Source organism: Mesorhizobium neociceri (assembly GCF_013520985.1).
GTDB lineage: Bacteria > Pseudomonadota > Alphaproteobacteria > Rhizobiales > Rhizobiaceae > Mesorhizobium > Mesorhizobium neociceri.
The window spans coordinates 1-112451 of sequence record NZ_JACDTY010000018.1 but is presented as its reverse complement, the minus strand read 5'-3'; the positions used below and the strand labels follow the sequence as shown (position 1 = coordinate 112451).

The 112451-nt window shown below is 63.5% G+C and carries 113 protein-coding genes and 3 pseudogenes (1 of these 116 running past the window's edge); 43 read left to right on the top strand and 73 right to left on the bottom strand.

Going from position 1 to position 112451, the window contains the following annotated elements; genetic code table 11:
* The 8 genes from H0241_RS27820 to H0241_RS27785 all read right to left on the bottom strand — a co-directional run.
* Positions 1-1686, bottom strand: partial view of an ABC transporter ATP-binding protein gene (locus H0241_RS27820; RefSeq protein ID WP_181060977.1) — the 5' portion only. 81 nt of this gene lie to the left of the window's left edge; the window shows 1686 of its 1767 coding nt (coding positions 1-1686); the start codon lies at positions 1684-1686; its stop codon lies beyond the left edge, outside the window.
* A gap of 208 nt (positions 1687-1894) precedes the next feature.
* Positions 1895-2839, bottom strand: a complete 945-nt coding sequence (locus H0241_RS27815) for an acetamidase/formamidase family protein (RefSeq protein WP_181060976.1) — start codon at positions 2837-2839, stop codon at positions 1895-1897.
* Positions 2829-4472 (bottom strand): ABC transporter substrate-binding protein, encoded by a 1644-nt coding sequence (locus tag H0241_RS27810; RefSeq protein ID WP_181060975.1) that lies wholly within the window; start codon positions 4470-4472, stop codon positions 2829-2831. Before H0241_RS27810 ends, H0241_RS27815 begins: the two co-directional genes overlap by 11 nt.
* A 38-nt stretch (positions 4473-4510) precedes the next feature.
* Positions 4511-5431 (bottom strand): ABC transporter permease, encoded by a 921-nt coding sequence (locus tag H0241_RS27805; RefSeq protein ID WP_181060974.1) that lies wholly within the window; start codon positions 5429-5431, stop codon positions 4511-4513.
* On the bottom strand, positions 5428-6330 hold the full coding sequence (locus tag H0241_RS27800) for an ABC transporter permease (RefSeq protein WP_210285100.1): 903 nt from the start codon (positions 6328-6330) through the stop codon (positions 5428-5430). Before H0241_RS27800 ends, H0241_RS27805 begins: the two co-directional genes overlap by 4 nt.
* A complete protein-coding gene (locus H0241_RS27795) occupies positions 6308-6925 on the bottom strand; it encodes an ANTAR domain-containing response regulator (RefSeq protein ID WP_181060973.1) in 618 nt (205 codons plus the stop codon). The genes H0241_RS27800 and H0241_RS27795 overlap by 23 nt, the downstream gene beginning before the upstream one ends.
* Positions 6922-8016, bottom strand: coding sequence for a transporter substrate-binding protein (locus tag H0241_RS27790; protein WP_181060972.1), 1095 nt, complete (start codon positions 8014-8016; stop codon positions 6922-6924). Before H0241_RS27790 ends, H0241_RS27795 begins: the two co-directional genes overlap by 4 nt.
* 181 nt (positions 8017-8197) lie before the next feature.
* A complete protein-coding gene (locus H0241_RS27785; RefSeq protein ID WP_181060971.1) occupies positions 8198-8686 on the bottom strand; it encodes a hypothetical protein in 489 nt (162 codons plus the stop codon).
* 131 nt (positions 8687-8817) lie between these two features.
* On the opposite strand from H0241_RS27785, the pseudogene H0241_RS27780 reads away from it, so the two are divergent.
* Positions 8818-9198 (top strand): annotated as a pseudogene (locus H0241_RS27780) (RtcB family protein); the annotation flags it as partial.
* A gap of 137 nt (positions 9199-9335) precedes the next feature.
* Here H0241_RS27780 and H0241_RS27775 read toward each other — a convergent pair.
* Genes H0241_RS27775 through exbB form a run of 3 tightly spaced genes read right to left on the bottom strand, consistent with a single transcriptional unit; the run spans position 9336 to position 11671 of the window.
* Positions 9336-10283 carry an energy transducer TonB gene (locus H0241_RS27775; protein ID WP_181060970.1) on the bottom strand — a complete coding sequence of 316 codons (948 nt, stop codon included), beginning with the start codon at positions 10281-10283 and terminating at the stop codon, positions 9336-9338.
* Positions 10280-10741, bottom strand: a complete 462-nt coding sequence (gene exbD / locus H0241_RS27770) for a TonB system transport protein ExbD (protein WP_181060969.1) — start codon at positions 10739-10741, stop codon at positions 10280-10282. Before exbD ends, H0241_RS27775 begins: the two co-directional genes overlap by 4 nt.
* 6 nt (positions 10742-10747) lie before the next feature.
* On the bottom strand, positions 10748-11671 hold the full coding sequence (gene exbB, locus H0241_RS27765; protein WP_181060968.1) for a tonB-system energizer ExbB: 924 nt from the start codon (positions 11669-11671) through the stop codon (positions 10748-10750).
* Positions 11672-11988: 317 nt separating this feature from the next.
* Between exbB and H0241_RS27760 the strand changes: the two genes are divergently transcribed.
* Positions 11989-12663, top strand: a complete 675-nt coding sequence (locus tag H0241_RS27760) for a cysteine hydrolase family protein (protein ID WP_181060967.1) — start codon at positions 11989-11991, stop codon at positions 12661-12663.
* Positions 12664-12924: 261 nt separating this feature from the next.
* Here the strand turns inward: H0241_RS27760 and H0241_RS27755 are convergent, their stop codons facing one another.
* Both H0241_RS27755 and H0241_RS27750 read right to left on the bottom strand, forming a co-directional pair.
* Positions 12925-13884: an LLM class flavin-dependent oxidoreductase gene (locus tag H0241_RS27755; RefSeq protein WP_181060987.1), complete on the bottom strand. Its 960-nt coding sequence runs from the start codon at positions 13882-13884 to the stop codon at positions 12925-12927.
* A 114-nt stretch (positions 13885-13998) separates the two neighbouring features.
* Positions 13999-14154 carry a hypothetical protein gene (locus H0241_RS27750; RefSeq protein WP_181060966.1) on the bottom strand — a complete coding sequence of 52 codons (156 nt, stop codon included), beginning with the start codon at positions 14152-14154 and terminating at the stop codon, positions 13999-14001.
* A gap of 234 nt (positions 14155-14388) precedes the next feature.
* On the opposite strand from H0241_RS27750, the gene H0241_RS27745 reads away from it, so the two are divergent.
* On the top strand, positions 14389-15156 hold the full coding sequence (locus H0241_RS27745) for an SDR family NAD(P)-dependent oxidoreductase (RefSeq protein WP_181060965.1): 768 nt from the start codon (positions 14389-14391) through the stop codon (positions 15154-15156).
* Between the two features lie 252 nt (positions 15157-15408).
* Here H0241_RS27745 and H0241_RS27740 read toward each other — a convergent pair whose 3' ends face one another.
* The 8 genes from H0241_RS27740 to H0241_RS27705 all read right to left on the bottom strand — a co-directional run bounded on the left by H0241_RS27740 (position 15409) and on the right by H0241_RS27705 (position 24736).
* The gene (locus H0241_RS27740; RefSeq protein WP_181060964.1) at positions 15409-16353 is read right to left on the bottom strand and encodes an ABC transporter permease; all 945 of its coding nucleotides are present in this window, start codon (positions 16351-16353) and stop codon (positions 15409-15411) included.
* Positions 16350-17405 carry an ABC transporter permease gene (locus tag H0241_RS27735; RefSeq protein ID WP_181060963.1) on the bottom strand — a complete coding sequence of 352 codons (1056 nt, stop codon included), beginning with the start codon at positions 17403-17405 and terminating at the stop codon, positions 16350-16352. The genes H0241_RS27740 and H0241_RS27735 overlap by 4 nt, the downstream gene beginning before the upstream one ends.
* Entirely contained in the window at positions 17405-18916 is a 1512-nt protein-coding gene (locus H0241_RS27730; RefSeq protein ID WP_181060962.1) for an ABC transporter ATP-binding protein, read from the bottom strand. The genes H0241_RS27735 and H0241_RS27730 overlap by 1 nt, the downstream gene beginning before the upstream one ends.
* 216 nt (positions 18917-19132) lie before the next feature.
* On the bottom strand, positions 19133-20158 hold the full coding sequence (locus tag H0241_RS27725) for a BMP family protein (protein WP_181060961.1): 1026 nt from the start codon (positions 20156-20158) through the stop codon (positions 19133-19135).
* A 117-nt stretch (positions 20159-20275) separates the two neighbouring features.
* Complete coding sequence (locus tag H0241_RS27720; RefSeq protein WP_181060960.1) at positions 20276-21223, bottom strand: ABC transporter permease; 948 nt, start codon at positions 21221-21223, stop codon at positions 20276-20278.
* A 2-nt stretch (positions 21224-21225) separates the two neighbouring features.
* Complete coding sequence (locus tag H0241_RS27715; protein WP_181060959.1) at positions 21226-22203, bottom strand: ABC transporter permease; 978 nt, start codon at positions 22201-22203, stop codon at positions 21226-21228.
* 1 nt (position 22204) lies between these two features.
* Positions 22205-23674: a sugar ABC transporter ATP-binding protein gene (locus H0241_RS27710; RefSeq protein WP_181060958.1), complete on the bottom strand. Its 1470-nt coding sequence runs from the start codon at positions 23672-23674 to the stop codon at positions 22205-22207.
* A gap of 48 nt (positions 23675-23722) precedes the next feature.
* Positions 23723-24736, bottom strand: a complete 1014-nt coding sequence (locus H0241_RS27705) for an ABC transporter substrate-binding protein (RefSeq protein WP_181060957.1) — start codon at positions 24734-24736, stop codon at positions 23723-23725.
* Positions 24737-24939: 203 nt separating this feature from the next.
* Here H0241_RS27705 and H0241_RS27700 point away from each other — a divergent pair, with 203 nt between their 5' ends.
* From H0241_RS27700 to H0241_RS27655, 10 genes and pseudogenes are all read left to right on the top strand, one after another.
* Positions 24940-27351: a glucan 1,4-alpha-glucosidase gene (locus H0241_RS27700; protein ID WP_181060956.1), complete on the top strand. Its 2412-nt coding sequence runs from the start codon at positions 24940-24942 to the stop codon at positions 27349-27351.
* 32 nt (positions 27352-27383) lie between these two features.
* A complete protein-coding gene (gene gnd / locus H0241_RS27695) occupies positions 27384-28397 on the top strand; it encodes a phosphogluconate dehydrogenase (NAD(+)-dependent, decarboxylating) (protein ID WP_181060955.1) in 1014 nt (337 codons plus the stop codon).
* A 23-nt stretch (positions 28398-28420) separates the two neighbouring features.
* A complete protein-coding gene (gene zwf / locus H0241_RS27690; protein ID WP_181060954.1) occupies positions 28421-29797 on the top strand; it encodes a glucose-6-phosphate dehydrogenase in 1377 nt (458 codons plus the stop codon).
* Between the two features lie 14 nt (positions 29798-29811).
* Positions 29812-30519, top strand: a complete 708-nt coding sequence (locus tag H0241_RS27685; RefSeq protein ID WP_181060953.1) for an ROK family protein — start codon at positions 29812-29814, stop codon at positions 30517-30519.
* A 211-nt stretch (positions 30520-30730) separates the two neighbouring features.
* Entirely contained in the window at positions 30731-31195 is a 465-nt protein-coding gene (locus tag H0241_RS27680) for a MucR family transcriptional regulator (protein WP_181060952.1), read from the top strand.
* A gap of 125 nt (positions 31196-31320) precedes the next feature.
* Positions 31321-32421, top strand: coding sequence for an aminotransferase class I/II-fold pyridoxal phosphate-dependent enzyme (locus H0241_RS27675; protein WP_181060951.1), 1101 nt, complete (start codon positions 31321-31323; stop codon positions 32419-32421).
* A gap of 258 nt (positions 32422-32679) precedes the next feature.
* Entirely contained in the window at positions 32680-33921 is a 1242-nt protein-coding gene (locus H0241_RS27670) for an MFS transporter (protein WP_181060950.1), read from the top strand.
* A gap of 351 nt (positions 33922-34272) precedes the next feature.
* On the top strand, positions 34273-35379 hold the full coding sequence (locus tag H0241_RS27665; protein WP_235984520.1) for an efflux RND transporter periplasmic adaptor subunit: 1107 nt from the start codon (positions 34273-34275) through the stop codon (positions 35377-35379).
* Positions 35376-38579 carry an efflux RND transporter permease subunit gene (locus H0241_RS27660; RefSeq protein ID WP_181060948.1) on the top strand — a complete coding sequence of 1068 codons (3204 nt, stop codon included), beginning with the start codon at positions 35376-35378 and terminating at the stop codon, positions 38577-38579. Before H0241_RS27665 ends, H0241_RS27660 begins: the two co-directional genes overlap by 4 nt.
* A 53-nt stretch (positions 38580-38632) precedes the next feature.
* Positions 38633-39124, top strand: a pseudogene (locus tag H0241_RS27655) (MFS transporter); the annotation flags it as partial.
* Positions 39125-39333: 209 nt separating this feature from the next.
* On the opposite strand, the gene H0241_RS27650 reads toward H0241_RS27655, so the two are convergent.
* The 8 genes from H0241_RS27650 to hemC all read right to left on the bottom strand — a co-directional run bounded on the left by H0241_RS27650 (position 39334) and on the right by hemC (position 48378).
* Positions 39334-41220 (bottom strand): adenylate/guanylate cyclase domain-containing protein, encoded by a 1887-nt coding sequence (locus H0241_RS27650; protein WP_181060947.1) that lies wholly within the window; start codon positions 41218-41220, stop codon positions 39334-39336.
* Positions 41221-41417: 197 nt separating this feature from the next.
* The gene (locus H0241_RS36485; RefSeq protein ID WP_181060946.1) at positions 41418-41702 is read right to left on the bottom strand and encodes an AMP-binding enzyme; all 285 of its coding nucleotides are present in this window, start codon (positions 41700-41702) and stop codon (positions 41418-41420) included.
* Positions 41703-42291: 589 nt separating this feature from the next.
* Positions 42292-43008, bottom strand: a complete 717-nt coding sequence (locus H0241_RS27640) for a glutamine amidotransferase (RefSeq protein WP_181060945.1) — start codon at positions 43006-43008, stop codon at positions 42292-42294.
* A gap of 14 nt (positions 43009-43022) precedes the next feature.
* Complete coding sequence (locus tag H0241_RS27635; RefSeq protein WP_181060944.1) at positions 43023-43502, bottom strand: tellurite resistance TerB family protein; 480 nt, start codon at positions 43500-43502, stop codon at positions 43023-43025.
* A 34-nt stretch (positions 43503-43536) separates the two neighbouring features.
* Positions 43537-45150 (bottom strand): heme biosynthesis protein HemY, encoded by a 1614-nt coding sequence (locus H0241_RS27630; protein ID WP_181060943.1) that lies wholly within the window; start codon positions 45148-45150, stop codon positions 43537-43539.
* A gap of 10 nt (positions 45151-45160) precedes the next feature.
* Complete coding sequence (locus tag H0241_RS27625) at positions 45161-46627, bottom strand: COG4223 family protein (protein WP_181060942.1); 1467 nt, start codon at positions 46625-46627, stop codon at positions 45161-45163.
* Between the two features lie 112 nt (positions 46628-46739).
* Positions 46740-47453, bottom strand: coding sequence for a uroporphyrinogen-III synthase (locus tag H0241_RS27620; RefSeq protein WP_181060941.1), 714 nt, complete (start codon positions 47451-47453; stop codon positions 46740-46742).
* Position 47454: 1 nt separating this feature from the next.
* Positions 47455-48378, bottom strand: a complete 924-nt coding sequence (hemC, locus tag H0241_RS27615) for a hydroxymethylbilane synthase (protein WP_181060940.1) — start codon at positions 48376-48378, stop codon at positions 47455-47457.
* A 120-nt stretch (positions 48379-48498) separates the two neighbouring features.
* On the opposite strand from hemC, the gene tsaD reads away from it, so the two are divergent.
* Together tsaD and H0241_RS27605 are read left to right on the top strand one after the other, a co-directional pair.
* The gene (gene tsaD / locus H0241_RS27610) at positions 48499-49584 is read left to right on the top strand and encodes a tRNA (adenosine(37)-N6)-threonylcarbamoyltransferase complex transferase subunit TsaD (RefSeq protein ID WP_181060986.1); all 1086 of its coding nucleotides are present in this window, start codon (positions 48499-48501) and stop codon (positions 49582-49584) included.
* On the top strand, positions 49581-50597 hold the full coding sequence (locus H0241_RS27605) for an NAD(P)H-dependent glycerol-3-phosphate dehydrogenase (protein ID WP_181060939.1): 1017 nt from the start codon (positions 49581-49583) through the stop codon (positions 50595-50597). The genes tsaD and H0241_RS27605 overlap by 4 nt, the downstream gene beginning before the upstream one ends.
* 97 nt (positions 50598-50694) lie before the next feature.
* Here H0241_RS27605 and H0241_RS27600 read toward each other — a convergent pair whose 3' ends face one another.
* From H0241_RS27600 to H0241_RS27575, 6 genes are read right to left on the bottom strand one after another with little or no spacing between them, the layout of a single operon-like run.
* Complete coding sequence (locus H0241_RS27600) at positions 50695-52404, bottom strand: DUF7056 domain-containing protein (protein ID WP_181060938.1); 1710 nt, start codon at positions 52402-52404, stop codon at positions 50695-50697.
* Positions 52397-53563: a glycosyltransferase family 4 protein gene (locus H0241_RS27595; RefSeq protein ID WP_181060937.1), complete on the bottom strand. Its 1167-nt coding sequence runs from the start codon at positions 53561-53563 to the stop codon at positions 52397-52399. Before H0241_RS27595 ends, H0241_RS27600 begins: the two co-directional genes overlap by 8 nt.
* Positions 53560-54228 carry a methyltransferase domain-containing protein gene (locus H0241_RS27590; protein WP_181060936.1) on the bottom strand — a complete coding sequence of 223 codons (669 nt, stop codon included), beginning with the start codon at positions 54226-54228 and terminating at the stop codon, positions 53560-53562. The genes H0241_RS27595 and H0241_RS27590 overlap by 4 nt, the downstream gene beginning before the upstream one ends.
* Entirely contained in the window at positions 54225-54617 is a 393-nt protein-coding gene (locus H0241_RS27585; protein WP_181060935.1) for a GtrA family protein, read from the bottom strand. The genes H0241_RS27590 and H0241_RS27585 overlap by 4 nt, the downstream gene beginning before the upstream one ends.
* Positions 54614-55303 (bottom strand): methyltransferase domain-containing protein, encoded by a 690-nt coding sequence (locus H0241_RS27580; protein ID WP_328824845.1) that lies wholly within the window; start codon positions 55301-55303, stop codon positions 54614-54616. The genes H0241_RS27585 and H0241_RS27580 overlap by 4 nt, the downstream gene beginning before the upstream one ends.
* 9 nt (positions 55304-55312) lie before the next feature.
* Positions 55313-56605, bottom strand: a complete 1293-nt coding sequence (locus tag H0241_RS27575; RefSeq protein WP_235984517.1) for a glycosyltransferase family 2 protein — start codon at positions 56603-56605, stop codon at positions 55313-55315.
* 351 nt (positions 56606-56956) lie between these two features.
* Here H0241_RS27575 and H0241_RS27570 point away from each other — a divergent pair, with 351 nt between their 5' ends.
* From H0241_RS27570 to H0241_RS27555, 4 genes are all read left to right on the top strand, one after another.
* Positions 56957-57253 carry a YciI-like protein gene (locus H0241_RS27570; protein ID WP_181060933.1) on the top strand — a complete coding sequence of 99 codons (297 nt, stop codon included), beginning with the start codon at positions 56957-56959 and terminating at the stop codon, positions 57251-57253.
* 29 nt (positions 57254-57282) lie between these two features.
* On the top strand, positions 57283-57708 hold the full coding sequence (locus tag H0241_RS27565; RefSeq protein WP_112621800.1) for an EVE domain-containing protein: 426 nt from the start codon (positions 57283-57285) through the stop codon (positions 57706-57708).
* Positions 57663-58361 (top strand): class I SAM-dependent methyltransferase, encoded by a 699-nt coding sequence (locus H0241_RS27560; protein ID WP_181060932.1) that lies wholly within the window; start codon positions 57663-57665, stop codon positions 58359-58361. The genes H0241_RS27565 and H0241_RS27560 overlap by 46 nt, the downstream gene beginning before the upstream one ends.
* A gap of 105 nt (positions 58362-58466) precedes the next feature.
* Entirely contained in the window at positions 58467-58889 is a 423-nt protein-coding gene (locus tag H0241_RS27555; protein ID WP_181060931.1) for a DUF1761 domain-containing protein, read from the top strand.
* A 1-nt stretch (position 58890) separates the two neighbouring features.
* On the opposite strand, the gene gcvA is transcribed toward H0241_RS27555, so the two are convergent.
* Positions 58891-59841: a transcriptional regulator GcvA gene (gene gcvA / locus H0241_RS27550; protein ID WP_181060930.1), complete on the bottom strand. Its 951-nt coding sequence runs from the start codon at positions 59839-59841 to the stop codon at positions 58891-58893.
* A gap of 130 nt (positions 59842-59971) precedes the next feature.
* Between gcvA and H0241_RS27545 the strand changes: the two genes are divergently transcribed.
* On the top strand, positions 59972-60226 hold the full coding sequence (locus tag H0241_RS27545) for a hypothetical protein (protein WP_181060929.1): 255 nt from the start codon (positions 59972-59974) through the stop codon (positions 60224-60226).
* Between the two features lie 83 nt (positions 60227-60309).
* Here H0241_RS27545 and H0241_RS27540 read toward each other — a convergent pair whose 3' ends face one another.
* A complete protein-coding gene (locus tag H0241_RS27540) occupies positions 60310-60846 on the bottom strand; it encodes a L,D-transpeptidase family protein (RefSeq protein WP_328824849.1) in 537 nt (178 codons plus the stop codon).
* A gap of 145 nt (positions 60847-60991) precedes the next feature.
* Between H0241_RS27540 and H0241_RS27535 the strand changes: the two genes are divergently transcribed.
* Both H0241_RS27535 and H0241_RS27530 read left to right on the top strand, forming a co-directional pair.
* Complete coding sequence (locus tag H0241_RS27535) at positions 60992-61675, top strand: response regulator transcription factor (RefSeq protein WP_112561232.1); 684 nt, start codon at positions 60992-60994, stop codon at positions 61673-61675.
* Positions 61676-61897: 222 nt separating this feature from the next.
* Positions 61898-62353: a cyclic nucleotide-binding domain-containing protein gene (locus H0241_RS27530; RefSeq protein WP_181060927.1), complete on the top strand. Its 456-nt coding sequence runs from the start codon at positions 61898-61900 to the stop codon at positions 62351-62353.
* A 2-nt stretch (positions 62354-62355) separates the two neighbouring features.
* Here the strand turns inward: H0241_RS27530 and H0241_RS27525 are convergent, their stop codons facing one another.
* The 8 genes from H0241_RS27525 to tesB form a co-directional block, all read right to left on the bottom strand.
* Complete coding sequence (locus tag H0241_RS27525) at positions 62356-62973, bottom strand: GNAT family N-acetyltransferase (RefSeq protein WP_181060926.1); 618 nt, start codon at positions 62971-62973, stop codon at positions 62356-62358.
* 23 nt (positions 62974-62996) lie between these two features.
* The gene (locus H0241_RS27520) at positions 62997-63803 is read right to left on the bottom strand and encodes an exodeoxyribonuclease III (RefSeq protein WP_181060925.1); all 807 of its coding nucleotides are present in this window, start codon (positions 63801-63803) and stop codon (positions 62997-62999) included.
* A 211-nt stretch (positions 63804-64014) separates the two neighbouring features.
* The gene (locus H0241_RS27515) at positions 64015-64686 is read right to left on the bottom strand and encodes an outer membrane lipoprotein carrier protein LolA (protein ID WP_181060924.1); all 672 of its coding nucleotides are present in this window, start codon (positions 64684-64686) and stop codon (positions 64015-64017) included.
* A gap of 137 nt (positions 64687-64823) precedes the next feature.
* Positions 64824-67490 (bottom strand): DNA translocase FtsK, encoded by a 2667-nt coding sequence (locus H0241_RS27510; protein ID WP_181060923.1) that lies wholly within the window; start codon positions 67488-67490, stop codon positions 64824-64826.
* A 391-nt stretch (positions 67491-67881) separates the two neighbouring features.
* A complete protein-coding gene (locus H0241_RS27505; RefSeq protein ID WP_181060922.1) occupies positions 67882-68157 on the bottom strand; it encodes a hypothetical protein in 276 nt (91 codons plus the stop codon).
* A 276-nt stretch (positions 68158-68433) separates the two neighbouring features.
* A complete protein-coding gene (locus tag H0241_RS27500) occupies positions 68434-69792 on the bottom strand; it encodes an ammonium transporter (protein WP_181060921.1) in 1359 nt (452 codons plus the stop codon).
* Positions 69793-69823: 31 nt separating this feature from the next.
* Positions 69824-70162 carry a P-II family nitrogen regulator gene (locus H0241_RS27495; RefSeq protein WP_023670499.1) on the bottom strand — a complete coding sequence of 113 codons (339 nt, stop codon included), beginning with the start codon at positions 70160-70162 and terminating at the stop codon, positions 69824-69826.
* A 218-nt stretch (positions 70163-70380) separates the two neighbouring features.
* A complete protein-coding gene (tesB, locus tag H0241_RS27490) occupies positions 70381-71256 on the bottom strand; it encodes an acyl-CoA thioesterase II (protein WP_181060920.1) in 876 nt (291 codons plus the stop codon).
* 112 nt (positions 71257-71368) lie between these two features.
* On the opposite strand from tesB, the gene H0241_RS27485 reads away from it, so the two are divergent.
* Positions 71369-72625: a ubiquinone biosynthesis hydroxylase gene (locus H0241_RS27485; RefSeq protein WP_181060919.1), complete on the top strand. Its 1257-nt coding sequence runs from the start codon at positions 71369-71371 to the stop codon at positions 72623-72625.
* Here the strand turns inward: H0241_RS27485 and H0241_RS27480 are convergent.
* On the bottom strand, positions 72602-72769 hold the full coding sequence (locus H0241_RS27480; protein WP_181060918.1) for a hypothetical protein: 168 nt from the start codon (positions 72767-72769) through the stop codon (positions 72602-72604). The two genes, H0241_RS27485 and H0241_RS27480, sit on opposite strands and share 24 nt — an antisense overlap.
* Positions 72770-72847: 78 nt before the next feature.
* Positions 72848-73378, bottom strand: a complete 531-nt coding sequence (locus H0241_RS27475; RefSeq protein WP_181060917.1) for a hypothetical protein — start codon at positions 73376-73378, stop codon at positions 72848-72850.
* A 213-nt stretch (positions 73379-73591) separates the two neighbouring features.
* Between H0241_RS27475 and H0241_RS27470 the strand changes: the two genes are divergently transcribed.
* Complete coding sequence (locus H0241_RS27470; protein WP_181060916.1) at positions 73592-75199, top strand: GMC family oxidoreductase; 1608 nt, start codon at positions 73592-73594, stop codon at positions 75197-75199.
* A 17-nt stretch (positions 75200-75216) separates the two neighbouring features.
* On the opposite strand, the gene H0241_RS27465 is transcribed toward H0241_RS27470, so the two are convergent.
* Together H0241_RS27465 and H0241_RS27460 are read right to left on the bottom strand one after the other, a co-directional pair.
* Entirely contained in the window at positions 75217-75573 is a 357-nt protein-coding gene (locus H0241_RS27465) for a YciI family protein (protein ID WP_181060915.1), read from the bottom strand.
* On the bottom strand, positions 75570-75791 hold the full coding sequence (locus tag H0241_RS27460; protein ID WP_181060914.1) for a hypothetical protein: 222 nt from the start codon (positions 75789-75791) through the stop codon (positions 75570-75572). The genes H0241_RS27465 and H0241_RS27460 overlap by 4 nt, the downstream gene beginning before the upstream one ends.
* 212 nt (positions 75792-76003) lie before the next feature.
* On the opposite strand from H0241_RS27460, the gene H0241_RS27455 reads away from it, so the two are divergent.
* Complete coding sequence (locus tag H0241_RS27455) at positions 76004-76429, top strand: OsmC family protein (protein ID WP_181060913.1); 426 nt, start codon at positions 76004-76006, stop codon at positions 76427-76429.
* Between the two features lie 65 nt (positions 76430-76494).
* On the opposite strand, the gene H0241_RS27450 is transcribed toward H0241_RS27455, so the two are convergent.
* Complete coding sequence (locus tag H0241_RS27450; protein WP_235984516.1) at positions 76495-77415, bottom strand: helix-turn-helix transcriptional regulator; 921 nt, start codon at positions 77413-77415, stop codon at positions 76495-76497.
* Between the two features lie 261 nt (positions 77416-77676).
* Between H0241_RS27450 and H0241_RS27445 the strand changes: the two genes are divergently transcribed.
* From H0241_RS27445 to H0241_RS27435, 3 genes are read left to right on the top strand one after another with little or no spacing between them, the layout of a single operon-like run.
* On the top strand, positions 77677-77829 hold the full coding sequence (locus tag H0241_RS27445; protein WP_181060912.1) for a hypothetical protein: 153 nt from the start codon (positions 77677-77679) through the stop codon (positions 77827-77829).
* The gene (locus H0241_RS27440) at positions 77826-78179 is read left to right on the top strand and encodes a hypothetical protein (protein ID WP_181060911.1); all 354 of its coding nucleotides are present in this window, start codon (positions 77826-77828) and stop codon (positions 78177-78179) included. Before H0241_RS27445 ends, H0241_RS27440 begins: the two co-directional genes overlap by 4 nt.
* The gene (locus tag H0241_RS27435; RefSeq protein ID WP_181060910.1) at positions 78173-78712 is read left to right on the top strand and encodes a hypothetical protein; all 540 of its coding nucleotides are present in this window, start codon (positions 78173-78175) and stop codon (positions 78710-78712) included. Before H0241_RS27440 ends, H0241_RS27435 begins: the two co-directional genes overlap by 7 nt.
* Positions 78713-78763: 51 nt before the next feature.
* Here H0241_RS27435 and H0241_RS27430 read toward each other — a convergent pair whose 3' ends face one another.
* The 8 genes from H0241_RS27430 to H0241_RS27395 all read right to left on the bottom strand — a co-directional run bounded on the left by H0241_RS27430 (position 78764) and on the right by H0241_RS27395 (position 85660).
* Positions 78764-79396, bottom strand: coding sequence for a YceH family protein (locus tag H0241_RS27430; protein WP_181060909.1), 633 nt, complete (start codon positions 79394-79396; stop codon positions 78764-78766).
* A gap of 294 nt (positions 79397-79690) precedes the next feature.
* Positions 79691-80470, bottom strand: coding sequence for a succinate dehydrogenase iron-sulfur subunit (locus H0241_RS27425; protein WP_181060908.1), 780 nt, complete (start codon positions 80468-80470; stop codon positions 79691-79693).
* Entirely contained in the window at positions 80470-80907 is a 438-nt protein-coding gene (locus H0241_RS27420) for a DUF3052 family protein (RefSeq protein ID WP_181060907.1), read from the bottom strand. Before H0241_RS27420 ends, H0241_RS27425 begins: the two co-directional genes overlap by 1 nt.
* Before the next feature lie 2 nt (positions 80908-80909).
* On the bottom strand, positions 80910-82742 hold the full coding sequence (gene sdhA / locus H0241_RS27415; RefSeq protein WP_181060906.1) for a succinate dehydrogenase flavoprotein subunit: 1833 nt from the start codon (positions 82740-82742) through the stop codon (positions 80910-80912).
* A gap of 2 nt (positions 82743-82744) precedes the next feature.
* Positions 82745-83143 carry a succinate dehydrogenase, hydrophobic membrane anchor protein gene (gene sdhD, locus H0241_RS27410; protein WP_181060905.1) on the bottom strand — a complete coding sequence of 133 codons (399 nt, stop codon included), beginning with the start codon at positions 83141-83143 and terminating at the stop codon, positions 82745-82747.
* The gene (gene sdhC, locus H0241_RS27405) at positions 83143-83562 is read right to left on the bottom strand and encodes a succinate dehydrogenase, cytochrome b556 subunit (RefSeq protein WP_181060904.1); all 420 of its coding nucleotides are present in this window, start codon (positions 83560-83562) and stop codon (positions 83143-83145) included. The genes sdhD and sdhC overlap by 1 nt, the downstream gene beginning before the upstream one ends.
* A gap of 385 nt (positions 83563-83947) precedes the next feature.
* Positions 83948-84499, bottom strand: coding sequence for a DUF1236 domain-containing protein (locus H0241_RS27400; protein ID WP_181060903.1), 552 nt, complete (start codon positions 84497-84499; stop codon positions 83948-83950).
* Between the two features lie 63 nt (positions 84500-84562).
* Entirely contained in the window at positions 84563-85660 is a 1098-nt protein-coding gene (locus H0241_RS27395; protein ID WP_181060902.1) for a zinc-binding metallopeptidase family protein, read from the bottom strand.
* Between the two features lie 296 nt (positions 85661-85956).
* On the opposite strand from H0241_RS27395, the gene H0241_RS27390 reads away from it, so the two are divergent.
* Complete coding sequence (locus H0241_RS27390; RefSeq protein ID WP_181060901.1) at positions 85957-86754, top strand: lytic murein transglycosylase; 798 nt, start codon at positions 85957-85959, stop codon at positions 86752-86754.
* Between the two features lie 141 nt (positions 86755-86895).
* On the opposite strand, the gene H0241_RS27385 is transcribed toward H0241_RS27390, so the two are convergent.
* The 3 genes from H0241_RS27385 to H0241_RS27375 form a co-directional block, all read right to left on the bottom strand.
* Positions 86896-87480: a hypothetical protein gene (locus tag H0241_RS27385; protein ID WP_328824847.1), complete on the bottom strand. Its 585-nt coding sequence runs from the start codon at positions 87478-87480 to the stop codon at positions 86896-86898.
* Between the two features lie 36 nt (positions 87481-87516).
* Positions 87517-88092 (bottom strand): hypothetical protein, encoded by a 576-nt coding sequence (locus H0241_RS35840; protein ID WP_328824843.1) that lies wholly within the window; start codon positions 88090-88092, stop codon positions 87517-87519.
* A 152-nt stretch (positions 88093-88244) separates the two neighbouring features.
* Positions 88245-89468 carry an argininosuccinate synthase gene (locus H0241_RS27375; RefSeq protein WP_181060900.1) on the bottom strand — a complete coding sequence of 408 codons (1224 nt, stop codon included), beginning with the start codon at positions 89466-89468 and terminating at the stop codon, positions 88245-88247.
* Positions 89469-89695: 227 nt separating this feature from the next.
* Between H0241_RS27375 and H0241_RS27370 the strand changes: the two genes are divergently transcribed.
* Positions 89696-90337: a LysE family translocator gene (locus tag H0241_RS27370; protein ID WP_181060899.1), complete on the top strand. Its 642-nt coding sequence runs from the start codon at positions 89696-89698 to the stop codon at positions 90335-90337.
* Here H0241_RS27370 and H0241_RS27365 read toward each other — a convergent pair.
* On the bottom strand, positions 90309-90776 hold the full coding sequence (locus H0241_RS27365; RefSeq protein ID WP_181060898.1) for a hypothetical protein: 468 nt from the start codon (positions 90774-90776) through the stop codon (positions 90309-90311). The genes H0241_RS27370 and H0241_RS27365 overlap by 29 nt on opposite strands.
* Positions 90773-92008 carry a 23S rRNA (adenine(2503)-C(2))-methyltransferase RlmN gene (rlmN, locus tag H0241_RS27360; RefSeq protein ID WP_181060897.1) on the bottom strand — a complete coding sequence of 412 codons (1236 nt, stop codon included), beginning with the start codon at positions 92006-92008 and terminating at the stop codon, positions 90773-90775. Before rlmN ends, H0241_RS27365 begins: the two co-directional genes overlap by 4 nt.
* 268 nt (positions 92009-92276) lie before the next feature.
* Here rlmN and H0241_RS27355 point away from each other — a divergent pair, with 268 nt between their 5' ends.
* Positions 92277-92576: a hypothetical protein gene (locus H0241_RS27355; protein WP_181060896.1), complete on the top strand. Its 300-nt coding sequence runs from the start codon at positions 92277-92279 to the stop codon at positions 92574-92576.
* A 138-nt stretch (positions 92577-92714) separates the two neighbouring features.
* On the top strand, positions 92715-94058 hold the full coding sequence (locus tag H0241_RS27350) for a chloride channel protein (protein ID WP_181060895.1): 1344 nt from the start codon (positions 92715-92717) through the stop codon (positions 94056-94058).
* Positions 94059-94132: 74 nt separating this feature from the next.
* Here H0241_RS27350 and H0241_RS27345 read toward each other — a convergent pair whose 3' ends face one another.
* The 3 genes from H0241_RS27345 to H0241_RS27335 form a co-directional block, all read right to left on the bottom strand.
* Positions 94133-94636 carry an invasion associated locus B family protein gene (locus tag H0241_RS27345; RefSeq protein ID WP_181060894.1) on the bottom strand — a complete coding sequence of 168 codons (504 nt, stop codon included), beginning with the start codon at positions 94634-94636 and terminating at the stop codon, positions 94133-94135.
* A 315-nt stretch (positions 94637-94951) separates the two neighbouring features.
* Positions 94952-95314 (bottom strand): YkvA family protein, encoded by a 363-nt coding sequence (locus H0241_RS27340; protein ID WP_181060893.1) that lies wholly within the window; start codon positions 95312-95314, stop codon positions 94952-94954.
* Between the two features lie 132 nt (positions 95315-95446).
* Positions 95447-95743 carry a 4a-hydroxytetrahydrobiopterin dehydratase gene (locus H0241_RS27335; protein ID WP_181060892.1) on the bottom strand — a complete coding sequence of 99 codons (297 nt, stop codon included), beginning with the start codon at positions 95741-95743 and terminating at the stop codon, positions 95447-95449.
* A gap of 104 nt (positions 95744-95847) precedes the next feature.
* Between H0241_RS27335 and H0241_RS27330 the strand changes: the two genes are divergently transcribed.
* Complete coding sequence (locus tag H0241_RS27330) at positions 95848-96360, top strand: low molecular weight protein-tyrosine-phosphatase (protein WP_181060891.1); 513 nt, start codon at positions 95848-95850, stop codon at positions 96358-96360.
* Here the strand turns inward: H0241_RS27330 and thpR are convergent.
* Both thpR and H0241_RS27320 read right to left on the bottom strand, forming a co-directional pair.
* Positions 96264-96860 carry an RNA 2',3'-cyclic phosphodiesterase gene (gene thpR / locus H0241_RS27325; RefSeq protein ID WP_181060890.1) on the bottom strand — a complete coding sequence of 199 codons (597 nt, stop codon included), beginning with the start codon at positions 96858-96860 and terminating at the stop codon, positions 96264-96266. The genes H0241_RS27330 and thpR overlap by 97 nt on opposite strands.
* A gap of 137 nt (positions 96861-96997) precedes the next feature.
* Entirely contained in the window at positions 96998-97642 is a 645-nt protein-coding gene (locus H0241_RS27320) for an arylesterase (RefSeq protein WP_181060889.1), read from the bottom strand.
* Between the two features lie 85 nt (positions 97643-97727).
* Between H0241_RS27320 and H0241_RS27315 the strand changes: the two genes are divergently transcribed.
* The 4 genes from H0241_RS27315 (at position 97728) to H0241_RS27300 (ending at position 102781) form a co-directional block, all read left to right on the top strand.
* The gene (locus H0241_RS27315; RefSeq protein ID WP_181060888.1) at positions 97728-98423 is read left to right on the top strand and encodes an ABC transporter ATP-binding protein; all 696 of its coding nucleotides are present in this window, start codon (positions 97728-97730) and stop codon (positions 98421-98423) included.
* 185 nt (positions 98424-98608) lie between these two features.
* Complete coding sequence (locus tag H0241_RS27310; protein ID WP_210285102.1) at positions 98609-101107, top strand: ABC transporter permease; 2499 nt, start codon at positions 98609-98611, stop codon at positions 101105-101107.
* A gap of 239 nt (positions 101108-101346) precedes the next feature.
* Positions 101347-102087 (top strand): Bax inhibitor-1/YccA family protein, encoded by a 741-nt coding sequence (locus tag H0241_RS27305; protein ID WP_112560076.1) that lies wholly within the window; start codon positions 101347-101349, stop codon positions 102085-102087.
* 118 nt (positions 102088-102205) lie between these two features.
* Positions 102206-102781 (top strand): GNAT family N-acetyltransferase, encoded by a 576-nt coding sequence (locus H0241_RS27300; RefSeq protein WP_181060886.1) that lies wholly within the window; start codon positions 102206-102208, stop codon positions 102779-102781.
* A gap of 136 nt (positions 102782-102917) precedes the next feature.
* Here the strand turns inward: H0241_RS27300 and H0241_RS27295 are convergent, their stop codons facing one another.
* The 3 genes from H0241_RS27295 to acnA form a co-directional block, all read right to left on the bottom strand.
* The gene (locus H0241_RS27295; protein WP_181060885.1) at positions 102918-103304 is read right to left on the bottom strand and encodes a DUF2794 domain-containing protein; all 387 of its coding nucleotides are present in this window, start codon (positions 103302-103304) and stop codon (positions 102918-102920) included.
* Positions 103305-103892: 588 nt separating this feature from the next.
* Positions 103893-104672, bottom strand: a complete 780-nt coding sequence (locus tag H0241_RS27290) for a DUF1223 domain-containing protein (protein ID WP_181060884.1) — start codon at positions 104670-104672, stop codon at positions 103893-103895.
* 351 nt (positions 104673-105023) lie between these two features.
* A complete protein-coding gene (gene acnA, locus H0241_RS27285) occupies positions 105024-107714 on the bottom strand; it encodes an aconitate hydratase AcnA (RefSeq protein WP_181060883.1) in 2691 nt (896 codons plus the stop codon).
* 285 nt (positions 107715-107999) lie between these two features.
* Between acnA and ccmA the strand changes: the two genes are divergently transcribed.
* The 4 genes from ccmA to H0241_RS27265 all read left to right on the top strand — a co-directional run bounded on the left by ccmA (position 108000) and on the right by H0241_RS27265 (position 110312).
* The gene (ccmA, locus tag H0241_RS27280) at positions 108000-108605 is read left to right on the top strand and encodes a heme ABC exporter ATP-binding protein CcmA (RefSeq protein WP_181060882.1); all 606 of its coding nucleotides are present in this window, start codon (positions 108000-108002) and stop codon (positions 108603-108605) included.
* 193 nt (positions 108606-108798) lie between these two features.
* Positions 108799-109464 carry a heme exporter protein CcmB gene (gene ccmB / locus H0241_RS27275; protein WP_181060881.1) on the top strand — a complete coding sequence of 222 codons (666 nt, stop codon included), beginning with the start codon at positions 108799-108801 and terminating at the stop codon, positions 109462-109464.
* 105 nt (positions 109465-109569) lie between these two features.
* Complete coding sequence (gene ccmD, locus H0241_RS27270) at positions 109570-109737, top strand: heme exporter protein CcmD (protein ID WP_181060880.1); 168 nt, start codon at positions 109570-109572, stop codon at positions 109735-109737.
* Complete coding sequence (locus tag H0241_RS27265; RefSeq protein WP_181060879.1) at positions 109734-110312, top strand: DsbE family thiol:disulfide interchange protein; 579 nt, start codon at positions 109734-109736, stop codon at positions 110310-110312. Before ccmD ends, H0241_RS27265 begins: the two co-directional genes overlap by 4 nt.
* Before the next feature lie 190 nt (positions 110313-110502).
* Here the strand turns inward: H0241_RS27265 and H0241_RS27260 are convergent, their stop codons facing one another.
* The gene (locus tag H0241_RS27260; protein WP_181060878.1) at positions 110503-110670 is read right to left on the bottom strand and encodes a hypothetical protein; all 168 of its coding nucleotides are present in this window, start codon (positions 110668-110670) and stop codon (positions 110503-110505) included.
* Positions 110671-110957: 287 nt separating this feature from the next.
* Here H0241_RS27260 and H0241_RS27255 point away from each other — a divergent pair, with 287 nt between their 5' ends.
* Together H0241_RS27255 and H0241_RS27250 are read left to right on the top strand one after the other, a co-directional pair.
* Positions 110958-111878: an SMP-30/gluconolactonase/LRE family protein gene (locus tag H0241_RS27255; protein WP_181060877.1), complete on the top strand. Its 921-nt coding sequence runs from the start codon at positions 110958-110960 to the stop codon at positions 111876-111878.
* Positions 111879-112043: 165 nt separating this feature from the next.
* Positions 112044-112250 (top strand): tautomerase family protein, encoded by a 207-nt coding sequence (locus H0241_RS27250; protein WP_027055155.1) that lies wholly within the window; start codon positions 112044-112046, stop codon positions 112248-112250.
* Positions 112251-112292: 42 nt separating this feature from the next.
* Here H0241_RS27250 and H0241_RS27245 read toward each other — a convergent pair.
* A pseudogene (locus H0241_RS27245) lies at positions 112293-112451 on the bottom strand (IS630 family transposase); the annotation flags it as partial.

Below are 112451 nucleotides of genomic sequence, written 5' to 3'. Positions count from 1 at the left end.
CGCGCTGGGGATTTCCTGGTCGAGGCGGGCGAAACGCGTTCTGCGTTGCGCCGGATCGGGCACCGGCACGGCTTCGATCAGCCGCCTGGTGTAGGGGTGGCGCGGGTTGGAAAACACCTGGTCGCGTGTGCCCATTTCGACAATCTGGCCGAGATACATGACGGCGACACGGTCGGAAATGTTTTCCACCACAGCCATGTCGTGCGAGATGAACAGATAGGCGACACCGAATTCGCGCTGCAATTCCTTCAGCAAATCGAGCACGCGGGCCTGCACCGAAACGTCGAGCGCCGAGACACTTTCATCGGCGATGATCAGCTTCGGTCGCAAGGCGAGCGCGCGGGCAATGCAGACGCGTTGGCGCTGACCGCCGGAGAATTCATGCGGATAGAGTTCCATCTGGTCGGCCGACAGGCCGACGCGCTCGAACAGCGCGGCGACGTGGTCGCGGCGCTCGTCCTTCGAGGCGATGCCATGGATCACCAGTGGCTCGGCGACGAGGTCGCCGACGCGCATGCGCGGGTCGAGCGAGGCGAACGGATCCTGGAAAATCATCTGCACGTCGCGGCGAACGGCCTTGCGCTCGTCGCGACCAAGTCCCGAGAGGTTGCGCCCGCCGATGACGATGTCGCCGCTATACGGCACCAGCCCGGCCAGTGCCTTGGCCGTGGTCGACTTGCCGCAACCGGATTCGCCGACCAGCGCCAGCGTCTCGTTGGGCGCGATCGAAAAGCTGACGCCCTCGACGGCGTGGACGCGGCGGGTAACCTGGCCAAAGATACCCCCACGCAGATCGAAGCGGACATGCAGGTCGCTGACATCGGCGACGTTGGCCGGCTTCGAAACTTCCACCACGTCCCTGGATTTCTGGCGGCCGACACCACTGCCGATGCGCGGCACGGCGGCCAGCAGTTCGCGCGTATAATCGGCCTGCGGTCGGGCAAAAATGTCCGATGTGTTGCCTTCCTCGACCATCCGGCCATGCCGCATGATGATGACGCGATCGGCCATTTCGGCGACCACGCCCATATCGTGGGTGATCAGGATGACGCTGGTGCCGTGCTGACGCTGCAGGTCGCGCAAGAGTTCCAAGACCTCGCCTTGCACCGTGACGTCGAGCGCCGTGGTCGGCTCGTCGGCGATCAGCACGTCGGGCTCCAGCGCCAGCGCCATGGCGATCATCACCCGCTGGCGCATGCCGCCGGAGAGCTCATGTGGAAACTGCTTTAGCCGGCTTTCGGCTTCCGAAATGCGCACCGCCTTCAGCGCCTCGATCGCGCGCTGACGGGCTTCCGCCTGCGACAGGCTGGTATGCGCCTCGATGGATTCGGTCAGCTGCCGGCCAATCGACAGCACCGGGTTGAGCGACGTCATCGGCTCCTGGAAGATCATGGCGATTCGGTCGCCGCGTATGCGCCGCATCTGGCGCCCGTCGAGGGTTGCCAGGTCGGTGTCCCCAAGGTGGATCTGGCCGGATGATATGCGCGCGGCCGGCTGTGGCAGCAGCTGCATGATCGCCAGCGCCGTCATCGATTTGCCGGAGCCGGATTCGCCGGCAATGCAGAGTGTCTCGCCACGCGCCAGCGTCAGAGAGAGGTTGGAGACGACCTCGCGCTCGCCATCCTCGCCGCGCACGCTGACGGAGAGGTTGGCGATGTCGAGGATGGGGTTCGTTTCGTTGGTCATCGCAAGCGCGACCCTGCGACGGATTTATTCCGCCGCACCCCCCTCTGGCCTGCCGGCCATCTCCCCCTCAAGGGGGGAGATTGGATTTCACCCCGGTTTTCGCCAATCACCAACCTCTGAAGAAAGGCGAGACGCCGCAGCTGCCGATCTCCCCCCTTGAGGGGGAGATACCCGGCAGGGCAGAGGGGGGTGCAGCGCCGACCCGGCGTCATTCAAACACGCAGCGCGGGAAGTAGAACGACACCACCCAGTTCGGCATATCGACAATCTCGCTGATGCGCAGATCGCCGCACACCGAAGCAAGCATGTAAGCGTCGACCGGATCGATCTTGTAGCGCCCCGCGAGCAGATCGACCATCTGCGCAACCGCCTCCTTTGCCCCAGCCATCAGGTCCGGCCCAATGCCGGTCGTCACCTCATAGCCCTTGGCGTCGAGATGGCGCGTCACCGGGCCAGAGGTGGTGAAGCGCGGTGTCTTCAGCCTGGCGTCCTTGACCAGGTCGAGCTTGAGCACGACATCCATCGGGCTTTCGATCGCCGTGCCGCAGACCTCGCCATCGCCTTGCGCGGCATGGGTGTCGCCGACCGAGAACAGCGCGCCAGTCACTTCCACCGGCAGATAGAGCGTGGTGCCGGCGGCGAGGTCGCGGATGTCGAGATTGCCGCCAGCGCGCCGCGGCGGCACCACCGAGTGAAGCCCCATCTCAGCCGGCGCGTTGCCGATGGTGCCGGCAAACGGTTTCAGCGGCACCCGCGCGTTCTTGCCGAACAGCGCCGGCTCGAGCGAGGCCGCATCGTATTTCCAGATGTTCAGCGCCGGCTCCGTGAAGTCGTCGGCGAGCAGGCCGAACCCCGGAATGTTCGCCGTCCAGCCGAAGCCGGACGGTTTGAACATCTCGATCGTCACCTTCAGCGCGTCACCCGGCTCCGCGCCTTCGACGAAGATCGGCCCGGTCACCGGGTTGACCTTGGCGAAGTCGAGCTTGACGACGTCGGCGACCGTGCTGTCGGCATTCAGCTGGCCGCCGGCGGCATCGAGGCACTGGAACTCGATGGTCGAGCCGGGCGCCACCCGCTCGGCCGGGGCAAAGGAATTGTCCCACCCGAAATGGTGATGGCGCCCGTGAATGGTGTAGTCGCAGTTATTGCACATCTTTTACGTACACATTGTCGTAGTTGATCGGGATATGGACCGGGTCGACATAGAGGTTGTCGGCGCCGCCCATGCGGGCGGATTTCATGGTGAAGCGCTGTTCGTTGAACACCGGCGCCCAGGGCGCGTCTTCCATCACCTTGTCGTAGATGGCGCTCCACATCTTGTCGCGCTCGCCAGCCTTGGCGGGATCGACCACCGAGTCGGCCTCGGCCGCCTTGGCGTCGAGATCCTTGTTGCAATACCACGACCAGTTCCAGCCGCCGGGCACCGCGCCAGCACAGCCGAGGATCGGGCCGTAGAAGTTGGACGGATCCGGGAAGTCCGCGATCCAAGCCATGCCGCCTGACCAGATCATCGGCGCGCCGGCCTTGTCGCCGCCAGCAGCGATGACATTGGCCTGCGCCAGCGACTGGATGCTGGCCTTGATGCCGATCGCCGCCAGATCCTGCTGGATCGCCTGGGCGATGCGCGGATTGGGATCAGTGTTCATGGCAAACAATTGCGTGTCGAAGCCATCGGGATGGCCGGCCTCGGCCAGCAGCGCCTTGGCCTTGGCGACGTCATAGGCGTAGCCCTTGTACTCCTTGTCGTAGCCCGGCATCGACGGCGGCAGCGGCTGGTTGGCCGGCACGGCGCGGCCGTTGATGATCTGGATGATGCGCGCCTTGTTGAGGGCCATGTTGACGGCCTGGCGCACCTTCACATTGTCGAACGGCGCCATGGTGGTGTTCATGGTGACGTAGCCGGTATGCAGCTGGCCGCCTTCGACGACGCGCGCCTTCTGCTCGGGATCGGCCATCACCTCCTGGAATTTTGCCGGCGGAATGCCGTCGCCGGGCACATCGATCTCGCCCTTCTGCAGGCGCAGCAGCGCCACGATCGGCTCCTGACCGATCTCGAAGGTGATCTTGTCGAGGTGCGGCAGGCCCTTGTGCCAATAGTCCGCATTGCGCTCGAAGACGATGCGCTGGCCAAGCGTCCATTCGGCAAGCTTGAAAGCGCCGGTGCCAACCGGATGCTTGCCGAAATCGGCGCCGTATTTTTCGACCTCCTCCTTCGGCACGACATGGGCGAAGTTGATGGCCATGACATGCAGGAAGGTGGCGTCGGGGCGGGTCAGTTCGAACTTGACCGTGTAGGGATCGACGACGGTGACGCCCGACAGGCCTTCGGCCTTGCCGGCGGCGACATCGTCATAGCCCTTGATCGAGCCGAAGAAGCCGGCGCCGGGGCTCTGCGTCTTCGGATTGGTGACGCGGTCGAGCGAGTATTTCACGTCGTCGGCGGTCATCTCGCGGCCATTGTGGAATTTCACGCCGTGGCGCAGCTTGAAGGTGAAGGTCTGGCCGTCGGGTGCGATCTCGTAGCTTTCGGCGAGGTCGGGCTTGAGGTTGGTGGTGCCCGGTTCATAGTCCATCAGCCCGTCGAACAGGCTCTTGATCATCGACCAGTTCTGCCAGTCATAGCCGATCGCCGGATCGAGCGTGGCGACATCGTCCTTGTAGGTGATGGTGATGGCGCCGCCCTGCTTGGCGTTGGGGTCGACAGCGTCCTCGGCGCGGACGCTAGCCATGCCGAGCATCAGCGCCAAGGCCGATGCCGCGACGGTGGATGCGAGAAACTTTTTCATTGTTATGTTCCCTTTCTCTGTTTGTTTTGGTCCTGATTTCATCTGAGCTTGATGCGTGGATCGATGAACGGCGCGATGATGTCGGCGAGCAGGTTGCCGAGCACGATGGCGAAGGCTGACACCAGCGTGACGCCCATGATGATCGGAATGTCGACGCGCTGGATCGCCTGCCAGGCCAGCTGGCCGATGCCGGGCCAGCCGAACACGCTTTCGACGACGACGATGCCGCCCATGAAGATGCCGATGTCGATGCCGATCATGGCGATGACCGGCAGGATGGCGTTGGGCAGTGCGTGGCGGAAGATGATGGCGCTGCGCGCCAGCCCCTTGGCGCGCGCGGTGCGGACATAATCCTGGCGCAGCACGTCGATCATCGACGAGCGCATCATGCGCGCATACCAGCCGGCGCCGAGTATGCCCATGGTCAGCGACGGCAGTACGAGATGACGCCAGGTGCCGTAGCCGCCGATCGGAAACCAGCTGAGACGCACGGCAAAGACATAGAGCAGCAGCAGGCCGACAACGAATTGCGGCGCCGAGACGCCGACGAAGGAAGCGACCATCAAGGTCTGGTCGGTGGCGGTGCCGCGCTTGACGGCGGCAATCAGGCCCATGGAGAGCCCGATCAGCAATTCGCACAGGATAGCGCCGACCATCAGCAACAGGCTCGCCGGCAGCCGCGAGACGATGAGCTCGGTGACCTCCGAGCGCTGGATGTAGGAGCGGCCGAGATCGCCGCTGACGAGCTTCGTCAGGTAATGCCAGTACTGGACGGCGAAAGGCTGGTCGAGGCCGAGCTGCTGGCGGATGTTCTCGACCGTCTGCGGCGTAGCGCTGCGGCCGGCGATCTGGCGCACCGGATCGGCCGGCAGGAGATAGAGCAGCGCAAAGGTGATCAGCGACACACCGAGCAGGATGAGCAGCGACTGGATCAGGCGGCGGCCGAGATAGGCGATCATGCCCGGCCCCTTTGCGTTGGATCGAGGATGTCGCGCAGCGCGTCACCGATCAGGTTGAAGGCCAGCGCCAACGCCAGGATCGCCGCACCGGGGAAGAACACCAGCCAGGGTGCGGCCTGGAAATAGGTCTGGTTCTCGAAGATGATGTTGCCCCACGACGCCGTCGGCGGCTGCACGCCGATGCCGAGGAAGGACAGCGTCGCTTCCAGCAACACCGTGGTCGAAATGCCGAGCGTGCCCCAGACGATGATGGTCGGCAGAAGATGCGGCAGGATGTGGCGAAACAGGATGCGCGGTGCACTTGCGCCAATGGTGCGCTCGGCATCGATGAACTCGCGCTCGGCGAGCGAGGAGGTCTCGGTGTAGATGACGCGCGCGGTCTGCACCCAATTGACCAGCGCGATGACCATGGCGACGATCCACAGGCTCGGCTGGAACACCGCCGCCAGGCAGATGGCAAGCAGCAGCGCCGGAAACGCCATCATCAGATCGGTGAAGCGCATCAGCGCGCTGCCGATCCAGCCGCGGAAGTAACCGGCTGTGACGCCGACCAGCGTGCCGATCAAGAGCGCCACGCCATTGGCGACGATGCCGATGATCAGCGAGGTGCGGGCACCATAGAGGATGCGGGTCAACAGGTCGCGGCCGAGCAGGTCGGTGCCGAGCCAGTACTGGGCGCTCGGCGGCAGCGGCGAACCCTCGATGGTCAGGCCGTCGAACATCTGCTCGTTGGGATCGTAGCCGGTCAGCCATGGCGCCAGCACGGCGCCGGCGACGACGATGGCGACGATCACCAGGCCGAGCAGCGCCAGGCGGCGCTTGACTAGCCGGCGCCAGACGCCGGCGCGCGGCTTGACCGGCATGCGCGCAGGCAAATCAGGCGCGATGGGACTGGTCATCGCCGCCTTCCTCGCCCGATACGTCCTCTTCCGTCATCGCCACGATCCGCCGCGCGGCATCCTCGACACTGATCTGCCAGCTCATCGCCAGCGAGCGCAGCTGCGCATAAGCGCGCTCGTCATCGCTGCCTTTCGACAGTGCCGTCACCGCGCGCACGATGGTCTGGCGCTCGGCGACGCGCTGGCGCAGCGATGCAATTTCGCCGGCTAAGTGTTTTCGCGCCTCGAAGCTCTGCCTTGCGATCAAAAGCGCGCTGTAGACACCGGCATTGCCGACCGGCTTCAAAAGCTGCGCATCGGCCTTGTGCGACAGCGCCCATTCGATGCGGCCCGGCGCTTCCGAACCGATCAGCGCCACCAGCGGCATCGGCGCCTCGCCGGCTTTCCACGGAAATTGCTCGTCAAAGCCGAGATCGGCGTCGAAGAAGACGAAATCGGCGGCGAGCGCTTCGGGCGGCAGCTCCGGCCAGCAGTCGACCGTCGTAAGGCCGATGGCCGACAATTGTCGGGTGATCGCCTGCACCGTCGGGTGCGGGCGATGCAGGATGAAGGCCCGCGCGCCACCAAGATTGGGGATGCGTGGGGTTCTCGTCACGACACCACCCTCAGGCGCGGACGGCCGAACGTCTTGGCAGGGTCGTAGCGCGACAAATACGGATCCGGCGCGACCTCATCCTCGCGGCTGACCACCTCGAAGAAGCCGTCGGCGATCCGGCCGATGATCACCGGCAGCGTCGCATGCTGGGAGTGGGCATCGATGGCGATCGGCCCGAGCCGGGTTGAGAAGCGCCGCTCGGCGAAGGCTTTGGAGAATTCCGCCGGGCCGGCATCGGCATCGCGCGACAGCACGTCGGCCATCACTTGCACCGAGGCATAGGCGGAAGCCTCGAAGGACGAGGCGAAGGCAGCCGGCCGCGGCGCGAAATACGGCCCGACCGACAAATGTCCCTTGCCCGTTTCGCCGATCGCCGGCAGTTCGCCCTCGGTGAGGTTACAGGAAATGACGGGGCAGTTTTGCGGGCTGAAAGCAGCATCCTCGTCGCCCAGCTCGCGATAGGCCGCTAGGAAGGCGTAGGACGAGGTGCCGATCAGATTGTTGAGGATGAAGTTCGGCCGCATCGCCCGGATTTCGGCGATCAGGCGTGACACGTCGGTCTCGCCGATGCGCAGATAGCGCTCGCCCAGCACTTTGCCGCCGGCATCGGCGATCAGGTCGCGCGCCACGCGGTTCATCTCCCAGCCCCAGATGTAGTTCGAGCCGAGCAGGAAACCGTTGGCGCCGAAGCGCGGCACGACATGCGCCATCAGCGGCACCAGATGCTGGTTGGGGCAAGCGTGCATGTAAACGACGTGCTCGTTGGCCTCGAAGCCCTCATAGGGGCAGGCATACCAGAGCATGCCGCCGGCCTTCTCCAGCACGGGGATCGTCTCCTTGCGGCTCCACGAGGTGACGCAGCCGACGACATGGCGGGCGCTGCTGGTCCTGAAAATGTCCTCGCATAGCGTCGCATAGCGATCGGCGTTGCTTTGCGGATCGCGCTCGACCGGCACCAGTTCGATGCCTGAGCCTCGGTCGGCGTTGATGTCGGCAATGGCGCGCATGGCGCCCATCCGGCACGCATCGGAGATCAGCTGATAGCTGCCCGAGCGGGAATAGAGGATGCCGATCTCGATATGCCGTTTCAAACACAACCCCAGAAATGACAATGCCCCGCAGCCGGCGCGCAGGGGCGAGGCATACGAGGCATATTTGCCGCCCGGCGATCAGGGCCGGTATTTTGCGCTAGCGTATTCGGTCCGGCGGGTCAGTCAAGCCCTTACCGACGTCGACATGCAACGCCACCGCTCGCCAATCAGCCGTGACCGGCTATCTGGCCGTCGCTCTTTGACTGTGTTGGCGGGCATAGGCCACACAGGCGTCCACCGTACTGACACAAAGCGCGTCCCGTTTGTTCGGCAAATTGTTGTCGCCCGCGTAGGCGACTTCGGCGACGCGGCCGTCGACCATGCGAATTTGCGTGTCGCAATAGCCGCCGGGAGCGACATTGACGGAGCCGCCGACCGTCGGGATCGCGCCGACCGCCAGGGTTGGGACGACAATGCTGAGATTGCCGCGCTGAACGACGCGCTTGTAGGTCCAGATCTGGCCAGACCCGCCAACGTCTGCGGTGGCGGTCGGAAAGCCCGCGCACATTCGAACGTCGGCTTCGCTGAGGCCGACCATCTCCTTGCGGGCCGCCGCCGCCGTGGGCTCAACCTTGGCGATGCGTGATGTATCGTCGGGAATGACGCAGGAAGACTGGACGCCGACGACAAGAACAGGAAGGACAAGCTTTCTAATACAGGAAAATGTCATACCGATTGTCGGATTTGCCCTGTTGTCGGATTTGCGTGGCGCCCGGCCGCGCCCTTTACCTAGGCAAACAGGCGAGCGGTTCAACCCGTGCAGCTTCACGAAAAGGTGGCCGAGCGAGGCGAGGTATCGGAGTCGCCATCCTTCCGCTTGCCATGGTTCTGATCGTGCGCGGCAAGAACGCCGAGAACGGGCTTGGCTTCTCGCCGCACGGTGCTGGACGCAATTTTTCGCGCACCCAGCACCGGCGCATGCAGGCGGGACGCAGCGACGCCGATATCTTTGCGCAGGAGACGAAGGGAATCGATGCCCGCTTCTTCTCCGGCGTGACGGATATTTCGGAGCTGCCGAGCGCCTGCAAGAACGCGGCCTCGATGCGCCGCCAGATCGAGCATTTCGGCCTGGCGGAGATCGTCGACGAGGTGCTGCCCTATGGCTGCATCATGGCCGGCGACTGGGAGGCCAACGCCCCCTGGCGCAAGAAGCGGGAAGCGCGCCTGCAGCAGGGGCGCTAGTCAAAAAGGTATGCGGGCCGCAAGGGTCCGCATCCAGCATCGGCTCCACCGTCAGGCCCACGCGGATGGTTGTTGAGAGTCGTTGGCAACATGCAAGCGTCAGGCAACAAGGTCGGTACCGTTCGCTGGACACCACTTTACCGCAGCGTGAACATCAAAGGCGCCACGACAGCCGTACCGGCCTTCTCAGGCGGTGGCACGGGCACCGTCGCACCCTGCAGAATGCTGAGCGCCGCTCGATCGAGATCCGCGTCCCCCGAAGAACGTGTCAGCCGGACGGAGGTCACCTTGCCCGAAGCGCTAACGACGAAGGTCACATTTGCGGTACCCACGGCGCGCCGCGACCTTGCCGCGCTCGGGTAGCGCTTGTGCCGATTGATCCATCCGATCAGCTGTGAGTTCCATTTGCTTGCACTGACTGATGATCCACTCAATTGCGAAGCCTTGGGTGCAGAAGCCTTCGCCGCCGCCTTCGCATCAACGCTGGCGGTCACGACGGCTTTCGCCGGCGCAGCCTTTTCCTTCTTCTCTTTCTTCGGCTTCGGCTTGGGCTTTTCGACCGCCTTCTTCGCCTTCTCGACCGGCTTGTCCTCGACTGGTTTCGCTTGCGGCAGCGGAATGACCACGTCCGGCGCCACGGTCGGGACGATGTCGGGCACCACCTCATCCAGCGGTGGCGGTTGATCGAGTTGTTCGGCCGCTGCTGTCTCGATCGGCGCAGTCTCGTCGGGTTGAACCGCTTCCGTTTCTTCGGTGACCGGCTCCGGCTTGTCGACTTCGGGTTCCACGACGGGCTTTGCGTCGGCGACCGCCTCCTCGACCTGGTTCGTCGGCTCCAGCGTCACCACATCGGCCATGGTATCGTCCGGCACGGCCGGCGCGACCATCATCGGCGACAGCTCGATCGCCACCGCCGGCGGTGGGCCACCATCCATCTCGTTGGCCAGGCTGAAGTTTTGCACGGCATAGGCGATCGCCACATGCGCCCCGACAATGAGCACGGCGGCGACCGTCCACAAGCCGATCTCGCGCGCGCCAGTGCGCGGCGGATCGGCCATGGGAACGGCGGCGGCCAGATGCGTCATGGGGCGGCGCCTGGTTGCGACGGCGCGAACGCATCCGCCGGCACCGTCTCCAGCCCGACCAGCGCGATCTTCAGATAGCCGGCGCCGCGCAGGAGATTCATCACCTCCATCAACTCGCCATAGCCGACCGCCTTGTCGGCGCGCAGGAAGATGCGGGTCTGCTTGTCGCCCTTGGTCTTGCCGTCGAGCACGGCGGCGAAAGCCTGGCGCGGCACGCTGTCATTGCCGATTGCCAGCGTCAAATCGTCCTTCAGCGTCAGGAACAGCGGCGTCTCCGGCCGGGGTGCCGGCGTCGCGGTCGAGCCCGGCAGGTCGACATTGACGTCAACCGTCGCCAACGGTGCAGCGACCATGAAGATGATCAGCAGCACTAGGATGACATCGATGAAGGGCGTGACGTTGATCTCGTGGTTCTCCTCGAGATCGCCGTCGATGTTCTCGCGAATTCTAGCCGCCATGGCCCATCACTCCGCCGCCAGCGCGGTTGCCGGTGGCACCGTGCGGAAATCCAGATCGCGGCTGACCAGGCGCTCGACGCCTGCCGAAGCATCGGCGAGGATCTGCCGGTAGCCGGATATCGAGCGCACAAAGACGTTGTAGATGACAACCGCCGGAATAGCCGCGACCAGGCCCATCGCGGTTGCCAGCAGCGCCTCGGCGATGCCGGGCGCGACGACGGCAAGATTGGTGGTCTGCGCCTGAGAGATGCCGATGAAGGCGTTCATGATGCCCCAGACGGTGCCGAACAGGCCGACGAAGGGCGCCGTCGAGCCGATCGTCGCCAGCACACCGGTGCCGCGCGACATGCGCCGCGCCGCCGCCGCCTCGATGCGCGACAGGCGTGACGTCACGCGTTCCTTCAGCCCGTCGCCGGTGACGTGGTCGAGCGCGCCGGGCGAAAGTGCCGCCTCTTCCTCGGCCGCCTGCACCAAAAGCGCACCGGGGCCGCCACTGTTGCCAAGCGCGCGCCCGGCCTGCAGCAAGGTGGCGGCATTGCCGATGGCGCGCGCGGCGCGCCGGGCGCTGAGCTTGCCGAAGAGGAATTCCAGCGACTTGACCAGCCACACCGTCCAGGTGACGAGGGAGGCGAAGGCAAGCCCGATCATCACCGCCTTGACGATGATGTCGGCGGCCATGAACATGCCCCAGGGCGACAGATCGTGCGGCAGCGTCAGCGATATCGCCGAAGGCTCGGCCGGCGCGACTTGCCCGGCGGCGGGCGCAGTCGGCGCGACGGGCGCAGGCTGGGCGGCTGCGGCCGGTTCCGTCGTAACCCTGGGCTGGGTGGCTGGCTGCTCTTGCGCAGCAGCGCTGCCGGCCGACAGCATGACCACGGCCAACGCCGCCAACAAACCATTTCTGGACACGCTTCGTCCTCGCTTCGTCATTGCACGTAACCGCTGGTCGGTGACGGGATGCGGAAACCCATCGACCCCGGAAAAGTCCAGCCACGGATTCCGGCTTTCACTCAAACGCGGCACAGCCGCTGGAAACCAATTCAGGCGACCGTGCCCCCGCTTGACTATAAAACATGAGTTTACTAGTCAACAAACAAGATGGCTTTTTGGCCAACTGTCTTGGGCGCGATGTCTCAACCGGCGCATCGTCCTGGTGCCGGTCCTACCTGGCGTCGTCACACTGAGGGGTGGACGGCGGCGCGAGTCTTGGGCCACGATGACGTGGCAGCAAGCGGAGGCATGCGGCGATGATCAAGGCGACACCGTTCGATTTCCCCTATGACGGCAGGCTGGTGCCGGCAAACACCGCGCTGCTGGTCATCGACCTGCAGGAGGATTTTCTCTCGACCTCGGGCTATTTCGCCAGGAAGGGTTACGACCCGGCGCCGCTGCGCGCCATCCTGCCGACGGTCAACCGGCTGATCGCCGCCGCACGCTCGGCTGGTCTCACCGTGATCCACACCAGACAAGGCTACCGCGGCGACATGGCCGATATGACGCCTTACGAGAGATGGCGCCGCAAGCGGGCGGGCCTGGAGGGCACCGACGTGCTGTTGCGCTCCGGCCCTGGCTTCCAGATCGTCGCCGACATAGAGGTCGCGCCGCACGACATCATCGTCGACAAGACCTGCAACAGCGCCTTCATCTATACCGATTTCGAGCTCGTATTGCGGGCACGCGGCATCACGCATCTGATGTTTACCGGCTGCACCACCGATGTATGTGTGCACACTACCCTGCGCGAGGCCTGCGATCGCAATTTCCAGTGCCTGACCATCGCCGACGCCTGCGCCAGCGGCGACAGACAAGCGCATGAGGCGGCGCTGCACATGGTGACGGTGGAGGACGGGGTGTTTGGTGCGCTGACGGAGTCTGGCGCTGTCCTGGAGGCGCTGGCGTGGTTGGGTGCGAAGGTTGGCTAGGACCGGCGGAATTGGGACGATAACGTTTCGCAGCGTTCCTTCACCACCCCCCTCTGGCCTGCCGGCCATCTCCCCCTCAAGGGGGGAGATCAGCAAGCTTGGTTGGCGTCGCCATTCCTGCAATGCAGGTGATTTGCGAAAGCAGTGATGCAGCCAATCTCCCCCCTTGAGGGGGAGATGTCCGACAGGACAGAGGGGGGTGCTGTCCCGCCAACGTTTCCGAATAGCGATCCGCAACGGACGCCAGTTCCGGTGGCGTGCTTACCGCGCTGCGTGAATGTCGGAACCCGCCCGCGAAGCAAACGCGCCTGGCTGCGGCACCTCTGCTTCACGGCGTGCCAGCGAGTTGCGCAAGAGCGCGATCGCCTCGCGGCCGATGCTGGCGATCTCGCGCGGCCGGTCGATGCCGACGATCATGAATTCGCTGATGCCGAGTGCCGCATAGGGCAGCAGCGACAAGGCGATCTGTGCAGGCGGTCCTGAGAGTTCCACCGCCTTGTGGCCGGCAGTGGATGCTGCGCCTTCGGCCCGAATGCGAACCGGAAGAGCAAAACGCAGCTTGCCGGCGCGGCCATGTTCGGCGGCGGCGCTGCGCGCCCGTTCCATCAGCTGACGGATCTCGTCGAGTGAACCCGGCGCCAACTCAAAGACATCGGCATGACGGCCGGCGACCCTGAGCGCGGTGCCGGACTGGCCGCCCATGCGGATGGTCACGTCGACGCCATGCGGCCCCTTGCGCGGCACATAGCCGCCCTTAATGCTGTAGAAGGCGCCTTCATGGTCGAAGGGCCGGTCGTTCGACCACAGCCGCTTCAACAGCACCAGATATTCGTCGATGCGCTGCCAGACCACCGTATGGCCGACCGGGCGCGTCTCGGCATCGTCGTCGTCCAGCGGCTCGCTCAGCATCCTCAGCGACAGCCGGCCGCCGCTCCTGGCGTCGAGCGCCGCCAGCTGCCGCGCCGCGACCGCGGGCGCGATCACGCCGGCCCAATGCGTCAGCACCACTTCCAGCGATGAGGTTCGGTCGAGTGCCCGGGCGGCAATGTCCATATTGGTCAATAGCCCGGCCGGGTCGTCGACGACGATCCTCTGGAAGCCGGAATCCTCGATCAGTGACAGCTTTGTCGCCGTCTCGACGAAGTCATAGAAGAAAGGAACGGCCGAACCGGCGTCGGCGGCATGCGTTTTACCGGGAACATGCGTGAACTCGATCGGCATTGCCATCTCCTCCATCACGTTGGAATAGCGGTCCGCGCCAAAGCGCATCCGCGTTCGGTTCATCAACTCCGGTTACCTGAAGGCGCTAGGTCGCCACCCTTTCGGCCTGATCGCTCAGGGAATAAGGCCGAGCACGACTGCCCCGGTGAACACGAACGCAAGGGCAAAGACGAGATAGGCGAAAGCGCCCGCATAGGCCGGGCGGAAACCCTGGGCATTGGCCAGCCTCTGGCTGGTACGATCCGTCTCGGCGTTCTGGATATAGGACATATCGACCTCCGTCTCGCCGGTTAATCTATAAAATCAGTAGACTTTGTCGAGTGCTATTTTTTGACGGTATGTAGAACAATTTTCTCAGACAGCGGGGAAAATTGGTTTCGCTTTGCTATGAGCATACCATGGGCAGCAACCGGCGGGTCGGCTTGGCCGGCCCGTGCATAGGAGATAGCATCGCCATTCCGGCGTAGAGCTGGGGCTATTGAACAGGGCTAGGGGAGCAGAAATATGGGTGCAAGACTGGCCGGCAAGGTCGCCATCATCTCGGGCGGCGCGACGGGAATGGGCGGGGCGGCGTCGGAACTGTTCGCGGCCGAAGGCGCCAAAGTGGCGATCATCGACCGCAATGGCGAGGCGGCGGCCGCCACCGCCGCAGCAATCCGCGCGCGGGGTCATGTCGCCGAGCATTTCGTCGCTGACGTCTCCGATGAAGCGCAGGTTGAGACGGCGGTCAAAGGGGCGATAGAGAAACTCGGCCCGGCCACCGTGCTGTTCAACCACGCCGGCACCATCGTGATAAAGCCGTTCCTGGAGACGACGGTGCAGGAATGGGACTGGCTGCACGCCGTCAATGTCCGCTCGATGTTCCTGATGACCCGCGCCGTACTGCCCGGCATGATCGCCGCCGGCGGCGGTTCGATCGTCTGCACCTCGTCGATCTCTGCGGTGGCGGCGACGCCGATGGAGGTGCTCTACGACACCACCAAGGGCGCCTGCCACATGTTTGCGCGGGCGATCGCCGTCGAGTTCCGCGACCGCAACATCCGCTGCAACGCCGTCTGTCCCGGCTTCATCCGCACACCGCACGGCCTGCGCGAGGTCGCCGATCTCGGCAAGCTCGGCGTCGATGTGTCGGACGCCGCATTGGCAGCGCAGCAGGGCCGCATCGGCGAACCGGAGGAAGTGGCCAAGGCGGCGCTGTACCTCGCCAGCGATGAGTCCAGCTTCGTCAACGGCACGCATCTGTTCGTGGATAACGGCTTTACGGCAATGTGAGGCGTCCCAAGGTCCAGGTCTTTGCCCCAGGGAAAGCTTGGCGCCCCTCCTCTACCCCGTCGATCGGGGGAGAGGTGTCGAGCGCAGCTCGACGGAGTGGGGGTCGACCCTCGGCGCGGTGCAGGAGGTCCTTGCGCCTTGGTCCCCCTTTCAATATCCGTCGGCGACGGTTGCCAGGTGGTTCCCCCACTCCGTCGCTGCTTCGCAGCGCCACCTCTCCCCCTCCGGAGGGAGAGGAAAGGACACTACTCGTCAGCGCTCTTCTCGTCGAAACGGCTTCAGGAGCGCTGACGGCGCCACCGCGTTGCGCGACATCACGGCCATCGCCACGATGGTGAAGATGAACGGCAGCATCAGGAACGCCTCGTAGGGGATGTGCCCGAGCCCGCTTGCCTGCATGCGCAGCTGCAAGGCATCGACGAAGGCAAACAGCAGCGCCGCGCCGGCCGAGCGCCACGGGTCCCAGCGGCCAAACACGACCAGAGCGATCGCCACCCAGCCGCGTCCGGACACGACGCCGAAGGTGAAGGCGTTGAACTGCGCCATGGTGAGGAATGCACCGGCGAGCCCCATCAGCGCGCCCCCGAGAATGACCGCCTGGAAGCGCGTGGCAATGACGCTGACGCCAGCGGAATCAGCGGCGCGCGGGTTTTCGCCCACCATGCGCACCGACAGGCCCCAGGGCGTGCGGTAGAGCACGAAGGCGGCAAGCGGGATGGCGATGATCGCCATGTAGACCAGCGCAAACTGGTTGAACACCGCTGGTCCCAGCACCGGAATGTCGGACAGCAACGGGATCGGCAGCGTCTGAAAACCCTTGATGCTGGGCGGCACCGATTGCTGGCCGAAGATCAGCCGGTAGAGGAAATAGGCGAGGCCCGACGAGAACAGCGTGACACCGATTCCGCAGACATGCTGGCTGAGGCCGAGCGCCACCGTGAACAGCGCATGCAGCGCGCCCATCAGCATGCCGGTCAGCACCGCCGCCAATATGCCGAGCCACAGGCTGCCGCTCAGGCTGGCGGCGGTGAAGCCGGTCATCGCCGAGAGCAGCATGATGCCTTCGATGCCGAGATTGAGCACGCCCGCCCGCTCGGAGAACATTTCGCCGAGCGTGGCAAAGGCGAGCGGCGTGGCGATGCGGATGATGGCAGCGAGGAAGCCGACCTGGAAGATCTGTTCGAACACTGCGCTCATGATGCAGCTCCGACACGGCGGATGCGATAGGCGGTGAACAGCAGCGCCACGAGCATGGCCAGCAGCGCTGTGCCCTGGATGACATCGCTGAGGAAGGCCGGCACGCCGGTGGCCCGCGACATCGCCTCGGCGCCGGTCATCACCGCGGCCAGGAAGATCGCCGCCGGCACGACGCCGAGTGGATTGAGCCTGGCCAGCATGGCGACGACGATGCCGGAATAGCCATAGCCCGGCGAGATATCGCTCATCACCTGGAAATGCACGCCGCCGACTTCGCCGACGCCGGCAAGCCCGGCCAGCGCGCCCGACAGCAGCGCCGTCGAAATCAGGACGCGTTCGACATGGATACCGCCATAGCGTGCGGCTTCCGGGCTTTCGCCGGTGACCCGGATGCGGAAGCCGAGTGTGGTGCGCACGATCAGGAACCAGACCAAGGGCGCCGCGATCAGCGCCGCGACGACGCCGAGATGCAGCCTCGTGCCTTCGAGCAGCACCGGAAAATTCGCCGAATCCTCGATCGGCGGGGAGATCGGATAACCGCTGAAGGAGTCCTTCCACGGCCCCTCGATCAGCGCCATCAGCGCGTAGTAGATGACCGAATTGAGCAGCAACGAGCTGACGACGTCATCCACCTTGAATTTGACCCTGAGCGTCGCCGGCACCAGCGCCACAGCCGCACCGGCCGCTGCACCCGCCAGCGCCATCAACAGCATGGCGAGCGCGCCCGGCATCGGAATGGCGCCGACAAAGCAGCTGGCGACCGCGCCGGCCAGCAATTGGCCTTCGGCGCCGATGTTCCAGAACTTCGCCCTGAAGGCGACGGCGACCGCCAGCCCGGTGAAGATCATCGGGGCGGCGCGCACCAGCGTTTCGGTGATGGCGTAACTGTCGCCGAACGAGGCCGACAGCATCACGCCATAGGCTTCGAACACACCGGCGCCGGCCAGCGCGATGAGGCCGCTGCACAGCACAAGCGTTGCACCGATGGCCAAAAGCGGCAGCGCCAGGTTGAACCAGGCAGGGGTCGAGGTGCGGGCTTCCAGGCGGAACATCAGCTATGGCCCTCCGCCCCGGTCATCAACAGCCCAAGCCGCGCGATTGTGGCGTCAGTGCTGTCCAGCGTGCCGGCGATGCGGCCCTCATACATCACCGCGATGCGGTCGCAGAGCACAAGCAATTCCTCGAGGTCCTCGCCTATGACGATGATGCCGCAGCCCTTGGCGCGCATGTCGAGGAATTTTTCGTGGATGAAGCGGGCAGCACCGATGTCGAGGCCGCGCGTCGGCTGCGACACGATCAACACCTTCGGATCGAAAGCAAGCTCGCGCGCCAGCAGCGCCTTCTGCAGATTGCCGCCGGACAGCGCGCCGGCGCGGGTCATCGGCCCGGGGCACCTGATATCATAGGCCTTGATCTGCTCTTCGGCGAAAGCGCGGATCGCATCCGGCTTGAGCAGGCCCTTGCGGCTGAACGCCGCCGTGCCGATGCGCGGCAGCACCATGGAATCGGCGAGCGGCAAATTGGTCACCAGCCCGGTTGTCATGCGGTCCTCCGGGATACGGCCGAGCCCGAGCGCCTGAACCTCGCGCGGCGAGAACCGCATCACTGCTTTGCCGGCTATGGTCATCCGCCCGGCGTCGGGCACGCGCGTGCCGGAGATCACCTCGGCCAGCGCTTTCTGGCCATTACCGGAGACGCCGGCAATGCCGAGGATTTCGCCGGCCCGCACCGATAGCGATACGTAGCGCAGCGGCGTGCCCGAATGCCGTGAAGTGGAAATGCCGTCGAGCGTCAGCACCGCCACACCCGGCGTCGACGGCCCTCTTGCCGGCGGCACGATCTCATGGCCGCACATCAGCTGCGCCATTGCCGCTGACGTCGTGTTGGCCGGATGGTCGACGCGGCCGGCAACGCGGCCGTGCCGCAGCACGGTGCAGCGATGCGTGAGCGCCCGAACCTCGTTCAACTTGTGCGAGATGAAGATGATGCCGAGGCCTTGTGCGGCCATCGAGCGCAGCGCCGAAAACAATCCGTCGACCTCGCTCGGCGCCAGAACTGCGGTCGGCTCATCGAGGATCAACAGCCTCGCGCCACGAAACAGCGCCTTGACGATCTCCAGCCGCTGTTGCTCGCCGACCGACAGCGCCGAGACCGGCAGGTTGGGGTCGAGCGTCAGGCCATGCTGGCGGCTGATGTCGGACAACCGGGCAAGTCCGCCGCCGCGGTCGATGCGGCCCGATTTGCCGGGAATGCCGATAAGCAGGTTCTCCAGCACTGTCAGCCGCGGCGCCAGGTGAAAATGCTGATGCACCATGCCGATGCCGGCGGCCAGCGCATCGGCCGAACTGGTGATCCACACCGGCTTGCCCTGGACCAGGATTTCGCCGGCATCCGGCGCATAGGCGCCGAACAGCACATTCATCAGCGTCGTCTTGCCGGCACCGTTCTCGCCCAGCAGGCCCAGGATTTCACCCGGCGCGACGCTGAGATCGACACCCTCGTTCGCCTTGACGGCGCCGAAGCTCTTGGTGATGCCGCGCATTTCGATGAGAGGGGCGGACAAGGGGGGCTCCTGAACTGTGAGGCGTGCCCGTCACACCCCCCTCTGGCCTGCCGGCCATCTCCCCCTCAAGGGGGGAGATTGGATGTCACGTCGGCTTTCGCCAATCTCCAACCGCTACGATATCGCCGCCAGCGAAGCTGCCAATCTCCCCCCTTGAGGGGGAGATGCCCGGCAGGGCAGAGGGGGGTGCGATAAGCACCAACCCTCAAAGCAAGCCTAATCCGAAACCGGCGTGTTCTCATCGACATCGACGCGGAAATTGCCTTCCAGGATCTCGGCCTTCTTCTTCTCGACCAGTTCCTTGACCTCGGCCGGCAGCGTCTTGTCGAACTTGTGGTAGGGCGCCAGGAACGAACCGCCCTTGGCCATGCGCGAGAAATCGCCATAGTCCTGCGCTGTGAAGACGCCGGCCTTGACCAGTTTGATCGCCTGCTCGACCGTCGGGTACATGTCCCAGACCGGGCCGGTGATGACCGTATCGGGGCCAAGGCTCGACTGGTCGGACATGTTGGAGATGGCGAGGATCTTCTTGTCCACCGCAGCTTCGATGACGCCGAAGCGCTCGGCATAGATGACATCGACGCCGGCGTCGATCTGGGCGACGGCCGCTTCCTTGGCCTTGGGCGGATCGAAGAAGGAGCCGATGAAGGCGACCTTCTTCTTGATGTTCGGATTGACCTCCTTGGCGCCGGCGAAGAAGGCGTTGACCAGCCGGTTCACTTCCGGAATGCCCATCGCCGCTACGGCGCCGATCGTGCCCGATTTCGACATCTTGCCGGCGATCATGCCGGAGAGATAGGCGGGCTCGTGGATCCAGTTGTCGAAGACGCCGAAATTGGGTTCAGCCGGTCCGGCGCCGGAGCCGAACAGCCAGGCGGTCTTCGGGAACTGTTTTGCGGTGCGGCGCGATTCACGCTCGGCGGCGAAGGCGTCGCCCAGCACCAGCTGGTAGCCGCCTTGTGCATATTCGCGCATGACGCGGCTGAAATCGGCGGTCTGCACCTTTTCCGACCATTTGTATTCGATGCCGAGTTCCTTCTCGGCCTTCTGCAGAGCGACGTGGATCTGGTTGTCCCACGGCTCCTCGATCGGCGTGGCGAAGATCGCCGCCACCTTGAGCTTCTTGTCCTTGGCGAAGGCAGCATTCGGCAGCATGGCCGCAGCCAGGCCAAGCGCGCCGAGTTCCAGCACGTCGCGCCGCGACAGGCCGGTCGATTGCGATTTGTTTTTCCGGTTTTCCATCTAGTGCCCCTCTGTTTGACAGCCGTGTCGAGCCGGCTGTTCTGAAATCAGACGCGGAACTATGGAACGGGTGCGGACTTTTGTCCACATGGTCAAATTTGGCGAACGCGCTGCCGCTCAGCGCAGGGCCTTCTCGCCACCGGCCACGGTGATGACGCCGACGATGATCAGCCCGGTCAGCAACAGGCGAACGCCGGCGCTGACGCCGAATGTGTTGAGCATGGTCAACAGCAGCACCAGGAACAACGCCGCGCCCCAGACGCCGGGAACATTGGCCTTGCCGCCGGCGACCGAGGTGCCGCCGATGACGACGACGGCAATCGAGGCCAGCAGGTACTCATTGCCGATGTCGACATTGGCGCCGCGGAAATAGCCGGCAAGCAATGCGCCATCGATGCCGCCAAGCGCGCCCGACAGCGTGTAGGTGAGGAAGCGGGTGCGGCCGACATTGACGCCGGCAAGCCACGCGGCGCGGATATTCTGGCCGATCGCCAGCACCGAGCGGCCATAGATCATGCGCTGCAGCGCGATGGCAGCAGCAATGGTGAACAGCACGGTGAGGATCGCCAGCACCGGAATGCCCAGGATTTGCCAGTTAGCGAAATCGGCAAAGCCCGGCGGCGGCTTGATCTGCAGGCCGCGGCCGTAGCTGATGTCAATCGACTGGATGATGAAGCTGGCCGACAGCGTGGCGATGATCGGCGGAATGCGCAGCGCCCAGATCAGCAGATAGTTGACGGCGCCGATGGCAGCACCACAGGCGAGCGCTGCCAGCAGACCGACCACGATCATGGAATCGCTGCCGCCCATCACCTTCATGGCGACGGCGCTGGCGAGCCCGATATTGGCCGGCAGCGACAGGTCGACATTGCCGGGCCCGAGCGTGATGACGAACATCTGGCCGACGCCGACGATGACGGTGAACACCGCCAACGACAGTGCCGCCGTGACCATGCCGCCGCCGCCGTAGCCGCCGGTGAACGAGATCGTTGCCAGCCAGACCAGCAACGCGCCGAGGAAGGACCAGATCCAGGGTTTGGCGACAAGCGTGCGCAACAGGGCCATCGTTACCTCTCCCTGCGGCTGATCAGGACGCGGGCCGCCAGCACGATGATCAGGATGGCGCCGTTGGCGGCGACCTGCCAATCCGGCGGGATGTGCATGAAGGTGAGTAGCGGCGACGCGGCCAGCGCCAATGTCAGCGCGCCGAGCACGGCCCCGATCGGCGACACCCGGCCGCCGACGAATTCGCCGCCGCCGAGGATGACGCCAGCGATCGCCAGCAGCGTGTAGCCATTGCCGATATTGGCGTCGGCCGAAGTGGTGATGCCGATCAGCGCCATGCCGGACAGCACGCCGAACAGGCCGGTCAGCGCAAACAGCACGATCTTGGTGCGAAGCAGCGACCAGCCGGCGCGCCTGAGCGCCGCCGGATTGCCGCCGGATCCCCGCAGGATCACGCCGTAAGAGGTACGCATCAGCCCGAAATGCACGACCGCCGCGATCACCAGCGCGGCGATGATCGGAAATGGAATGAAAGGCGGCTTGAACGCCATCAATCCGAGTAGCCAGTCCGGCGCCTTGCCGCCAGGTTTCGGCAACACCAGGATGGCCAGCCCCTGCCAGACGAAGCTCATGCCCAGCGTCACCACGATTGACGGCAGGTTGCGCAGATGGATCAGCGCACCGAGCAGCGCATAGACACCGATAGAGCCTAAGAGGACAACCACGCCAAGCAGCGGTGCATCCTTCAGCCATGTGGCGGTGACGCAGCCGACGAAGCCGACAAAGGTGCCGATCGACAGATCGAGCTCATTGCCGGCGATGACGAACATCTGCGCGATCGTCGCCAGCGCGATCGGGATCGCCAGGTTCAGCATCAGGCTGAAGCCGAAATAGCTGATGGCGCGCGGGTTGAGCCAGGCGATGGCGAGCAGCACCAGTGCCAGCGACAACGCCGGCAACAGGCTGCGCAGCAGGCGGGCACGGGCAGCACTGCTGCGCGGCGAGGAACTTGGGGTCGTGCCGGGAGCGATTGCCGTCATCTCAGGCCGCATCGCCGAATGAGGACTGGATGATCTTTTCCTCCGTCAGCTCGTCGCGTGTGAGATTGGCGACGATGCGGCCGTTCTTGAATACATGGATGTGGTCGCAATTGTCGAGCTCTTCGGTCTCGGTTGTGTACCAGAGGAAGGTCCTGCCCTTGGCCGCTTCCTCGCGCACGAGGTCGTAGACCTCGAGCTTGGTGCCGATGTCGACGCCGCGCATCGGGTCGTCCATCAGCACGATCTCGGCATCCGAGCCGAGCGCGCGGGCAAACAGCGCCTTCTGCTGGTTGCCGCCCGACAGCGAAAAAATGTTGTTGGTCATATCGGGTGTGCGGATGCCGATCTTCTGCTTCCAGAACTCGGCAAGCTCGGCCTCGCGCCGCGGCGAGATCAGCAGCCCTTTTCGCAACCGCGCCAGCGAACGGATGCCGATATTTTCCGCGATCGACCATTGCGGAAAGATGCCGTCCGACTGGCGATCACCGGCCACCAGCGCCACCGGCGCGGTCACCTCTATGCCGGTCCTGGCGCGCTGGGCGGCCTTGAAGATCGCCAGCAACAGGTCGGTCTGGCCGTGGCCGGCAAGGCCGGCGAGGCCGATGATCTCACCGGCATGTGCGACGAGCTCCTTGCCGTCCTGCTGCCGCTCTGGCCGTGCCCTTACCCTAAGTGGGCCGGCGGCGGGCCTGGCGGCTGCAATCTCCGCCGCGATCTTCTCGCGCGCCTCGGCGCCGCCCATGGTCGCCACCAGCCGGTCGCGGTCGAAGGCCTTCGCCGCGTCCGTGGCGACCACCTTGCCGTCGCGCATCACCACGATGCGGTCGGCATTTTGCAACACTTCGCCCAGCACATGCGAGATCAGGATGCAGCTGCCACCGCCGGCGACGAAACGGCGCACGAAGGCTAGCAGTTGGCCGGCCGTGTGAGCGTCGAGCGAAGAGGTCGGCTCGTCGAGAATGACAAGGTCGAGCGGATCGCCCGTTACCGTGAAGGCGCGCGCCACCTCGACCATCTGCCGCCGGCCGATGGAGAGGTCACCGGCAATGTCGTCAGCCGAGATGCCGTGATCCGGGAAAATTTCGTCGAGCTTGGCGGCGATAAGGTTAGCGGCTTTGCGCCGCCAGCCGAGGCCGGTCAGCGCTGGATGACTGATGCGCGTGTTCTCGGCGATGCTGAGGTTCGGGCAGAGCGACAGTTCCTGGAACACGCAGCGTATGCCGAGCTTTAGCGCGCGCGCCACCGAGTAGTCGATTTCCGCATTGCCGCGCACCGCGATCTCACCGCCATCGGGCCGCAGCGTGCCGGCCACCATATGCATCAGCGTCGACTTGCCGGCGCCGTTATGGCCGACCAGCCCGACGCATTCGCCTGATACAACATGGAAGTCGACGCCGTTAAGCGCCCGAACGGCGCCGAAATGTTTTTCGGCGCCGTTCAGTCTGATGATGTCCGTATTGGCCTCAGGCATGCCCAACGATATCCGGTCGATCATGCCACTGGCAATGAATGCAAAGCATCACTTGATATTGGCTTTGATCGCCGCGAGGGCGTCTTCCTGTGTGTATTCGTGCGTGGCGACGCCGCCTTCCTTGATCTTCGGCAGCGCTGCCTCGAAATCGTCCTGGGTGAAGGCGAGATAAGGCACCAAAAGGTCGTGCGGGATGTCGGTGCGGCCATCAAGCACCTGCTGCGCCACCCAGAAGGCGAGCGACGATACGCCCGGCGCGATCGACGCCGACCAGGTCTGGTAGCCGTCCTTGTCCTTCTGCTCCTTCCACCATTTCAGCTCGTCCTGGCGGTTGCCCATGATGATGGTCGGGCGCGGCTTGCCGGCGGCGGCGAAGGCTTGTGCTGCGCCATAGCCGTCACCGCCCTGGTCGACGATGCCGACGATGTCGGGCAGCGACGGCAGGATGGTCGCGACCGCCTTCTGCGCCGTCGTCTGGTCCCAGTCGCCGGTCACCGAGCCGACGATCTTGAACTCGGGATGGGCGGCAACGCCTTCGAGGATGCCGGCATGAATGGCATCGTCGATCGAGGTGCCGGCCAAGCCGCGGATTTCCAGCAAATTGCCGCCCTTGGGCTGGAACTTGGCCATCTGCTCGACTTCCTGCTTGCCCATGTCCTTGAAGTCGACGACGACGCGGTAGGCGCAAGGCTCGGTCACGGTGCCGTCGAAGGAGACGACGACGATGCCGGCATCGCAGGCCTGCTTGATGGCGCCGTTCAGCGCATCCGGCGAGGCGGCGTTGATGACGATGGCGTCATAGCCTTGCAGGATCAGGTTCTGCACCTGCGCGGCCTGGGTCGGCACCTCCTTGTCGGCGGTGGTGAAGATGTCGGCGGCGCCGACGACCTTGTCATCGACCGCCTTCTTGGTGACGATGCCGTAGCTGTCGAGCATCGCCTGGCGCCACGAATTGCCGGCGTAATTGTTGGAGAAGGCGATCTTCTTGCCGCTGGTGTCGGCAAGCGCCGTGCCCGAGGCAAGCATTGCCGCCAGAGCGCTCAGAACGAGCAGTTTCTTCATATGATATTCCTCCCATGGTTGTCAGATTTGTCGACTGCTGCTGATGATTGTTGCGTTCGCATCCTGTTTTTTATCTATTGTCAGACAATTGCAGATGGAGGCGCTTGTCAACTGCGATCGGCCACGCTTTGGCGATCAACTTCAGGTGCGATGATTGAAAAGCCTTCGTGTGCTGGTCTAGGGAAGGGTCCAGGAGACCATGCATGGCAGCGACGCCAACCCTAGCTGAAGGCGCGCCCGGAATTCCGGCGCGCTGGACGTCGAGCGCCAAGAGCGGCGTTGGCGCGGCGCTTTCGCCGGCGAGCCGGGTCTGGTTCACGCTCAGTCATGGCATCGTCAATGAAATCTATTATCCCGGCCTCGACAGCGCCTGCACGCGCGACATGGGGCTGCTGGTCACCGGCCCCGGCGGCTGGTTCTCCGAGGAAAAGCGCGACGCCGCGCATGCCATCGAGCCGTTCGAGGACGGCGTGCCCGCCTACCGGCTGCTCAACACCACTGCCCGCTACCGCATCGAGAAGCGCATTCTAGCCGATCCGGCGCGCCCGGCGCTGCTGCAGGAGACCAGCTTCACGCCGCTCGAAGGCGCGGCCGCCGACTACCGCGTCTACGTCTTATTGGCGCCGCATCTGGTCAATGCCGGTATGGGCAACACCGCCTGGGTCGGCGAGCACAAGGGCAGGCGTATGCTGTTCGCCTCGGGGCGCGGCACCTGCCTGGCGCTGGCCTCATCCCTGCCCTGGGGCGACTGCTCCGCCGGCTATGTCGGCTTTTCCGACGGCTGGCAGCAGCTCAGCCGCGACGGCCGGCTCGATCCGGCCTGCCAAAGAGCCGAAGACGGCAATGTCGCGCTGACCGGCGAGATCGGCTTTTCCTCAGGCAATAGCAAGGTCTTGCTGGCGCTCGGTTTTGGCGCGACATCAGACGAAGCCGCCGAAAACGCCGCCGCCAGCGTGAGGCGCGGTTTTGAACCTGCCGCCAAGACCTATGTCGCGAAATGGCAGAAATGGCAGGCCGGCCTGCTGCCGCTCGACCGCCATGATGCATCCGGCCTCAACACATACCGTGTCAGCACCGCGGTGCTGGCGACGCACCTTTCGCTGGCCAGGCCCGGTGCGGCCGTTGCCAGCCTGTCGATCCCGTGGGGGGCGAGCAAGGGCGACGACGATCTCGGCGGCTATCATCTGGTCTGGCCGCGCGATCTCGTCGAAACCGCCGACGGCTTCCTCGCCGCCGGCGACCCTGCACAGGCGCTGCAGATCCTCACCTATCTCCGTTCCATCCAGCAGCCGGACGGCCATTGGCCGCAGAATGTCTGGCTCGACGGATCTCTTTATTGGCCGGGCATCCAGATGGACGAATGCGCCTTCCCGCTGCTGCTTGCCGATGCGCTGCACCGTGCCGGACACCTGCCGCGCGCCAAACTCACCGCCTTCATGCCGATGATCGAGAAAGCGGCGTCCTACGTCGTGCGCAACGGCCCCGTCACCGGGCAGGACCGCTGGGAGGAAGACGCGGGATACAGCCCGTTCACCCTTGCCGTCGAGATTTCGGCACTGCTCGGTGCCGCCGATCTGTTCGACGTTTCCGGAAGACCGGCGCCGGCTAACTATTTGCGCGAGATTGCCGACTGCTGGAACGATCAGATCGAGCGCTGGACCTATGTCAGCGGTACACCGGAGTGCCGGCAGGCCGGCGTCGACGGCTACTATGTCCGCATCGCGCCGGCCGACGATGCCGGCGCCGCATCGCCGAAGGACGGTTTCGTGCCGATCAAGAACCGGCCGCCGGGCGATACCGACAAGCCCGCCGAGGCGATCGTCAGTCCGGACGCGCTGGCGCTGGTCCGCTTCGGCCTCAGAGCCGCGGACGATCCGCGCATTGTCGACACGGTCAAGATCATCGACGCACAATTGCGCTGCGACCTGCCGCAGGGACCTCTCTGGTACCGCTACACCAGTGACGGCTATGGCGAGCATGCGGACGGGGCGCCTTTCGACGGCACCGGTCAGGGCCGTCCCTGGCCTCTGCTCGCCGGCGAACGCGCCCATTACGAACTGGCCGCCGGCCATAAGGACAAAGCGGCAAGCCTGCTGAGCACATTCGAGGCCTCCGCCGGGCAAGGCGGCCTGCTGCCGGAACAGGTCTGGGACGGTGCCGATATACCGGAGCGCGAATTGTGGCTTGGCAAGCCCTCGGGCAGCGCCATGCCATTGGTCTGGGCGCATTCGGAGCATATCAAGCTGTTGCGATCGCTGCGCGACGGCGCCGTGTTCGACATGCCGCCGCAAGGCGTCAAGCGCTACATCAGGGACAAGACCGGTTCGACCTTGAGGGTATGGCGCTTCAACAACAGGCTGCGCACCGTGGATGCCGGCAAGACGCTGCGCGTGGAGTTGCTGCAGCCGGCGCTGATCCGCTGGAGTAGCGACCATTGGCAGACCAGCCACGAAATCCAAACAGCCGAAAACGCTCTAGGTGTTCATCTGGCTGACTTGGCCGTGGCCGATATTCCGCCGGGTAATATCATCGTCTTCACTTTTTTCTGGCCCGACGGCGACCGTTGGGAGAATGTCGACTTCACCGTGGGCATTGAAGAACCAGCTCGCACATAGTTTTCCTTTCCTCCAGCGACTAGGACAAGACCATGCAGATCGGAATGATGGGACTGGGCAGGATGGGCGCCAACATGGTGCGTCGCCTCATGCGCGACGGCCATGAATGCGTCGTCTACGACATCAACCCGGCAAGCGTTGCCGGCCTCGTCGCCGACGGCGCCATCGGCGCCGCCACGATGGAGGAGTTCGTCGGCAAGCTGTCCAAGCCGCGCAGCGCCTGGCTGATGCTGCCGGCGGCGATCACCGGCAAGATCGCCGACCAGGTGGCGGCGTTCATGGAACCCGGCGACATCATCATCGACGGCGGCAATTCCTACTATCACGACGCCGTCGACCAGGCCGCCGAGCTCGCGGCCAAGGGCCTGCACTATGTCGATGTCGGCACCAGCGGCGGCGTCTGGGGCCTTGAGCGCGGCTACTGCCTGATGATCGGCGGTCCCGACGTGGCGGTCAAACATCTCGATCCGATCTTCGCCACGCTGGCGCCCGGCGCCGATGCCGGCGCCACGCCGGACAAGGCGGGCGGAACCGCACCGTTCGGCTATCTGCATTGCGGACCGAGCGGCGCCGGTCATTTCGTCAAGATGATCCACAACGGCATCGAATATGGCGTCATGGCTGCCTATGCCGAAGGCATGAACATCCTGAAATCGGCCAATGCCGGCAAAAGGCAGCGCACCGCCGACGCCGAGACCAGCCCGTTGGAAAACCCGCAATACTACCAGTTCGACATCGACCTGCCGCAGGTGGCCGAAGTCTGGCGCCATGGCAGCGTCATCGGTTCCTGGCTGCTCGATTTGACCGCCGGCGCGCTGAAAAGCGACCCGGGGCTTGCCCAGTTCGGCGGCCGCGTCTCGGATTCGGGTGAAGGCCGCTGGACCTTGAAGGCGGCGATCGACACCGGCGTGCCGGCGCCGGTGCTGTCCTCGGCGCTGTTCGACCGTTTCTCTTCGCAAGGCGAATCCGAATTCTCCGACAAGCTGCTGTCGGCCATGCGCTATGCCTTCGGCGGCCATGTCGAAAAGCCGAAGGCCGGCAAGTGACGGCGGCAGGGGAGACGCGCAAAATGAGCCCAGAACGGTCCGACACGCTGGTGCTCTTCGGGGCGACCGGCGACCTCGCCCACAAGAAGATATTTCCCGCCCTCTACCAGATGGTCGCCAAGGGGACGCTGACCGAGCCAGTGATCGGTGTCGCCTTCGACGCCTGGGACATCAAGCAATTGCAGGCGCGGGCCCGCGACGGCATCGTCAACGCCGTTGGCAAGATCGACGAAAAGATCTTCGCCAAATTCGCCAATCTGCTGCGCTACGTCAGCGGCGACTATCGCGACGGCGCGACCTTCGAAAAGCTGAAGACCGCGCTCGGCTCGGCGCAGCGGCCGCTGCACTACATGGCGGTGCCGCCGACCATGTTCGAAACCGTGGTCCAGGGGCTGGAACAATCGGGCACCGCGCATGGCGCGCGGCTGATGGTGGAAAAGCCGTTCGGCCACGACCTGCAATCGGCGCGCTGGCTGAACCGGGTCCTGCATCTGGTGTTCGACGAACAGTCGATCTTCCGCATCGACCACTATCTCGGCAAGGAAGCGATCCAGAACCTGCTCTATTTCCGCTTCGCCAATGCCTTCCTCGAGCCGATCTGGAACCGCAACTTCGTCGAAAGCGTGCAGATCACCATGGCCGAGGATTTCGGCATCGAGGGCCGCGGCAAATTCTATGACGATGTCGGCGCTATCCGCGACGTGATCGAGAACCATCTGCTCAACATCCTTTTGCTGCTTGCCATGGAGCCGCCGGTCGGCCGCTCCGCTGACGATCTCATCGACGAGAAGGTGCAGGTGTTGCGCGCCATCCGCACGCTGACCAAGGATGACGTCGTGCGCGGGCAGTTCACAGGCTATCTCTCTGAGCCCGGCGTGAAGCCGAACTCGCCGGTCGAGACCTTTGCCGCGGTGCGCTTCATGGTCGACACCTGGCGCTGGCAGGACGTGCCGTTCTTCATCCGCACCGGCAAGAACATGCCGGTGCATGTCACCGAGGTGATCGTGCGGCTGAAGCGGCCGCCGCTCGATGTCTTCGATCCGATTAAGCCCGGCGACGCCAATTACGTCCGCTTCCGCATCGATCCGCAGGTGGCGATCTCGATCGGCGCCCAGCGCAAGGCCCCCGGCGACGACATGGTCGGCGAGCAGGTCGAGCTCACGGCGCTCGACGATTCAAAGGGCGACATGCCGCCCTATGAGCGGCTGATCGGCGACGCCATGAACGGCAATGGCCAGCTGTTCACCCGCCAGGACGCCAGCGAGCTCGCCTGGCGTATCGTCGGCCCGGTGCTAGGCGACACCACGCCGCCGCACATCTATGAGCCGAAGACCTGGGGACCGGCCGAGGCGATGGCCAATTTCGGGCCGCCGAACGGCTGGATCAATCCGGCCAAGTGAGCGGGGGAGACGACATGGCGAAGGCAGCCAGGCCCGCGACGGCCAAGGCCGAACCGATCGTGCTGACGATCGATGTCGGCGGCTCGCATGTTAAGATCCTCACCAGCGCCGGCGGCGAGCCCCGCCGCGCCGATTCCGGACCGGACCTGACGCCGCAGCAGATGGTCGCCACGGTGAAGACGCTTGCCGAGGGGCTGGCCTATGATGTGATCTCGATGGGCTATCCCGGCCCTGTCAGAAACAACAAGCCGTCGCTCGATCCCGCCAATCTCGGCAAGGGCTGGGACGGCTATGACTTCGCAGCCGCCTTCGGCAAGCCGGTCAAGGTCGTCAACGATGCGCTGCTGCAGGCGATTGGCAGCTACGATCGCGGACGCATGCTGTTTCTCGGCCTCGGCACAGGCCTCGGCGCGGCGATGATCCTCGACAATGTCGGCCAGCCGATGGAACTGGCGCATCTGCCCTACCGCAAGGGCCGCAGTTTCGAGGACTATGTCGGCGAGCGCGGCCTGGAGAAATACGGCAGGAAGAAATGGCGCAAATACGTTTTCGACGTCGTCGAGCGGCTGCGTGCGGCCCTGCAGCCGGACTATATCGTCATCGGCGGCGGCAACGTCGACCGACTGGATGAATTGCCCGCCAAATCCAGGCTCGGCGACAATACGCGCGCTTTCGAGGGCGGCTTTCGACTATGGCGCGATAGGGCGCTGATCGTCCGATAGTATTAAGATTCAGTATAGTTGTTCAAAATGACGTGTGAAGCGACACGAAGTCATTGCGTTACGCAGATTTGGCGATTAGAGCGATTGCACCGGATGGAATCATCTGGCGCAGCCGTACAAATGCAGCAAGACAAATGACTAGAGCGGATTTCCGGCTCCGCTGGGACAGCTCTGGAAGTTTCCGCCACCCCCCTAGCGACGGAGAGATAAATTGGCCAACGACAGCAACGACTCTGACAAGGACATCGACCTGCTCGAACTAACCGCCCATATCGTGTCCGCTTACGTCGAGAAGAACCGCTTGCCCGTTGCCGGCCTGAGCGATCTCATCGCCAGCGTTGCGGCGTCGATCGGCGGGCTCAGCCAGCCGCCGGCTCCGGTGGCGCCGCCGCAGGTCCCAGCCGTCAATCCCAAGCGGTCGGTGACGGCGGACTACATCATCTGCCTCGAAGACGGCAAGAAGTTCAAATCGCTGAAGCGCCATCTCGGCGTCCATTTCAACCTGACGCCCGAGGCCTACCGCACCAAATGGGGCCTGCCGGCCGACTATCCGATGGTTGCTCCCAACTATGCCGCGTCGCGCTCCGAACTGGCCAAGTCGATCGGCCTCGGCCGCAAGGCCGCAGCGGCCGCACCGGCCAAGGCCAAGGGTCGCAAGGCCAAGGTTCCGGCCTGATCGTCAGCGCCTCGGCGCTGAGCCAACAGTTTGGACGACTGGAACAGAAGCCTGCCGGCGAATGAGCCTTGGCAGGCTTCATGCTTTTGTGGCTTGGATATCAGCGCAAGCCAAGGGAAGCAGCCATGAACTACGCCAGAATGGTGATCGAGAAAGAGGCGCCGGAGGAATACGGCTACGACCGTATCCGGTTCAATCTCTCCGAAAGCTCGATCGCCGACCAGAAACTCTCCGACATCGGCCTGTCGCTGCCGGACCTCACGCTGTTCTATGGCGAGCATCGCGGCGACAAGGAATTGCGGGCGCTGATCGCGGCGCAGGATTCCGGCATATCGCCTGACGACGTTCTGGTGACGGCCGGGGCGGCGGGCGCGCTGTTCATCATCTCGACCTCGCTCTTGTCCGAGCGCGACCACCTCGTCGTGGTCCGGCCGAATTACGCCACCAACATCGAGACCCCCAAGGCGATCGGCTGCGCCATCTCCTATGTCGACCTCGACTTCGACAACGGTTTTGCCGTCGATGTCGGCCGCGTCGCGGTGCAGCTGCAGCCGAACACGAAGCTGATCAGCGTCACCTGTCCGCACAACCCGACCGGGACGATGATGCACCGGGCCGATCTCGATGCGCTGATTGCGCTCGCCGAAAGCCGCAACTGCCACCTGTTGGTCGACGAGACCTATCGCGACCTGTCCTACGGACAGCGCCTGCCGGCGGCGGCCTCTCTCAGCGCCAAGGCGATCAGCGTCTCGTCGCTGTCGAAAGCCTTTGGCATTCCAGGCATTCGCATCGGCTGGCTGATCACCAGGGATGCCGAACTGCAGGAACGCTTCCTCGCGGCCAAGGAGCAGATCGGCATTTGCGGCAGCGTCATCGACGAAGGCATTGCGCGCGGCATGCTGGAGCGCCGCGACGCCTTCCTGGCCGCACTGCTGCCCGAAATGGCCAAGCGCCGCGACATCGTGCAGGCCTGGATCGACCGCGAGCCGATGGTCGACTGGGTGCGGCCGCAGGGCGGCGTCGTCGGTTTTCCCAGGCTGAATGTCGACGCCGGCTTCGACCTCGACCGCTTCTACGTCAATTTGCTGGAAAGCCACGGCACCTATGTCGGCCCGGGCCACTGGTTCGACATGCCGAAGCGCTTTTTCCGCGTTGGCTTTGGCTGGCCGAAGGAGGCGGAATTGCGTGGCGGCCTCGACGCCATCTCGGCCGCGCTGAGGCAGTAACGTCCGCATGCGGTGGGGCAGGCTGGGCGAAAACCCTTGATCCAGACCCGATTTTGACGCATACGCGCCCCGAACTTTGATCAAGTCTCATTGGCCGGAACAGCGCCCATTTGGGAAGTGCCCCGCCGGCATCGCATCGGCCCGAAAATCGGTTTCGATTTTCGGAAAGCACGATGCGAAATTTAAAGTGCTGGAGCGTATTTTGTGCGTCCAAGTGGACGCACGTCGCTCCAGTGCCATCGCAACGGGGCCACATCCATGACATCCCATTCCCAGACGCCGCCGGACCAGCGCTACGCTGCCTTCCGCCACCGCTCCTTCCTGAGCTATTGGGCGGCGCGTTTCCTCACCACCTTCGCCACCATGATCGTCTCCGTCGCCGTCGGCTGGCAGATCTACGATCTGACGCGCGATCCCTTCGATCTCGGCATTGTCGGCATCGTCCAGTTCATGCCGTCGCTGCTGCTGGTGCTGGTCACCGGCGTCGTCGCCGACCGCTTCGGCCGCCGCCTGATCATGGCACTGGCGACGGTGACCGAGGCAGGCTGTGCGCTCGTTCTGTTGTACTTCACGCTGCGCGGTCTCGTCGGTCCGCTGCCGATCTTCGTCGTGCTGGCTCTGTTCGGCATGGCGCGCGCCTTTTACGGACCGGCCTCGTCGTCGCTGTTCGCCAATCTGGTGCCGCCGGAGGATTTCGGCAATGCGATTGCCTGGAACTCATCCGCCTGGCAGACGGCAACCATTGTCGGTCCGGTCGCCGGCGGCCTGCTCTACGGAGTCTCCGCCGAAGCCGCGTACGCCGTTGCCGCCGTGCTGATGGTGGTGGCCGGCCTGCTGATCTTCACCATTCCCAAGCCCGCCCAGCAGAGCGCCACCGACAAGCCGACGATGGAAACGCTGTTTGCCGGCTTCCGCTACATCTGGAGCGAGAAGATCGTGCTCGGCGCCATCTCGCTCGACCTCTTCGCCGTGCTTCTGTCCGGCGCCTCGGCGCTGCTGCCGGTCTATGCGCGCGACATTCTCGAACTCGGTCCCTGGGGCCTCGGCCTGCTGCGCTCCGCGCCCGGCATCGGCGCCATCTGCGTCGCGGTCTGGCTCGCCGGGCACCCGCTTCGCGACAATGCCGGCAAGATCATGCTCGGCTTCGTGGCAGGGTTCGGCGCCTTCACGGTACTGTTCGGCGTTTCCACAATCACCTGGCTGTCGATCGTAGCCCTTGCTGCCCTCGGCGCCACCGACATGTTCAGCGTCTACATCAGGGAAACGCTGATCCAGCTGTGGACGCCCGACGAAGTGCGCGGCCGCGTCAACGCCGTCAACCAGGTCTTCGTCGGCGCCTCCAACGAAGTCGGCGAATTCCGCGCCGGCACCATGGCGGCGTTGATCGGCACCGTGCCGGCCGTGGTGATCGGCGGCATCGGCGCGATTGCCGTCGCTGGCCTATGGGCGGTGCTGTTTCCGCAGCTGCGCCGGGTGCGGCATCTCAACAGCCGCAACTGATTGAGTAAGCCGCTGGATCCGGCGCGGTCCAAATCAGTTTGCGTCGACAACGACTGAGATGGGGCGGAAGCGGACGGTCCGGTTCTGGGACGAACTAGCCAGGTGGCGGGGCAGCCACAGGGTGGACATTTCTGCCCACATGGAAAATGATCATGTTGCCACGCACAACACTGCAGTGCTCTGATCTCGACGAGAAGCCTTAAGCGTAGAAGCGGATCAACCGACCTCCGGGTCCAGCGAGGGGGGACGCAAATGGACAATGGGCGATTGCATCGCGACGTGGGCGGGCAACCCCGTCGATCCGCCGGCTGGCTTGCCCGCGCCGCTGTGCCGGCGGCATTCCTGCTCGGAATGGCTTTCAGCGGCACCGCATTTGCGCAGGACCAGCAGCTACCCGTGGTGACGGCGGCCAAGCCGGTGGTCCGTGAAATCGTCGAAGACGACGAGTTCGTCGGGCGCTTCGAAGCCGTCGACCAGGTCGCCATCCGTTCGCGCGTCAGCGGCTATTTGGACAAGGTCAGCTTCCAGGACGGCGCGCTGGTCAACAAGGGCGACCTGCTCTTCACCATCGACCAGCGTCCGTACCAGGCGGCTTATGATGCCGCCAAGTCGCAAGTGGACGTAGCCAAGTCCCTGCTCGAATTCTCCAAGATGCAGCTGGATCGCGCCGACGAACTCGCCAAGACCGGCAATATCTCGGCCGCGACGGTCGACGACCGCCGGCGGGAATACCTTTCGGCACAGGCGCAGATGCAGGGCGCAACGGCTGCGCTGACGTCGGCCAGCCTGAACCTGGAATTCACCGAGATCAAGGCGCCCTTGTCCGGCCGCATCGACCGCCGGCTGGTGTCGGTCGGCAACCTCGTGCAGCCGGATTCCACCTTGCTGACGACCATCGTTACCCGCGATCCGATCGACTTCTATTTCGACGTCGATGAGCGCCTCTATTTCAGCTACGCCCGCGACGCGAAGGAGCGTGGCGGCTCGATGCAGGAAGGCGCCGGCGGGCTCGAGGTGGTGGTTCGCGTCGCCGACCGCGCGGAGGCGGTATTCAAAGGCAAGCTCGATTTTGCCGAGAACCGGATCGACAACGCGACCGGCACCATGCGGGTGCGTGCAACGTTTCCCAACGCCGACGGCGTTCTCCAGCCAGGCATGTTCGGGCGCATCAACGTGCCAGGGTCGCTGCCGCATAGCGGCGTGCTGGTGCCCGACGAGGCGATCGGCGCCGATCAGGATCGCCGCATCGTCTTCCTGGTGGATGAGGCCGGGATGGTGTCGGCGAAGCCGGTGCGCACCGGCCCGCTTCTCGACGGCTACCGCGTGATCCGCTCGGGCCTGACCGGCGACGAGACGATCATCGTCAACGGGCTGATGCACGCCAGGCCCGGCACCAAGGTGAAGGTCGAGATGGTGACGTTGCCGCCCAAGGTCGAAACCGCCGGGTTGCCGCAATGAGGTTCGCCCATTTCTTCGTCGACCGTCCGATCTTCGCATCGGTCGTTTCGATCGTCCTGCTGATCCTTGGCGGGATTGCCTATACCCAGCTGCCGGTCGCGCAATATCCCGAGATCGCGCCGCCGACCATCGTCGTTCGCGCGCAGTATCCGGGCGCCGACGCCGAGACGATCGCAGCGACGGTGGCAACGCCGATCGAGCAGGAGATCAACGGCGTCGAGGGCATGCTCTACATGTCGTCCTATTCGTCGGGCGACGGGGCGATGGCGCTGACCATCACCTTCAAGCTGGGCACCGATCTCGACCAGGCGCAGGTGCTGGTGCAGAACCGCGTGTCGGTCGCCGAGCCGCGCCTGCCCGAAGAAGTCCGTCGCCTCGGCATCACCACCATCAAGAGCTCGCCCGACCTGATGATGGTCGTGCACATGTTGTCGCCCGACAATACCTACGACCAGCTCTACGTCTCGAACTACGCCCGCTCGCGGGTGCGCGACATACTGCTCAGGTTGGACGGCGTCGGCGACCTCATCATTTTCGGCGAACGCGAATATTCGCTGCGCATCTGGCTCGATCCGGAAAAACTGTCCGCCCTGGGGATGACCTCGGGCGATGTGGTGCAGGCGCTGCGCGACCAGAACGTCCAGGTGTCGGGCGGCTCGATCGGCGCGCCGCCGACCAACATGGGCACGGCGTTCCAGTACACGGTCACCACGCAAGGCCGCTTCAACGACGCACGCGACTTCCGGTACGTGATCGTCAAATCGACCGACGACGGCCGCCTGATCCAGCTGCAGGACGTGGCGCGCATCGAGCTCGGCGCCAAGGATTACGTCACCAACTCCTATCTCAACGGCAAACCGGCGGTGGCGCTCGCCATCTTCCAGCGGCCGGGCACCAATGCGCTCGCCGCAGCCGCGGAGATCCAGGACAAGATGAAGGAGCTTTCCCAGGATTTCCCGAAGGGGTTGAGCTACGATATCGTCTACAATCCGACCGAGTTCGTCGCCGAGTCGATCCAGGAGGTCTACAAGACGATCCTCGAGGCGATGGTGCTGGTCATCATCGTCATCATCGTCTTCCTGCAATCGTGGCGCATGGCGATCGTGCCGATCGTGGCGATTCCCGTGTCGCTGATCGGCACGCTGGCGGTGCTTTACGCCGCAGGCTTCTCGCTCAACATGCTGACGCTGTTCGGCCTCGTTCTGGCGATCGGCATCGTCGTCGACGATGCCATCGTCGTGGTCGAAAACGTCGAGCGCAATATTGCCAGAGGGCTGGCGCCCAATCCGGCGGCGCATCTGACCATGGACGAAGTCGGCACGGCGGTCATCGCGATCTCGCTGGTGCTGATCGCCGTGTTCGTACCGACAGCCTTCATCCCCGGCATTTCCGGGCAGTTCTACCTGCAGTTTGCGATCACCATCGCGGTGTCGACGGCGATCTCGGCATTCAATTCGCTGACGCTTTCGCCGGCGCTGGCCGCACTCCTGTTCAAGCCGCACCACACTGCTGCGACGCCGCCGCGCTTTTTCCTGGCGCGGTTCGGACAGTCGCTCGCCGACGGCTTCAATCGAGGCTTCGACCGGCTCGCCCATTGGTATTCGAGCATCGTGCGCGTGCTGGTCGGCTCGCGGATAGCGATCGCCGCCATGCTGACCGTTTTCGTGGCCCTCATCTGCGCCACGGTCTACATGGTGCAGACGGTGCCGCGCGGTTTCATTCCGTCGCTCGACCAGGGCTATGCGATCGTCGTCGTCCAGCTGCCGGATGGCGCCTCGCTGTCGAGGACCGATGCGGTCATCCAGCAGGCGTCGCAGATCATCCAGAAAACCCCAGGCGTCGACTACGCGGTCGCCTTCGCCGGCTTCTCCGGCGCGACCTTCACCAACGCCAGCAACGCGGGCGTGATCTTCGCCAGGTTCAAGCCGTTTGACGAGCGCCTGAAAGAAGGCCAGTCGGCGACCCAGGTCATCGGCAATCTGTTCGGCGGCCTGCAAAGCATCAAGGAGGCCTTCATTATCGCACTGCCGCCGCCACCGATCCGCGGCGTCGGCAATGCCGGCGGCTTCAAGCTGCAGATCCAGGAACGCAACAGCGCCGACATGCGGCAGATCCTGGCGCTTGCCTACGAAATCGCCGGCAAGGCCAACAAGACGCCGGGGCTGACGGGCGTGTTCACCACCTTCTCCGCGTCGAGCCCGCAATTCTTCCTGGCGATCGATCGCGACAAGGCGCGCATCCTGAACGTGCCTATCCCCAACATCTTCGAGACGCTGTCGATCAATTTGGGCACCGCCTACGTCAACGACTTCAACGCTTTCGGGCGCGTCTACCAGGTGCGGGCGCAGGCCGACCAGGCGTTCCGCCTCGATCGCGCCGACATCTTGAAACTGAAGGTGCGCTCGGCGACCGGCGCGCTGGTTCCGCTCGGCACGTTGATCGAGATCCGCGACGTCACCGGCCCGGCGCTGGTCCAGCGCTACAACATGTACGTCTCGGTGCCGCTGCAGGGCAACGCCGCGCCCGGCGTTTCCACGGGCGACGCGCTGGCATTGATGGAAGGGATCACGGCAAAGACGCTGCCGGCCGGTACCTCCTATGAATGGACCGAGCTCGCCTACCAGGAGCGCAACACCGGCAATGCCGCTGTCTATATCTTCGGACTGTCGGTGCTGTTCGTCTTCCTGGCACTGGCGGCGCAATATGAAAGCTGGGTGCTGCCGTTCGCCATTGTGCTGGTGGTGCCGCTCGGCGTGCTCGCGGCGTTGCTCGGCGTGTCTTTGCGAGGGCTGGACAACAACATCCTCGTGCAGATCGGCCTCATCGTGCTGATCGGGCTTGCCGCCAAGAACGCGATCCTGATCGTCGAATTCGCGCGGCAGGCGCAGGAACGCGGCCTGTCGGCCGCCGAGGCTGCCGTCGAAGCCTGCCGGCTCAGGCTGCGGCCGATCCTGATGACCGCCTTCTCGTTCATCCTGGGCGTCGTGCCGCTGATGATCGCAACAGGCCCGGGCGCGGAAATGCGCCAGTCGCTCGGCACCGCGGTGTTCTCCGGCATGCTCGGCGTCACATTCGTCGGCCTGTTCCTGACGCCGGTGTTCTACGTCACGCTCAGGTCGCTGTTTTCACGGCGCAAGCCCCGTGCCGAGGCCGAGCCTTCGGGGCCGGCAGAGGCGCCATCGCAGACGGCCGCCGAGTAGGGTTACGAATTCACCGCGTCGGGCGCGGCTTATCACTCCAGAAAATCGGCGCGGCGCGCGATATTCTGGAGCTCGGCCCCTGGAGCCTCGGCCTCTTACGCTCGGCACCCGGCATCGGCGCCATCTGTGTTGCGGTCTGGCTCGCCGGGCACCCGCTGCGCGACAATGCCGGCAAGATCATGCTCGGCTTCGTGGCAGGTTTCGGCGCTTTCACCGTGCTGTTCGGCGTTTCCACCATCACCTGGCTTTCGATCCTGGCTCTTGCAGGCCTCGGCGCCACCGACATGTTCAGCGTCTATATCAGGGAGACGCTGATCCAGCTGTGGACGCCCGACGAGGTGCGCGGCCGCGTCAACGCCGTCAACCAGGTCTTCGTCGGCGCCTCCAACGAAGTCGGCGAATTCCGCGCCGGCACCATGGCGGCGCTGATCGGTACAGTGCCGGCAGTGGTGATCGGCGGCATCGGCGCGCTTGCCGTCGCTTGTCTATGGGCGGTGCTGTTCCCGCAATTACGAAGGGTGCGGCATCTCAACAGCCGCAACTGATCGAGCGCTGGATCCAGGCCGCTGGATCCAGCGCTCGGACCAATCAGCTTGCGCGGCTGAGAGGGGGGCCGGCGGCAGACTGGCAGCTTCTGACGCTACGAACGCAAAAGCGGACATTCACGTCGGCGTGGGCTGCTCTCCTATGGCTGCTCGGAGTCGACTTAAGTTTGAGCTTCGTTGGCAGAGCCGTCCATATCCGATGATCCGGCTCAAGCCGGGTCCGTTAGGGGCGCCAACTGCCCAGCAAAAACGGCGAACATTTCCTGAAAGCGGGGATAGCCGCGAATGGGATCGAGGTCAGGTTCTTTGTCGAACCAGGCTCGCTGATACCAAGTGCTGGTAGGAAGTATTCTCTCAATAAAGTCCAACGCTTCTTCGTGATCGCCCATCACGGAATACGCGCACGCGACATTGAACTGGGCGACAAGATCGTCCGGCTCGACAAGCAAGGCGCGCGCGGCCCACTCCCTTGCCCTTTCGCGTTCGCCGAGATACGCGAGCAAAATCGCCCCGCGGTGTGCGGGACCAGCATTTTCCGGATGCAGTTTGAGTACGCCTTCGGCCAGTTCGATTCCTTTGCGCGCCCACCGTTCGGCATCCCCGAACTGCCCGATCCGGCGAAGTGTCGTTGCCACGAACATCGCGGAAACATAGTCGTCGGAACGAATTTCTGCGGCACGCTCGAAATATTCGGCAGAATACTGGAAGCTGCCTTGCAGATAGAAGTAGCGCGCATAGAAGAAATTTGCCTCATAGGAGTTGGGATCCAGCGCCAGAGCCTGCTGAAGGGCAACGACAGATTCTTCAAGACGCCCATCGTGCATGAGCGCCAGGCCGAGCGAAGCATGTGCCTCTGCGAGCCCGGGATCGAGCGAGACCGCTTTGGCGCTCATTTTCGCGATGGCCTCCAATGAAACCGCCTCTGAGTGCCATACGAGCATTGCAGAGTCACAATCGGCAATGCCCGCGTATGCGCGAGCGTAGTTGGGATCCAGTGCCACCGCCATGGCGAACATCCGGCGCGCCATACTCAGGTAGGACTTGGTCCATTCGCGGAAGAATTCCCGTCCTCTGAGATAGTAGGTGTAGGCCTCCACATTCACAGTCGGCGTCCGTTCGATCGCCGTCTTCTCCTCGGGCAGCAGCCTGACCTTGAGTTGCTCGACAATCGTGTGGGTGATCTCGTCCTGAATTGCGAAGATGTCGGTCAGGTCGCGGTCGTAGCGATCTGCCCAAATATGCGCGCCATCTTTCCCATCGATGAGCTGCCCAGTCACTCGCACGCGGTGGCCAGCTTTGCGAACGCTGCCTTCCAACACGTATCTAACACCGAGTTCCTGCGCAGCCCGCTGCACCTCGATCGGTTTGCCCTTGTAGGTGAACACTGTATTGCGGGCGACAACGTGCAATCCGGACACTTTCGACAGATCGGTTATGATGTCCTCGGTGATGCCGTCGGAGAAATACTCCTGCTCGGGGTCACCACTCATATTATTGAAAGGCAATACAGCTACTCGCGGCCTCTCGTCGTGCGTGTTCACGGGGGCACGCATTTCGCGATGCTGGCCTCCCGGCGGAGTAGCGCCAATCGAGACATTGTGGATACGAACCGGCTTGGCAATGTTCTTCAGCGACTGTTCACCCATATCTTCGAACACGAGCCCGAGTCGAGTTCCGACATGATCCCGAACAGAATCCGAAACGGAGATGCCGCCGGGCTCAGCGCACGCCTCGAGTCGCGCGGCCAGGTTGACGCCGTCGCCGAAGATGTCGCCGTCTTCGACAATCACATCTCCCAGATTAACGCCAATGCGGAACTCGACACGGCGGTCGTAGGGCATATTTTGATTTCGTTGCCTCATACCGCGCTGAATTTCCACCGCACAAGCGAGGGCATTTACGACGCTGGGAAATTCAACGAGGTAGCCATCACCTGTATTTTTGACAACGCGCCCCTGATGATCTGCAATGGCCGAACTCAACAACTCCACTCGTATACGGCCTAACGTATCCAGTGTGCCTTCCTCATCAAGGCCCATGAGGCGCCCATAGCCCACCACATCGGCTACGAGAATGGCGGCTAGCTTGCGTTCCATCTGGCCCTCAGCAGTCGAGCTTCAACCAGACGCACCGTATCTCTTTGTTGCGAGCAAGTCGTGCGGATCGTTCTGAACACCGTGCGCGGACCCTCCAAGACGCTGGGCAATCTCACCGCCGCACTAATAGCACGAGAATAACAAGCCGCGGCGGGTGAACTCAGTCCTTGTTGTCAAGCTGTTTCAAGCCGCCACCGTCACTCCGATGACGATCGCATCCAGCTCTCATTTGGTTCCGATTTCAAAAGGCGCTCCGCCAACGCCTTCAGTACCACCCGATTAACCTTATCCGTTGCGCTGAGGGGCATCTCATCGAGTACGAAAACGCTCTCCGGTGCCTTGTAGCCAACGCTGGCGTGAGCGAAATGGATAAGCTCCTGCGGGGTTGGCTGGGCGGCACCTTGCTTGAAAGTTACGAACGCGTGGACATTTTCGCCATGGACGGGGTCAGGAACCCCAACAAGGTCAGCAACGGCCGGCATAAGGCGCAGAGCGGTCTGCCTCCTCGCCCGTAGCAAGGGAGCCGGTGACGCACCTGAGTTGGCGGATTATATCTACCGACTGCCGTTCCCACCTCCGTGGTCGCGAAAGCGAACCTTTCCTTATAGGGCTTCGTAGAGTTCCAACGGCAATCCAGGGTCGCTGAAAAAGGTAAACCGTTGGTCTGTATATGGGTCGATCCGAATTGGCCCAACGGTAACGCCGGCGGCTTCCATACGTCGATGCGCTGGATGCCGCCGGCATCTCTCACCGCGTCTATGGCGTGACCGCGACCTGCAGTGCGCCCGCCGAGAAGAAGGTCTAGGTAGGCGCTCTCACGTCCGCTCGAGCCTTCGGCCAAACTCGGACTCAACCCTCTACCGAGCTCATGGCTGGCATGGACTTCGAGGCGTTATGCTGGCGAGTAGCATATCTGGCCGGCAGCAATAGGTCCGCTTGTGGTGGAGGGAACAAAGATAGAGGACGTTGAACTTCCAATGTCCGCTATAGGCGCAAAGCAGTCGTCCACGCCTCGGCAGACGTAAGTCTTCTTGGGTCAAGCTCGGCCATTCAGAGTAATTGGATTTTACTCTATCCCTCGGTAGGCTTGCCGAAGATCACGCCCAGAAATTCGGCGAGCCAGCGCTTGAGGTGCATGTCCCAGATCAGCCGGCCGCCGAGATGGTCGCGGCCGGGCTGCGCGCCGGGCAATTCGAAACGGTGCGCGCCGCGCACCACCCAGCGCTGCATCATCATCCTGGTCAGCTCGCCATGGAATTGGATGCCCCAGGCATTGTCGCCATAGCGAAAAGCCTGGTTGGGATAGGCTTCGGCGGTCGCCAGCAGCGTCGCATCCCTGGGCAACGAAAAGCCTTCGCGGTGGAACTGGTAGACCATGTCGGGCCAGTGCATCAGCTTTTTACCGGCTTCGGTCGGCTTCAGCGGATACCAGCCGATCTCGACCAGCCCCTCGTCATGACCCTCGACCTTGCCGCCGAGATGGTTGGCCAGCATCTGCGCGCCAAGGCAGATGCCGAGGAAGGGCCGGTTCTCGCGCAGCGGTACGTTCAGCCAGTTGGTCTCGCGGCGGACGAACTCATCCTCGTCATTGGCGCTCATCGGCCCGCCGAACACCACCGCACCGGCATGCCCTTCCAGCGTTTCCGGCAGGCTGTCGCCCAGCGGCGGCCGGCGGATGTCGAGATCGAAACCTTCCTCGAGCAGCATGTGGCCGACCCGGCCGGGGCTCGAAGTCTCCTGATGCAGCACGATCAGGATTTTCGGTTTCGACCTTGGAGCTGGCGGCATGAAAAGGCGGGATCCTATTCGTCGCTCGACGTTCCGCTGGCGCCGGGCGCGGCGGCCGCCGCCTTGCGGCGCGCCTCGATCCGGTCTTGGCGTTCGACGCCGATCAGTTCGGCGACGCGCCAGACGGTGTTGTCTTCCAGCTCATGCAGTTCGCCGTCGGCATAGACGATCTCCCACATCAGGCCAATGAAGGCCTTGCGAGCATCGGCGTCAAGATGGCGTTTCAACACGCTGGTGAAGGCATAGAGGTCGATCGCCTCATTGTCGGCGCGCTCACCGGCGGCGGCCAGCGCATCGAGTTCGTCGCCGCTGATCGAATAGCTTTCCGCCAGCACTTGCTTGAACCGCTCCCATTCGACGTCCTGACGCACGCCGTCGGCGTTCATCACATGATAGAGAAGGGCAGATGCCGCAACGCGCGGATCGTCCGCGTTGGCGCGGGCGCCGGCACCGCTCGGCAAGTCCTTCAGAAATGAGAGAACGCGTTCGAACATCAAATTATTCCAATCGGCCAACGGGCCTATCACATCAAAACAGGCGGAAGCGGCGCGGTGACTTCTCCGCTTCCTCATCGGGATCGACGCCGGGGTCGTCGGGCAGCCGGGCAAGTTCCTCCGCCGGCTCGACGGCTTCGGCATCGGTCGGCACAGCGGCAAAGGCGGCGGCGGTGACCGGCGTAACCAGGTCCTCGCCGCTTTCCGCTGCGGCTCCGGTCGTTACTGGCGTCTTGCCGGCGGAAACAGCCGGGTGATAGATCACGTCGGCAGGCTTTTCCTTGACCGATACGACTGGCGCGGCAATTGCCGGCACTTCGGCCCCCGGCGTGCCCTCATGGCTATCGATGAGCTGGCCGAGCCGCTCCATCGGCGCGCGCCAGGCGAAGGCGTCGAGCTTGCCGCTGACCGGCGACACCGGAGCCCAGCGTTCGGAGACGACGCCGTCGGCGACCCAGGCCGGATCGCGCGGCGCTCTGACCGCCTTGGACAGCAATTGCCGGATCTTGCCCTGGTCGCCGGTCTCGGCCTCCTCGATATCGGCCAGAAGCAGGTAGGCGCCTTCCCGGCGATCCATGCGGATCGCCGCTTCCGCCTCGCGGCGGGCGGTGGAAAAATCCTGCGCGTCGAGCGCGGCGCGCGCCACCGTCATCGACGATTCGGCGTTGTTGCGCTTCAGCTCCTGCAGCTTCTTCGCCCGGTTGAGGCGATCGACCACCGCATCGCCCGGCCTTGCATGGGTGTAGAGCTCGGCGATCTCCGGATGCGGCTCCGCCTTCCAGGCGGCTTCGAGGATCTTGGAGCCTTTGCGCACATCGTTCTGCTTGAACAGAAGATTGGCCGCGGCAACCGCGGCCGGCGCGAAATCGGGCGCAAGCTTGTTGGCCTCGACTGCCGCTGTCTTCGCCGCATTGGGATCGCTGTCGGTCAGCGCCTGCGCCTTGGCGGTCAAAAGCACGGCGCGGCGGCGGTTGGCGGCGTCGCGTTCGATCTGGCGCGTCGACTTCTGCGCCTCGACCAGCTTCAGCGCACCGTCCCAGTCACCGCGCCCGGTCAAATCTTCCAGCGTCGATTCGGCGGCCCAGGCCAGTTGCGGCGCCACGGCAGCGGCGCGGCCGGCATAGTGGCGCGCCGCGTTGCGGTCGCCGAGCCGCTCGGCTTCGAGATAGAGCCCGCGCAGTCCGAGCAGCCGCATTTCGGGATCGTCGAGCATGGCCTCGAATTTTTCGCGAGCACCCTCATGGTCGCCTTCGAGCAGCGACGCCTGCGCTTCCAAGAGATGGATCAGCGGTTCCTGATCGGATCGGATCAGCTTGGCCGCTTCCTTGGTCTTCTTGCGCGCCAGTGCGCCATCGCCGGCGCCGGCGGCGATCATGCCGGTCGACAGCGCCTGGTAACCGCGGTCGCGGCGGCGGACGCGGAAATAGCGCGAGATCGTGTAGGGGCTGTTCCATAGCGACTTGATCAGCCACCAGACGATCATCACCGCGGCGACGACGGCGACGATGGCCACCGCCGCCACCATCAGGCTGACCTGATACTGGTAGCCATTGAAGGTGACGACCATCTCGCCGGGGCGGTCGGCCAGCCAGGCAAAGCCCAGGCCGAGCGCGAAGACAGCGGCGAGAAAGATGAGAATGCGGATCATCGTGTCGTCCTCATGCCTTCATCGCACCTGCAATCAGCGCGTCGACCTGCGTCTCGACCTCGATGCGCGCCTTCAGTTTGCCGGCAAAGTCGGCGCCCGCCGCCTTCACCGTCTCCGGCAGTGTCTCATATTCGCTGAGCGCCTTGGCGTAGTCGCCCTGATTGACCGCCACCTCCATGCGCGCCACGGTTTCGGGCGCGCCGGCGCCTTCGACGGCGCCGATCGGCCGCACCTTGACCAGCGATTCGGCGCTCGACAAAAGGTTCTGGAAGAAGCCGGCATTTTCGTCGACCGGCGTCGCGGCAGCGACCATCGCATTGGCGGCAGCATCGGCCTCGCCGGCGATTTCGGTGCGGGTGGGAACGCCCTTTTCGGCATAAGGGCGCAGCGCCGCAATCTGCGGCGCATCGGGTGAGATCGCCGCGAAAGTTTCCAGCTCGGCGGCGAATGGCGCGCCGCGATCGAGCGCGGCCTTCAGGGCCGACGCGGCGATGGCCATGGCGATCTTCGGCTGCGACGCCTGCGCATCGACCTTGCCGGAGAGCTGCGTCACCGACTGTTCAAGTGCAGCGATCTTGCCTTCCTGCGCCTTGGCCGCCTCGTCGGCCGATTTCACCAGCGCATCGAGACTCGAAAGCTTTTCGTTGAGCGGCGCGAGATCGACCGGGGCCGTGCTGCCGGCCTGGCCGAGGGCGGCAACCGCCGTCTCGATCTGCTTGACCTTGTCGCCAAGCGCGGCAAGCCCGGCATTGTCGCCGGCGCCGCCTTTTTCGACCGCCGATTTCAGCGATGCGACATCGGCCTTGACCTGATCCAGCGCCGACGACAGCCCGTCTACCTTGGCCGTTGCGGCGCCATTGCCGCTGGCTTCCCTGAGGTCGGCGATTTCGCTCTTCAGCGAAGCGATCTCGCCATTGACGCCGTCGAGCGAGACCGCGCCACCGCCCGACCCCGGAGTGCCGAGCACGCCGGCAAACTGTAGCCCGCCGGCGGCGGCCAGCGCGATGACACCGCCAATGATGCCGGCAGCAATACCGCTCGTGCGCTTCGGTTGCGCTGCCATGGGCTGGTTCCTGGCTGTCTTTGGCGTTTCCCCAGGTTCGCCCTGCTTCGGCGAGGCATCCTCGAAACTGTACTCGGAGGTTCCGGCGCGCGGCGGCGCGTCCGAGGCGGCGGGATAAGGCTGCTCGGCTTGCGCAGAGACCTTGGCATCGGCGTTCTCCGGCGCCGCCGCGTCAGAATGCTCCCACGGCTCGAGATCGGTCTGGTCGGCATGGACGGGCTCGTCAGGCGTCTCTGCCTGCGCATCAGCCACGGCAGCCGCCTCCTCGGCCGCGACCGATTCGGCCGGGGCCTCGACTTCATCCGCCTTGGCTGCATCCGCATCGACAATGCGCGAGACGGCGCCGGGCTCGAGTTCGATGGTCACCGGCTCGCGGCGGCTTTTCGAATGTCGCATCTTCGGCGTCTTGACCATGCCTGGGCTCCGCAATCCTGCTTCGTCTCGGCGCCTGACGGCGCGTGATGGTTTGAAAAATGGTCTAGCACATCATCATCAGGTGAAAAGGGGCGGCGTGATGACACGGGGCTCAGTCGCCGCCGTGCAACAGCTCAAGCAGCGCCTCCTCAAGCGGTTCCCGTGCAACACGGATATTTTTGCCGGCGACATCGCCGAACGCAGACGCTATGCGCCCGGAGAGGGCAAAAGCCTGCGTCTTTTCAAAGAGATCGCGCAGTTCCGCCCGGTTAGCCAAGGCCAACAACGCTGCCGCCGCCTTGGCTGAATAGAGCAGCACCGCATCGACCGGCTGACCGGACAGGCGCGCACGGATTTCATCATCGGAATAGTTCAGTGAGACAGTGTCATAAGTTTCGATGGCGCGGACCTCGACGCCGGCCTCTCGCAGCCGCGCCTCGAAGGCCGGAAACCGCACGCGCCCTGTGAGATAGACGATCGCCTTCCCGGAAAGGCCGGCGGCAATCGCCTCGCCCAGCTTCTCGGCGTCGCCCGGCCCTTCACTGACCGCCAAAAACCCTGCCGCACGCGCCGCTTCAGCCGTCCTGTGGCCGACCGCATGGCAAGGCAAGGCAGCAAGCGCGGAAATGAGCTCTTTCGGCGCATGGCGCACGGCATTGGCGCTGGTGATTGCAACAGCCGCGACGTTGTCGCCTGCTGCGTTTGAAGCGACTGGCAGCGTCACCGTTTCGGTCAGCGGCAAAAGAACCGGCTCAAAACCCAGCTCCTGCAGCCCCCGCATGGTGCGCGACGCCCCGGGTTGCGGCCGCGTCACCAGGACACGCATGTCAGACCCAGCCGTCGAAGAAGGTTTCGCCGGCCTTGACCCGTACCATCCTGGCAGCGTCCGTGCCGATGTCAGCGGCATCCAGAGCCAGGCCTTCGGCCTTGACCTCATGCGATTGCGTGCCATCGGGCGAAATGATCAGCCCGGCGAAAACCAATTTTCCGCCCGCAACAGTCGCATAGCCGGCGATCGGCGTGCGGCAGGAGCCGTCGAGCGCCGCCAGAAAGGCGCGCTCGCAGGCCAGCGCCTGGCCCGTTGGCACGTCGTGGATGGCCTCCAGCATCTTTTCGACCTCGCGATCACCGATGCGGGTCTCGATGCCGATCGCGCCTTGCCCCGGCGCCGGCGGAAACGCGTCCAGCGGCATCAGGTCGGTGACGACATGGCCGAGCCCGAGCCGTTTCAGCCCGGCATGGGCGAGGATAGTGCCTTCGGCGACGCCTTCTTCCAGTTTACGCAGCCTCGTCTGCACATTGCCGCGGAACATCACGACATCAAGGTCCGGCCGCATGCGTCGGATCAGCGCCTGGCGCCGCAGCGATGACGAGCCGACCTTGGCGCCGTGCGGCAGGTCGATGATCCTTTTCGCCGCCTTGCCGATGAAGGCATCGCGCGCATCCTCGCGCGGCAGGAAGGCGGAGAGTTCAAGCCCGTCCGGCAGCACCGTCGGCATGTCCTTGGAGGAATGGACGGCGATGTCGATCGTGCCGGCCAGCAGCGCCTCTTCGATCTCCTTGGTGAACAGCCCCTTGCCGCCGGCTTCCGACAGCGGCCGGTCCTGGATGCGGTCACCGCTGGTCGAGATGACGACGACCTCGAACGCTTCCGCCGGCATGCCGTGCGTTTCCATCAGCCGCGCTTGCGTTTCATGCGCCTGCGCCAAGGCCAGCGGGCTGCCGCGTGTTCCGATTTTCAAAGTTTGCATGGCGCGCGGTCCGTGATAACCCCCGGCTGGCTTTGCGTTTCCGGCACTCTCCCTAACGAGGCCCGCCTCTACTAACTAGGAAAGTCCGGCGACACAATCTCTGGAGACAGCGACGAATTGATCCGCGTTCTGGGCATTGAGACGAGTTGCGACGAGACCGCCGCCAGCGTGGTGACGCTGGACGGCGCTTCCGCGCCTGTCATCGCGTCCGACATCGTGCTCAGCCAGATCGAGGAACATGCCGCCTTTGGCGGCGTCGTGCCGGAGATCGCAGCGCGCGCCCACGTCGAAGCGCTGGACGGCATTGTCGAGGCTGCCCTTGCCGATTCGGGCATCGCCCTTGCCGATATTGACGCCATTGCCGCCACTGCCGGCCCCGGCTTGGTCGGCGGGCTGATCGTCGGCCTGATGACCGCCAAGGCGATTGCCGCGGCCGCCGGCAAGCCGCTGATCGCCATCAACCATCTCGAAGGCCATGCGCTGACCGCAAGGCTGACCGACGGGCTCGACTTTCCCTATCTGCTGCTGCTGGTTTCCGGCGGCCATACCCAGATCGTCGCCGTGCGCGGCGTCGGCGACTACCAGCGCTGGGCGACCACCATCGATGACGCGCTCGGCGAAGCTTTCGACAAGACGGCGAAAATGCTCGGCCTGCCCTATCCCGGCGGTCCGAATGTCGAGAAAGCTGCGGCCACGGGCGATGCGACGCGATTTGCCTTTCCACGGCCGATGAAAGGCTCGGCGCAGCCTGATTTCTCTTTCTCCGGCCTCAAGACCGCCGTACGCCAGGCGGCTACGGCCATCCAACCGCTGAGCGAGCAGGACGTCGCCGACATCTGCGCTTCGTTCCAGGCGGCGGTGGCCGATGCGCTGGGCGACCGCGTGGCCCGCGCGCTTGCCCGCTTCCGCCAGGAATTTCCCGACAAGACCACGCCCTCGCTGGTCGTCGCCGGTGGCGTCGCCGCCAACAGCACGATCAAGGCGACGCTGCAGAAGCAGTGCGCCGAGGCCGGCTTCGCCTTCGTCGCGCCGCCGCTGAAACTGTGCACCGACAATGCGGCGATGATCGCCTGGGCCGGCATTGAGCGGTTGCGGGCTGGGCTGTCGCAAGAGAACGGCTTCGATTTCGTGCCGCGTTCGCGCTGGCCGCTGGACAGCATTTCGGCGCCGATGGTCGGCTCCGGCCGGCGCGGAGCGAAAGCATGAGCGCCAGCAAGACAAGCGGCAGGGACAAAACCGGCTGGCGCGTTGCCGTGCTCGGCGGCGGCGCCTGGGGCACCGCGCTGGCGCTGGCCATGCTGCGCGCCGATCACGATGTCCGGCTCTACGCACGCGACGACGAAACGGTCGCCGCTATTCGTGATGGCGAGAATCCGCGTTATCTCCCCGGCATCGCCATCGAGCCCGGCATCGCGGCCACGAGCGATATCGGCACCGCCCTGACTGACGCCGATTGCGTGCTGGCCGTGGCACCGGCGCAAGCGCTGCGCGCCATGCTGACGACGGCAAGGCCCCATATGCCGAAGGGCATCCCGCTGGTTCTCTGCGCCAAGGGCATCGAACGCGATACCGGCGCGCTGCTGTCGGCGATCGTCGAAGACATGCTGCCGGGCACTCCGATCGCGGCCCTGTCCGGCCCGAGCTTTGCCACCGATGTCGCCAGGGGCCTGCCGACCGCAGTCGTGGTCGCCGCTCGTGAGGAAGCCTTGGCGGCGGAGCTTGCCGCCCGCTTTTCGGCGCAAAACCTGCGCTGCTATTCCAGCGACGACCTGATCGGCGTCGAGATCGGTGGCGCGCTGAAGAATGTCTTCGCCATCGCCGCAGGTGCCGTCACCGGCGCCGGGCTCGGCGCCAGTGCCCAGGCCGCCATGGTGACGCGCGGCTTCGTCGAACTGCGCCGCATCGGTGCGTCCTTCGGCGCCAGGCCGGAAACGCTGATGGGGCTTTCCGGCCTCGGCGATTTGCTGCTCACTTGCTCGTCCACCCAATCGCGCAATTTCGCCTACGGCTTGGCCTTGGGACAAGGCAAACCCTTGGCCGGACTTCCGCTCGCCGAAGGCGTCCCGACGGCGGCGATCGCCGCCCGCATCGCCACCGAGCGCGGCATCGACGCGCCGATTATCACTGCTGTATCGGCGATACTGGATGGCACGATCACCATTCGGCAGGCTGTGACGGCATTGATGACCCGGCCGCTGAAGACCGAAACCGATATCTAGAGCAATTCCAGGAAAAGTGTGCGCGGTTTTCCGTCCGGAATTGCGTAAAAACAAAGGGCTAGAGCAGTTCGCCGTTTCCGTGAAACGGGGAAACGCTCTAGTTGTAAACTCCCGTGAACAGCTCGGCATCGTCCTCACCGGAGACGATGAGGTTTTCGTAATTGCCTTCCGGAAGCAGCAGTGCCTCGGCCGGACCGCCGCGCAGAACAACGTCGCTGACACCGGCCTCCAAGGACAAAGGCAAGGAACGCGGGATGCCATCAATCTCGACCTCGCCATCTGCAAGATGCCCGTTCGTCGTATACAGGCTGTATCGTCCGGCGACAGGCACCTTGAAAACGTCCAGACGACCGGAGTGAAGGCGACGGCCGGCCATTCTGATGTTGGGAGCGATCTGGACGTAGCTGTCGCGGATAAAAGGGGCAATCACAGGATCGATCCAATCCATACGATATGACCAGATGATCACCTTTGGCGGAGCGTTCGAGAGGATTTTGTACGCTTCCGATTCGCTGCCTTCCCGCAATGTTTTCAAGATATAGTACTGGTCGAGCCACAGGGTGGAGGGCTCCTGTCGATTGGGCAGCATTCCGATGCCGTCGAAATAGAACTCGTCAGGTCCGACCATCGCTTCGGCGCGGGCGATCAGCGCAAGCTGCGCCGGGTTGTCAATACGCAGATAGAGTACGTTGCTGATGTAGCTGATCGTTCCGGCAATCGCGAGCAACGCCCCCGCCAAACGCACGGGCAATGTATCAGCCGCGTTGCGATCGAGCATTCCAAGCGACCACAGCGCCATGAATGGCAAGGCCATGATGAAGACATAAGGCCAAGGCTGATCATGGACAAAAACCAGGACCGTGATGACGGCGGTGAACGTCAGCGCAATCCGCTGTCTTTCTTCCAGCGCTCCGATGCGCGCCAGCCCAAGAATGATCCTGCCGAAGCAGAATACATAGAGGATTGCGTTGCGAACGAGCGTCTGGACCACAAACCCTCGCAAGCCGCCATATTCGACACCGCCGCGGCTCGCGACTTCAACCGGGCCGAATATCAGGCTTCGGGCGATAGGCAGCGGATCGGCGCCGCCAAATATGACGCAATAGGCGGCGATGGGCACAATCCAGCCCAGCACCAGGGCCGCGCCACGCTTGATCCCGGCTCCGTATTGCCGTGCAATGAAAGCGTTGACGAGCAATCCCATACCCAGCGCGACATTGAAATAGATGGATTTCTGGGTCGTCAGGAAGGCGAGGCCGCTAAGGATGCCGGCGAAGACGATCCGTCTCGCACTTGCCGAATTCCCGCTGATGACCACCAACAGCGCCGCTACGGCGAAGAACAGCGCCAGCGGTTCCGAGATCGTGCGGAAAATTCGCTCCATGAAATTGGAGAAACACAGCAGGATCAGGACAATCGCCAAGGCGCGCGGCCTGTCCTGGCCGAGCGCGCGTGCGCATGCGTAAATCATCGCGATGGTCGCGCAAGCGAGCAGCGCCATCTGGAAGCGCCCCACGAACATAATGGACGTCGCATCCCATCCAATGAGAATGGCCAGCTTGCAAAAGATCGTGAAACCTACGGCCTTGGCCGGTTGGACAGTGTCAAACAGGCCGTTCCCGAGATACTTCGCGTAACCGACTTGGCCGAACTCATCCATGACGAAGCGGCTGCGATAGGCCAGCGCGAAAAGAAGGATGATCTTCAGTGCAATCAGAACGCTCAGGCCGATTATGGCCGGGCGTTCGGCAATACCGAAAAAGTCCCTGTTGCCGATGTCGGTTTTCACAGTGGACCGGTCATCCATCGGCAACGTTCCCTTGCCGGTTCTCGGTCGGTGCCACCGCTTGGCTATTGCACGCCAAGGCGATCACGCTGCGGGCCATCTTTTCCCAATCGTAGTGCGCCAGGGCATGGGCAGCCATCGCATCACGCTCGGCGGCAGTCAGGGCAAGGCCGTCGATCGCGTCAGCGCAACGACGAGCCGACCCCAGGGCATCTCTAAGGTCGATGTTAACACCACGCAGCCAGACCGCTGCATCGGGATCGGCAAGGTGGACCGGAGCGCCGCAGATCACCGGGAGGCCGCAGGCCATCGCCTCTTGTATGACAAGCGGATATCCTTCCCCGACGCTTGGGAGCAGCAAAAAATCTGCCGTGCGATAGAGGTCCGCCAACTCCACGGGCGTCCGAATGCCAAGATCACGAACATTGCCAAGTCCCCAGGCGCTGGGCCTGATCGAGCCGGCGCCCGCCAGCGAGAATTCGAGATCGGGCCGCAAGGTCGCCAGCGCGCGGATCACCGACAGTCCCTTTTTCTCGACGTAACGGCCAACGAAAAGAACGCGACGTCCTCGCGCCGGGGAGCCCCCATCGCCGGTCGAGTCCCGCGATGGATGGAAAATGCTGTGGTCAACGCCGTTGAAAAGCAGCCTGTAAGTGTTCCGCGCGGGCGTTCCGAGCAACTCATGGCGCACCGTGTCACTGATAAAGACGCGGGCATCCGCCGCCCTTAGCATAGGCCGCGTCACCAGACGGTTTGCGAGCGCCGTCGCGAAGCGCAGGATGCGCGAAGAGAATGGAACGCTGGCAATGTGTTGAACAAGCACTGTTCGCTTGCGGTAGATTTTGGCCGCCACCATTGCCAGGATCGACGTGGCGTAAAGCGCATCATGCATCACCACTGAATCGCTGCCGCGCACTGCGCGCGCCAATTCCGCTATTCCTCGCATACGAGGTATGGGCATCGGCAGGCCGTTGCGTTTTTCCATCAGCTGGAGGCAGGCAATCGGCACCGCATGCACTTTTCCCTCGGGCTGCAGGTCGGCATCGCTTGCAGCCCAGGACGCTTCGATGCCGTTATCCACAAACCGGCGGCAAAGATGCCCGGCGACGCGCTCTATGCCGCCGCCATGCGCCTCGAAGAAGTGGCTTACCGTCAAAATCCGCAAGGGCTTGCCCGTCAAACCCGCTCCAGACGGAGCGTAATCTCAAGGCGATTCGGAAACAGCCATCCGTACAGGCCTTTACGGTATTGCAACGGCGCCGCGCGCGCGGCGATGCGATAGCCGCTCTCGGCGACGAGCCTTTCCCATTCGGCACGATCAAGGTAGCGCGCCCAGACCATTCCGCCGAACGGGATGTTTCCAATGGCGTCCATTGCCGTGAGGCGTAGACGATCCACCGCATGGCGGCTTTCATGGTCCTTGATATAGAGCGGTCCATCCACCACCCGCCGGATCTCTCTGAGAAGCGCTGCGCGCGCCGCAAGCGGCACGTGATGCATGACGTTGTTGAGCGTTGCCGCGTCGAACGCATCGTCCCTGAAGGGCAACGTCTTGCCGTCATACTGGCGGGTGGACACACTTAGCGATGGGCAGAAACGGTCGACAAGATCCACCGTTTGCACTTCTTCCAGCGGAAACAGCTCAGACATGGCCTGTGCAATCACGCCTGTGCCTCCACCGACATCCAGCAGCCTGCGATGATCGCCAGCCCAGACTTGACGCAAGCTGTCGAGCATCGTGGCCTGGTAGAACGGCACCTTGCTCCGGTACATGGCGAGATGGCGCGACATGATACCCTGCAGGAGGTGCGGATCGATGGAGGGCATCGTCATCTGGAAATTCATGGGTTTCTGACTGATGTGGATTTTGGCGCGGCGATCGCCCAGCGGCTAAGCGCAAAGTTGATCGCCAGCATGCAGATCGACGCAAGCGGCGACGCGACAGGCATCGCCAGGCCTGTCCAGTCGCGCCAGAACCAGGTGAAGATGAACGCCAGCGGGACATTGGCCGACATCGCCAGCACATATCTTGCAAAGCCGGGCAGGGCCAAAGGCTGGCGGAACGTGAAGACGCCATGCAGGGCGTAGCCGGTCGCCGCCACGATCCCGAAGGACAACAGGACCGCCAGCCACAAAGGCGATCCAGCACGATCCGAAAGAATCATCACGGCGTTGTGGAGCGCGAGACACAGCGCCGCCACAATGACGTAAGTGGAAGGCGCACGCATGTTCATGCGATCGCCTTATGTGCCCGAACGAGGAATACGCATCCATTGTCGTCGCGTATCGACGCTGGCGTGATGGTGTCTTCCAGCAGCGCGCGCAGGTTCATGAGCACGGCCAGCAGCGACGCGAAGGCTCCCCCAAAAACGGGGATGCGGCGCAGGAAGAAGGCAAAGCCGGTCAGACGGATCAGCGTGGTCGTGGCCAGCGGACCGGCGATCGCCTTGACGTCCTCGACAACCAGGCCGCGATCCCCGAGATCGGCAATCAGGCCTGTTCGCGTCCAGCGGCGATGATCTTCCGGGTGGGGATGATACAGCCAGGTGCCATGCGTGGATAACAACAGAACACCGTCATCGCGCAGCAGCCGGCTGATTTCGGCGCAATAAGCGTCGAGGTCGCGTACATGTTCCAGGACCTGGACCGAGAGGACAGCGCCCGCGGCGCCGTCGGCAAGCGGCACCCGGCCGTTCTCGTCGATCCGCAGCGATCCGCCATCGTCGATATCCGCGCCACGATAATCGATCTGCATCTCCCGCATCATCCGGGCATAGGGCATGTCGCCGCAACCCAGATCGACCATCAATGTTTCTGGCCTGACATGGGCACTTGCTTGCTCCTTCAGCAGCCTGGCGAGCCCGCGCAATATCAGCCAGTCAGTATCCCAGATACGCGGAGAAGCCCTGCTTGCTTTCATGTTGCAGGCTCACCTACGCATAAGCCGGCGAAACTCGGAAAGAAGCGGATCGCCAACACTATCAAGCAGCAGCTTCAGCACGAAACCGGACAGGGTCATCAACACGCCGGCCACGCACGCAGTGCTGCTGGTGAATATGAGGTGCACGGACTGCTCCATCGGTTCGTCGACAAGCAGCCATTGGAGAGCGAGGAGCAGGTTTACCGCGAACCCTCCGGCAAAGATCAAGGCACCTCCGCCAACCAGCCATTCCAGCGGGCGTCCTCGTTTGAGCCAGGGGACGACGCGTCCCGTCTGAACCGGGTGATAGATGGCGATAGCCACTTTGGCCAACATGCCCAGCAATGTCGCTGACAGTCCGATGAGCGTTGCCATGGACGCAAGCGCAACAAAGTGGATGCCAAAATAATGTCCGTTAACCTGAATCGGGCCGGACGAAAGCAAAGCCAGGCCGACAGTGCCCGTCACCAGCAGGGTAAGGCCAGGTATCAGGTACAGCGTGTCCGGCGCGTGAGCGATGATGAGCCGCAAATGGCGCCAGCCGTCGCGGAAGGAACGCAGATGCGGCGCGCGGTTTCGCTTGTCGGGATGGAGTTTGATCGGCACTTCACGAATGGTGAGCCCAGCGCGATGCGCGTTGATGATCATTTCCGAGGCGAATTCCATTCCCGTCGAGCGTGCGCCGATTTTCTGAAATGCCTCTCGAGTGAAGCCGCGCATGCCGCAATGGAAGTCACGGATCGGAGATTTGTGCAGCCAACGAGCGATGGTGGACAGGACGGGATTGCCCAGGTAGCGATGCAACAGCGGCATGGCGCCCGGCTCGATGCCGCCGGCGAACCGATTGCCCATGACAAATTCCGCACCCAATTCCAACGCATCGACGAAATCGCCGAGCCGGCTCCAGTCGTAGGAATCATCGGCATCGGCCATGATGAGATATTTGCCTTCGGCCGCTTCAGCCGCGGCGCTGATTGCCGCGCCATAGCCCTTTACCGGCTGATGGACGACCCGCGCTCCCAACTTTTGCGCAATCTCCACCGACTTGTCCGTGGAGCCATTGTCGCCGACGACGACTTCCCCCTTGATGCCGCGTCTCGAGAAGGCATCGAAGGCTTTGCGAATACAGATGCCAATCGTCAGTTCTTCGTTCAGGCAAGGAATGATTGCAGAGACGAGGACACGCTCGGTCTCCATGCTGGCCGTGAAAGCAGGCGTGTCGTCGTCGATCCTGACTGTCGTGCCGCCCGCGATGCTCTCCATTGCGTCCTCGATGCAGGCGTTCTGGAAGAACCAGCCCATTCTCACAATTGACCCGCTGGAGTGTTGCGTATCGAAAATTGATTATTTTTGAATTTACGAAATATTCAGTCGCGTCTTCATAGGCGGCGGCAGTGGTAAAGGCCCGGCGTTATATTTTTTCGCAATACAGCCCGGTCGCCTGAGTCTGTTTTTCAGGCGAAGCGAAATCGTCTGAGACTTCATCAACTCAAGTGGATCAATCATTTCAACGCCTTGGCCTTGAGCCGCAGCGGAGATTCAACGCGATAGATCGTCATTTGGCATTGACCCAAAGGCAGCATAAAAGCAAAACCGCGGTTTCGGCAGTTCAAGGCGAACTGTGTCGCAGTCCCAAACCGGAGTTTTGAAAAAATGCTGTTTGCGTTGATTTGCAAGGACAAGCCGGGCAGCCTGCAGGTGCGCGTCGACACACGCCCCGTCCACGTCGCCTTCCTCGAGGGTCTGAACGCCGACAAGAAACTGGCCTTTGCCGGCCCGTTCCTCGATGCCGACGGCAAGCCCAACGGCAGCCTCGTCGTCGTCGAGGCGCCTGATCTGGCCGGTGCGCAGGCGCTGTCGGCCGCCGACCCCTACGCCAAGGCAGGATTGTTTGAAACAGTCGAAATCCGCCAGTGGAACTGGACCTTCAACAAGCCGGCGGCTAGTTAATTCCGGCAGGCCCACGGAGGAGCAAAGACATGAACTACTGGCTGTTCAAATCCGAACCTTCGGTCTTCTCCTTCGAGGCGCTGAAGGCCAAGGGCAAGGCCGGCACGCAATGGGACGGCGTGCGCAACTATGCGGCGCGCAACAACATGAAGGCGATGCAGATCGGCGATCTCGGCTTTTTCTACCACTCCAATGAGGGGCTGAACGTTGTCGGCATTGCCGAGGTCTGCGCGCTGGCCCATCCCGATAGCACGACCGACGATCCGCGCTGGGAATGTGTCGACATCCGCGCTTTCAAGGATGTGCCGAACCCGCCGACGTTGGAACAGGTCAAGGCCAATCCGAAACTCGCCGAGATGGCACTGGTGCGACTTGGACGGCTTTCCGTACAGCCGGTGACTCCGGCCGAATGGAAGGAAGTCTGCCGCATGGGCGGCCTGACGCCGGCTCCGTGACGGTCCTCACGCCGAACAGCGCGAAAAAGTTCATTCTCGACAACACGGCACTGATGGCGCCACCGCATGTGCCGGAAATTCTTCTGCGGCTTGCCGACGAGGCGCATGACCTCTGGCAGCGGACCGAGGACGAACTGACCGAAATCGGCCTGCCGCCACCCTTTTGGGCCTTTGCCTGGGCCGGCGGCCAGGGCCTTGCCCGCTACATCCTCGACAACCCGTCTGGAGTGCGCGGCAAACGCGTGCTCGACTTCGCCTCCGGCTCCGGGCTTGTCGCCATCGCCGCCGCCAAGGCAAGTGCTGCGCAAGTGATCGCCACCGACATCGACCCGTTCTGCGAGACGGCGATCCGCCTCAATGCCGAGGCCAATGGCGTTACCATCGAGTTTTGCGGCACGGACTGCATCGGCACCGATGCCGGCTGGGATGTGGTGCTGGCCGGCGACGTCTTCTACGACAGATCCTTCGCCGACACGCTGATGCCGTGGTTTTCGACACTGAAGGCGCGTGGCGCCGACATCCTCGTCGGCGATCCCGGCCGCTCCTATATGCCCAAGGCCGGACTGGAGCCTTTGGCCGTCTACGAAGTGGCGGTGACGCGGGCGCTGGAGGATGCGCTGGTGAAGCGCACCACGGTCTGGCGCTTCGCTTGACGGCGGTGCCGAACAGGCGTTCCATCGTGCACTGATTTGAAGAATACGCATGTCGTTATCCCAAAACCGCTCAACGCTTTTGGTCGACACGCTTGAGGGGGGGTTATGGATTTTTCAGTGGTGAACTGGCTGGCGGTGGTTGTCGCGGCCGTGGTGGTATGGCTGTTCGGCGCCGTCTGGTACACGGTCCTCAGCAAGCCCTGGATGAGGGCGGCCAGGATCGATCCGTCAACGGCGAAGAAATCAATATTGCCCTTCATCATCTCCTTTGTCACCGAACTGATCATGGCTCTGGTCTTTGCCCTGGTCGTCGGCGCGATGACCGGCGGCGAGCCAACCCTTGTCGCCGGCGTGGTCTTCGGCTTCGTCCTCTGGCTGGGCTTTGTCGCCACGACGCTGACGGCCAACCACCGTTATGAGAATTTCGGCTGGGACCTGACCCTGATCGATGGCGGCCACTGGCTCGGCGTGCTTTTGATCATTGGCGCGGTGATCGGCTGGTTCGGCGCGCCGGTCGTCCCTGGCTGACCTACAACTCGTCCCAGGTCCGCCGCGTCGGATCCGGTTGCGGGTTGTGGACTTCGCCCAGTATCCAGTCCTTGAACGCGATGATCCGGGCGTCGTTTGCCGACCCTGCCGGATAGACCAGGAAATAGGCGAATTCGGCCGCGACCTTGAGGCCGAGTTCGAATGGCCGCACCAGCCGTCCCTCCGACAGGTCGTTCGCTACCATGGCGAAATCGGCGAGCGCCACGGCATTGCCGTCGAGCGCCGCCTGCACCGCATCTGACGAAGAGCCGAAAACGATGGTGCGGCTGTCATCAAAATCGTCGATGCCTGCCGCCGCCATCCACATGCGCCAGTTCGGCCAGGTCACGCCCTGGCGCGCCCATACGATATGGGCAAGCGTGTGCCGGAACAGATCGCGCGGCTCTCGAAGCGGGGGACCGGAGGTCAGCAAAGCCGGGCTGCACACCGGAATAATGATGTTGTCGAACAGCCGGTGGCTGACAATGCCCGGATATTTCCCGGTGCCGAAGCGAATGCCGATATCGACGTCGTCGCGATCGAAATCGCGCACCTCATAGGTGATGTCGAAGCGAAGTTCGATCCCGGGCTGATGCTTGCGGAAATCGTCGACACGCCGCATCAGCCATTTGGTAGCAAACTGCGGGTCGAGCGTAATTTTCAGGAGCGCCAAGCCGCGCGTCATCTTTTGTGCCCGCGACACCGCCCGGTTGAGCAGGTCGAGCGCATCGAGCGATGCCTCGAACATAACCGTTCCCGCTTCCGTCAGCCGAATGGTGCGGCTGGTGCGGGTAAACAGCACGATGCCGAGCTGATCCTCGATTTCCTTGATCTGGTGGCTGACCGCCGCCGGCGTCAGCCCGAGCTCGTCCGCGGCCCGGGTGAAATTAAGGTGCCGGGCCGCCGCTTCCAGCGTCCTCAAGGCACGGGTTCCAGGCAACAGGCGGGCCAATCGATCTCCAAATAAAACTTGATGATATGGAGAAAACTACTCGTTTCTCCTTTGTCTTTCAACCCGGCATGATGGGCGCAATCGAAACACCATCAAACCGGATTTGATATCCGGAGGAACGGACCACACCATGTCCATCATCGCTTTCAACGCACCGATTGCTCGGCCGTCTTGGCTGCGCGCCGTGCTCGACTGGCTCCGTCACGCCCGGGTCGCGGCCCACCTCACCCAGCAAAATGTCGTCCACCAGGACGTCGAGGATCTCTCCGACCGCGAGCTGCGCGACATAGGCGGCGAACGCAAGGATGTCGCCCGCGCCATGGACCGGGAGCTGGGCCGGCTGGGACTGCTGGATATCGGCTGGCAGAGGAATAGGCAGTGGTGAATAGGCCTTAGGCAGTAGGGAAGAATGAGACGGCGCCGAAACCCGGCCCTACTCCCTACTCCCTACTCCCTACTCCCTACTGCCTATCTGATCACCCTCACCACCGTCTTATCCGACACCAGCGGCAACAGCCGCGCCATTGTGCGCCCGGTTACCGCCACGCAGCCTTGCGTCGGCGTGAAGCCCGGGCGCGCCAGGTGGAAGAAGATGGCGCTGCCGCGCCCGCGCCGGCGCGGCGCCATGTTCCAGTCGAGCACCAGGCAGGCGTCGTAGAGACGATCATCACGCCGCATCCGCTCATGGCTGGCGCCGTAGGGGATTTTCACCGGACGGTTGTAGTTGCGGTCGTCCGGCACCTCGCACCAGCCGAGATCGGCGCCGATCGGCGCCATCGCCAGCCGGGTTCTACGCGCCGCCGAGAAATGATCCCCGCGAAAATATCCCGACAGAATCCGCATCTCGCCAAGCGGCGTCGCGCCGTCGCCCTCGCGCTTGTTGGTCGAGATGCCACCGCGCCCCAGGGCGCAGGCAAACACCTTGCTGCCGGCCTGCAAAATCCCCTGGCTGGGGTTGCCGGGCCTCGCCCGCACCACCAGCACGCGTAGCCCTTTAGGCAAAATTGCGCCGGCTGCATTGCGAACGCGTTTTTTCTTGTATGATCGTGTCACGGAACAAATCACTGTGATCGGACTGTTGTGCCGGTCAGCTTCCGCATAAATGGGGGTCGGTCAACTGAAAATTCTTTTCAAAACAACGGATTGATCCATGACATCACGTACCATTCTTATCGTTGACGACGATGACGACCTGCGCGGAACCCTCGTCGAGCAACTGGCCCTCTACGAAGAATTCGACGTCCTGCAGGAAGCGACCGCCGCCAAAGGCGTTGCTGCTGCGCGCGGCGGGCTCATCGACCTGCTCATCATGGATGTCGGCCTGCCCGACATGGATGGCCGCGAGGCGGTGAAGATCCTGCGCAAGGGCGGCTACAAGGCGCCGATCATCATGCTGACCGGACACGACACCGATTCCGACACGATTCTCGGCCTCGAGGCCGGCGCCAACGACTATGTCACCAAGCCGTTCCGCTTCGCCGTGCTGCTCGCCCGCATCCGCGCGCAACTGCGCCAGCACGAACAGAGCGAGGACGCCACCTTCTCGGTCGGTCCCTATACCTTCAAGCCCAGCCAGAAGCTTCTCATCGACCAGCGTGGCGCCAAGGTGCGGCTGACCGAGAAGGAGGCCTCGATCATCAAATATCTCTATCGCGCCGACCAGAAGGTGGTGACGCGCGACGTCTTGCTCGAGGAAGTGTGGGGCTACAATTCCGGCGTCACCACGCACACGCTGGAAACCCACGTCTACCGGCTGCGCCAGAAGATCGAGCGCGATCCTTCCAATGCTGAAATTCTTGTGACAGAAAGCGGCGGCTACAAGCTGGTTCCTTAAACATTTCATTATTCCAATAGGCGGTCGGGGGCAGGACTGTTTTCGGGTGCGATCCGGCTGGGGGAGCATGGATCGACCCCGCGCATCGGCCCAAAATCGATTCGGTTTTGGGGGAGAACGCTGCGCAGATTGAAAAATGTTGGAGCGTCCTTTGCGTGACCAGGAGGACGCTCGGCGCTCTAAGGGAGGGATTGGACTGACCGTTCGGGGACGCAGCTAGAGATGGCGCTGGATGACGACATCCGCATCCTGTCCGCCGTGAAGCTCTTTGAGGGTTTCACGCAGGAACAGCTGCGCCTGCTCGCCTTCGGCGCCGAAGCCACGCATCTGCAGGCCGACCACAAGCTTTACCGCGAGGACGACGAGGCCGATTCGGCCTATATCGTGGTCAGCGGCCGCATCGTGCTCTATCGCGAGCAGAATGGCGAACGCGTCCCGATCGGCACCGCCGGCCCCGGCACGATCCTGAGCGAACTGGCATTGATCGCCGACACCAACCGGCTGACCAGCGCATCGGCCGAGATCGATTCGGAAGTGATTCGGCTCAGCCGCAAGATGTTCCGTCGCATTCTCGAGGAGTACCCCGACGTGGCGGTGAAACTGCACCAGCGCATCCTGGAAGATTTCCAGGCCATGATCGCCCGCATCGAGAAGCTCGCGCCACGGTTTGGCGGGTAAGTCTAGTTGCCGTCTCGAACGGGTTTTGGCCTGAACAGGCACCAGAATGGCTTCCTGGGCGCAAGTTCACCTTGGCCGAGGAGTTGAAACCCGCAACGCTCATAGAAAGCCAAATTCTTGCGTTGTGCGGTTTCGAGAAACGTCCCTGCCGAGACAGGATCTCGTTCGGCAAGATCGCAATAGGCCTTGATGAGCGCGACGCCAGCCCCTTTTCCCTGCATTGAGGGGTGAACGCCCAGGACCCCGAGGTAGAAATGCGGTTCCTGCGGCTTGTATGTCTCACTGATGGCGTCTGCCCTCTCGAAGCGCGAAGCCATCGATGCCTGCCTTTGCTGAAGCAGAGCCCATCTCTCTCGGTGAGCCGGAAGCCATTCAGGCCGCTGCGTATTATAGCCCATCACCGCACCAAGGATGCGACCGTCGCTCTTTAACAGCAGCACAGGCATTCCAAGCGCGAGGCGTGCCGCCATCAGGATCGAGAAGAACTCCGTCACCAGGTCCTGACGCTGCGCAGGATCGCCCGAGAAGAAAAAAGCCATCTGCGGATCATCGGCAAAGGCAGCCGCCAGACAGTCGGCCGCCGATGTCACATCCGGCTCTCGTGCTGCCACTATCTCCATTCACCGACTCCTTGGCTCGTTGCCTAGTCGAGATCGAACCGTGCAATCACCGGCACATGATCCGATGGCCGGTCCCAGCCGCGCGCGGCGCGCAGGATTTCGTAGCCGGCAAAACTGGGCACCAGGTTCGGCGACGACCAGACATGGTCGAGCCGGCGGCCGCGGTTCGACGCTTCCCAGTCCTGCGCGCGATAACTCCACCAGGTGTAGAGTTTTTCCTCTGGCGGCACGTTGAGCCGCATCAGGTCGACCCAGTCGCCGGCGATCCGCATCGCCTCGAAATTCGAGGTCTCGACCGGCGTGTGGCTGACGAGGTTGAGCAATTGCTTGTGCGACCAGACATCATGCTCCAGCGGCGCGATGTTGAGGTCGCCGACCAGGATCGAGGCAGACGCCTCGTCATGGCTGGCGCGGATGGCGTTCATCTCGGCGACGAAATCGAGCTTGTGGCGGAATTTGCGGTTGATCTCGGGATCGGGCTCGTCGCCGCCGGCCGGCACATAGAAATTGTGGATCAGGATCGCCTTGCCGCCAGCTTGGACCTTGACCGACAGATGGCGGCTGTCGTCGATCTCGCAGAAGCGCCGCTTCTCGACAATCTCGATCGGCCGCCGCGCCACCGTCGCCACGCCGTGGTAGCCCTTCTGGCCATGGAAGGCGATGTACTCGTAGCCCGCCTTGCGGAAGGCTTTTTCCGGAAACAGCTCATCCGGAACCTTCGTCTCCTGCAGGCAAAGCACGTCCGGCGCCTGCTCGCTCAGCAGCCGCTCGACGATCGGCATGCGCAAGCGCACGGAGTTGATGTTCCAGGTGGCAACTGTGAAGGGCATGCGGCGGTCCGAACAAGCTCGCCGATCTACTGCCAGCCGAGCGCCACAAACACAAGCCAGCCTTTGCGGGATGCTTCCCCAGCGGCGACCGTGATTCAGGTCAGGCCGAGTCGAAAATGGTGGTCTCCGAGAACCGGAGCGGAGCGTACTTAAAGTACGTGAGCACCGGAAGCGGAGGAGACCGCCATTTGCAGGCCGGCCTCACCTGAATCTAGCGGGTCTTGGTGTTCAGCTCGCGGTTCGCCGTATAGTCGATGGCAAACGTGTCCGGCGGAAAGCTGACGCCTTCCTTGGTGTTGTAGATCATCACCGTGGTGTCCTTGCCCTGCGCATCGGTGATGGTCCACTGCCGCAGGTCGTAGGATTTCGGATCGAACATCATCGTGATCTTCGAATTGCCGAAAACCGATTTGTCGGCGAGCTGGATGGTGGTGAGGTCGCTCTCTTCCTTGATCGATTTGACGCGGCCACCGGAGAGGTCGATCCGGTTGTCGAGCAACAGCTTGAGCGGCGTCTTCGACAGCGGATAGAGATCGGACGTTTTCAGCCGCTGGTTGAGGATGACCACCGACTTGCCGTCGGAAATCACCCGGAAATTCGACTTGCCGTCATAGTTGAAGCGGATCTTGCCCGGCCGCTCGAGGAAGAACTTGCCGCCGGTCTGCTGGTTGTTGGGTCCGAACTGCACGAACTCGCCGCTCATCGATTTGACCGAGGAGAAGTGGTCGGCGATCTTTTGCGCCGCCGGCGGCACCGCCGCCTGCGCCGAGGCCAGAAGCTGGAACCCCGGCATGACATTGACGGCCGCGGCGCCGGCAAGAACCAGGCCAAGGCCGAGCAGCTGGCGGCGGTTTGGAGCGAAATCGCTGAGATCGTTTTTCATGCCGGTCACTCTCGTGTGGTGTGTGTCTCGTTGCAGTCCGTGGACCCCCAGTTAGACTTAAGTTTGGCGGACCGGACGGCACTCTGTCGCTTGAACGCGCCAAAAGGTTCAAGGTTGCCGCCGGTCGCATCAGCTGATCAGAATTTGTCGTCCTCCGTCGGCACCAGGATCTCGCGTTTGCCGGCATGGTTGGCCGGGCCGACAATGCCTTCCTTCTCCATCTTCTCGATGATCGACGCGGCGCGGTTGTAGCCGATGCCGAGCCTTCGCTGGATATAGCTGGTCGAGGCCTTGCCGTCGCGCAGCACCACGGCCACCGCCTGGTCATAAGGATCGTCGGAATCCTCGAAATTGCCGCCGCCACCGGAACCGCCCTTACCCGATGGCTCGTCGTCATCGTCATCGCCATCATCCTCGGTGATGGCGTCGAGATATTCGGGCACGCCCTGCAGCTTCAGATGCGCGACGATCCTCTCGACCTCGTCGTCGGAGACGAACGGGCCGTGCACGCGCTGGATACGGCCGCCGCCGGCCATATAGAGCATGTCGCCCATGCCGAGCAGCTGTTCAGCGCCCTGTTCGCCCAGAATGGTGCGGCTGTCGATCTTCGACGTCACCTGGAAGGAGATACGGGTCGGGAAATTGGCCTTGATGGTGCCGGTGATGACGTCGACCGACGGACGTTGCGTCGCCATGATGACGTGGATGCCGGCGGCGCGCGCCATCTGCGCCAGCCGCTGCACGGCACCTTCAATGTCCTTGCCGGCGACCATCATCAAATCGGCCATCTCGTCGATGATGACGACGATGTAAGGCATCGGCTCGAGGTCGAGATTCTCGGTTTCGTAGATCGCCTCGCCGGTCTGGCGGTCGAAGCCGGTCTGCACGGTGCGCGAGATTTTTTCGCCCTTCTTCTCGGCCAATTGCACGCGCGCATTGAAGCCGTCGATGTTGCGCACGCCGACCTTGGACATCTTGCGATAGCGATCCTCCATCTCGCGCACGGTCCATTTCAGCGCCACAACTGCCTTCTTCGGATCGGTGACGACCGGCGTCAGCAGATGCGGGATGCCGTCATAGACGGAAAGTTCGAGCATTTTCGGATCGATCATGATCAGCCGGCAATCCTGCGGCGTCAGCCGGTAGAGCAGCGACAGGATCATGGTGTTGATGGCGACCGACTTGCCGGAACCGGTGGTGCCGGCGACCAGCACGTGCGGCATCTTGGCGATGTCGACGATGACCGCCTCGCCATTGATGGTCTTGCCCAGCGCCAGCGCCAGCTTCGCCTTGGTGGTCTCGAAATCGCGGCTGGCCATGATCTCCCTGAGATACACGGTCTCGCGCTTGGCATTCGGCAGTTCGATGCCGATGGCGTTGCGGCCAGGCACAACGGCGACACGGCAGGCAATGGCGCTCATCGAGCGGGCGATGTCGTCGGACAGACCGATGACGCGCGACGATTTGATGCCGGGCGCCGGTTCCAGCTCATAGAGCGTGACCACCGGGCCGGGCCGCACCGCGATGATCTCGCCCTTGACGCCGAAATCCTCCAGCACGCCCTCGAGCAGGCGCGCATTCTGCTCCAGCGCGTCCTTCGACAGGCTGGCGTCGCGCACCACATTCTTCGGTTCGGACAGGAAATGCAGCGACGGCATTTCAAATGTTTCCGAGCCGATCAGCGAGGTCTGCGCCTCGCGCTGGACGCGGGCGCCAGGAGCGGGACGCGGCGCGGGTGCTGCGACGCGGGTCGCCGCATCGGAGCGGAAGTTCTGCACCTTGGCGTTTGGCGAGGCACGGCGCTGGACCGGCTCGTCGTCGAACTCGACCTCCTCGTCGCCATTGTCGAAACCGGCGTCGAGGACGTCGTCATCGTCCGGATCGACGGAAACGCTGCGGTCATTGACCATGGCGGCGAAGAATTCCGGCTCGACGCGGGCGCGGCCATCCGGGCTCATGCGCTGCTCGGCGAACTCGGCTGATTCGACCCGTTCGGCGGCGCGGCGCCATGCGGTGGAGCGCTGCTCCATCTCCGGCTCGTACTCGTCGCGCTCCTGCTGGCGGCGCACAGCCCGGCGGTGCATCCAGGCGCGGAACGACAGCCACCAATGGGTGATCGCGCCGAGTGCCAATATGCCTTCGTCGCCCTCGTCCTCGTCTTCGTCGAAGAGCAGGTCGTCCTCCCGGGGATCGGGCTCCGCACTGCGCTCCATCACGGCAAAGCCGTTCTTGCGCGCAATCAGCGCCGAGCCGTAGGCAAACAGCCACAGCGCCGGCGCAATGAGCATCATGGCAATGATGCTTGCAATGATGCCGGTTGGGTAGCCGCCAATGAGCAGGCCGGGGATGTTGAGCACCATGTCGCCGAACACGCCGCCGAGGCCGGTCGGCAGCGGCCAGGTCTTGGGCGGCACCACGCAGCCGGCCATTGCCGCGGCAAGCAGCGCGAAGCCGAACCAGGCAACGCCGCGCTTCGGCAGCCTGTCGACGCCACGCGCCGAAAACAGGAGAAAGCCCCAGATCACCGCCGGCACCAAGGCGGCGACCGCGGCAAGGCCGAAGAACTGCATGGCAAGGTCGGAGAACACCGCGCCAGCATAGCCCATGGCGTTGGTGACGATGTTGTCGGTGGCGTGCGAGAAGCTCGGATCGGCGACGTTCCAGGTGGCCAGCGCTGCGACCCCAAAAGCGACCAGCGCAAACAGGCCGGCGCCGACCAGCCGCCCGACCTGGCGCCGCGCAAATGCCTGGATGCCGTGCCCCGTATCGGTCAGCGCGAGCGGTGCTGAAGCCCCTGAACGCATGCTTCGTTCCCCGTCTGTCATGGACTGGCCGGGCGCATGACGCACTCCGGCAGATTCGGATGCCAGACTATCGGGGGGAAGGTTAAGGCCGCATTAACTATACGGCCGTCGGCGACGATCTCGCACAGAGCGCGCCCCGGCCGTCCGAAGTGCTCAAGCCTGCTGCGACAGAGGGATGTTGGCCGTGACTGTGGACAGCTTTTCGCGCTTTGACAGCGTCGGCTTTTCGTAGGCTTTTTTCATGGCAAGGCTTCCTGATGGAGCAGGTCGCCAATCCGGCGACCTGGCGGGGATGCAACACCTTGCCGGCGCCTACATCCCCGGCACGGGGGATGCGTGCTTTGAAAGGGGATGGCCGGCGCTTTGGCTCGCCATCCCTTTACATCGAACGTCAGTTGGCGCCGCCGAGCGCCTGGACGTTGGCGCAGAATTCAGCATGCGGCTTGCTCATTGCCGCGTCGTTGCATTCCTTCTTCATCGCTTCCTGCTTTTCCATCGGCATCGCCATGAAGGCCGCCTTGAACTCCTCCATCGGCTTCATCTTCATCATGCCGGAATCGGTGAAGAACGGCGCCATATTGTCGGGTTCGTCGAGCGCGCCGGCGAAAACCGGGCCGCTGACCATGGCCAGCGCCATTGCGCCGACGCAGATGTTCCTAAGGTTCATAACGAATTCCTTCCCTGTCGTTTTCAGCGGCCGCCTGGACGACAACCGTTTCCACAGTTCGGAACCGAAGTGGGCGATGTTTCCTTGGGATGGCGCATCACACGAACGTGATTGCGCAAAACGCATGATTGCCAGAACGTTTTCACCAAAAAAGAGGCCCGGAATGACCCGGGCCTCAAAGCGTGAGCCCTTTTCGGGAGCGTCACGACGGGATTCTCCTAAATCAATGCGGGACCGGCGGGAGGAGGGTTCCGCCGGTCCCGTTGGCAAGTGGCCTTACGGAACCACCTCGCCATGTTGGCTGATGTCGAGACCTTCGACCTCTTCCTGGGTGCTGGGCCGCAGGCCGACCAGCGCCTTGACGATGTAGAGGATCACGAGGGTAGCGATCGCCGTCCATATGATGGTGACGGCAACGCCGTAGACCTGCTTGCCGAGCGAGGCGCCCGACGACAGGCTGTTGATCGCCGGATCGGCAAGCACGCCGGTCAGCAGAGCACCGATGATGCCGCCGACGCCATGCACGCCGAAGGCGTCGAGCGAGTCGTCATAGCCGAACATGTGCTTCACCTTGACCGCCGAGATGTAGCAGAGCACGCCGGCGACGATGCCGACGATGAAGGCGCCGGTCGGGTTGACGAAACCGGAAGCCGGCGTCACTGCGACGAGGCCGGCAACCGCACCCGAGATGATGCCGAGCACGGAGGGCTTCTTGGCGACGATCCATTCTGCAAACATCCAGGCCAGAGCCGCCGCGGCGGTGGCAACCTGGGTGTTGAGCATGGCGGCACCGGCAAGGCCGTCGGCCGCCAGTTCCGAACCGGCGTTGAAGCCGAACCAGCCGACCCACAGCAGCGAAGCGCCGATCACCGAATAGACCAGGTTGTGCGGCGCCATGTTGACGGTGCCGTAGCCTTCGCGCTTGCCGAGAACCAGGGCGCAGACCAGACCCGCGACACCGGCATTGATGTGGACGACCGTGCCGCCGGCGAAGTCAAGAACGCCAGCCGTACCGAGGAAGCCGCCACCCCAGACCCAATGCGCGACCGGCACGTAGACGACCAGCAGCCACAGCGCCATGAAGATCAGCAGCGCCGAGAACTTCATGCGTTCGGCAAAGGCGCCTGCGATCAGCGCGGGCGTGATGATGGCAAACGTCATCTGGAACATCGAGAAGACGAACTCAGGAATGTTCACCACGCCGGGCAACCACAGCGACGAGGTGGTGATGCCATGGTGGAAGAATTTCGAGGCGCCGCCGATAAAGCTGTTCATGCTGGCGGAATCATTGGTGGAAAAGGCCAGCGAATAGCCGAACATGAACCACAGGATCGTCACCAGGCAGGTGATGGCGAAGCTCTGCATGATGGTGGCGAGCACGTTCTTCTTGCGCACCATGCCGCCGTAAAACAGCGCCAGGCCGGGAATGGTCATCATCAGCACCAGCGCCGTCGAAGTCAGCATCCAGGCGGTGTTGCCGGTGTCGAGCACAGGCGTCGGCGCCGCCGGGGCGGCAGCCGCGGCCGCGGGGGCTGCTTCCTGCGCGAAGGCGGCGACGCTGCCCAATGCTGCGAGAGCGAGCGAGCCAAGTGCGGCCGCGCGTCCCGTCGTCTTCAAGGTGGAAGGAATATTCATTGAACTCTCCATTGGAATACGTGTTCGCCGCTCAGAGCGCGTCGGTGTCTGTTTCGCCGGTACGGATGCGCACCGCCTGATCGATGCCGAAGACGAAGATCTTGCCGTCGCCGATCTGGCCGGTCTTTGCCGCCGCCGTGATGGCTTCCACGGCCTTGTCGACCAGGTCGGTGCTGACCGCGACTTCGATCTTGATTTTCGGCAGGAAACTGACCGCGTATTCCGCTCCGCGATAGATTTCCGTATGTCCCTTCTGACGCCCGTAGCCTTTGACTTCGGTGACGGTCAGGCCCTGGATGCCGACGGCGGTGAGCGCTTCGCGCACCTCGTCGAGCTTGAACGGCTTGATGATTGCCATCACGATTTTCATAAGGTTTCACCCTTTGCTGTTGCGGTCCCCCGCGTTTGCACACCTTCACCGATCCCAAAGAGCCCGGAGAGTGCCCGGCAGGATTCAAGCTCCGTGCCAGTTGCCGAAGCAGGGTGTTAACTCATTGTAAACAAACAGATTGCCGAGGGCGTGGCAGCAAGGTGCACATCGTCACAGGACAGTCACTGATCAAAAATTGGGCAATTTTTGCAAAATGCCTATTCGGCAGGCGGGCGCTTCAGGCGGATGAGGCCTTCCTGGGCAACCGAGGCGATCAGCGTGCCGTCGCGGGCAAACAGCGAGCCGCGGGTGAAACCGCGCGACCCCTGCGTCGACGGGCTGTCCTGCGTGTACAGGATCCAGTCGTCGAGCGGATGGCTGCGGTGGAACCACATGGCGTGGTCGAGGCTCGCCGCCTGGATGTCGCGGTCGAAAATGGCGCGGCCATGGGCGAAGGTCGAGGTGTCGAGCAGCGTCATGTCGGAGAGGTAGGCCAGCACCGCCGCCTGGGTGCCGCGGTCGGCCGGCACCGGGCCGGTGGTGCGGATCCAGATGTTCTGCTGCGGCTCCAGCTTTTCGCGGCTGGTGTAGTGCTTCAGCATCACCGGCTTCATCTCGATCGGCCGGTCACGCTCCCAGTAGCGCTTGATGCCGTCCGGCACCGCCTCGCCGAATTTGCCCAGCAATTCGCGTTGCGACAACAGGCTGTCGGGCGCCGGCACGTCGCGTGGCATCGGCAGCTGGTGCTCGAGACCGACCTCGTCCTGCTGGAATGAGGCTTCCAGCGAAAAGATTGCCTGGCCATGCTGGATCGCCACCACGCGGCGCGTGGTGAAGGAGCCGCCATCGCGGATGCGGTCGACCTCGTAGACGATCGGGACCTTGGTGTCGCCCGGCCGCATGAAATAGCCGTGCAGCGAATGCACGTGGCGCTTGGGCTCGACCGTGCGCTGCGCGGCGACCAGGGCCTGGGCGATGGTCTGACCGCCGAAGACGCGCTGCCAGTCGAGCTTGGGGCTGCGACCACGGTACAGATTGTGTTCCAGCTGCTCGAGGTCGAGAATGCTGAGAAGCTCGTCCATGGCCGCCGTCATGTTTCGTGACCTCGCCGTAAGATGCTATGGCGGTTTCCGACAGGAATGGCGGGCAGTCAAGGCCGGAATGCCCCAGTGGGCGAGGATGGTCGAGACTTCGAAAGGAATTGACATGGCAGACCGCAAGACGGACGCAAAAACCACACTCGACGTGCTGGTCGCCGGCGCCGGCTATGTCGGCCTCGCCGCCGCCGTGTCGCTGAAACAGGCGCGGCCGAACCTCGCAGTTGCAGTCGTCGATGCAGCCCCCGCCGGCGTCTGGCAAAAAGACGGCCGCGCCTCGGCCATCGCCGCTGCCGCCTGCCGCATGCTCGACCAGCTCGGCGTCTGGCAGGAAATCGTCGGTCAATCGCAGGCGATCACCGAAATGATCGTCACCGATTCCCGAACCGCCGATCCGGTGCGCTCGGTGTTTCTGACCTTCGACGGCGAGGTCGCGCCGGGCGAGCCGTTCGCGCATATGGTCGCCAACAAGGATCTGAACGGCGCCTTGCGCCGCCGCGCGCAAGAGCTCGGCATCGATATCATCGAAGGTGTCGCGGTCACCTCTTTCGACAGCAACGGAGCCGGTGTCACCGTGCATCTGGCCGACGGCGCGACGCTGAAAGCGCGGCTGCTGGTTGCCGCCGACGGCGTCAATTCGAAATTGCGCGACATGGCCGGCATCAAGACGGTGAAGTGGGAATACGGCCAGTCCGGCATTGTCTGCACGGTGGCGCATGAGCGGCCGCACAATGGCCGCGCCGAGGAACATTTTTTGCCCGCCGGCCCGTTTGCGACGCTGCCGCTGAAGCCGACCGAGGACGGCACCAACCGTTCGTCGCTGGTCTGGGTCGAACGCTCGGAGGACGCGCAAAAACTGGTCGACGGCGACGACCTCGTCTTCGAGCATGAACTGGAACTGCGCTTCGGCCTCAAGCTCGGCGAGATCCGCGTCATCGACAAGCCGCGCGCCTGGCCGCTCAGCCTGACCATTGCACGCGCCTTCGTCGCCCCGCGCATCGCGCTTGCCGGCGACGCCGCCCACGGCATCCACCCGATCGCCGGCCAAGGCCTCAATCTCGGCTTTAAGGATGTGGCGGCCCTTGCCGAAGTAATTGTCGAGGCCGACCGCCTCGGCCAGGACATCGGCGCGCTGGACGTGCTTGAGCGCTACCAGCAATGGCGGCGTTTCGACACCGTGCAGATGGGCGTCACCACCGACGTGCTGAACCGGTTGTTTTCCAACGACATCGGCCCGCTGCGCCAGCTCCGCGACATCGGCCTCGGCCTCGTCGAGCGCATGCCCAGACTGAAGGAGTTTTTCATCCGCCAGGCGTCCGGCCTGTCCGGCGACACACCGCGGCTATTTAAGGGGGAACAAATCTAGCAACCAAAAGAGGTAGTAGAAAACCACAATGGCGGCCAGCATGCCGAGCACAAACCTGCCGGCCCTGAATTTGCGCAGCCAGTCACCAAACAGCGTGTCAACCAGATCGGCCAATTGCGCAGCCACGTAGGCAATTGCTTCCATCTGTGCCTTGACGGTTTGGTGTGCCTTCCCCTGACGTAGGTACGCCTGCCTTCCGTTCAAGATCGACGTTAACGGGAATTAGTTGACCTCGAAACCCAGCTTTTGCCGCAGCCGCAGCATCCGCTGGTCGGCGACTTTGAAGCTCTGCTCACCGCCCTTGGAAACACGATCCAGCATTTGCAACAGATCCTCCCGCTCGTGCGGATCGAGGCGTTCGCGCAGGAACGGCGCCAGCTTGTCGATGACGATCGTTGTGTCGTCGATCTGCGCCGAGGCCCACTTCGCGTAGACGACGGCCTCGTCGGTCTTCTTCTGATTCTCGGCAATCTGCGAGATCACCTCGCGGATAATCGTTTCGCGCTTCGGCAGGATCGGGCCATGCTCCGCGGCCATGGCGGTGATCAGCGTCGCCGCCGCCACGACAGGGTCGTCGATCGCCGTCAGCGGCGACAGCGCCGCCTGCTTGCGCAGCTTCTTTCGGCGGATGTTGCCCTGGACGCGCCCGACGACATCGGCGACCTCGCGCGCGGCGTCGTTCATCGCCTTCATGCGGTACCACCAGAACGCCGCCGCTCCCAGCACGCCGAGAATAGCAATCAGGAAAGGCATATCGAATTCCCCCGGAAATTGCGGCGACGATAAGAGAACTCCGGCGTAGCTTCAACACGCAAGAGTTGAGGTCGGTTAAGAAATACAGACCCGGCCGCATGCCCCGCGGCGATGCAGGAACATTACGAACGCACGTCGTGCCTATTGCGGCCTTGCCGATACGCTGCGATCGTTCTGGGCCGAACAGGCCGCAGGACCGAGTAGAGCACCGCAATGACCCAACGGCTCGATGGCGACTACGACTACATTATCGTCGGCGCAGGCACCGCCGGCTGCGTGCTGGCCAACCGCCTGAGCGAGGATCCGGCGACGCGCGTGCTGCTGCTCGAGGCCGGCGGCAGCGACAATTACCACTGGGTGCATATCCCGGTCGGCTATCTCTATTGCATCGGCAATCCACGCACCGACTGGATGATGAAGACCGCCCCGGAAGCCGGCCTGAACGGCCGCTCGCTGGTCTATCCCAGGGGCAAGGTGCTGGGTGGCTGCACCTCGGTCAACGGCATGATCTACATGCGCGGCCAGGCAGCGGACTATGATGGCTGGCGGCAGATGGGCAATGTCGGCTGGGGCTGGGACGATGTGCTGCCCTATTTCCTCAAATCCGAGGACCACCATGGCGGCAAGACCAAGCTGCATGGTGCCGGCGGCGAATGGAAAGTGGCGCGGCAGCGTCTGTCCTGGCCGATCCTCAACACGGTGCAGGAGGCGGCAAAGGAATTCGGCATCATTCCGCGCGAGGATTTCAATGACGGCGACAATGAGGGGTCCGGCTTCTTCGAAGTGAACCAGAGCAAGGGCGTGCGCTGGAACACGGCCAAGGCATTCCTGCGCCCGGCACTGCGGCGGCCCAACCTTCGGCTGGTCATCAACGCCCATGTCGAGACGGTGCTGTTCGAAACCAAGCGAGCGATGGGCGTCCGTTATCGAGTCGGCGGCGAAACCATCGAGGCAAAGGCCACAAGCGAGGTGCTGCTGACGGCAGGTTCGATCAACACGCCGAAGCTGCTGGAGCTTTCCGGTGTCGGACAACCGGGTCGGCTTGCCGCACTCGGCGTAGAGGTCGTCCACGCCAGCCACGATGTCGGCGAGAACCTGCAGGACCATCTGCAGATCCGCACCGTCTACAAGGTGTCGTCGGCGCTGACGCTCAACACGCTTGCCAACAGCCTGACCGGCAAGGCGCGGATCGCGCTGCAATATGCCTTTGCCCGCTCGGGGCCGATGTCGATGGCGCCGAGCCAGTTCGGCATGTTCAGCAAATCCGATCCGTCGATGGCGACGCCGGACCTGGAATACCACGTCCAGCCGCTGTCGACGGACCGGCTTGGCGACCCGCTACACCCGTTCCCTGCGATCACCATGTCGGTCTGCAATTTGCGGCCCGACAGCGTCGGCTCCGTGCATGCCACGACGCGCGAACTGGCCGTGCAGCCGGAGATCCGGCTGAATTATCTGTCCACGGTCCGCGACCGCGAGATCGCGCTGCGCTCGGTACGCCAGGCGCGCAGCATCATGACCGCCAAGGCGCTTGCCGGCTTCCATCCGGAGGAAATCCTGCCCGGTCTCGCCCACCAGTCCGACGACGATTTGCTGCACCAGATCGGCTCGATCGCCACGACGATCTTCCATCCGGTCGGCACCTGCCGGATGGGCATCGACGACCGCGCCGTCGTCAGCCCCGATTTGCGCGTGACCGGTGTCGATGGGCTGCGCGTCATCGATGCCTCGATCATGCCGCGCATCGTTTCCGGCAACACGGCCTCGCCGGTGGTGATGATTGCCGAGAAGGCGGCGGACATGATCCGCCGACCTGCATGAGCCCGCCGATCGTCGGCCTACGACCCTGGAACGTTATAGATCGCCCTGACCTCCACGGTGCCGATTTCGGCCAGCGGAATCTCGCCGGCGATCTCCAGTGCTTGTTCGAGACCATCGGCTTCGATCATAACGAAACCAAGCAATTGCTCCTTGGTCTCGGCGAACGGTCCGTCGGTGATCAGCCGCTTGCCCTGGCGCCGCCGCACCGTCTTCGACGTCTTCACCGATTGCAGCGCCTGCGCGATGATCAGCACCCCGCGCTGATCCAGTGACCGGTCATGGGCCATCGAATCGGCGTCGAGCTTGGCCAGGCGCTGCGGCGTCATGGCATGGAGGTCTTTTTCCTCGCCGTAGACCAGACAGACATACTTCATTTCCAGCTCCCTTGCTCAGACGAACCATAGGCGATCACGGTATCGGTTGCGCTCGCCCCCGCAGCCGCATGGTCGAGAAGGATCACCGCAATGCCGATGATGGCAATAGCCGCAAGCAGCCGGCCAAAGCCGGAAGGCGGCAGGCGTAGCCGGTCGATTTCTCTCAGATCAGCCGATCGGCCGGTGCTTGTCCAATGGGCAGAAAACAGATTGTTCATGTGAACCTCCATCCGCCACGAGAATCCGTGGCCACCCGCAGGACGGCCGGGTTCGACAGAAGTCGACATTTTTGCACGCAGATTTTTTTCAAAGAAATTTCCGCAAGGCGGCGCCGGCCCCGAAACAGCCCGGTGGTCTTCCCCGGCCGCCGCGCTATAGTTGAAGGGAACGCCGCCTGGCCGGCGCTACCGCTGTAATCAAGGAGGACTTCATGGACCGCACCGCAAACGCCGTCTGGAAAGGCAATCTGAAAGAGGGCAATGGCACGCTCGACACGCAGAGCGGCGCATTGAAGGGCACGCCTTATTCGTTCAAGGCGCGTTTCGAGGACGAAAGCGGCAAATCCGGCACCAATCCCGAAGAGTTGATCGCGGCGGCTCATGCCGGCTGCTACGCCATGCAATTCTCCCACTTCCTGGCCGAGAACGGCACCCCCGCCACTCAACTCGACACCAAGGCGGTGGTGACGCTGGTGCCCGGCACCGGCATCACCGGCAGCGCCATCACCGTGGTCGGCAAGGTGCCGGGCATCGATGCGGCGAAATTCAAGGAATTGGCCGAGAAGGCCAAGGCCGAATGCCCGGTCTCAAAGGCGCTCGGCGCCATCAAGGTGTCGCTCGACGCCAGGCTGGGGTGAACGGCACGAATTCGAAGTGAGAAACGCCGGCCTCGTGCCGGTGTTTCGGTTCATGGATCAACTCTTCAGCGCCGCCGCCCGCACGTCCGACGGCGTTGCATCGTAGCGCCGCCGAAAAGCCGGTTGAAATAGGACAGGTCGTTGAAGCCCGCCTCGAAGGCGACCGCGGTGATGCTGCGGCCGGCCTGGCGGGGATCGCAGAGCATGCGGTGGGCGCGCAGCAGCCGCTGGCACAGCATGAAATCCGATAGCGACGTGCCTTCGCTCGCGAACAGTTTTCGCACGTAGCGAGCCGAGAGGCGGTGACGCCTGGCGACATCTTCGGCCGAAAGCCTGCCGTGCCCGCCATGAGCGGTGATATCGGCCTTGATGGCACGCAGCCGCGCCACGCGCACGCCGCGCCCGCGCGCGATTTCCGCCGCGTCGCGGGTTGCGCCCATCGCCAGGGCGACAAGGTCGAAAATATGCGTCGTCGCCAGATGCCAGGTCTCGGGCGTTAGCCCATCGCAGTCCTGGATTGACTGTACATAGTCGAGCAGCAGCCGCATCGCGCCGCCGCCGGTCGGCAGCGGCTGCATCAGCGCTCGGGCCGGGTCGCCGACCAGCGGTGACAGCTGCTTGAGCGAGAAGCTCATATTGACGAAGCGCAGGCCGCCCGGCTGGATGATGTTGAGGCCGACCTCTTCGCCGCTCATCATCAATGCATGGCCGTTACCGACCGGCTCTTCGCGGCCGCGATGCTTCATCACGCTCGCGCCATCAAGCGCCGCCAGCAGGATCAGGTCGTCATTATCGATCAGCCGCGTCGAGTGATGGACGCGGAATTCCGAACAAGTGCCGGTGGCGATACCGAGGCCAGGCAAGGCGCGCACCTTCATGTCGACATGTGTCGGCCCGAGCGGATCGAGATCGACCTTGAGCACTGTGCGGCCATAGACCTCGCGCATCACCTCGACGCGATCGCGCTCCGGAAGCATGTCCGTCATCAATCGAAACGAGGCGGATTGCCCCATCGTCGCAGTCATCGGCACCCCCATGCCTCAGACCATGATCCCGAAAAGATCATGGTCCAATGATGCGCGCTGATATGCGCCGACGTCCTGAAAACGTCAATCCAGGGCCGTTTGGGCCGCTTTCAGGGCCGTTTCGTCCAAGCTGCCCGTCTTCGACCACCCTAGTTTGCGGCGTGCTTCCCCAGCGGGGACCGCAATCGGCAACAACCACAAGGGGTTCCCAAAAGGGGTTCGATGTATCATTTGCAACTGTTCAAGACTCTGTCGGGTCTCGCCTCGGCGGGCTTCAATCCACGCGTCTATATCTTGTCGCTCGCACTCGGCAAGACCGTCGCCGACCATCGCGACCTCAAGTTGCCGCCGCGTACCGGGGAGCGTCAGCCATGAGCACGAGGTCCAGCCTTCTGGCAGCGCCGCTGCTCTGTCTTGGCCTTTCCGGCTGCGTCGGCATCAACCCGGTTTCGGCCGTCGTCAGCATGGCCGGCATGGCGGCCTCCAACTCCATCGGCATGGCGCAGTCTGGCGTCATCAGCCCGCAGGAACAGGCGAAATACGCCTCGATGTCCTGTCTGGATCTGCGGCAATTGATGGCAGGTTACGAGGAGGCCAAGAACCACGGGCCGTCGATGAAAAAATATGGCGGCATGGCGCCGGCCGGCAAGATGGCGATCGTCAACAATGTCATCGGCACGCGGCTTGCCTATCTCCGACAGCTTGCCGCGAGCAAGGGATGCTGAGGCTGCGCAAACGCCGGGCGGCAGGCATCGGACTGGCAGTCCTCGCCGGGTCACTGGTCTTCGGCATCGTCGATGCCTCCAGCCAGGGCACGGGACCGGCGACACGGTCCCATCGCGGCGCCATGCCGGCGGCCCTCCTCGGAAAATGGGGGTTTGCAGCGGCCTCCGGCGACTATTGCGACCCGCTCGGCAATTGCGCGCCGGGCAGCGGCGGCAGCATCTCCTTCACCTTTCGCGCCGACGGTCGCGCTGAATATTCGCTGTTTCAATCGTCCCTGGTCGACGGTTGCGGCCAGATCCAGTCGCTGACCCTGAAGACCGGCACCGTGACGATGGACGACGCGACGATTGTGTTCACGCCTAAAGCGGGGAGTTATCGATCGGTCAATGGCTGCCGTCCTGACCTGACAGGCCTGTGGAAGTTCAAACCCGGCGATTTGAAGCCGGTTTCGTTGCGCTGGGAGTTGGAAGGAAGGCGGCTGCGGCTGACCGATCCCGGGGGCGAGGCGAGCGGTGTTTATGGGAGGAAATGAGCTGGCTAAGGCGGAGGGGTAGCGATCCTTCGCCAACGTCTCCGTTGACTGCTAAGCCCCCAACGCGTCGAGCCGGGCGCGAAGTGCTGCGACTTCCTGCTCCAGCGATTCAATCCTTGCTTCCAGGTCGGAAGCAGGCAGTGCCGGCGCACTCCGCTGGGCAGACAGGGCCGCGATATCCACCGGGCCAGCGAGAAGATGCACGTAACGGTCCTCGCGCTGGCCTGGACCGCGCGGGATTTCCTGGATCAGCGGCGGCCGGCGGCCGATCAGCATGTCGAGTTCGGCCCGGAGATCCTCGATCGACGAAAACCGTGCCATGCGCTCGCTCCGCGCCAGGAGCTCATGCGCCGTCTGTGGACCCCGCAACAGAAGCAGCCCAAGCAAGGCGGTCTGCGGCGTGGTCAGCGAGAAGCGCTGCGCCATCTGGTGCTCATAGCGCTCGACGCGCGAGCCGAACATCTGCCGCACCAACCCCTTCTGCTCGAGCAGCTTCAGAGCCCGGTGCACCTCCGTCTGTTCCAGCGCCATGACGGGCTCGCGCGCCGTCTTCTGGTTGGCGGCGGCAAGTGCCGCATTCAGTGTCAGCGGATAGACATCCGGGGTCAGCTCCTTCTTTTCGATCAGGCAGCCGAGAATGCGGGCTTCGACGGGAGTGAGGATTGGAAGGTCGGAGTCGGTCATTGGGTTGCAATCCTTTCTGGCGCCGGCGGGACAGCGCCCCCCTCTGTCCTGCCGGACATCTCCCCCACATGGGGGGAGATCGGTAGCTTCGCCGACAGCGCGCCATCCTTCAACCTTGGAGATTGGCAAAAGCCGCAGTGACCGCCAATCTCCCCACCCGTGGGGGTTGAGGAGTGGTCCGCGCAGCGGACGGAAAGCCAATTGCTTGGCTTTTCGAACGACGAACGTCCGGCAGGACAGAGGGGGGCGCGAAGGATCGCTGCGTTCGAGTTTGTCGAGAGCGGCCCGCCGCGCCTAAACCCGCCGCTCCACCATCATCTTCTTGATTTCCGCAATCGCCTTGGCCGGGTTCAGCCCCTTGGGACAGGTCTGCGCGCAGTTCATGATGGTGTGGCAGCGATAGAGCCGGAACGGGTCTTCGAGATTGTCGAGCCGCTCGCCCTTGGCCTCATCGCGGCTGTCGATCAGCCAGCGATAGGCCTGCAGCAGCGTTGCCGGACCGAGATAACGGTCGCCGTTCCACCAGTAGCTCGGGCACGAGGTCGAGCAGCAGGCGCACAAGATGCATTCGTAGAGCCCGTCGAGCTTCTCGCGGTCCTCATGGCTCTGCAGCCATTCCTTGGCCGGCTCCGGCGACACCGTCTTCAGCCATGGCTGGATCGAGGCGTGCTGGGCATAGAAATTGGTGAGGTCGGGTACCAGATCCTTGACCACCTGCATATGCGGCAGCGGGTAGACTTTGACGGCGCCGGAAATGTCGTCGCAGCCCTTGGTGCAGGCCAGCGTGTTGGAGCCATCGATGTTCATGGCGCAGGAGCCGCAAATGCCTTCGCGGCAGGAGCGGCGCAAGGTCAGCGTCGGGTCGATCTTGTTCTTGATCCACAACAGCGCGTCGAGCACCATCGGCCCGCAATCGTCCATGTCGACGAAATAGGTGTCGATGCGCGGGTTCTCATCATCGTCCGGCGACCAGCGGTAGATGCGATATTCCCTGAGGTTGGTGGCGCCCTCCGGCTTCGGCCAGGTCTTGCCCGGCTGCACCTTCGAGTTCTTGGGAAGCGTGAGTTCGACCATTACCGCAGGTCCTTTCGGATGACGAGCTTCAGCCCGGACCAGATTTCGTTGACGGCAGCGACCTTGACGTCGACAAGGTCGCGCTTCAGAGCCTCCGCGCGCACGACACCCTCGGTGACATCGGTCGGCACTTTCGATGCTTTCTTCGGCCAGGATACCCAGACCATGCCGTTACGCTTGACCGCCGCCTCGACGTCGCCGAGGCGATCTTCGATCTCGGCGCGCTGTTTGGTGAAGGCGTGCACGGCATCGTATTTCAGGGACGTTCCCGAAATCGCCGACCAGTCACCCAACCGGTCGACCTGAGCGAAGTCGACGGCCTCAGTGAGATCACTGAGATCGTCGGGCAGCGCGATAAACGCCGCGACCATCCCGTCCTTCAGGCCAAGCTTGGCCGGAAGCGGCGTGCCCGAATATCCGGAGGCCGCCAGCGCCATGATCAATACACCCTGGCCTTTGGCGCGATCTTGGCGAGGCTGATGCCGCCGTCCTTTTCCGCCAGCAGCGGCTCGGTGTGCACCGGGCGGTAGCTCAGCGTCACCTTGCCGTCTTCGCTGAGCCGCGCCAGCGTGTGCTTGCGCCAGACCTTGTCGTCGCGCGAGGCAAAATCTTCCCGCGCATGCGCGCCGCGGCTCTCCTTGCGCGCCTCGGCGCCGTAGACCGTGGTGATGGCGTTGGCCATCAGATTTTCCAGCTCCAGCGTCTCGACCAGATCGGAGTTCCAGATCATCGAGTGATCGTAGACCTTTATGTCCTTGAGCTCGGTCCAGAGCTCCGAAATGCGCTTGCAGCCGTTCTCCAGCGACTCCTGGGTGCGGAACACGGCCGCGTCTTCCTGCATCGCCTTCTGCATTTTTTCGCGCAGCACCGCCGTCGGCGTCGAGCCGTTGGCGTGGCGCAGCCGGTCAAAGCGGTCCATGATCTTTTCGACCGAGGCTTCGCTGGGCGAAGGGATCGCCGAATTGCGGTCGATGACCTGGCCGGCGCGGATCGCGGCGGCGCGGCCGAACACGACCAGATCGATCAGCGAGTTCGAGCCCAGCCGGTTGGCGCCGTGCACGGAGGCGCAGCCCGCCTCGCCCACCGCCATCAGCCCGGGCGACACCCGGTCGGGGCTTTTCGCCGTCGGGTTCAGCACCTCGCCCCAGTAATTGGTCGGCACGCCGCCCATATTGTAGTGCACCGTCGGCAATACCGGGATCGGCTCCTTGGTCAGGTCGACGCCGGCAAAGATTTTTGCCGATTCCGAAATGCCCGGCAGCCGCTCATGCAGCACCGCCGGATCGAGATGGTCCAGATGCAGGAAGATGTGATCCTTCTTCTTGCCGACGCCGCGCCCTTCGCGGATCTCCAGCGTCATGCAGCGCGAGACGACGTCGCGCGAGGCAAGGTCCTTGGCCGACGGCGCGTAGCGCTCCATGAAGCGCTCGCCCTCGGAATTAACGAGATAGCCGCCCTCGCCGCGCGCACCCTCGGTGATCAGGCAGCCGGCGCCATAGATGCCGGTCGGGTGGAACTGCACGAACTCCATGTCCTGCAGCGGGAAGCCGGCGCGCGCGGCCATGCCGCCGCCGTCGCCGGTGCAGGTGTGCGCCGACGTCGCCGAGAAATAGGCGCGGCCGTAGCCGCCGGTCGCCAGCACCACCATCTTGGCCGAGAAGCGGTGGATGGTGCCGTCGTCGAGGTTCCACGCGACGACGCCGGTGCAAGTGCCGTCCGGCTCCATGATCAGGTCGAGCGCGAAATACTCGATGAAGAACTGCGCATTGTTCTTCAGCGACTGGCCGTAAAGCGTGTGCAGGATGGCGTGGCCGGTGCGATCGGCGGCAGCACAGGTGCGCTGCACTGGCGGGCCGTCACCGTAATTCATCATGTGGCCACCGAAGGGGCGCTGATAGATCTTGCCCTCTTCGGTGCGCGAGAACGGCACGCCGTAATGTTCGAGCTCGTAGACCGCGGCCGGTGCTTCGCGCACCAGATATTCCATGGCGTCGACATCGCCCAGCCAGTCCGAACCTTTGACGGTGTCGTACATGTGCCACTGCCAGGAGTCGGGACCCATATTGGACAGCGACGCGGCAATGCCGCCTTGCGCGGCCACCGTATGAGAGCGGGTCGGGAACACCTTGGTGATGCAGGCGGTGCGCAGGCCCTGTTCGGCCATGCCGAGCGTGGCGCGCAGGCCGGCGCCGCCGGCGCCGACGACCACAACGTCGAACTTATGGTCGACGTAAGTGTAAGCCGTGTTGGCTGATTTCGCGTCCTTGGCCAAAATCAGCCTCCGAATGCCAGTTTGAGCAGGGCGAAGATCGAGGCGACGCCGACCGCTATGGTGAAAAATGTGCTGAGCGCGATCGTCAGCAGCTTCAGGCCTTCGCTGATCACATAGTCCTCGATGATCACCTGCATGCCGAGCCGCATGTGGTAGAGCCCCGAGATCAGGAAAAGGATCATCACCAGCGCCACGAATGGATTGGCAAGCGCTGCTCGCACTTCTGCATAGCCGGCGCCGTTGAGGGCGATGAGGAAGCCGACGAAGAACAGCGTCAGCGGGATGTTGGCGAGCGCCGTCAGCCGCTGGCGCCAAAAATGCTGCGTGCCCTCGTGGGACGAGCCGAGGCCGCGGACCTTGGCCAGCGGCGTGCGCATATCGTTGCTTTTGTTGCCGCTCATCACAGGGCTCCCCGCGCCATATAGCCGGCGACCCAGATCAGCAGCGTGAGCAGAACCGAGCCGGCGAGCGTCGTCCAGGCGATCTTCGATGCCGTGTGTTTCTCGAGCCCGGCGCCGGTGTCCCACACGAGGTGGCGCACGCCGCCCAGCATGTGGTGCATCAAGGCCCAGGTGTAGCCGAACAGGATGAGGCGGCCGAGCCAGGTGCCGAAGGCCCAGTTGACCCAATCGAAGGCGCCTTGCGAACTCGCCGCCGCCATCAGCCACGCGGCGACCAGCAGCGTGCCGAAATACAGCGCGCCGCCGGTGATGCGATGAATGATCGACATCGTCATGGTGATCGGCGGACGGTAGATCGTCAGATGCGGCGAGAGCGGCCGTTCACGTCTGGCGGTTCGGGTGGCTGGTGATTTGCTCATGGCTGCCCCAGTTCGAAGTCCGGAGCCGCGATGGAATGCGGCGTTTGCCGCCTTCATGTATGACTTCAGACAGCCGGTTTCTAATGCTCTTTTTGCACCGCGTCAAAGCCAGAAAATCGTTTTGAAAACGTCATTTAGTCTGACAAAAAGCCTGGCGATTGCTTCAATCGATTAGGGGCCGGCCCGAAGCCGGCGCAACGTTCGCTGCAGTGCGGAATAATCGTTCCGCCGCCGCGGTTCTGGATGAACATGCGGGCGAGCTATGACCTCGCCGTCGAGAGCAAGGCCTGGAAGGCCGAGATCGACGCGATAGAGCAACTCCAAGCGGCCAGGCTGACACCGAGAAGAAGGCGGCCGCGGATGGGGACCGCCTTCGGGAACTCGATCAGCGCACGACGTACATGATGCGCCGCGTCTGCGGGTCGACCAGCGCCTGCTGGCCGTTCACGTAGACATAGCGGTAGCGGTAGTCGGGGATTTCGCGCAGCTCGACGGTGTCGGGCAAGGTGGCACCCGTCACCACCTCGCCATCGAGATAGACGGGGTCGAGCCGATGCGTGCTGACATAGGTGCCGACTTCCGCCGGCGGCCTGTCAATGGCGTCGATGGGGCCGTCATCGGAAAGGATCGCGCCGGTATAGGTGTCGGGATAATCATCTTGCGGCGGTGTAACGACGGTGATGGCGGCCGTCACATAGTCGGAATAGACCCAGCCCTGGCCGCCGGCTTCGGCAATGGTGCACCATTTGCTGTTTTGGATGCAGCCATTGAGCGTCGCCGACTGGCCGGCGGCGAGCACGCCGATCACCGGATATTGCGGGCCGGGGCCGGCGCGCACGTTGAGATCAGTGACGGCCGAGACGGCAGTATCGGCGAGTGCCACACCCGACATGGCGACAAGCGCCCCGGCGACGGCCGGAAACAGTATGCGTCTCATGGTTTCTCTCCGTTTTCATGGTCCCTCGCGACCCCAAACGAAAACAGAGCGCATGCGTTCCGGCTAAAATGCCTCTACTGGCTCACGATTTGTTCCGGTTTCTTTCGGCAAAGCCGTCAAAAGCTGGTGCACGAAAGCGAGTTTCTGCGCCGTCACGTCAGAAATGACGAAGGGATAGAGGTCGGGCAGACCCATGCAGCGGTTGATCGAGTTGGAGGCTTCCGACAGCACCAGCCAGCGGGCGAGGACCTTTTCGAAAGGCTCGGGCACGGCGTCAGGCTCGGCGGGTGCGGGCTGCAGGCGGCCGCCGGTGTCGCCCTGCGGCAGCACATTGGCCTCCATCGTCTCCAGCTGGCCGAGCGGAAAGTTCAGCGCGTGCACCATCTCCAGCGTGTCGGTGATGTGCAGATGGTGCGCCCAGGTCTCGGCCCAATCCTCCCATGGATGCGATGTCGCATAGGCCGAGATGTGGCTCTGCTGCCAGTCGGGCGCCGCGCCATTGGCGTAGTAGGTCTGCAGCGCCTGCTCATAGTCGGCGCGCTCGTCGCCGAACAGCGCGCGAAAGGCATCGAGCCTTTGCGGGTCGTCGCGGATCAGCCGGTCCCAATAGTAGTGGCCGAGTTCATGGCGGAAATGGCCGAGCAGCGTGCGATAGTTCTCGCCCATCTCGACACGCCGCCGCTCGCGCTCGGCTGAGTCCGCCTCGGCGACGTTGAGGGTGATCAGGCCGTTGTCGTGGCCGGTGAGGATGCGTTCGCCGCCGGGGCCGCCGCCGATCGGGTCCGCCAGGAAGTCGAAGGCAAGGCCGATCTCGTCGCCGGGGTTCTGCTTGGGCGCCACAGGCAGGCCGAAGGCGAGCAGCGAATAGATAGCCCGCTTCTTGGCCGCTTCGACGCGGATCCAGCGGCGGCGGTTGCCGTCGACGGAGAGATCCGGGATCAACTGGTTCAGCACGCAGGCACGGCAGAAGGGGTGGCCCGGCTCGGCCATCCAGTTGCAGGCGCATTCATCGGCGTTGGTGCAGTGGAAAATGCCGTCGATATCCGACAGAGCGAAGCGCGCATGCTCGGGGTCGTAGAGCACGAGGTTCGAGCAGCTCAGGCACTGCGCGTTCTCGAAATAAAGCCGGTGGCCGCAATGCGGGCAGTCGAACAGTTTCATCTCGGCCTCAATGTGCCAGTGTAATGGGCGCCAGAATATCGGCGTCGGGCTATGGAATATGGTGTGGAGCCGTCCCTCGCCCAAACGCCGGCCATCGGCGGGCGTTCCATGCCCGTACTACGACTTTCTGTTTGATGGGCGGATTGTCCCGCTCAGCGTCGCCGCCACAATAAGCACTTGATCGTAGGCAAATTCCGCTGCATTGGCCAGCGTGGCGCCGGGGGTACGGTGACAATGGCGCGTTTCACTGGCAAATTCGCAACCGGGACGTGAATCGGGCAATCAGGAGAGAAAGCATGGCATTGCTTGCCAAGGGAAAGATTTTTGCTGCCACGGTGGTGGCGGTGCTTGCGCTGGCGACGGGCGCGCAGGCGGCGGCCAGCTGCGGCAAGACCGGTGCCGGTTTCGAGGCGTGGAAGCCGGAGTTCGCCGCAGAGGCCAAGTCTGAAGGCGTTGGCCCCAGGGGCCTTTCCGCTCTGGCCGGCGCCAGCTACGCGACAAAGACGATCTCTGTCGACCGCGCCATCCACAAGGCGTTCAGCGGCTCGGTGGATGCTTTCATGAAGCGTCGTGGCGGGGCCTCGATCATTTCCAGGGGACGTTCGCTGAAGAAGCAGAACGCGGCGCTGTTCGAGAGGATCGAGAGCAATTACGGCGTGTCGCCGGGCGTGTTGCTCGCCATCTGGGGCATGGAGACCGGCTTCGGTTCCGCCATGGGCAACCAGAATACGGTCTCTGCCATTCTGACGCTTGCCTATGATTGCCGCCGCCCGGGATTCTTCTACCCGCATGCCATTGCGGCGCTGAAACTGGTCGATCGCGGCGCGTTGAGCGCCTCGTCGATCGGCGCTGCGCATGGCGAGATCGGCCATACCCAGTTCCTGCCCGGAAATGTCCTGAAGTATGGCGTCGGCAACGGAAATCTGCGCGACAAGGCGACCGCGCTGGCGTCCACCGCCAACTTCCTCAAGGCTCACGGCTGGCGGGCGGGTGCCAGTGCAAGTTCGAATATGGGCGCCATTGCCGGCTGGAATTCCGCGAGCGTCTACCAGCAGGCCATCGCCCAGATCGCCGACGCGATCGACGGCGATTGATTAGAAATCTCTGTTCAACAAAAAGCCCGGCCATGTGAACTGACCCCCCCGAAAGTTGGACACAACCTTCGGGGTCAGTTCAATGTGCCGGGCTTTTTTGTCGGTGCGTGTGCATGCCAAGAGCGGCGAGCGCCCGGGCTCTCAATTGTTCACGTAGCCACCGCCCAAGGGGCATTTCTCGGAAACGGGAACCTCGAAGGTGCCGGCGTAAACATTTGAGCAGGTGCGGAACTTGGAGTTCCGCGGCGTTGGAGGGGTCGCCTTTGGCCTGCCCTTCATATCGATTTTGGTCGGTTGGTCGAGCTGTGCGTAGCCGCTCGCCGGGCATTTCCGGGAAGCGGGAATCTGGAAGGTACCGGCAATACCGTTGCAGGTGCGGAAGTTGGGGTTCCGCGGCGCCGGCGTGGCCCTAGCAGCCGCCTTTGACTTGCCCTTGATGACCAGCCAGATTTCGGTCGATTGGTCGAGCTGTAGCCGGTTCAAGTCGGAGTAGGTGATCCGCCCGCTGCGTATCCCTTCGCCAAGGCGCTGGCAGAACAAGGCCGGCATGCGCTCCTGCGAAACGCCCATGAAAGAGGCGATTTCGTGCTTGAACGTGATGCTCCATAGGTGGACAGCTGGGATGCACCCGTCTGGATTCTGCTCGCGCTTCGCGGCCGCCTGCGAGGACTGGCATCCGGTAACGACCATGGCCGCCGCAAGCAGGAGAAAGATACGGTTTTTCACGGTCAACAGCCCTCCAGAACGACCAGGTTCGATCTCTCAATAATTCGCGTAGCCGCTCAACGGGCATTTCTGGGAAACGGGAATCTGGAAGGTACCAGTAATACCGCTGCAGGTACGAAATTTGGGGTTCCGCGGCGCCGGGGAAGCCGCCTCTGACTTACCCTTCATCTCGATTTTGGTCGGTTGGTCGAACTGCGCGTGGCCGCTCAACGGGCATTTCTGGGAAGCGGGAACCTGGAAGGCGCCGTTGTTGCGGTAACAGGTACGGAATTTGGAGTTCCGCGGCGCCGGTGCTTGCGGAGGCGCTTTTGACTTGCCCTTGATGACCAGCCAGATTTCGGTCGATTGGTCGAGCTGCAGCCGGTTCAAGTCGGAGTAGGTAATCCGCCCGCTGCGTATCCCTTCGCCAAGGCGCTGGCAGAACAGGGCCGGCATGCGCTCCTGCGAGACGCCCATGAACGAGGCGATTTCGTGCTTGAACGTGATGCTCCATAGGTGGACAGCGGAGATGCACCCGTCTGGATTCTGCTCGCGTTTCGCGGCCGCCTGCGAGGACTGGCATCCGGTAAAGACGATGGCCGCCGCAAGCAGCAGAAAAATGGCTTTTTTCACTGTCAGAATCCCTCCGTCCCGCGAGGGAATTTAGATGAAGCTTTTAAAAGGTCAAACAGAAACCATCTCAGCCAGATTGGCGTCTTATATTAGAGATATCAAATAAAAACCCGACGTCTCCGCCGGGTTTTCCTGGGAACAATAGTTGGGGCTCAACCCTTGCGATTACGCGCCGCAAGTGTTCGCAGCCTTAGCGCATTGAGGCGGATGAAGCCAGCGGCGTCCTTCTGGTCGTAGGCGCCGCGATCATCCTCGAAGGTGACCAGCGCGTCGGAATAGAGCGTCTTCTTCGACTTGCGGCCGGTGACCATGACATTGCCCTTGTAGAGTTTCAGGCGCACCGTGCCTTCGACGTCTTCCTGGCTCTTGTCGATCATCGCCTGCAGCATCAGCCGCTCGGGCGAGAACCAGAAGCCGTTGTAGATGAGTTCCGCATAGCGCGGCATGAACTCATCCTTGAGGTGGCCGGCACCCCTGTCGAGGGTGATCGACTCGATGGCGCGGTGGGCGACGATCAGGATCGTGCCGCCGGGCGTTTCGTAGATGCCGCGCGACTTCATGCCGACGAAGCGGTTCTCGACCAGGTCGAGCCGGCCGATGCCATTATCGCGGCCGAGATCGTTGAGCGCGGTCAGCATTTCAGCCGGTGACAGCTTCTTGCCGTTCAGCGCGATCGGATCACCCTTGAGGAATTCTATCTCGATCTCGGTGACCTTGTCCGGCGCGTCCAACGGCGAGACGGTGCGCTGATGGACGAATTCCGGCGGCTCACTCCACGGATCTTCCAGCACCTTGCCCTCGGAAGACGAGTGCAGGAGGTTGGCGTCGACCGAGAAGGGCGCTTCGCCTCTTTTGTCCTTCGCCACCGGGATCTGGTGCTGCTCGGCGAAGTTGATCAGGTCGGTGCGCGACTTGAACGACCAGTCGCGCCATGGCGCGATGACCTTGATGTCGGGATTCAGCGCATAGGCCGAGAGCTCGAAGCGAACCTGGTCGTTGCCCTTGCCGGTGGCGCCGTGCGCAATCGCGTCGGCGCCGGTCTCCCTGGCGATCTCGACCAGATGTTTCGAGATCAGCGGCCGGGCGATCGAAGTGCCGAGCAGATAGGTGCCTTCATAGACGGCGTTGGCTCGAAACATCGGGAAGACGAAGTCCGAGACGAACTCCTCGCGGACATCGACGACGCGGATATCCTTGATGCCCATCATCTCGGCCTTCTTGCGCGCCGGCTCCAGCTCGCCGCCCTGGCCGAGATCGGCGGTGAAGGTGACGACTTCGGCGCCGAGTTCGGTCTGCAGCCATTTCAGGATGATGGAGGTGTCCAGGCCGCCGGAATAGGCGAGCACGACCTTCTTGACGTCTTTGGTCTTCGACATTGTTGGCGGTTCCGCGACAAGGGTTCTTCGCGGGCGAGGTATCACGGGCTTTCCGGCCAGCGCAAGGGATGAACGCCGATCAAGGCTGGACCAGATGCTGCGGCCGTCAGCGGCTGGAAGGGGCCTGGCGCCTGCGCTATAGGGCTGCGCATCCGTTTTGTTTAAGCATCGGATTCTCCCAAAACCGGCTTCCACTTTTGGGTCCGATGCTCTGCCAGGGGCCGCCAATGTCCTTCATTCCCGACACCACGACGCTGATCCAGTTCGCCATCGCCACCATGATCCTGGCAATCACACCCGGCCCGGACATGACGCTTTTCGTCTCGCGCACGCTGAGCCAGGGCCGCGCCGCCGGCCTTGCCTCGCTGGCGGGAGCGCTGTGCGGCACGCTGATCCACACCACTTTGGTGGCGGTCGGCATCTCGGCGCTGATCGTCGCCTCGCCGATGGCCTTCCTCGTGCTGAAGATTTTTGGCGCAGCCTATCTTGTCTTCCTGGCCTGGCAGGCGATTACCAAGGGCTCGGCGTTTTCGCCGCAGAAGAAGAGCGAACCGCAGATTTCGCTGTTCCGCAGCTGGGCCGCCGGGCTCGGCGTCAATCTGCTCAACCCGAAGATCATCCTGTTCTTCATGACGTTCCTGCCGCAATTCGTCTCCGCGCATGATCCGAACGCGCCGGGACAATTGTTCTTCCTTGGCGTCATGTTCATCGTGCTGTCGATCCCGGTGACGGCGACGATGGTGTTTGCCGCGGAAAAATTCTCGGCGACGATGAAGGCCAGCCCGCGGGTGACGCGGGTAGTCGACTATCTCTTCGCCGGGGTGTTTTCGGCCTTCGCGCTCAAGATCCTGACCGCCCAGGCGAAGTAGCGGCCTGCCACCAGCTTCCGGCCCAGCGGCCGGCGCTTAGCCAGTAAAAGATGCCGCCGACCATGCCGCAGCCGATCACGGCGGCGATGGCGCGCGGTTCGGTGACATCGAAATCCGCGTTCTGATGGACGAAGCCGAGGAAGGCAGCGGCCACGACGCCGCCCGCCAGCGCATAGAACAGCCAGTCTCGGCGGCTGAGTACCTCCGAGATCAGGATGACGATAGCCGCCGGCATAAAGGCGAAATAAGCGATGAACAGCGCCACGAAGGGGATCGAAAAATACAGCGATGCGGTTGCCGTCGGGTGGGCATGTTCCGGCGCGTAACCGAGCGAGGCCAGGAACAGGACGTTGAGAAAGGCGCTCGCTGCCAGCGAGGCGACGATATAGCCAAACAGAATGACGACGAAGCGGACGAGATAGGCGATGAGGCGGCTCACGCCTCGCCGTGCCCCGCAATCATCATGGCTTCCAGCGCCAGCCAGTCCACCTTGCGCATGCGCTCGGAGTCCGACTTGAGCTGGCCGCAGGCGGCGAGGATGTCGCGGCCGCGCGGGGTGCGGATCGGCGAGGCGTAGCCGGCATTGTTGATGTAGTCGGCAAACTTCTCGATCGTCTCCCAGTCCGAGCACTGGTAGTTGGTGCCCGGCCACGGGTTGAACGGGATCAGGTTGATCTTGGCCGGGATGCCCTTCAGCAGCTTGATCAGGCCCTTGGCGTCCTCGATGGAATCGTTGACGTCCTTCAGCATCACATATTCGAAGGTGATGCGCTTGGCGTTGGACAGGCCCGGATAGGCGCGGCAGGCCTCGATCAGTTCCTTCAGCGGATACTTTTTGTTGATCGGCACCAAAAGGTCGCGCAGATCGTCATTGGTGGCGTGCAGCGAGATCGCCAGCATGACGCCGATCTCCTCGCCGGTGCGGAAGATCTCGGGCACCACGCCGGAGGTCGACAGGGTGATGCGGCGCTTCGACAGCGAAAGCCCGTCGCCGTCGGAAGCGATCAGCAGCGCCTTCTTCACCGCCTCGAAATTGTAGAGCGGCTCGCCCATGCCCATCATGACGATGTTGGACACCTTGCGGCCCTCGGCCGGCACGATGGCGCCGTCGGGTGTGTCGCGGTCAGGGAAATCGCCGAGCCGGTCACGGGCAGTCAGCAATTGCGCCAGGATCTCTTCCGCCGTCAAATTGCGCACCAGCTTCTGCGTGCCGGTATGGCAGAACGAGCAGGTCAGCGTGCAGCCGACCTGCGAGGAGATGCACAGCGTGCCGCGTCCCTCTTCAGGGATGTAGACGGTCTCGATCTCGACGGGACGGCCAGCGCCGCGCGGCGGAAAGCGGAACAACCACTTGCGCGTGCCGTCTGAGGAAATCTGCTCCTCGACGATTTCAGGGCGGGCAACGGTGAAATGCTTGTCCAACTCGGCGCGCAGATCCTTGGAGATGTTGAACATGCCGGCGAAGTCGGAGACGCCGCGCACATACATCCAGTGCCAGAGCTGCTGGGCGCGCATTTTCGCCTGGCGCTCGGGCACGATTCCGGCACCGACAAGGGCTTCACCGAGTTCGGCCCGGGTCAGGCCGATCAGCGACGGCTTCTCGGCCGAAGCCGTGCGGGCGCGCAACGCATCGCGGGCACCCTCAGTGGTGAGATCGAAAGAAAGGGTCATGGCTGCTCTGATATAAGCGATTTTCGGCCGATTCCATGCATCGTGCCGGAAATGAAGCGCGGCGCATAGCACAGCTTGCGGCGAGAGTCATGCGGGGCGGCGAATGTTGCGGCCTGCCGATCCATCGTCCGGCTGACCCGTCCTGGGCGGCCAGCGCCACCCCTATCGCGGAAAATCGATCACATGTTCGTGTTGGCGTAACGGTTCGCAGCGCATCGCGAAATCTGAAAGGGGCGACTATGCCCCTGCAAAAATGGGAGTACGCAAAATGCATTCAATCAAGCTTATCGTTGTTGCCGGCCTCATCGGCCTGTCCGCCGCGCCGGCGTTTGCCGAGGATGCGATGGGCACCATGACCATGATGAAGGGCGGGCAGGTGACGGCAATCATGCCGGACGGGCACATGGGCACCATGATGCCGGATGCCAAGATGGGCGCCGAGATGATGAAGATGGCAAAGCCCATCAAGCACTGCATGATGATGATGACCGACGCCACGGGCAAGGCCTTCATGATCGACACGTCGACCAAGAAGGCCCAGGCCGAATGTGAAAAAATGGCCATGTGAGCAAGGCCCTTACTTCTTTTCGCCGGCGCATAAGTCGGCGGGAAGAAGTGAATGCCGACGCGCCTTCACGGACTGACCTCGCAGTCTTGATCGGCTCTCAGCCTGTGCTAGGGCTGGGCTTCGATCACGAGGACAGACATGGCCGGCACATCGCGACGATATCCCATGCTGCGGCGCTCGCGCGCCATGTGGGGGTCGCGGCGCGTTTGGCAGCCGCGGCTGGTGTTCTGGGCCGGCGCGATCTCGATCGGACTGATCAGCGTGCTGTTCGCGATGCTGGCCGACCAGGCGCAGGCGCTGTTCCGCCTCGTTACCGGTGACGACGGCGGCTGGCGCTTCTATTTGCCGCTCGTGATGACGCCGCTCGGCTTCGTGCTGTGCGCCTGGCTTGCCTACTCCTTCTTTCCGGGCTCGCAGGGCAGCGGCATTCCGCAGGCGATCGCCGCGCGCCACCTGCGCGACGACGAGGATCGCAGCCATATCCTGTCGCTCAGGCTGGTGGTGGGCAAGATCGCGCTCACCGTCATCGGCCTGTTCTGCGGCGCCTCGATCGGCCGCGAAGGCCCGACGGTTCAGGTCGGCGCCTCGGTGATGCTGCAGGTGGCGCGCTGGGGCGGCATGGCGCAGGCGCGCGGCCTGATCCTCGCCGGCTCGGCCGCCGGCATTGCGGCGGCCTTCAACACGCCGCTCGCCGGCATCGTGTTCGCCATCGAGGAGATGGGCCGCACCTATGAGGCGCGCACCAACGGGCTGGTGTTGACGGCGGTGATCCTGGCCGGTCTCGCTTCGCTGGGCCTGGTCGGCAACTACACCTATTTCGGCATCGCCAAGGAGACCATTGCCTTTGCCGCCGACTGGCCGCTGGTGCTGGCTTGCGGCATCATCGGCGGCGGACTCGGCGCGCTGTTTTCGCTGCTGGCGCTGAAGGCGACGCGGCGGATCCGGCGCTGGAACACCGGCCAGCCGTTGCGCTGCGCGCTGCTGGTGGCGGCCGTCTGCGGGCTGGCGGTAGCAGCGATCGGCATCGCTTCCGGCGGGCTGACCTACGGCACCGGCTATGCCCAGGCGCGCAGCGCCGTCGAAGGCGCGCCGCTGCCCTGGTTGTTCTTTGCCGAAAAATTCGCGGCCGGGCTGCTGTCGATGATCTCAGGCATCCCCGGCGGCATTTTTGCGCCGTCGCTGGCGGTCGGCGCCGGTATCGGCAGCACGCTCGGCCTCATCTTCGGCGCCGGCACAGGCGTTGCGGCGCTACTCGGCATGGCCGGCTATTTCGCCGGCGTCGTGCAGGCGCCGATGACGGCCTTCGTCATCATCCTCGAAATGACCGGCAACCACGACAATGTCATTGGGCTGATGTGCGCTTCGATGCTCGGCTACGGCACGGCGCGGCTGATCTCGCACGAGCCGCTCTACCACGCGCTGTCCCGCGTCTTCATCGCCGAGGCTATCCGGCGCCGGCGGGCGGAGGCATCACCCAACTGAAGTGGCAGTTCGTCAAAAGCAAAGGCCGGACCTTGCGGCCCGGCCTTCATTCAAATTCCGTCAGGCCAATTGGCCTACTTGCACTTGGCAATGGACGTCAGCGCGGCCGAGATGCCTTTCAGCGAAAACACATAGGTCGTCGTGTTGCCGCGGCCGGACTTCGCCGACACCTTCATGTCGGTGCCGGTCTTCATGGCGGCGATCAGCACCGGCTCTTCGGCTGCGTTCTCCACCCAGGCCGACTTGCCGCGGGTGAACATCGAGAACGACTTCTTGTCGATGGTGACGGTGGCCTTGGAGCCTTCCTGGAAGGTGTAGCCGGCGATGAATTGCGGCTCGTAGGACACTTGCTGGCCCGGCCGCTGGCTGACGAAGAAGAACATGTCGCCATGGTCGAGCGTCGGTGGCTGCTTGTCGGTCGGCACGGTCAAGACGTAGCAGACCTTGCCGCCCTGCGCCTGATAGCTGTAGGTGCCCCAGGCGTTGTGCTGGCCGATCTTGGTCGCCTGCTGCGCCAGCGCCGGCGCTGCAAAGGCCACCAGGACCAGGCTCGAGACTAGTGCAATCAATCCGCGCATCGTTTTTCCCGTATTCCAAATGGTGCGGGGGCAGGCCGGCTTGGCGTCCTGCCCGTCGCTTCATTTTGATTTAATCTGGGTTACCAAACGGTGAATTTCCCTCGGAAAAGGACATTCACCCATGGAAACCACCGCCATTTCCGCGCCGCTTCTTGAAAAACGGCTTTCGCAATGTCCCTTCGTCGACTTGGAGGCCACGAAAGCGGCAAGAGTTTGACTTTTTCAACGGCCGCAGCGGAACCCGAAGCCGGGCCGCTATCGCCCTGTTTGAGCGCCGGATTTCTTCTGAACCAGTTGCCAATGCGGCGGCCGATTTCAGCTCTTGTCGGCAATCGCCTCCTTGGCGGCCTTGCGGTGTGCTGGGGTGATATGGGCGCTGACGGCAGTGATCGCGGCCGTCAGTACGGCGATGTCGTCGGTGAAGCCAAGACCGAAGACGAAATCGGGGATGACGTCGACCGGCAGCACGAAATAGCCGAGCGCCGCGAGCAATATGCCCTTGGCGCGCAAAGGCGTCTTCTTGTCGAGCGCGCAGTAATAGGCGGCGACCACCTCTTCCATGAACGGAATCTGCCGGGCGGCCCTCTTGGCCGTGCGCCAGAATTTGGCGCGCACTTCGCTTTCATCGCCCAGCTTGCCGCCGAAGCCGAAGAAATCAAAACCAGGTTGTTGCGCCATCAATGTCTCCCTTGCAGACCGTCGCGCAGCGTGTTGCGCGCGGCTGCCAGCGGAAAATGTGGTGGAAGTGCAGGTCCGCTACAAGAGGACGGCGCCGATTTCCTGGCGCCGGCGCGTTACAACGCCGGACGGTCAGCCGCCGAAATACAAGTTCATCTTCTTGGCCAGCGCGATGTCGAGCGCGGTGACGCCACCGGCATCGTGGGTGTTCAGCGTCACGTCCACCGTCTTGTAGACATTCGACCAGTCCGGATGATGGTCCATCTTTTCCGCCGCCAGCGCGACGCGGGTCATGAATGCGAAGGCTTCGGAAAAATTCTTGAAGACGAAGCTGCGCTTAATCGAAGCGCCGTCGGTAGCCAATGACCAGCCGCCCAGTTCGGCCAGGGCAGCTGCGATGGCGTCCTTGCCCAGTTTTTCTCTCGTCATGATGATTTCCCGTGCTATCCCAGATTTTGACCCTCACCATAATGCAGGTCGCCCGAAAGTGCTTTGCGTTTTGGGGTTCCAAATGCACAAACGGCGCATATCGAATGAGCGTGAAGCCGATAAATTCCATACTGTTTGTCTGTCTCGGCAACATCTGCCGCTCGCCCTTGGCTGAAGGCGTGTTTCGCGCCGTGCTGGCGGAACGCGGCCGCGACATGGTGCTGGATTCTGCGGCGACCGGCGGCTGGAATCTCGGCCAAGCGCCCGACCCGCGCTCGATCGCAATTGCGGCCCGCCACGGCATCGACATTTCCGGGCAGCGGGCTCGCAAGGTCAGGCCGGAGGATTTTGCACGCTTCGACCTGATCCTCGGCATGGACCGGCAGAATGTCCGCGACCTCAGAGCGATGGCGCCGGCCAATGGCGGCGAACGCATCCATCTGCTGGCCGAGTTCGCGCGGGGACAAGCCCGCGATGTGCCGGATCCCTACTACGACGGGGAGGAAGCCTTCGCTTCGGTCTACCGCATGATCCGCGAAGCGTCGGAGGCGCTGGCAAAGCTGCTCGAAGCGCGCGCATCGGCGCCGGACAGCGGCCAGGCCTCCTCGACGATGTAGGGGCCGCCACCGACCGAATCGCGCGACGACATCAGCACGAAACGGCCGACACGGAATGGCAGCGTCGAGAAATTGCCGCGTGCCGACAGATATTGCGCGACATCGAGCGGGCTCGAATTGCGCAGGCGCGCCAGCGTCACATGCGGCGTGAACTTGCGTGGATCGGCGGGCAGCCCAAGCCGCTGGCAGATGCGGTCGATTTCGCCTTGCAGGGCGGAAAGGTCGGGCGAGGCGAAGACGCCGGCCCAGACTGCATGCGGCTTTTTCTGGCCGAAAGCGCCGACGCCGGAGAGCGTGAGCGAGAAGGACGGGCGGTGAACCCGGTCGAGCGCGTTGGCGATCTCGTCGGCGACATGGCCTTCGACATCGCCGATGAAGCGCAGCGTCATGTGGTAGTTTTCGACATCGATCCAGCGCGCCCCGGGCAGGCCACCCCTGAGCAGGGACAGCGAAAGAGCGGCGTCACGCGGTATTTCGAGGGCGGTGAAAAGACGCGGCATGGTGAGCCTCCCTTCCTCGAATCGAACTATGCCCCTACCGAATCATCGATATTCAAGCGGGGCAAGTGGTTTCTTGGTCGCAGGCTTTCCCTAATGTTTCCCTCACGGAAGGTTGCGCCAGAAGCGAAAATCCCGCTTCAGGCTCCGCCCTCGACCGCTGCAATCGCCTTCTCCACCGTGGGCAGGATGCGCTCGACCATGCGGTCGACGCCCTTGGCATTGGGGTGCAGGCCGTCCTCAAGCTGAAACCCGCTCTCGCCGGCAACGCCGTCGAGAAAGAACGGATAAAGCGGCACATCGTATTTTGCGGCCAGCTTCGGATAGATCGCGTCGAACGCGGTCTGGTAGTCGGCGCCAAGATTGGGCGCGGCGCGCATGCCGGCCAAAAGCGCGGCGATCTTGCGCGCTTTCAGCTTCGCCAGCATCTCGTCCAGGTTCTTTTCCGCAATATCGGGCGAGACGCCGCGCAGCATGTCGTTGGCGCCGAGCTCGAGGATGACGAGCTTGGTGCCGTCCGGCACCGACCAGTCGAGCCGCGCCAGGCCACCGCTCGTCGTATCGCCGGACACGCCGGCATTGGCGACGGTGACGTCATGGCCCTTGGCGCGAAGGGCTGCCTGCAATTTGTCGGTAAAGCCTTCGCCGGGACCGAGGCCAAAGCCCGCCATCAGACTGTCGCCGAAGCCGACGATGGTGAACGTCTCGGCGCGCGCCGACGAAATGGCGCCGCAAATCGCGGAGAAAAGGATCAGCCCTGCGGCAATCGAGCGTTTGAAAGACATGCGGCAGGCCCCATATGATCAAGAATTCTTCCGGCAACGGCTTCCGGCAAGCAGAGCCTTCATCCTGATATAGGACGCTTTAATTGTGACAGAAGCCGTCATCGAGCTGAAAGACATATCCCTGACCCTCGGCCAAGGCGCATCGTCCGTGCATGTGCTGAAAGGCGTCAGCCTCGACGTGGTGCGTGGCGAGGCGACCGGCATCGTCGGTCCTTCGGGGTCCGGCAAGTCGACCTTGCTGATGGTGCTGGCCGGGCTGGAGCGGGTCGATTCGGGAACGGTGCGGATCGCCGGCGAATCGCTTAACGGCAAAAGCGAGGATCAGATTGCATCGTTTCGGGGCCGAAACATCGGCATCGTCTTCCAGTCCTTCCATCTCATTCCCAACATGACGGCGCTCGAAAATGTCGCGGTGCCGCTGGAGCTGGCCGGCCATGCCGATCCGTTCGGCGTGGCTGCGCGCGAGCTTGCGGCCGTGGGCCTGAGCGACCGCGTCACCCACTATCCCGGCGAATTGTCCGGCGGCGAACAGCAGCGCGTGGCCATTGCTCGCGCGCTGGCACCGGCGCCGCGCATTCTCATTGCCGACGAACCGACCGGCAATCTCGACCAGGCGACGGGGAGGCAGGTTGCCGACCTTCTGTTCGCCAAGGCGGCCGAGCGCGGCATGACACTGGTGCTGGTCACCCATGATCCCGCCCTTGCGGCGCGCTGCTCGCGCCAGGTGTCGATGCGCTCGGGCCGCATCGAGGATGCGCCTCTGCTCAAAGTGACGGCCTAACCATGGCGGAAAAGACCCCCTCATCCGGCCCTTCGGGCCACCTTCTCCCCGCTGGGGAGAAGAGGCTGACGCCGGCGCTGGTGACCTCTTCTCCCCTGGGGGAGAAGGTGGCCGCGAAGCGGCCGGATGAGCGGGTGACCTGGCTCCGAACCCTGAAACTCGCGTTCCGCTTCTCGCTGCGCGAGATGCGCGGCGGGCTGTCCGGCTTCATGATCTTCCTCGCCTGCATCGCGCTCGGCGTTGCCGCGATCGGCGGCGTCAATTCCGTGGCGCAGGCGATCACCGCCGGGGTCGCCGATCAGGGCCAGACGCTGCTTGGCGGCGATCTGCGTTTCCAGATCAACCAGCGAGATACGACGCCGGCCGAAAGCACCTTCCTCGATCGCCTGGGTGCTGTGTCGCACAGCGCCAACATGCGCTCGATGGCGCGGCTGGAAGACGGCTCCGACCAGGCACTGGTCGAGGCCAAGGCAGTCGACGACGCCTACCCGCTCTATGGCGTCCTGGACACCGAGCCGCAGCTTGGCAGACAGGACCTGTTCGGCGAGAAATCAGGCGTCTTCGGCGCCGTCGCACCCGACCTTTTGTTCAACCGGCTCAATGTGAAGATCGGCGACCGGCTGAAGCTCGGCAGCGCGACCTTCGAGCTGCGCGCCAGGCTGGTGAGTGAACCGGATGCGGTGTCGGACGGTTTCGGCTTCGCGCCGCGGCTGATGGTTTCGACCGCAGGCCTTGCCGCGTCCGGCCTGATCCAGCCGGGCAGCCTGGTCGAGAATGCCTACAAGGTGCGCCTGCCGGCGGGCGCCAGCGAGGCCGATCTCAAGGCCATCCAGGATCGCGCCGCGAGCGATTTCCCCGAAGCCGGCTGGTCGATCCGCACGCGTTCCAACGCCGCACCGGCACTATCCTCCAACATCGAGCGCTTCTCGCAATTCCTGACGCTGGTCGGGCTGACGGCACTGGTGGTCGGCGGCGTCGGCGTGGCGAACGCGGTGCGCGCCTATCTCGACGGCAAGCGCGGCGTCATCGCCACCTTCAAGAGCCTTGGCGCCTCGGGCGGGTTTGTCTTCACCGTCTACCTCGTGCAGATCCTGATGATCGCCGGCCTCGGCATTGTGCTCGGTCTCATTCTCGGTGCCGCCATGCCGTTTGCGGCCAGCGCGGCGCTCCAGTCGGTCATTCCGGTGCCGGCGGAAGGCGGTTTCTATCCCGGCGCGCTGGCAATGGCGGCGCTGTTCGGGCTGCTGGTGACGCTGGCTTTCGCGCTGTTGCCGCTCGGCCGCGCCCGCGACGTGCCGGCCACCGCTTTGTTTCGCGAAATGGGGTTTGAGGGCCGCGGCTTTCCGCGCCTGCCCTATCTTGCGACAGCGATCGGCATCGCGCTCGCTTTGGCGGCTTTGGCCATCCTGTTTTCCGGTGACCAGCGCATCGCCTCGATCTTCGTTGGGGCTACGATCTTCGCCTTTCTGGTGCTGCGCCTCGTCGGCGCGCTGGTGCAATGGGTGGCGCGCAAAAGCCCGCGCGTGCGCTCCGTCGCGCTTCGACTTGCCATCGGCAACATCCATCGGCCCGGCGCGTTGACGCCATCCGTCGTGCTGTCGCTGGGGCTCGGGCTGACGCTCCTGGTGACGCTGGCGCTCATCGACGGGAATCTCAGGCAGCAGATCTCCGGCAGCCTGCCGGAGCGGGCGCCGAATTTCTTCTTCGTCGATATCCAGAACGGCGACGTCGACGCCTTCTCGACACTGATCGGCAAGGAAGCGCCCAAGGGCACGCTGGTCAAGGTGCCGATGCTGCGCGGTCGGGTGATGGCGCTGAACGGCGTCGATGTCGACAAGGCCAACGTGCCGCCGGAAGGCGCCTGGGTGCTGCGCGGCGATCGTGGCCTGACCTATGACGCCAAACAGCCGGCCAACGCGACATTGACCGAAGGCAGCTGGTGGCCGGACAATTATACCGGCGAGCCGCTGGTTTCGTTCTCCAACGATGAAGGCAAGGCCCTCGGGCTAAAACTCGGCGACACCGTCACCGTCAATGTGCTGGGCCGCAATGTGACGGCCAGGATTGCCAATTTCCGAGAGGTGCAATGGGAAACGATGGGCATCAATTTCGTCATGGTGTTCTCGCCCAACACCTTCGCCGGCGCCCCGCATGGCTGGCTGGCGACGCTGAGCGAGAAGGATGCCACGGCAGCAGATGATGCCCGCCTGCTCAACGCCGTCACCCGCGCTTTCCCGGCGGTGACGACAGTTCGGGTCAAGGACGCGCTCGACGTCGTCAACCGGCTGGTCGGCCAGCTCGGCACGGCGATCCGGGCTGTGGCCGGCGTGGCGCTGATCGCTTCGGTGCTGGTGCTGGCCGGCGCGCTCGCCGCCGGCAACCGCGCTCGCATCCACGATGCCGTGGTGCTGAAGACGCTGGGCGCCACGAGGCGGACGCTGATCACGGCGTTTTCCCTCGAATACATGCTGATTGGGCTCGCCACCGCGGTGTTCGCTCTTGTCGCCGGCGGCATCGCGGCATGGTACATCGTTGCCCGTATCATGACGCTGCCGTCGCATTTCATGCCGGAGGTGGCGGTGGCGACCTTGGTGTTTGCGCTGGTGATCACGGTCGGCATCGGCCTTGCCGGGACATGGCGGGTGCTCGGCCACAAGGCGGCGCCAGTACTGCGCGACCTCTAGGTTTCAAGCGGCAAGCCGGCCGAATCCCGCCGTTTCCGATTAAATCTTGGTAATGCAGCGGTCGCGAACGCCTGGAAAACCGGCTTCCGGCGATTCACGAGGCGTTGCAGGCCGTTACGGTCTTGTTCTTGACGTCAAGAACCATCATATTTCGCCACAGGCATGCTGGAGCCCCGCCAGCGGCGCCCAGGTCCGGAAGGGCCTGACACCGTACGGGGCAGAAGCAACAGAGGATTCCAATGGCTGAGCCCATTCGCAATTACCAGACTTCGGCCGTACCCGGCGCACGCGCCGACATCGACCAGGGCCTGCGCAGCTATATGCTGAAGGTCTACAATTTGATGGGGCTTGGCCTCCTCATCACCGGCATCGCCGCCTGGGGCGCTTTCCAACTCGCCGTCACCGGCGACGGACAGCTGACCGCTTTCGGCACGCTGATCTACGCCAGCGCCTTCCGCTGGGTGGTCATCCTGGCCCCGCTCGCCGCCGTCTTCTTCCTGTCGTTCAGGATCCAGTCGATGAGCGTGGCTGCTGCGCAGACGACCTTCTGGGTCTATTCGGGCCTGGTCGGCTTGTCGCTGTCGACCATCTTCCTGGTCTACACCGGCGCCTCGATCACCCAGACCTTCTTCGCCACGGCGGCCGCCTTCGGCGGACTGTCGCTCTATGGCTACACGACCAAGCGCGACCTTTCGGCGTTCGGCTCGTTCCTGGTCATGGGCGTGGTCGGCCTGGTGATCGCCATGCTGATCAACATCTTCCTGCAGTCGTCGGCGCTCGGCTTCGCCATCTCGGCGATTGGCGTGCTGATCTTCGCCGGCCTCACCGCCTATGACACGCAGACCATCAAGGAAATGTACTACGAAGGCGATCAGGCCGACGTTGCCGGCCGCAAGGCGATCATGGGCGCGTTGAGGCTCTATCTCGACTTCATCAACCTGTTCATGTTCCTGCTGCAGTTCATGGGCGATCGCCGCTAAGCGGTCTCCATCCAGGCAACTGGACCAGCTGATATCGAAAGGGCGGCCCAACGGCCGCCCTTTCCTTTTGTGCCGTCCTTTGCTGTGATGGCAGGCAGATGAATCGTTTGCACAAATTATGAGCACTATTTCCATACGCGCGGCCCTGGAGGGCGACCTCGACCGAATCACAGAGATCTACGCCGATGCGGTGACGCATGGCACGGCGAGCTATGAACTGGAGCCGCCCGGCCGCGCCGAGATGGGCGCGCGCTTCGACAGCCTGACGGGTGGCGGCTTTCCCTATCTGGTGGCGGAAAAGGATGGAGCATTGCTTGGCTACGCCTATGCCGCCGCCTTCCGGCCGCGCCCGGCCTACCGCTTCATCGTCGAGGATTCGGTCTATGTCGCGCCTGACGCCAAGGGCCAGGGCGTCGGGCTGATGCTGATGCAGGCGCTGATCGAGGCCTGCCGTGTCGCGGGCTTTCGCCAGATCGTAGCTGTGATCGGCGACGGCCATGCCGACAGCGCCTCGGTGCGGCTGCATGAAAAGCTCGGCTTTCGCCATTCCGGCCGCCTGGAAGGATCCGGTTACAAGCACGGGCGCTGGCTGGATACGGTGTTCATGCAGCTGTCGCTGAATGGTGGGGCAACGATCCCGCCCGATTCGAATTCGCTGCCGGAGCGGAAATTTCGCGAGGGCCCGAGGAGATGAGGAATTGAGGAGTTGAAGAACTGGGGAATTGAGTATCTGAAGAGCTGAGAACAACGGGCGGCGGTTATATCGGCCGTCAGGTGCCCCTTTTCTTCAACTCTTCAGTTCTTCAATTCCCCAATTCTTCAGTTCCGCGTCAAGCCTGGACAATCTTCAGTTTAGCATCGAAGACGCCGAGGACGCGGCCGAGTTCCTGACCGCGCTTGAGGATGCGGCCGCCGGCGGCGATGACGGCGAAGGCGCCTTGCCGGCGCGCCAGTTTCGGGTCTTTGACGATCTGGAACAGCGGCACTTCGCTGGCCCGGCGGAAGACCGAAAACACAGCGCGATCAGCGAGATGATCGATGGCATAGTCGCGCCATTCATTGGCGGCGACCATGCGTCCGTAGAGTCTCAGGATCTCATCGAGTTCACGCCGGTCGAAGCGAACCGGCTGGTCGAGGCGTTCGCGTCGCGCCTCGTGCAGCGGGATCAATATTGCGGATGCGTCCCCATCCTCCGTCCCACCGCTGCGATCGGTCATACCGCGATCCCTTTAAAAATGAATCTCGCTTGCAGAAGTTGGCGTGTTCGCGGTGGAATTGCAAGACCCGGCTAACCATCCCGGGGCTGCGCTGTTTTCGCAACGTCCAGTCACTTTTTTGAAACGCGGTGTTTGAATTGGTGATGCTTTGCCACATTCCTGCCTTATTTTATCCGCGCTCATGCCCCAATGTCCGACGAATTTACCGGCGTTGCCTGAGACGGTTCGGTCCGGCACCGGCTCGTAAACCCCAAGCCCCCCGCCCACGGGTCTGCGTCGGATCGAACCAACCTCGGACTTTCCTTAGGGAGAGACCGGGTGCGACGATCCCAAAACCTAAATGACCGACGTCAGAAGCAAGCTGACGTCGGTTTTTTTGTTTTTGGCTGGGTGAAGAATTTGCCGAACGGCTTGCGGTGTCAATTTGCGGGCGCATCCCCCTCACCCGGATTGCCAACCGAATTGCGAAGAGCAATTCGGGGGCAATCCGACCTCTCCCCGAGGGGAGAGGAGTTCGCGCCGGCGCTGGTTCAGCCTCTTCTCCCCTCGGGGAGAAGGTGGCCGCGAGCGGCCGGATGAGGGGGCCTCTTACGGCTTGTGAATAAACGCCGCCCCCAGAATAGGCCCCGGCAGGCCGTCCTTGCCGACCGATTGCAGCAGCACGGCGCAGCCGCCTTTCTTGACGATCTCGGTCATCGGCAATTCGTAGCGCTGCGCCTTGCCGTGCCACATGCCGGCGGTCTGGATGCCGGAGACGGCGTTCCAGTAGGTCATGCTGCGGCCGGTGTTCTCGCCCTTGGCGATGGTGACCGTCTGTGGCGGCTCGAAATAGACGATGACGACATGGGCGTCGCTCGGGCCGCTGCCGGCGTCGCCGGTATCGATCATGACGCGGTCGCTGGTGCGGCTGACCTTGATGCTGACCCGCATGCCTTCGCCGGACTTTTCCATGCGGGCAAGCGCGCCGTCGACTTCCCTGCGGCTGGCGCCGTTGACATGGCTGCGGCCGTTGATGACGGCTTGCGGCGTGTAGACCGAGCGCGTGCCGAAGGCGCGCATATAGTCATATTGCCGGTCGGTGTTGTCCTTGTTGCTCAGCGTGTCCTGCCAGCCGAGATAGTCCCAGTAATTGACGTGGTAGGCGAGCGCGACGACGTTGTCCTTGGCTGCCAGCTCGGCAAAGAAAGCGTCGGCCGGCGGACAGGAATTGCAGCCCTGGCTGGTGAACAGCTCGACGACGCCCAGGGGCTTGTCGCTCTGCGGCTTGTCTGCCTGAGCGGTGCCGGGCTCCTCGGCAAAGCCGCTCCCGGCAAGCGCCGAGAAGGCCAGCGCAAAAGCCGCAAGCCGCAGAATTTGTCGAGGTGCCATGGTCGTTCCGATTCCCGCCGGTGACGCCGGCCTTGTTCTGGTTGCCCAGATTTGTGGCAGAAGCGACAGTCAACGGGAAGTCACGTTGCGGTGAAATTTTTGGCCACGCAACCGCAGCTACGGCCGCAACAGGGCGGAGCACTTCACCGCCCGGTTCGATCCGGAGAACGGCATCAAGAGCTTGTGAGAAATTTTGTTGATCCCGGCCGGTTTTACTGCGGGCAGACAAGGCGGAACTTTGGTCCCGCGCAGTCAATGCTTTGGAAAGACTGGGAAGTAGGCAGTAGGCAGTAGGCAGTAGGCAGTAGGCAGTAGGAGGCCCCTATTCCCTACTGCCTACGCCCTATTACCCTAAGCAGCCAGATCGCGCAGCACGTATTGCAGGATGCCGCCGTTCTTGAAGTAATCGAGTTCGTCCAGCGTATCGATGCGGCAGATGATCGGCACGTTCTTCACCGTGCCGTCACCATAGGTGACCTTGGCGATCATGGTCTGGCGCGGCTTGATGGTGCTCAGGCCGTCGATCTCGACCATCTCGTCGCCCTTGAGGTTGAGCGAGGCCCACGACGTGCCTTCCTCGAAGACGAAGGGGATGACACCCATGCCGACCAGGTTAGAGCGATGGATGCGCTCGAAGGACTGGGCGATGACGGCGCGGACACCGAGCAGGTTGGTGCCCTTGGCCGCCCAGTCGCGCGAGGAGCCGTTGCCGTACTCAACGCCGGCGAAGATAACCAGCGGCACGCCTTCCCTCTTGTACTCCATCGCCGCGTCGTAGATCGATTCCTCTTCCTTCGACGGGTAGTGGATGGTGTAGCCGCCCTCGCGGCCGTTCTCGCCCAGCATGTGGTTGCGGATGCGGATGTTGGCGAAGGTGCCGCGCATCATTACCTCATGATTGCCGCGCCGCGTGCCGTACTGGTTGAAGTCGGCAACGCCGACGCCGTGGTCGGTGAGGTATTTGCCGGCCGGGGAAGCGGCCTTGATCGAACCCGCCGGCGAGATGTGATCGGTGGTGATCTTGTCGCCGAACAGGCCGAGCACGCGCGCGCCCTTGATGTCACCGATCTTGCCGAAACCGGCGGTCATGCCGGCGAAATAGGGCGGGTTCTGTACATAGGTCGAATTGTCGTCCCAGGCATAGGTCTGGCCTTCCGGCGCCTTGACGTTCTGCCAGTACTCGTCGCCCTTGAAGACGTCGGCATATTTGCGGGCGAACAGCTCGCGGGTGACATTCTTCTCGATGAACTCCTGGATCTCGGCCGAGCTCGGCCAGATATCCTTCAAGTAGACCGGCTTGCCGTCGCGGCCCTCGCCGAGCGGCTCGATGGTCAGGTCCTTGGTGACGGTGCCAGCCAGCGCATGCGCGACGACCAGCGGCGGCGAGGCCAGGTAGTTCGCCTGCACATCAGGCGAGACGCGGCCTTCGAAGTTGCGGTTGCCGGAGAGCACCGCGGCAGCGATCAGGCCCTTATCGTTGATGGTTTTCGAGATCGGCGCCGGCAGCGGGCCGGAATTACCGATGCAGGTGGTGCAGCCGAAGCCGACCAGATTGAAGCCGATCTGGTCGAGCTCCTTCTGCAGGCCGGATTTTTCGAGATATTCGGCGACCACCTGACTGCCCGGCGCCAGCGACGTCTTCACCCACGGCTTCTGCTTGAGGCCAAGCCGGTTGGCGTTGCGCGCCAAAAGGCCGGCGCCGATCAGCACGCTCGGGTTCGAGGTGTTGGTGCAGGACGTGATGGCGGCGATAACGACGTCGCCATGGCCGAGATCATGGTCGGTGCCTTCGACGGCATAGCGCTTGTGGATTTCGGCTGATTTCTTGTACTCGGTCTCCATCGCCTTGGCGAAGCCGGCCGGAATGCCTTCGAGCGCAACGCGGCCCTCGGGGTGCTTGGGGCCAGCCATCGACGGCACGACCTCGCTGAGTTCAAGCTCGAGCAGGTCGGTGAAGACCGGGTCGGCCGAGCCGGTGTCGCGCCACATGCCTTGCGCCTTGGCGTAGGCCTCGACCAGCGCGATGCGGCTTTCCTCGCGGCCGGACATTGTGAGATAGCGGATGGTCTCGCCGTCGACCGGGAAGAAGCCGCAAGTGGCGCCATATTCGGGCGCCATGTTGCCGATGGTGGCGCGGTCGGCCAGTGTCATGTTGGAGAGGCCGGGGCCGAAGAACTCGACGAACTTGCCGACGACGCCCTTCTTGCGCAGCATCTGGGTGACGGTGAGCACCAGGTCGGTCGCGGTGACGCCTTCTTTCAGCTTGCCGGTGAGGCGGAAGCCGATGACTTCGGGCAGCAACATGGACACCGGCTGGCCGAGCATGGCCGCCTCGGCCTCGATGCCGCCGACGCCCCAGCCCAGCACGCCAAGGCCGTTGATCATGGTGGTGTGCGAATCGGTGCCGACGCAGGTGTCGGGGTAAGCGGTGGTTTCGCCGTCCTCGGTGTTGGTCCAGACAACCTGTCCGAGATATTCGAGATTGACCTGGTGGCAGATGCCGGTGCCGGGCGGCACGACGCGGAAGTTGCGGAACGCCTGCTGGCCCCATTTCAGGAACTTGTAGCGCTCTTCGTTGCGCTCATATTCGAGCTCGACATTCCTGGCAAAGGCCATCGGCGTGCCGAATTCGTCGACGATGACCGAATGGTCGATGACGAGGTCGACCGGCACCAGCGGGTTGATCTTCTGCGGGTCGCCGCCGAGCGCCTTGAGGCCGTCGCGCATAGCGGCCAGATCGACCACCGCCGGAACGCCGGTGAAGTCCTGCATCAGGACGCGGGCCGGGCGATAGGCGATCTCGACGCCGGCAGTGCCCTTGTCGGTCAGCCAGCCGGCCACCGCCTGGATCGATTCCTTGGTGACGGAGCGGCCGTCTTCGTTGCGCAAAAGGTTCTCCAGCAGCACCTTCATCGAATAAGGCAGCTGGGCGATGCCGGTGAGGCCGTTCTTCTCGGCCTCGACCAGATTGTAATAGACATAGTCCGCGCCACCCACGGTGAGGGTGCGGCGGCAATTGAAACTGTCGAGGGATTTTGACACGTGCGGTCCGTCCTTGTCTGTTCAGCCTGAAAGGGAACGGACGCCGATGGGCATGCAATCACGCGCAAAGGTGCGGGTACGGCCATTTCCGCTGTCCGCTCCCAAGCAACCCGAGCCGTTCAAGGCGGCGCGTGCGCTGGTTCGGCGCAAATTCTGTTCCCGTGCCGACCGCTGGCACGGATGACCCGCATATAGAGAATTTTCTGGAATAGTTCTAGACAGGCGACAGGCAAATTTGTGCGATGCGGCAGCTATCGCGCGGTAAAGTTTCCGGGACGGGCAGGCATGCGGCTGATTGCCGAAAATCTGGGCGGCGAACGCGGCGGCGAGACGGTCTTTTCCGGCATCGGTTTTGCGATCGAGAAGGGCCAGGCGCTGGTCGTCACCGGACCGAACGGATCAGGCAAATCAACGCTGCTCAGGGTCATCGCCGGGCTGCTGCCGAAAGCCGAAGGCGATGTGCGAATCGAGGGCGGCGGCGAGACGTTTCCGACGATCGCCTCGGCCTGCCACTATCTCGGCCATCTCAACGCGATGAAGACGGCGCTCAGCGTGACGGAGAATTTGCGCTTCTGGCGCGATTTCAACGGCGATGGGCCGCTGGGTGTAGAAGAGGCGCTGGAAACGGTCGGTCTCGGCGGCATCGGCCATCTGCCCTTCGGGTATTTGTCGACCGGGCAAAGAAGGCGCGCGGCGATTGCGAAATTGCTGGTCAGCCATCGGCCGCTGTGGCTGCTCGATGAGCCGACGGCGGGGTTGGACAAGGCTTCGGAGGCGCGCTTTGCGGGGTTGATGGCGAAGCATTGCGCGGAGGGTGGGATTGTTGTCGCGGCGACGCATCTGCCATTGGGGATCGAGGGGATGGAGTTGAGGATGGGGGAAACGGGTTGATGTCGGCACTAGGCACCCCCCTCTGCCCTGCCGGGCATCTCCCCCTCAAGGGGGGAGATTGGCAGCTTCTATGGCGCGACCATCTTTCAGCGCCGGAGATTGGCGAAGGCAATCGTGATGGCCGATCTCCCCCCTTGAGGGGGAGATGTCCGGCAGGACAGAGGGGGGTGCTCAAGCGCAGGCATCTCAAATCATGCTAGCCCTCTTCCTCCGCGACATCCGCCTCTCCATCCGTGCCGGCGGCGGGGCGCTCACCGGCGTCATCTTCTTCCTCGCCGTCATCGCCACAATCCCCTTCGGTGTCGGCCCCGACCTGAAGCTGCTCGCCCGCATCGGACCGGCGATCCTGTGGATCGGCTCTCTTCTCGCCTGCCTGCTCGGCCTCGACCGGCTGTTCCAGGCCGACCGCGAGGACGGTTCGCTCGATCTTCTGGTGCTCGGCAATGATCGCCACATACTGGCGCTGACGGTGCTGGTGAAGTGCCTGGCGCATTGGGCGGGCAGCGTTCTGCCGCTGGTGGTCGCCGCCCCTTTGCTCGGCCTGTTCATGAACATGGAGCCGCTCAGCATCGGCGCGACGGCGCTGACGCTGCTGGTCGGTACGCCGGCCATCACTTTCATCGGCGCCGTCGGTGCGGCGGTGGCGGTGGCACTGCCGCGCGGCGGGCTGTTGATTTCGGTGCTGGTGCTGCCGCTGACCATCCCGGTGCTGATCTTCGGGGTCTCGGCCAGCTACGGCGCGGTGGCCGATCCCGACCCATTCCTGCAGCCCTTCCTCATTCTTGCCGCGCTGACGCTGTTTCTTGCCGTGCTGGGGCCGGTAGCGGCAGCGCTGGCGCTGCGGCATGGAACGGATTGATGTGGCCGCTGCGGCGCCGCGGCCAATTGCGAAGCCGAAGCTGCAAAGCTATGGGAAGTCCATGATCGAGCACGGCGAAGTGACAGCGGAAGGGAAGCGGGCTGCATGAGCGCACACGCCCTTTATGTCACCGCCGCCTATGGCATTACGGCGATCGTGCTGGCCGGGCTGATCGGCTGGATCCTGCTCGACCAGCGAGCTCGCAAGCGCGAACTGGCGGAACTCGAAGCGGCCGGCGTGCGGCGTCGTTCGGACAAGGCCAGTAAGACATGACCACTGAAAGCGAAACGCCGGCGCCGCGCCGCCGCTTGATCGTGCTGTTGCCGCTGCTGGTTTTCCTCGGGTTGGCCGGTCTTTTCCTGTTGCAGCTTTTGTCGGGACGTGACGAAGCGGAAGTGCCGTCGGCGCTGATCGGCCTGCCTGCGCCGCAGACCAATCTGCCGGCGCTGGAAGGATCAAACCTGCCGGGGCTGGATTCGAAAACGTTCGCCGGCAAAGTGACGCTGGTCAACGTCTTTGCGTCGTGGTGCGCGCCGTGCCGGGAAGAACATCCGGTGCTTTTGGCGCTGTCGCAGGACAAGCGCTTCACGCTTGCCGCACTGAACTACAAGGACCAGCCGGAAAATGCGCGCCGGTTCCTCGGTGATCTCGGTAATCCGTTCCAGGCCATCGGCGTCGACGAAGCCGGCCGCACCGCGATCGACTGGGGCGTCTACGGCGTGCCGGAAACCTTCGTCATCGGCAAGGATGGCAAGATTGCCTACAAGCATGTCGGGCCGCTGACGGGGGAGTCAGCGAGAGATTTGTTGTTGCCGCAGATAGAAAAGGCGCTGGCAGTGCCGGGCTGACGGCGGCGCCAGGCCCCCTCATCCGGCCGCTACGCGGCCACCTTCTCCCCCAGGGGAGAAGAGACAGAGGCGTTGGTGCAAGCTCCTCTCCCCTTGGGGAGAGGTCGGATTGCCCGAATTGCTGTTGCAATTCGGTTTGGCAATCCGGGTGAGGGGTCGTGCCCCACAGTCGGACGGTCGTCTGAAAAGCTCAGCCGTAGATCTGCTTGTGGACCTGGTAGAGCATTTCCGAGCGGTCGGCGCGCAAATCGGCCAGATCGCGGCTCGTCAGGTTCTCGATCTCGGCGACGAGACGGTTGTAGTGCTTGCGCTTGGCCATCGAGGCACGTGCGCGGGAGAAGAGGTTGTCAAAAGCCATAGCAAGGGTCCTTTCGTGCCGCATACCAGCGGCGAATTGTTCCTCCCTTGACTTTACGCAGCATGACATAGGAATGGTGCGATGCAAAAAGAAGATGTTGCAATGCACCATTGCACAGGACGCATAGCCGGTTAATGCAGCGCTAAGAGCACCATGCCCGGCCGGACAGGCTGGCGAGCCAAAGCTGGCCGTATGCCTTTTGTCTTACAAATTGCGCATGCGCCATCTTGCCATCTCGCTCGCAGGCTGGCTTGATCCGCGCGTCACGTGATGCCGGGAGGAAATGCATGGCGACCGCAGACTATTACGAAATTCTCGATTCGCGTTTCGCGCGCCTGTTCAACGGCAACGCGCAGGTGGAAAAGCTGTTCACCGGGTGTCAGTGGGCGGAAGGGCCGGCCTGGTTCGCCGCCGGCCGCTATGTCGTCTGGTCCGACATCCCCAACAACCGCATGCTGCGCTATGACGAGACCGACGGCAATGTCAGCGTGTTCCGTCAGCCCTCCGGCAATTCCAACGGTAACACCGTCGACCGCCAGGGACGGCTGGTGACGTGCGAACATTCCGGCCGCCGCGTCAGTCGCACCGAGTATGACGGCTCCGTCACCACCATCGCGGCCAAATGGAAAGGCAAGCGGCTGAATTCGCCCAACGACGTCGTGGTGCGCTCGGATGGCTCGATCTGGTTCACCGATCCGAGCTACGGCATCGACACCGACTATGAGGGCGACAAGGCCGAGAGCGAGATCGGCGCCTGTTACGTCTACCGGATCGATCCTGATACAGGCGAGGTCGAAGCCGTCATCACCGACATGGTCCGGCCGAACGGACTTGCCTTCTCGCTCGATGAAAGCCAGCTCTATGTCGTCGACACCGGCCGCACCCATGGCGCGCAGAACCCGGCGCATATGCGGGTCTTCACCGTCGGCAAGCACGGCAAGAAGGTCTCGGGCGGCAAGGTGTTCGCCGACTGCACGGCCGGGCTGTTCGACGGCTTCCGGCTCGACGAGGCCGGCCGCATCTGGACCAGTGCCGCCGACGGCATCCATTGCTACGATCCCGACGGCACGCTGATCGGCAAGGTCAAGGTGCCGGAAGTGACCGCCAATTGCGTGTTCGGCGGCAACAAGCTGAACTGCCTCTACATCGCCGGCACGACCTCGCTCTACATGGTGCGGCTGATGGTGAACGGGGCCAAGACCTATTGAGGCTGCTGGAAACGCTTCTCTGGCAGCCTTTGACGACGTTTCTGCGCCTGCCTGCGGCGCCGGTCGCGCTGCGGCTGCCGGAACCGCCTCAATCGGGTTCGCCGGAGCGAATTTCGAAGCCGTCGGCCAGTGGCGGTATCAGGCATAATTCAAGGGGAGGACGTCATGCCATTCGTCAACATCCGCATCGTCAAGGAAGTGATCGCCGCCGATCCGGTGGGCAAGAAGGCTGACATCGCCAAAAAGGTCACGGCAGCCATCATGGACGCCACCGGGCTCGGCAATGACGACGTCTGGGTGGTGTTCGAAGAGGTCAACGCGCGCGACTGGTATGTCGGCAAGACCGATGTCGAGACGTTGCGGAAGGGGTAGGTCGGCTGCTGTAGTGCCGGCCTTGCGATAGGCTAGAGTCTTTCACGTTTTGATGGAAGCGTACCCGGCGTTTTCGAAGTAGTTCTTGCATTCGGCTGCCTCGATGGTTTCGACGAGGTGGCCGATGTGGCGCCAAGTGTCCTCGACGGTTCGCTTCTGGGCTTGGCGCATCCAGTGTTTGATCTTTGCGAAGGCCTGCTC

Coding starts and splice junctions, on each gene's coding strand:
- H0241_RS27815 (WP_181060976.1), bottom strand. CDS start 2,839: ATGTGCAATAACTGCGACTACACCATTCACGGGCGCCATCACCATTTC.
- H0241_RS27810 (WP_181060975.1), bottom strand. CDS start 4,472: ATGAAAAAGTTTCTCGCATCCACCGTCGCGGCATCGGCCTTGGCGCTG.
- H0241_RS27805 (WP_181060974.1), bottom strand. CDS start 5,431: ATGATCGCCTATCTCGGCCGCCGCCTGATCCAGTCGCTGCTCATCCTG.
- H0241_RS27800 (WP_210285100.1), bottom strand. CDS start 6,330: ATGACCAGTCCCATCGCGCCTGATTTGCCTGCGCGCATGCCGGTCAAG.
- H0241_RS27785 (WP_181060971.1), bottom strand. CDS start 8,686: ATGACATTTTCCTGTATTAGAAAGCTTGTCCTTCCTGTTCTTGTCGTC.
- H0241_RS27775 (WP_181060970.1), bottom strand. CDS start 10,283: ATGACGCATCTGGCCGCCGCCGTTCCCATGGCCGATCCGCCGCGCACT.
- exbD (WP_181060969.1), bottom strand. CDS start 10,741: ATGGCGGCTAGAATTCGCGAGAACATCGACGGCGATCTCGAGGAGAAC.
- exbB (WP_181060968.1), bottom strand. CDS start 11,671: ATGACGAAGCGAGGACGAAGCGTGTCCAGAAATGGTTTGTTGGCGGCG.
- H0241_RS27760 (WP_181060967.1), top strand. CDS start 11,989: ATGATCAAGGCGACACCGTTCGATTTCCCCTATGACGGCAGGCTGGTG.
- H0241_RS27755 (WP_181060987.1), bottom strand. CDS start 13,884: ATGCCGATCGAGTTCACGCATGTTCCCGGTAAAACGCATGCCGCCGAC.
- H0241_RS27750 (WP_181060966.1), bottom strand. CDS start 14,154: ATGTCCTATATCCAGAACGCCGAGACGGATCGTACCAGCCAGAGGCTG.
- H0241_RS27745 (WP_181060965.1), top strand. CDS start 14,389: ATGGGTGCAAGACTGGCCGGCAAGGTCGCCATCATCTCGGGCGGCGCG.
- H0241_RS27740 (WP_181060964.1), bottom strand. CDS start 16,353: ATGAGCGCAGTGTTCGAACAGATCTTCCAGGTCGGCTTCCTCGCTGCC.
- H0241_RS27735 (WP_181060963.1), bottom strand. CDS start 17,405: ATGTTCCGCCTGGAAGCCCGCACCTCGACCCCTGCCTGGTTCAACCTG.
- H0241_RS27725 (WP_181060961.1), bottom strand. CDS start 20,158: ATGGAAAACCGGAAAAACAAATCGCAATCGACCGGCCTGTCGCGGCGC.
- H0241_RS27720 (WP_181060960.1), bottom strand. CDS start 21,223: ATGGCCCTGTTGCGCACGCTTGTCGCCAAACCCTGGATCTGGTCCTTC.
- H0241_RS27715 (WP_181060959.1), bottom strand. CDS start 22,203: ATGACGGCAATCGCTCCCGGCACGACCCCAAGTTCCTCGCCGCGCAGC.
- H0241_RS27710 (WP_181060958.1), bottom strand. CDS start 23,674: ATGCCTGAGGCCAATACGGACATCATCAGACTGAACGGCGCCGAAAAA.
- H0241_RS27705 (WP_181060957.1), bottom strand. CDS start 24,736: ATGAAGAAACTGCTCGTTCTGAGCGCTCTGGCGGCAATGCTTGCCTCG.
- H0241_RS27700 (WP_181060956.1), top strand. CDS start 24,940: ATGGCAGCGACGCCAACCCTAGCTGAAGGCGCGCCCGGAATTCCGGCG.
- gnd (WP_181060955.1), top strand. CDS start 27,384: ATGCAGATCGGAATGATGGGACTGGGCAGGATGGGCGCCAACATGGTG.
- zwf (WP_181060954.1), top strand. CDS start 28,421: ATGAGCCCAGAACGGTCCGACACGCTGGTGCTCTTCGGGGCGACCGGC.
- H0241_RS27685 (WP_181060953.1), top strand. CDS start 29,812: ATGGCGAAGGCAGCCAGGCCCGCGACGGCCAAGGCCGAACCGATCGTG.
- H0241_RS27675 (WP_181060951.1), top strand. CDS start 31,321: ATGAACTACGCCAGAATGGTGATCGAGAAAGAGGCGCCGGAGGAATAC.
- H0241_RS27670 (WP_181060950.1), top strand. CDS start 32,680: ATGACATCCCATTCCCAGACGCCGCCGGACCAGCGCTACGCTGCCTTC.
- H0241_RS27665 (WP_235984520.1), top strand. CDS start 34,273: ATGGCTTTCAGCGGCACCGCATTTGCGCAGGACCAGCAGCTACCCGTG.
- H0241_RS27660 (WP_181060948.1), top strand. CDS start 35,376: ATGAGGTTCGCCCATTTCTTCGTCGACCGTCCGATCTTCGCATCGGTC.
- H0241_RS27650 (WP_181060947.1), bottom strand. CDS start 41,220: ATGGAACGCAAGCTAGCCGCCATTCTCGTAGCCGATGTGGTGGGCTAT.
- H0241_RS36485 (WP_181060946.1), bottom strand. CDS start 41,702: ATGCCGGCCGTTGCTGACCTTGTTGGGGTTCCTGACCCCGTCCATGGC.
- H0241_RS27640 (WP_181060945.1), bottom strand. CDS start 43,008: ATGCCGCCAGCTCCAAGGTCGAAACCGAAAATCCTGATCGTGCTGCAT.
- H0241_RS27635 (WP_181060944.1), bottom strand. CDS start 43,502: ATGTTCGAACGCGTTCTCTCATTTCTGAAGGACTTGCCGAGCGGTGCC.
- H0241_RS27630 (WP_181060943.1), bottom strand. CDS start 45,150: ATGATCCGCATTCTCATCTTTCTCGCCGCTGTCTTCGCGCTCGGCCTG.
- H0241_RS27625 (WP_181060942.1), bottom strand. CDS start 46,627: ATGGTCAAGACGCCGAAGATGCGACATTCGAAAAGCCGCCGCGAGCCG.
- H0241_RS27620 (WP_181060941.1), bottom strand. CDS start 47,453: ATGCGTGTCCTGGTGACGCGGCCGCAACCCGGGGCGTCGCGCACCATG.
- hemC (WP_181060940.1), bottom strand. CDS start 48,378: ATGCAAACTTTGAAAATCGGAACACGCGGCAGCCCGCTGGCCTTGGCG.
- H0241_RS27605 (WP_181060939.1), top strand. CDS start 49,581: ATGAGCGCCAGCAAGACAAGCGGCAGGGACAAAACCGGCTGGCGCGTT.
- H0241_RS27600 (WP_181060938.1), bottom strand. CDS start 52,404: ATGGATGACCGGTCCACTGTGAAAACCGACATCGGCAACAGGGACTTT.
- H0241_RS27590 (WP_181060936.1), bottom strand. CDS start 54,228: ATGAATTTCCAGATGACGATGCCCTCCATCGATCCGCACCTCCTGCAG.
- H0241_RS27585 (WP_181060935.1), bottom strand. CDS start 54,617: ATGAACATGCGTGCGCCTTCCACTTACGTCATTGTGGCGGCGCTGTGT.
- H0241_RS27580 (WP_328824845.1), bottom strand. CDS start 55,303: ATGAAAGCAAGCAGGGCTTCTCCGCGTATCTGGGATACTGACTGGCTG.
- H0241_RS27575 (WP_235984517.1), bottom strand. CDS start 56,605: ATGGGCTGGTTCTTCCAGAACGCCTGCATCGAGGACGCAATGGAGAGC.
- H0241_RS27570 (WP_181060933.1), top strand. CDS start 56,957: ATGCTGTTTGCGTTGATTTGCAAGGACAAGCCGGGCAGCCTGCAGGTG.
- H0241_RS27565 (WP_112621800.1), top strand. CDS start 57,283: ATGAACTACTGGCTGTTCAAATCCGAACCTTCGGTCTTCTCCTTCGAG.
- H0241_RS27560 (WP_181060932.1), top strand. CDS start 57,663: ATGGAAGGAAGTCTGCCGCATGGGCGGCCTGACGCCGGCTCCGTGACG.
- H0241_RS27555 (WP_181060931.1), top strand. CDS start 58,467: ATGGATTTTTCAGTGGTGAACTGGCTGGCGGTGGTTGTCGCGGCCGTG.
- H0241_RS27545 (WP_181060929.1), top strand. CDS start 59,972: ATGTCCATCATCGCTTTCAACGCACCGATTGCTCGGCCGTCTTGGCTG.
- H0241_RS27535 (WP_112561232.1), top strand. CDS start 60,992: ATGACATCACGTACCATTCTTATCGTTGACGACGATGACGACCTGCGC.
- H0241_RS27530 (WP_181060927.1), top strand. CDS start 61,898: ATGGCGCTGGATGACGACATCCGCATCCTGTCCGCCGTGAAGCTCTTT.
- H0241_RS27525 (WP_181060926.1), bottom strand. CDS start 62,973: ATGGAGATAGTGGCAGCACGAGAGCCGGATGTGACATCGGCGGCCGAC.
- H0241_RS27520 (WP_181060925.1), bottom strand. CDS start 63,803: ATGCCCTTCACAGTTGCCACCTGGAACATCAACTCCGTGCGCTTGCGC.
- H0241_RS27515 (WP_181060924.1), bottom strand. CDS start 64,686: ATGAAAAACGATCTCAGCGATTTCGCTCCAAACCGCCGCCAGCTGCTC.
- H0241_RS27510 (WP_181060923.1), bottom strand. CDS start 67,490: ATGCGTTCAGGGGCTTCAGCACCGCTCGCGCTGACCGATACGGGGCAC.
- H0241_RS27505 (WP_181060922.1), bottom strand. CDS start 68,157: ATGAACCTTAGGAACATCTGCGTCGGCGCAATGGCGCTGGCCATGGTC.
- H0241_RS27500 (WP_181060921.1), bottom strand. CDS start 69,792: ATGAATATTCCTTCCACCTTGAAGACGACGGGACGCGCGGCCGCACTT.
- H0241_RS27495 (WP_023670499.1), bottom strand. CDS start 70,162: ATGAAAATCGTGATGGCAATCATCAAGCCGTTCAAGCTCGACGAGGTG.
- tesB (WP_181060920.1), bottom strand. CDS start 71,256: ATGACGGCGGCCATGGACGAGCTTCTCAGCATTCTCGACCTCGAGCAG.
- H0241_RS27485 (WP_181060919.1), top strand. CDS start 71,369: ATGGCAGACCGCAAGACGGACGCAAAAACCACACTCGACGTGCTGGTC.
- H0241_RS27480 (WP_181060918.1), bottom strand. CDS start 72,769: ATGGAAGCAATTGCCTACGTGGCTGCGCAATTGGCCGATCTGGTTGAC.
- H0241_RS27475 (WP_181060917.1), bottom strand. CDS start 73,378: ATGCCTTTCCTGATTGCTATTCTCGGCGTGCTGGGAGCGGCGGCGTTC.
- H0241_RS27470 (WP_181060916.1), top strand. CDS start 73,592: ATGACCCAACGGCTCGATGGCGACTACGACTACATTATCGTCGGCGCA.
- H0241_RS27465 (WP_181060915.1), bottom strand. CDS start 75,573: ATGAAGTATGTCTGTCTGGTCTACGGCGAGGAAAAAGACCTCCATGCC.
- H0241_RS27460 (WP_181060914.1), bottom strand. CDS start 75,791: ATGAACAATCTGTTTTCTGCCCATTGGACAAGCACCGGCCGATCGGCT.
- H0241_RS27455 (WP_181060913.1), top strand. CDS start 76,004: ATGGACCGCACCGCAAACGCCGTCTGGAAAGGCAATCTGAAAGAGGGC.
- H0241_RS27450 (WP_235984516.1), bottom strand. CDS start 77,415: ATGACGGACATGCTTCCGGAGCGCGATCGCGTCGAGGTGATGCGCGAG.
- H0241_RS27445 (WP_181060912.1), top strand. CDS start 77,677: ATGTATCATTTGCAACTGTTCAAGACTCTGTCGGGTCTCGCCTCGGCG.
- H0241_RS27440 (WP_181060911.1), top strand. CDS start 77,826: ATGAGCACGAGGTCCAGCCTTCTGGCAGCGCCGCTGCTCTGTCTTGGC.
- H0241_RS27435 (WP_181060910.1), top strand. CDS start 78,173: ATGCTGAGGCTGCGCAAACGCCGGGCGGCAGGCATCGGACTGGCAGTC.
- H0241_RS27430 (WP_181060909.1), bottom strand. CDS start 79,396: ATGACCGACTCCGACCTTCCAATCCTCACTCCCGTCGAAGCCCGCATT.
- H0241_RS27425 (WP_181060908.1), bottom strand. CDS start 80,470: ATGGTCGAACTCACGCTTCCCAAGAACTCGAAGGTGCAGCCGGGCAAG.
- H0241_RS27420 (WP_181060907.1), bottom strand. CDS start 80,907: ATGGCGCTGGCGGCCTCCGGATATTCGGGCACGCCGCTTCCGGCCAAG.
- sdhD (WP_181060905.1), bottom strand. CDS start 83,143: ATGAGCGGCAACAAAAGCAACGATATGCGCACGCCGCTGGCCAAGGTC.
- sdhC (WP_181060904.1), bottom strand. CDS start 83,562: ATGAGCAAATCACCAGCCACCCGAACCGCCAGACGTGAACGGCCGCTC.
- H0241_RS27400 (WP_181060903.1), bottom strand. CDS start 84,499: ATGAGACGCATACTGTTTCCGGCCGTCGCCGGGGCGCTTGTCGCCATG.
- H0241_RS27395 (WP_181060902.1), bottom strand. CDS start 85,660: ATGAAACTGTTCGACTGCCCGCATTGCGGCCACCGGCTTTATTTCGAG.
- H0241_RS27390 (WP_181060901.1), top strand. CDS start 85,957: ATGGCATTGCTTGCCAAGGGAAAGATTTTTGCTGCCACGGTGGTGGCG.
- H0241_RS27375 (WP_181060900.1), bottom strand. CDS start 89,468: ATGTCGAAGACCAAAGACGTCAAGAAGGTCGTGCTCGCCTATTCCGGC.
- H0241_RS27370 (WP_181060899.1), top strand. CDS start 89,696: ATGTCCTTCATTCCCGACACCACGACGCTGATCCAGTTCGCCATCGCC.
- rlmN (WP_181060897.1), bottom strand. CDS start 92,008: ATGACCCTTTCTTTCGATCTCACCACTGAGGGTGCCCGCGATGCGTTG.
- H0241_RS27355 (WP_181060896.1), top strand. CDS start 92,277: ATGCATTCAATCAAGCTTATCGTTGTTGCCGGCCTCATCGGCCTGTCC.
- H0241_RS27350 (WP_181060895.1), top strand. CDS start 92,715: ATGGCCGGCACATCGCGACGATATCCCATGCTGCGGCGCTCGCGCGCC.
- H0241_RS27345 (WP_181060894.1), bottom strand. CDS start 94,636: ATGCGCGGATTGATTGCACTAGTCTCGAGCCTGGTCCTGGTGGCCTTT.
- H0241_RS27340 (WP_181060893.1), bottom strand. CDS start 95,314: ATGGCGCAACAACCTGGTTTTGATTTCTTCGGCTTCGGCGGCAAGCTG.
- H0241_RS27335 (WP_181060892.1), bottom strand. CDS start 95,743: ATGACGAGAGAAAAACTGGGCAAGGACGCCATCGCAGCTGCCCTGGCC.
- H0241_RS27330 (WP_181060891.1), top strand. CDS start 95,848: ATGAGCGTGAAGCCGATAAATTCCATACTGTTTGTCTGTCTCGGCAAC.
- thpR (WP_181060890.1), bottom strand. CDS start 96,860: ATGCCGCGTCTTTTCACCGCCCTCGAAATACCGCGTGACGCCGCTCTT.
- H0241_RS27320 (WP_181060889.1), bottom strand. CDS start 97,642: ATGTCTTTCAAACGCTCGATTGCCGCAGGGCTGATCCTTTTCTCCGCG.
- H0241_RS27310 (WP_210285102.1), top strand. CDS start 98,609: ATGCGCGGCGGGCTGTCCGGCTTCATGATCTTCCTCGCCTGCATCGCG.
- H0241_RS27305 (WP_112560076.1), top strand. CDS start 101,347: ATGGCTGAGCCCATTCGCAATTACCAGACTTCGGCCGTACCCGGCGCA.
- H0241_RS27300 (WP_181060886.1), top strand. CDS start 102,206: ATGAGCACTATTTCCATACGCGCGGCCCTGGAGGGCGACCTCGACCGA.
- H0241_RS27295 (WP_181060885.1), bottom strand. CDS start 103,304: ATGACCGATCGCAGCGGTGGGACGGAGGATGGGGACGCATCCGCAATA.
- H0241_RS27290 (WP_181060884.1), bottom strand. CDS start 104,672: ATGGCACCTCGACAAATTCTGCGGCTTGCGGCTTTTGCGCTGGCCTTC.
- ccmA (WP_181060882.1), top strand. CDS start 108,000: ATGCGGCTGATTGCCGAAAATCTGGGCGGCGAACGCGGCGGCGAGACG.
- ccmB (WP_181060881.1), top strand. CDS start 108,799: ATGCTAGCCCTCTTCCTCCGCGACATCCGCCTCTCCATCCGTGCCGGC.
- ccmD (WP_181060880.1), top strand. CDS start 109,570: ATGAGCGCACACGCCCTTTATGTCACCGCCGCCTATGGCATTACGGCG.
- H0241_RS27265 (WP_181060879.1), top strand. CDS start 109,734: ATGACCACTGAAAGCGAAACGCCGGCGCCGCGCCGCCGCTTGATCGTG.
- H0241_RS27260 (WP_181060878.1), bottom strand. CDS start 110,670: ATGGCTTTTGACAACCTCTTCTCCCGCGCACGTGCCTCGATGGCCAAG.
- H0241_RS27255 (WP_181060877.1), top strand. CDS start 110,958: ATGGCGACCGCAGACTATTACGAAATTCTCGATTCGCGTTTCGCGCGC.
- H0241_RS27250 (WP_027055155.1), top strand. CDS start 112,044: ATGCCATTCGTCAACATCCGCATCGTCAAGGAAGTGATCGCCGCCGAT.